Source organism: Alcaligenes sp. 13f, from assembly GCF_020496585.1.
Lineage (GTDB): Bacteria > Pseudomonadota > Gammaproteobacteria > Burkholderiales > Burkholderiaceae_B > Alcaligenes > Alcaligenes phenolicus.
Map to the genome: position 1 here is coordinate 1 of NZ_JAHKKC010000009.1, position 115,343 is coordinate 115,343.

Annotated in this window: 90 protein-coding genes, 3 tRNA genes and 1 pseudogene (1 of these 94 running past the window's edge); 44 read left to right on the top strand and 50 right to left on the bottom strand. The window is 56.5% G+C overall.

Going from position 1 to position 115,343, the window contains the following annotated elements; all coding sequences use genetic code 11:
• Window positions 1-587, top strand: a 587-nt coding sequence (locus tag KOE80_RS09335) for a Smr/MutS family protein (protein ID WP_226348967.1), incomplete at its 5' end; no start/stop codon positions are given.
• A 249-nt stretch (window positions 588-836) separates the two neighbouring features.
• Here KOE80_RS09335 and KOE80_RS09340 read toward each other — a convergent pair.
• The 4 genes from KOE80_RS09340 to KOE80_RS09355 form a co-directional block, all read right to left on the bottom strand.
• Window positions 837-1,163: a tetratricopeptide repeat protein gene (locus KOE80_RS09340; protein WP_009456744.1), complete on the bottom strand. Its 327-nt coding sequence runs from the start codon at window positions 1,161-1,163 to the stop codon at window positions 837-839.
• A gap of 215 nt (window positions 1,164-1,378) precedes the next feature.
• Window positions 1,379-2,425 (bottom strand): peptidase M29, encoded by a 1,047-nt coding sequence (locus KOE80_RS09345; RefSeq protein WP_226348968.1) that lies wholly within the window; start codon window positions 2,423-2,425, stop codon window positions 1,379-1,381.
• 68 nt (window positions 2,426-2,493) lie between these two features.
• Entirely contained in the window at window positions 2,494-3,825 is a 1,332-nt protein-coding gene (locus KOE80_RS09350) for an MFS transporter (RefSeq protein WP_226348969.1), read from the bottom strand.
• Window positions 3,826-3,884: 59 nt separating this feature from the next.
• A complete protein-coding gene (locus KOE80_RS09355; protein ID WP_009456753.1) occupies window positions 3,885-4,382 on the bottom strand; it encodes a flavin reductase family protein in 498 nt (165 codons plus the stop codon).
• 291 nt (window positions 4,383-4,673) lie between these two features.
• Here KOE80_RS09355 and KOE80_RS09360 point away from each other — a divergent pair, with 291 nt between their 5' ends.
• Window positions 4,674-4,979, top strand: coding sequence for a Dabb family protein (locus KOE80_RS09360; RefSeq protein ID WP_083053248.1), 306 nt, complete (start codon window positions 4,674-4,676; stop codon window positions 4,977-4,979).
• A gap of 147 nt (window positions 4,980-5,126) precedes the next feature.
• Entirely contained in the window at window positions 5,127-6,023 is an 897-nt protein-coding gene (locus KOE80_RS09365) for a PaaX family transcriptional regulator C-terminal domain-containing protein (RefSeq protein WP_083053247.1), read from the top strand.
• 14 nt (window positions 6,024-6,037) lie between these two features.
• Here the strand turns inward: KOE80_RS09365 and KOE80_RS09370 are convergent, their stop codons facing one another.
• The 3 genes from KOE80_RS09370 to icd form a co-directional block, all read right to left on the bottom strand.
• Entirely contained in the window at window positions 6,038-7,372 is a 1,335-nt protein-coding gene (locus tag KOE80_RS09370) for a carboxylesterase family protein (protein ID WP_226348970.1), read from the bottom strand.
• A 3-nt stretch (window positions 7,373-7,375) separates the two neighbouring features.
• Complete coding sequence (locus KOE80_RS09375; RefSeq protein ID WP_060186448.1) at window positions 7,376-8,611, bottom strand: acyl-CoA dehydrogenase; 1,236 nt, start codon at window positions 8,609-8,611, stop codon at window positions 7,376-7,378.
• 307 nt (window positions 8,612-8,918) lie between these two features.
• Window positions 8,919-10,175: an NADP-dependent isocitrate dehydrogenase gene (icd, locus tag KOE80_RS09380; RefSeq protein WP_026483219.1), complete on the bottom strand. Its 1,257-nt coding sequence runs from the start codon at window positions 10,173-10,175 to the stop codon at window positions 8,919-8,921.
• Window positions 10,176-10,442: 267 nt separating this feature from the next.
• On the opposite strand from icd, the gene KOE80_RS09385 reads away from it, so the two are divergent.
• Window positions 10,443-10,871 carry a DUF1841 family protein gene (locus tag KOE80_RS09385; protein ID WP_009456762.1) on the top strand — a complete coding sequence of 143 codons (429 nt, stop codon included), beginning with the start codon at window positions 10,443-10,445 and terminating at the stop codon, window positions 10,869-10,871.
• 14 nt (window positions 10,872-10,885) lie between these two features.
• On the opposite strand, the gene KOE80_RS09390 is transcribed toward KOE80_RS09385, so the two are convergent.
• On the bottom strand, window positions 10,886-11,254 hold the full coding sequence (locus KOE80_RS09390; RefSeq protein WP_226348971.1) for a c-type cytochrome: 369 nt from the start codon (window positions 11,252-11,254) through the stop codon (window positions 10,886-10,888).
• 16 nt (window positions 11,255-11,270) lie between these two features.
• Window positions 11,271-11,627 carry a c-type cytochrome gene (locus KOE80_RS09395; RefSeq protein WP_009456766.1) on the bottom strand — a complete coding sequence of 119 codons (357 nt, stop codon included), beginning with the start codon at window positions 11,625-11,627 and terminating at the stop codon, window positions 11,271-11,273.
• A gap of 216 nt (window positions 11,628-11,843) precedes the next feature.
• On the opposite strand from KOE80_RS09395, the gene KOE80_RS09400 reads away from it, so the two are divergent.
• Genes KOE80_RS09400 through KOE80_RS09410 form a run of 3 tightly spaced genes read left to right on the top strand, consistent with a single transcriptional unit; the run spans window position 11,844 to window position 14,485 of the window.
• Window positions 11,844-12,701, top strand: coding sequence for an AAA family ATPase (locus tag KOE80_RS09400; protein WP_009456767.1), 858 nt, complete (start codon window positions 11,844-11,846; stop codon window positions 12,699-12,701).
• Between the two features lies 1 nt (window position 12,702).
• Window positions 12,703-13,323, top strand: coding sequence for a GNAT family N-acetyltransferase (locus tag KOE80_RS09405; RefSeq protein ID WP_083053245.1), 621 nt, complete (start codon window positions 12,703-12,705; stop codon window positions 13,321-13,323).
• On the top strand, window positions 13,313-14,485 hold the full coding sequence (locus KOE80_RS09410; RefSeq protein ID WP_009456769.1) for a vWA domain-containing protein: 1,173 nt from the start codon (window positions 13,313-13,315) through the stop codon (window positions 14,483-14,485). The genes KOE80_RS09405 and KOE80_RS09410 overlap by 11 nt, the downstream gene beginning before the upstream one ends.
• A gap of 126 nt (window positions 14,486-14,611) precedes the next feature.
• Here KOE80_RS09410 and KOE80_RS09415 read toward each other — a convergent pair whose 3' ends face one another.
• The 15 genes from KOE80_RS09415 to KOE80_RS09485 form a co-directional block, all read right to left on the bottom strand.
• Window positions 14,612-15,325 carry a DUF2968 domain-containing protein gene (locus KOE80_RS09415; protein WP_031232639.1) on the bottom strand — a complete coding sequence of 238 codons (714 nt, stop codon included), beginning with the start codon at window positions 15,323-15,325 and terminating at the stop codon, window positions 14,612-14,614.
• 61 nt (window positions 15,326-15,386) lie between these two features.
• Window positions 15,387-16,790, bottom strand: a complete 1,404-nt coding sequence (locus KOE80_RS09420; RefSeq protein WP_009456771.1) for a sigma 54-interacting transcriptional regulator — start codon at window positions 16,788-16,790, stop codon at window positions 15,387-15,389.
• 20 nt (window positions 16,791-16,810) lie between these two features.
• Window positions 16,811-18,883, bottom strand: coding sequence for a pilus assembly protein TadG-related protein (locus tag KOE80_RS09425; RefSeq protein WP_052159418.1), 2,073 nt, complete (start codon window positions 18,881-18,883; stop codon window positions 16,811-16,813).
• Between the two features lie 34 nt (window positions 18,884-18,917).
• Window positions 18,918-19,406 carry a DUF3613 domain-containing protein gene (locus KOE80_RS09430; protein WP_052159417.1) on the bottom strand — a complete coding sequence of 163 codons (489 nt, stop codon included), beginning with the start codon at window positions 19,404-19,406 and terminating at the stop codon, window positions 18,918-18,920.
• 25 nt (window positions 19,407-19,431) lie between these two features.
• Window positions 19,432-20,430 (bottom strand): tetratricopeptide repeat protein, encoded by a 999-nt coding sequence (locus tag KOE80_RS09435; protein WP_226348972.1) that lies wholly within the window; start codon window positions 20,428-20,430, stop codon window positions 19,432-19,434.
• Between the two features lie 5 nt (window positions 20,431-20,435).
• On the bottom strand, window positions 20,436-21,416 hold the full coding sequence (locus KOE80_RS09440; protein WP_226348973.1) for a type II secretion system F family protein: 981 nt from the start codon (window positions 21,414-21,416) through the stop codon (window positions 20,436-20,438).
• A gap of 9 nt (window positions 21,417-21,425) precedes the next feature.
• Entirely contained in the window at window positions 21,426-22,349 is a 924-nt protein-coding gene (locus KOE80_RS09445; protein ID WP_226348974.1) for a type II secretion system F family protein, read from the bottom strand.
• On the bottom strand, window positions 22,350-23,684 hold the full coding sequence (locus KOE80_RS09450) for a CpaF family protein (RefSeq protein ID WP_226348975.1): 1,335 nt from the start codon (window positions 23,682-23,684) through the stop codon (window positions 22,350-22,352).
• A gap of 27 nt (window positions 23,685-23,711) precedes the next feature.
• Window positions 23,712-24,989 (bottom strand): AAA family ATPase, encoded by a 1,278-nt coding sequence (locus tag KOE80_RS09455; protein WP_226348976.1) that lies wholly within the window; start codon window positions 24,987-24,989, stop codon window positions 23,712-23,714.
• A 17-nt stretch (window positions 24,990-25,006) separates the two neighbouring features.
• Window positions 25,007-26,341, bottom strand: coding sequence for a type II and III secretion system protein family protein (locus tag KOE80_RS09460; protein WP_203145588.1), 1,335 nt, complete (start codon window positions 26,339-26,341; stop codon window positions 25,007-25,009).
• Window positions 26,342-26,425: 84 nt separating this feature from the next.
• On the bottom strand, window positions 26,426-27,379 hold the full coding sequence (cpaB, locus tag KOE80_RS09465) for a Flp pilus assembly protein CpaB (RefSeq protein WP_115633944.1): 954 nt from the start codon (window positions 27,377-27,379) through the stop codon (window positions 26,426-26,428).
• A complete protein-coding gene (locus KOE80_RS09470; RefSeq protein ID WP_035272108.1) occupies window positions 27,379-27,867 on the bottom strand; it encodes a TadE/TadG family type IV pilus assembly protein in 489 nt (162 codons plus the stop codon). Before KOE80_RS09470 ends, cpaB begins: the two co-directional genes overlap by 1 nt.
• A complete protein-coding gene (locus KOE80_RS09475) occupies window positions 27,864-28,403 on the bottom strand; it encodes a TadE family protein (protein ID WP_080748068.1) in 540 nt (179 codons plus the stop codon). The genes KOE80_RS09470 and KOE80_RS09475 overlap by 4 nt, the downstream gene beginning before the upstream one ends.
• On the bottom strand, window positions 28,385-28,894 hold the full coding sequence (locus KOE80_RS09480) for a prepilin peptidase (protein WP_021446906.1): 510 nt from the start codon (window positions 28,892-28,894) through the stop codon (window positions 28,385-28,387). The genes KOE80_RS09475 and KOE80_RS09480 overlap by 19 nt, the downstream gene beginning before the upstream one ends.
• Before the next feature lie 94 nt (window positions 28,895-28,988).
• Window positions 28,989-29,171, bottom strand: a complete 183-nt coding sequence (locus KOE80_RS09485; RefSeq protein ID WP_021446907.1) for a Flp family type IVb pilin — start codon at window positions 29,169-29,171, stop codon at window positions 28,989-28,991.
• A 761-nt stretch (window positions 29,172-29,932) separates the two neighbouring features.
• Here KOE80_RS09485 and KOE80_RS09490 point away from each other — a divergent pair.
• The 8 genes from KOE80_RS09490 to KOE80_RS09525 all read left to right on the top strand — a co-directional run bounded on the left by KOE80_RS09490 (window position 29,933) and on the right by KOE80_RS09525 (window position 41,992).
• Window positions 29,933-31,606, top strand: coding sequence for a ShlB/FhaC/HecB family hemolysin secretion/activation protein (locus KOE80_RS09490; RefSeq protein WP_413228932.1), 1,674 nt, complete (start codon window positions 29,933-29,935; stop codon window positions 31,604-31,606).
• A gap of 338 nt (window positions 31,607-31,944) precedes the next feature.
• On the top strand, window positions 31,945-33,669 hold the full coding sequence (locus KOE80_RS09495; protein ID WP_226348978.1) for a collagen-like triple helix repeat-containing protein: 1,725 nt from the start codon (window positions 31,945-31,947) through the stop codon (window positions 33,667-33,669).
• Window positions 33,666-34,256 carry a MarR family winged helix-turn-helix transcriptional regulator gene (locus KOE80_RS09500; protein ID WP_226348979.1) on the top strand — a complete coding sequence of 197 codons (591 nt, stop codon included), beginning with the start codon at window positions 33,666-33,668 and terminating at the stop codon, window positions 34,254-34,256. The genes KOE80_RS09495 and KOE80_RS09500 overlap by 4 nt, the downstream gene beginning before the upstream one ends.
• Window positions 34,257-34,488: 232 nt before the next feature.
• A complete protein-coding gene (locus tag KOE80_RS09505; RefSeq protein WP_226348980.1) occupies window positions 34,489-36,471 on the top strand; it encodes a collagen-like triple helix repeat-containing protein in 1,983 nt (660 codons plus the stop codon).
• A gap of 103 nt (window positions 36,472-36,574) precedes the next feature.
• Window positions 36,575-37,291 (top strand): hypothetical protein, encoded by a 717-nt coding sequence (locus KOE80_RS09510; protein ID WP_226348981.1) that lies wholly within the window; start codon window positions 36,575-36,577, stop codon window positions 37,289-37,291.
• A gap of 107 nt (window positions 37,292-37,398) precedes the next feature.
• Entirely contained in the window at window positions 37,399-38,451 is a 1,053-nt protein-coding gene (locus KOE80_RS09515) for a hypothetical protein (protein ID WP_035272103.1), read from the top strand.
• A gap of 12 nt (window positions 38,452-38,463) precedes the next feature.
• Window positions 38,464-38,988 carry a MarR family winged helix-turn-helix transcriptional regulator gene (locus tag KOE80_RS09520; protein ID WP_226348982.1) on the top strand — a complete coding sequence of 175 codons (525 nt, stop codon included), beginning with the start codon at window positions 38,464-38,466 and terminating at the stop codon, window positions 38,986-38,988.
• A gap of 175 nt (window positions 38,989-39,163) precedes the next feature.
• Window positions 39,164-41,992 (top strand): M16 family metallopeptidase, encoded by a 2,829-nt coding sequence (locus KOE80_RS09525; protein WP_226348983.1) that lies wholly within the window; start codon window positions 39,164-39,166, stop codon window positions 41,990-41,992.
• Window positions 41,993-42,096: 104 nt separating this feature from the next.
• Here KOE80_RS09525 and KOE80_RS09530 read toward each other — a convergent pair whose 3' ends face one another.
• The 10 genes from KOE80_RS09530 to hrcA form a co-directional block, all read right to left on the bottom strand.
• A complete protein-coding gene (locus KOE80_RS09530) occupies window positions 42,097-43,872 on the bottom strand; it encodes a bifunctional serine/threonine-protein kinase/phosphatase (RefSeq protein ID WP_226348984.1) in 1,776 nt (591 codons plus the stop codon).
• Between the two features lie 108 nt (window positions 43,873-43,980).
• Window positions 43,981-45,636: an OFA family MFS transporter gene (locus KOE80_RS09535; protein ID WP_226348985.1), complete on the bottom strand. Its 1,656-nt coding sequence runs from the start codon at window positions 45,634-45,636 to the stop codon at window positions 43,981-43,983.
• 114 nt (window positions 45,637-45,750) lie between these two features.
• Window positions 45,751-46,221 carry an HPP family protein gene (locus KOE80_RS09540; RefSeq protein ID WP_226348986.1) on the bottom strand — a complete coding sequence of 157 codons (471 nt, stop codon included), beginning with the start codon at window positions 46,219-46,221 and terminating at the stop codon, window positions 45,751-45,753.
• Between the two features lie 89 nt (window positions 46,222-46,310).
• The gene (locus tag KOE80_RS09545) at window positions 46,311-47,516 is read right to left on the bottom strand and encodes an NAD-dependent formate dehydrogenase (protein ID WP_226348987.1); all 1,206 of its coding nucleotides are present in this window, start codon (window positions 47,514-47,516) and stop codon (window positions 46,311-46,313) included.
• 396 nt (window positions 47,517-47,912) lie between these two features.
• A complete protein-coding gene (locus KOE80_RS09550) occupies window positions 47,913-48,869 on the bottom strand; it encodes a LysR family transcriptional regulator (protein WP_226348988.1) in 957 nt (318 codons plus the stop codon).
• Between the two features lie 586 nt (window positions 48,870-49,455).
• A complete protein-coding gene (gene dnaJ / locus KOE80_RS09555; RefSeq protein WP_009459542.1) occupies window positions 49,456-50,589 on the bottom strand; it encodes a molecular chaperone DnaJ in 1,134 nt (377 codons plus the stop codon).
• A gap of 102 nt (window positions 50,590-50,691) precedes the next feature.
• Window positions 50,692-52,617 (bottom strand): molecular chaperone DnaK, encoded by a 1,926-nt coding sequence (gene dnaK, locus KOE80_RS09560; protein ID WP_035272098.1) that lies wholly within the window; start codon window positions 52,615-52,617, stop codon window positions 50,692-50,694.
• Window positions 52,618-52,802: 185 nt separating this feature from the next.
• Window positions 52,803-53,393, bottom strand: a complete 591-nt coding sequence (gene grpE / locus KOE80_RS09565) for a nucleotide exchange factor GrpE (protein WP_009459546.1) — start codon at window positions 53,391-53,393, stop codon at window positions 52,803-52,805.
• Between the two features lie 116 nt (window positions 53,394-53,509).
• Window positions 53,510-54,595, bottom strand: coding sequence for a ferrochelatase (gene hemH / locus KOE80_RS09570; RefSeq protein ID WP_035272097.1), 1,086 nt, complete (start codon window positions 54,593-54,595; stop codon window positions 53,510-53,512).
• Between the two features lie 63 nt (window positions 54,596-54,658).
• Window positions 54,659-55,672: a heat-inducible transcriptional repressor HrcA gene (gene hrcA, locus KOE80_RS09575; protein WP_009459549.1), complete on the bottom strand. Its 1,014-nt coding sequence runs from the start codon at window positions 55,670-55,672 to the stop codon at window positions 54,659-54,661.
• A 127-nt stretch (window positions 55,673-55,799) separates the two neighbouring features.
• On the opposite strand from hrcA, the gene KOE80_RS09580 reads away from it, so the two are divergent.
• Window positions 55,800-56,699 (top strand): NAD kinase, encoded by a 900-nt coding sequence (locus tag KOE80_RS09580; protein WP_009459550.1) that lies wholly within the window; start codon window positions 55,800-55,802, stop codon window positions 56,697-56,699.
• A 6-nt stretch (window positions 56,700-56,705) separates the two neighbouring features.
• Complete coding sequence (gene recN, locus KOE80_RS09585) at window positions 56,706-58,355, top strand: DNA repair protein RecN (RefSeq protein ID WP_226348989.1); 1,650 nt, start codon at window positions 56,706-56,708, stop codon at window positions 58,353-58,355.
• A 175-nt stretch (window positions 58,356-58,530) separates the two neighbouring features.
• Here recN and fur read toward each other — a convergent pair whose 3' ends face one another.
• Complete coding sequence (gene fur / locus KOE80_RS09590) at window positions 58,531-58,986, bottom strand: ferric iron uptake transcriptional regulator (RefSeq protein WP_035272094.1); 456 nt, start codon at window positions 58,984-58,986, stop codon at window positions 58,531-58,533.
• 113 nt (window positions 58,987-59,099) lie between these two features.
• Here fur and KOE80_RS09595 point away from each other — a divergent pair, with 113 nt between their 5' ends.
• The 3 genes from KOE80_RS09595 (at window position 59,100) to KOE80_RS09605 (ending at window position 61,712) form a co-directional block, all read left to right on the top strand.
• On the top strand, window positions 59,100-59,600 hold the full coding sequence (locus KOE80_RS09595) for an outer membrane protein assembly factor BamE (protein WP_196784070.1): 501 nt from the start codon (window positions 59,100-59,102) through the stop codon (window positions 59,598-59,600).
• Window positions 59,601-59,625: 25 nt separating this feature from the next.
• Window positions 59,626-60,417 (top strand): 4-hydroxy-tetrahydrodipicolinate reductase, encoded by a 792-nt coding sequence (gene dapB / locus KOE80_RS09600; RefSeq protein WP_026483245.1) that lies wholly within the window; start codon window positions 59,626-59,628, stop codon window positions 60,415-60,417.
• A gap of 476 nt (window positions 60,418-60,893) precedes the next feature.
• A complete protein-coding gene (locus KOE80_RS09605) occupies window positions 60,894-61,712 on the top strand; it encodes a sterol desaturase family protein (protein ID WP_226348991.1) in 819 nt (272 codons plus the stop codon).
• Between the two features lie 14 nt (window positions 61,713-61,726).
• On the opposite strand, the gene KOE80_RS09610 is transcribed toward KOE80_RS09605, so the two are convergent.
• The gene (locus KOE80_RS09610; protein WP_226348992.1) at window positions 61,727-62,449 is read right to left on the bottom strand and encodes a GntR family transcriptional regulator; all 723 of its coding nucleotides are present in this window, start codon (window positions 62,447-62,449) and stop codon (window positions 61,727-61,729) included.
• A gap of 136 nt (window positions 62,450-62,585) precedes the next feature.
• On the opposite strand from KOE80_RS09610, the gene KOE80_RS09615 reads away from it, so the two are divergent.
• From KOE80_RS09615 to KOE80_RS09630, 4 genes are all read left to right on the top strand, one after another.
• Window positions 62,586-63,311: an alpha/beta fold hydrolase gene (locus KOE80_RS09615; RefSeq protein WP_226348993.1), complete on the top strand. Its 726-nt coding sequence runs from the start codon at window positions 62,586-62,588 to the stop codon at window positions 63,309-63,311.
• Window positions 63,308-64,555 carry an iron-containing alcohol dehydrogenase gene (locus KOE80_RS09620; RefSeq protein ID WP_226348994.1) on the top strand — a complete coding sequence of 416 codons (1,248 nt, stop codon included), beginning with the start codon at window positions 63,308-63,310 and terminating at the stop codon, window positions 64,553-64,555. The genes KOE80_RS09615 and KOE80_RS09620 overlap by 4 nt, the downstream gene beginning before the upstream one ends.
• Window positions 64,556-64,709: 154 nt before the next feature.
• On the top strand, window positions 64,710-66,071 hold the full coding sequence (locus tag KOE80_RS09625) for an MFS transporter (RefSeq protein ID WP_021446915.1): 1,362 nt from the start codon (window positions 64,710-64,712) through the stop codon (window positions 66,069-66,071).
• Window positions 66,072-66,462: 391 nt separating this feature from the next.
• Window positions 66,463-67,134, top strand: a complete 672-nt coding sequence (locus KOE80_RS09630) for a GntR family transcriptional regulator (protein WP_009459563.1) — start codon at window positions 66,463-66,465, stop codon at window positions 67,132-67,134.
• Here the strand turns inward: KOE80_RS09630 and murB are convergent.
• Complete coding sequence (gene murB / locus KOE80_RS09635; RefSeq protein WP_226348995.1) at window positions 67,131-68,141, bottom strand: UDP-N-acetylmuramate dehydrogenase; 1,011 nt, start codon at window positions 68,139-68,141, stop codon at window positions 67,131-67,133. The two genes, KOE80_RS09630 and murB, sit on opposite strands and share 4 nt — an antisense overlap.
• A 314-nt stretch (window positions 68,142-68,455) precedes the next feature.
• On the opposite strand from murB, the gene KOE80_RS09640 reads away from it, so the two are divergent.
• The 11 genes from KOE80_RS09640 to KOE80_RS09690 all read left to right on the top strand — a co-directional run bounded on the left by KOE80_RS09640 (window position 68,456) and on the right by KOE80_RS09690 (window position 88,093).
• Window positions 68,456-68,531: transfer RNA gene (locus KOE80_RS09640), tRNA-Gly, on the top strand.
• Window positions 68,532-68,573: 42 nt separating this feature from the next.
• Window positions 68,574-68,647: transfer RNA gene (locus tag KOE80_RS09645), tRNA-Cys, on the top strand.
• Between the two features lie 37 nt (window positions 68,648-68,684).
• A tRNA-Gly gene (locus KOE80_RS09650) sits at window positions 68,685-68,760 on the top strand.
• 234 nt (window positions 68,761-68,994) lie between these two features.
• On the top strand, window positions 68,995-70,845 hold the full coding sequence (locus KOE80_RS09655) for a tyrosine-type recombinase/integrase (protein WP_226348996.1): 1,851 nt from the start codon (window positions 68,995-68,997) through the stop codon (window positions 70,843-70,845).
• Between the two features lie 162 nt (window positions 70,846-71,007).
• Window positions 71,008-77,427 carry a hypothetical protein gene (locus KOE80_RS09660; RefSeq protein ID WP_226348997.1) on the top strand — a complete coding sequence of 2,140 codons (6,420 nt, stop codon included), beginning with the start codon at window positions 71,008-71,010 and terminating at the stop codon, window positions 77,425-77,427.
• A complete protein-coding gene (locus KOE80_RS09665) occupies window positions 77,369-78,100 on the top strand; it encodes a hypothetical protein (protein WP_226348998.1) in 732 nt (243 codons plus the stop codon). The genes KOE80_RS09660 and KOE80_RS09665 overlap by 59 nt, the downstream gene beginning before the upstream one ends.
• Before the next feature lie 261 nt (window positions 78,101-78,361).
• Window positions 78,362-80,641 (top strand): AAA family ATPase, encoded by a 2,280-nt coding sequence (locus KOE80_RS09670; RefSeq protein ID WP_226348999.1) that lies wholly within the window; start codon window positions 78,362-78,364, stop codon window positions 80,639-80,641.
• Between the two features lie 57 nt (window positions 80,642-80,698).
• The gene (locus tag KOE80_RS09675) at window positions 80,699-82,006 is read left to right on the top strand and encodes a hypothetical protein (RefSeq protein WP_226349000.1); all 1,308 of its coding nucleotides are present in this window, start codon (window positions 80,699-80,701) and stop codon (window positions 82,004-82,006) included.
• On the top strand, window positions 82,003-82,683 hold the full coding sequence (locus KOE80_RS09680) for a chromosome partition protein MukE (RefSeq protein ID WP_226349001.1): 681 nt from the start codon (window positions 82,003-82,005) through the stop codon (window positions 82,681-82,683). Before KOE80_RS09675 ends, KOE80_RS09680 begins: the two co-directional genes overlap by 4 nt.
• The gene (mukB, locus tag KOE80_RS09685; protein WP_226349002.1) at window positions 82,680-87,101 is read left to right on the top strand and encodes a chromosome partition protein MukB; all 4,422 of its coding nucleotides are present in this window, start codon (window positions 82,680-82,682) and stop codon (window positions 87,099-87,101) included. The genes KOE80_RS09680 and mukB overlap by 4 nt, the downstream gene beginning before the upstream one ends.
• A gap of 389 nt (window positions 87,102-87,490) precedes the next feature.
• Window positions 87,491-88,093: a Wadjet anti-phage system protein JetD domain-containing protein gene (locus tag KOE80_RS09690; protein ID WP_226349039.1), complete on the top strand. Its 603-nt coding sequence runs from the start codon at window positions 87,491-87,493 to the stop codon at window positions 88,091-88,093.
• On the opposite strand, the pseudogene KOE80_RS09695 reads toward KOE80_RS09690, so the two are convergent.
• From KOE80_RS09695 to KOE80_RS09710, 4 genes and pseudogenes are all read right to left on the bottom strand, one after another.
• A pseudogene (locus KOE80_RS09695) lies at window positions 88,087-88,203 on the bottom strand (IS21 family transposase); the annotation flags it as partial. The gene KOE80_RS09690 and the pseudogene KOE80_RS09695 overlap by 7 nt on opposite strands.
• Before the next feature lie 196 nt (window positions 88,204-88,399).
• On the bottom strand, window positions 88,400-89,323 hold the full coding sequence (locus KOE80_RS09700; RefSeq protein ID WP_226349003.1) for a nucleotidyl transferase AbiEii/AbiGii toxin family protein: 924 nt from the start codon (window positions 89,321-89,323) through the stop codon (window positions 88,400-88,402).
• On the bottom strand, window positions 89,316-90,074 hold the full coding sequence (locus KOE80_RS09705; RefSeq protein WP_226349004.1) for a type IV toxin-antitoxin system AbiEi family antitoxin domain-containing protein: 759 nt from the start codon (window positions 90,072-90,074) through the stop codon (window positions 89,316-89,318). Before KOE80_RS09705 ends, KOE80_RS09700 begins: the two co-directional genes overlap by 8 nt.
• Before the next feature lie 309 nt (window positions 90,075-90,383).
• Complete coding sequence (locus tag KOE80_RS09710) at window positions 90,384-92,042, bottom strand: GMC family oxidoreductase (protein WP_226349005.1); 1,659 nt, start codon at window positions 92,040-92,042, stop codon at window positions 90,384-90,386.
• 178 nt (window positions 92,043-92,220) lie between these two features.
• On the opposite strand from KOE80_RS09710, the gene feaR reads away from it, so the two are divergent.
• Both feaR and KOE80_RS09720 read left to right on the top strand, forming a co-directional pair.
• Window positions 92,221-93,201: a transcriptional regulator FeaR gene (feaR, locus tag KOE80_RS09715; RefSeq protein ID WP_226349040.1), complete on the top strand. Its 981-nt coding sequence runs from the start codon at window positions 92,221-92,223 to the stop codon at window positions 93,199-93,201.
• A gap of 125 nt (window positions 93,202-93,326) precedes the next feature.
• The gene (locus KOE80_RS09720) at window positions 93,327-95,294 is read left to right on the top strand and encodes an esterase/lipase family protein (RefSeq protein ID WP_226349006.1); all 1,968 of its coding nucleotides are present in this window, start codon (window positions 93,327-93,329) and stop codon (window positions 95,292-95,294) included.
• Window positions 95,295-95,434: 140 nt separating this feature from the next.
• Here KOE80_RS09720 and KOE80_RS09725 read toward each other — a convergent pair whose 3' ends face one another.
• Genes KOE80_RS09725 through KOE80_RS09740 form a run of 4 tightly spaced genes read right to left on the bottom strand, consistent with a single transcriptional unit; the run spans window position 95,435 to window position 100,286 of the window.
• Window positions 95,435-96,841, bottom strand: a complete 1,407-nt coding sequence (locus tag KOE80_RS09725) for an efflux transporter outer membrane subunit (RefSeq protein WP_226349007.1) — start codon at window positions 96,839-96,841, stop codon at window positions 95,435-95,437.
• Window positions 96,838-98,022 carry an HlyD family secretion protein gene (locus KOE80_RS09730; RefSeq protein ID WP_226349008.1) on the bottom strand — a complete coding sequence of 395 codons (1,185 nt, stop codon included), beginning with the start codon at window positions 98,020-98,022 and terminating at the stop codon, window positions 96,838-96,840. The genes KOE80_RS09725 and KOE80_RS09730 overlap by 4 nt, the downstream gene beginning before the upstream one ends.
• 15 nt (window positions 98,023-98,037) lie before the next feature.
• Window positions 98,038-99,690: an MFS transporter gene (locus tag KOE80_RS09735; protein WP_226349009.1), complete on the bottom strand. Its 1,653-nt coding sequence runs from the start codon at window positions 99,688-99,690 to the stop codon at window positions 98,038-98,040.
• On the bottom strand, window positions 99,687-100,286 hold the full coding sequence (locus KOE80_RS09740; protein ID WP_080748065.1) for a TetR/AcrR family transcriptional regulator: 600 nt from the start codon (window positions 100,284-100,286) through the stop codon (window positions 99,687-99,689). The genes KOE80_RS09735 and KOE80_RS09740 overlap by 4 nt, the downstream gene beginning before the upstream one ends.
• 301 nt (window positions 100,287-100,587) lie before the next feature.
• On the opposite strand from KOE80_RS09740, the gene KOE80_RS09745 reads away from it, so the two are divergent.
• Window positions 100,588-101,826: an MFS transporter gene (locus tag KOE80_RS09745; RefSeq protein WP_226349041.1), complete on the top strand. Its 1,239-nt coding sequence runs from the start codon at window positions 100,588-100,590 to the stop codon at window positions 101,824-101,826.
• Between the two features lie 117 nt (window positions 101,827-101,943).
• A complete protein-coding gene (locus KOE80_RS09750; protein ID WP_226349010.1) occupies window positions 101,944-102,468 on the top strand; it encodes a DinB family protein in 525 nt (174 codons plus the stop codon).
• Window positions 102,469-102,533: 65 nt separating this feature from the next.
• On the opposite strand, the gene KOE80_RS09755 is transcribed toward KOE80_RS09750, so the two are convergent.
• The 5 genes from KOE80_RS09755 to KOE80_RS09775 all read right to left on the bottom strand — a co-directional run bounded on the left by KOE80_RS09755 (window position 102,534) and on the right by KOE80_RS09775 (window position 108,949).
• Entirely contained in the window at window positions 102,534-103,880 is a 1,347-nt protein-coding gene (locus KOE80_RS09755) for a type II toxin-antitoxin system HipA family toxin (RefSeq protein ID WP_226349011.1), read from the bottom strand.
• A complete protein-coding gene (locus tag KOE80_RS09760; protein ID WP_081045406.1) occupies window positions 103,880-104,140 on the bottom strand; it encodes a helix-turn-helix transcriptional regulator in 261 nt (86 codons plus the stop codon). The genes KOE80_RS09755 and KOE80_RS09760 overlap by 1 nt, the downstream gene beginning before the upstream one ends.
• A 236-nt stretch (window positions 104,141-104,376) precedes the next feature.
• Entirely contained in the window at window positions 104,377-106,575 is a 2,199-nt protein-coding gene (locus KOE80_RS09765; protein ID WP_226349012.1) for a TonB-dependent siderophore receptor, read from the bottom strand.
• Window positions 106,576-106,681: 106 nt separating this feature from the next.
• Window positions 106,682-107,857 (bottom strand): Bcr/CflA family efflux MFS transporter, encoded by a 1,176-nt coding sequence (locus tag KOE80_RS09770; protein ID WP_226349042.1) that lies wholly within the window; start codon window positions 107,855-107,857, stop codon window positions 106,682-106,684.
• A 147-nt stretch (window positions 107,858-108,004) separates the two neighbouring features.
• Complete coding sequence (locus KOE80_RS09775; protein WP_226349013.1) at window positions 108,005-108,949, bottom strand: helix-turn-helix transcriptional regulator; 945 nt, start codon at window positions 108,947-108,949, stop codon at window positions 108,005-108,007.
• A gap of 266 nt (window positions 108,950-109,215) precedes the next feature.
• Here KOE80_RS09775 and fdnG point away from each other — a divergent pair, with 266 nt between their 5' ends.
• The 5 genes from fdnG to KOE80_RS09800 all read left to right on the top strand — a co-directional run.
• Complete coding sequence (fdnG, locus tag KOE80_RS09780) at window positions 109,216-112,308, top strand: formate dehydrogenase-N subunit alpha (RefSeq protein WP_226349014.1); 3,093 nt, start codon at window positions 109,216-109,218, stop codon at window positions 112,306-112,308.
• Window positions 112,305-113,219: a formate dehydrogenase subunit beta gene (fdxH, locus tag KOE80_RS09785; protein ID WP_115633962.1), complete on the top strand. Its 915-nt coding sequence runs from the start codon at window positions 112,305-112,307 to the stop codon at window positions 113,217-113,219. Before fdnG ends, fdxH begins: the two co-directional genes overlap by 4 nt.
• On the top strand, window positions 113,203-113,856 hold the full coding sequence (locus tag KOE80_RS09790) for a formate dehydrogenase subunit gamma (RefSeq protein ID WP_203145569.1): 654 nt from the start codon (window positions 113,203-113,205) through the stop codon (window positions 113,854-113,856). Before fdxH ends, KOE80_RS09790 begins: the two co-directional genes overlap by 17 nt.
• On the top strand, window positions 113,853-114,725 hold the full coding sequence (gene fdhE / locus KOE80_RS09795; RefSeq protein ID WP_226349015.1) for a formate dehydrogenase accessory protein FdhE: 873 nt from the start codon (window positions 113,853-113,855) through the stop codon (window positions 114,723-114,725). Before KOE80_RS09790 ends, fdhE begins: the two co-directional genes overlap by 4 nt.
• A gap of 290 nt (window positions 114,726-115,015) precedes the next feature.
• A protein-coding gene (locus KOE80_RS09800; protein WP_226349043.1) for an alpha/beta hydrolase crosses the window boundary here: on the top strand, window positions 115,016-115,343 show its beginning. The gene runs 578 nt beyond the window's last position; the window shows 328 of its 906 coding nt (coding positions 1-328); its start codon is at window positions 115,016-115,018; its stop codon lies off the right edge, out of view.

Below are 115,343 nucleotides of genomic sequence, written 5' to 3' on the forward strand. Positions count from 1 at the left end.
CAGCGGCCCAAGACCCCGTTTCCTTATTGGACCCCAGCGACAGGGCCTGGCTACGCCAGTCCATGCGGGACGTCGCCCCCTTGAAAAAACGCGGTCAAAGCGTAGTCATGAGCCGTCCTGCGGCTAGCCCGGAACAGTTGGAGCAACGTCGTCGCCACGCGGTAGGTGCGCCCACCAGTACGCCCGCCCTGCCCCAGGCCTCTGACCAATATGTCAGCGTGCAAGGTGAAAGCAACGATATACGACATTTGCGTGCTGGCTGTGGCACCGATGTCTTGCGCGATCTGGAACGCAACCGTTGGCCGATTGAGTCCAGCCTGGATTTGCATGGCTCGGATCTGGAACAGGCCCGCGAGCGACTGGACAACTTTCTGCGCTCCTGTCTGGAGCACGGCGTGCGCTGTGTACGAATTGTCCATGGCACGGGCTACGGCTCGCGCAATGGCGAACCCGTTTTGCGTCATGCCGTGCGTCGCTGGTTAACCCAGTTGCCCAGCGTTCTAGCTTATATGGAATGCGCGCCCAACGAAGGTGGGCAAGGTGCCGTCAAACTGGTGCTGCAAGCCATGTCCGAACCCGGCGTTTGATTTTTTCCATTAGGTACAGACGTAAAAAAGGCCAGCTTTCGCTGGCCTTTTTTTTGTTGTTGTTATGTTGTACTGCCTATTGCTTTTATAATAGTGACCGTTTTATTTCGGTCTTTATTGCCCAGCGTTGCGGGGCTATGTCTCCTCACCTGCATGAAACGTATTGTGCCCCATTTATAAAGCTGTCACACTTAGGGAATGCACTGATACCCGCATGGTAAGAAAATATCAGTCGCCCATTCGCAGTCTTTATTCTGCTGCCTGGTCCAAAGCCTTCACGGCCCGCTTCAAAAACACCTGCATTTCTTTCTCAGCCTGCTTGTCGCCCTGCTCTTGGGCAATCACCAAGCCCTGCTCCAGAATTTCCCTGGCCTGTTTGAATTGCTCCAGGTTCACCAGCACCCGGCCCAACAGCTTCCAGGCTGCGGTGTAACGCGGATTCATTTCCACGGCTTTGGACAAATGTTCGCGAGCCGCTTCCAAATCGCCCTCACCCATACATGCATTGCCCAAGCCAAAGCGCAACAAAGCATTATCCTTGCCTGCCGCCAGTAGCTTCTCCAATCCTTCGCGCATAATCCGTACCCTTGAAAACAAAGCAAGGCTGGGTCGCGCTGCCTTCACACAAAACAAAATAGCAGCAACGACACGCCTGCACAGCTTGATGACTATTGAACCATCTAGCCATAAACCATTGAGCTTGGTTTTGTACCACGGAATATCAAAGGGCGGCCTCAGCCGGCCGGGCTCTGTAGGTCCATTCTCCTGCTGGTACCGCCCTGACTAGCGCTTTAGGCCAGATCGCCTTGCAACACCCCCTTGCTGACAACTTCACGGCCATCCAGGCTAACCGTGCAATTGCGCATTGGGTAGTCGAAGTGGCAATCGGAGAAACGACCCGCCGCTGGATTTGCGCCCGTAGAGAAAAGGAAGTTACCGGCAAAGGCGCGCAACTCGGTTCCGTTGGTATCGCGCTTGTCATACATGGCCATGGAGTCCCAGCGTGCCGCCGGCGCCATGCCCCAGCCCACATGACTGACCGCATAGGCATCCTTGTCATTCCAACTGGCGTAATAGGAGCGGATCAAATCGGCATCCACGCCCTTGCCCTCAATAGCCACGACATAATCGTTTTCGATGCGCAGGGTCACCGCCGATTCCAGATAGCGCTTGAAGGTCAGGTTCACATCTCCACTATCCAGCACCAGCGTGCCATTCACACTGCCATTGCTGGGGTAGCAAATGCACAGGCCAGCAGGCCAATACCCAAAGCTGCCCGGCTTGTCGGCAATCCCGGCACTGCCGCGCCCGATCACACCCGCCAGGCTGACCGTCAGGTCCGTGCCGGCTTCGGAGCTAATGTGCATGACACTGGCATCGGTAATCAGCTTGCCGCCAATATCGCACTTGCTTTGCAAATCAGGACTGGGTTTGACCCGTTCCAGAATCTCGGGATGCTCGTCGCTAATCATCATGATGCGGGCACCTTTGGCCAGCAGTGCGGCACGCTCGGGCGAATGCAGCAGCCCTTCTACGGTGCAGTCCACAATGAACTGGCTGCCTGCCAAAGCCTGGACAATCGGGTCCATACCTTCCAGCGCCAAAGACGTCCCGGTCGAGCGCAGGGCAATATTGCTTTTCAGTCGTGGTGAGACCAGTTTCACATGGCAAACCCGTGCGCCCAATTGCGTCAGGGCCAACTCAGCCAGCTCGGCCAGCACGGAGCGCGATTGCGTCTCGGACAGCACGACAGCCATCTCGCCGGGCTGCACCTTGCACAGTCCAAACACCTCTACAAAATCAGCAATCCACTTGCCTTCAATATGCTCACGCAACATCTCACTACTCCTAGAAAATTCAAAAAAGGCGCTGCGCGGTTCGTTCAACCGGGCAGCGCCTGTACACATCAGTCGTGCAAATCCTTGCCCTTGGTCTCGGGCGAGGCAATGGTGGCCCACAGGGCCAGAACGCACAGGCCGATCAGGTACCAGTCAAAAACCTGCTTTTGATTGATGGAATGCAGCCAGGCTTGCAAATAGGGAGCGGTCCCGCCCGTCAGGGCACCAGCGACCGAATAGGGCAAGCCCATGGCAACCGCACGGATACGAGTCGGAAACTGCTCGGGGAAAAAGGCCGGCATGATGGCGGTGGGTGCCGAGATCAACAGCATGCCGCCCGCCATGAACACCACCAGACGCCAGATCTCGCCCTGGCCGCCGGTCAGCACCATGGTCAGCGGGATGATGCTGATGATTGAACCGATGGAGAAGAAATACCAGTTCGCCTTGCGACCAAAACGATCCGAAAATGCGCCCCAGAAAATCAGGCACAGAATCAGGAAAAGATTGGCCCCTACCCCCACCCACATCACTTTGGCGGCAGGCATGCCCAGGGAGGTAATGGCAAAGGTGGGCGCCATGATGGCCCAGACGTAATACAGCACGGTGCCGCCGGCCGACAAGGCAAATACGCGCAAGCAGGCACTGCGATACTTCCAGACCTCCGACCAGAACACGCGTGCGCCCGGGCGCGCCGTTTTGCCTGCCGCTCGCGCTGCGGCCTGACGGGCTTTGAACATGGGAGTTTCATCCAGCTTTCTACGCAGATACAGCGCATATACCCCCAAGGCCCCACCCAAGACAAAAGGCACACGCCATGCCCAGGCCCGAACAACATCCTCACCCAGCAGACTGGTCAGGCAGGCACTGAGCAACACAGCCGCCAATACCCCGATCGTGACAAACACAAACACGGAGGAAGACCACAGCCCACGTTTATGAGCAGGTGCCATTTCGGTGACATAGGTGAAGGAAGAAACCACCTCCCCACCGTGGCCAATCCCTTGCAACAAACGGCCCATCAACAAGAACAAGGCGGCAATCGGCCCCACCATGTCATACGTAGGAGCAATACCAATCACCAAACTGCCCAAGGCTGTCACCAGCATGGACAGGGTCATGGTGAAACGCCGCCCCTTGCGATCGGCCAACCAGCCAAAAAAGATGCCTCCCAGCGGGCGCATGAAAAAACCCACAGCAAATACTGCCAGTGTGCCCAGCAAAGCCGCCAGCGGGTCCTCACTATAGAAAAACTGCTTGGCAAAATAGGCGGCAAAAATCGAATAAGCCGTCCAGTCGTACCACTCCAGGGCGTTACCCGCCCCAACCCCCAAAATAACGCGTCGACGCTGCGCGGCAGTCATGGGCTGCTCGCGCAAAGATGGTGTATGTGCGTCCAAGAGATGTCCCCTTCACTGTGATAGTTATGCTTCTTGTTTATTGTTTTTGATCCGGTGGCTCAGGCCACCAACTGCGTGAAACGAGAACGATGAAAGATCAGTGGCGAGATTTCGCGCTCGATCTGCACATCGTGGATAAGCAATTGCACGGCATCGTGGTCCCCGGCGGGATGCACTTGAAAAACACTGCAGTCAAACCAGACTGATGCCCCTTGTATATGGACGGCCCCCTCCTCGGTCAGCTCGACCTCGATATCGCTGAATCGGCTGTCCTTGTCCGGTCCGGCCAGCTGACGGCAAATAGCCGCATGTTCAGCACTCAAAATTGACACCCCCAGACGCGAGGCGCGAGACAGCAGCGCCCAGGTCGAGGAACTTTTCTGCACAAAAAAGGCGGCCAAAGGCGGATCCAGCGAAACCCCTACGGAAAAACTGGACGCAACAATGACTTGCGGCTTGCCATCGAGTACGGCGGCAATGGCCGCTACCCCGGATGGAAAATGTCCGAAGGCTTCGCGCACCACCCTGGCTCCCAACCCACTTATGTTTTCTTTCATGACGATGACTCTGCTCAGGCGTTAAAGACCCAAAACCCAAAATGAGGCGAGCTCTGCGACAACACACTCGCTTGGCCTAAATTCTGTTTCGATCGTCATTTATTTGCAATAACAAAATAGGCAAATAAGGATGGTTTTTGTTGAATTTAGGTATTAACCCTATGAAAATTCGTCGTTTTAAAAGCTATAGGCCTATACAATTCAACCGAATATTATTGCGTATTATCTTTCGTCATTATTTATTTGCAATAATTAATGAGCTTAAAACCTCTCGGAATCCACAAGGACAGCATGTATCTACATATCGTTTTGATGGCACCCCACACCCCTGTCAGCCCGGAACTCGCCCCCAAGCTGGACCAGGCCTTTATCCGCATACATCAGGAATGCTCCGGCATAGAACGCTTTGAATGGGTGCCGAACCTGTCACGCAGCTCGGCGCGCTACAGCCATGCCCTGCTTTCTGTATTCCGCACTCAAGAAGCACTGGACGCCTACAGACAGAGTGATGCTCACCAGGCCATGCTGGATGCCATCGCCCCGCACATTCAGGACATCGTCGTGCTGGACAGCGTGCTGGAGAAAAGCCTGCCCTAAGAAGCTCAAGCTGGCGCCCTGGCAAACAGGACGCAAGCAGCCCCAGTGCGGCTACGCTAGCGCCGCCGGGGCACGCACGGTAAAATGGCCCGCTACAAACCTACTATCAAAAATGGGTAGCAATCAGCCCCACCACCGGAAAACAGAATGAAAGCAAGCGTCGCGATTGATGAGTTCATCGCTAGCCGAGACCATGGCGAGCACGAGCAACTTGCCCCGCACCACTACATTCTGACGCTCTACGGTCTGTTCGCCCGCCCCACCGGCGTCATCATTCCCGTGGCCAGCGTGGTTCAACTACTGGCCGACCTGGGTGCTGAACCGTCCAGCGTGCGCTCCGCCATTTCCCGGCTCAAGAAAAAAGGCGTGCTAGTTAGCCAACAAGCCGCCTCGGGCAAAGGCTATGCCTTGGCAGCCGAACTGGAGCCGCATATGCAGGCCGGTGATGAACGGATTTTTTCCTCGCCCTCCATGAATATTCGGGACCCCTGGCTGCTGGTCTCCTTCTCCGTTCCGGAAAGCGAACGCCAGAACCGTCACAAGATTCGTACAGGCTTGGCTCGCATGGGGTTTGGCACGGTAAATGCGGGCCTGTATATAGGTCCGGCGCGCTTGCAGGCAGAGGCTGTCGAGTACATACGCGAGCACCAGCTCTGGCCCTATATTGAGCTGTTCACCTGCGAACCCAGCGGCCTGAGCGATATTCAGGAAAAAATCTCCCGCTGGTGGAATTGGGACAAGCTGGCCAATGAGTACCAGTCCTTCTTGAACTCGTATCAACACGAAGTTGAAGCGTGGCAAACCGCTTTACGCCAAGGCACGGCCGACCCTTTGGAAGCCTTCCGACTCTATATGCCTATGGTGACACGCTGGCGCAGACTGCCCTTTCTGGACCCAGGCCTGGCACCCGAGCTATTGCCAGACAACTGGGTAGGCAATACAGCCCGCAAATTGTTCGGTGATTTGCATCGACTGCTTAGTCCCTTGAGCTCGCAACACGTGCAGCAGGCCATTCCAAACTGGAAGGCCCGCGGCACGGAGTAAACCTGCTCCTTTAGTCAGGCCCCCGCAAAGCGTGCGATGTCGCCCATCAAATCCTGGGCGACGCGCTCAAACCGCTCCGACGTCACCCCCTGCATCATGGGTGCATCCCGCCAGGCCCGGAAGTTGCCAAACTGGAAAGGCAAATCAAAACAATGCCCGCTGAACACCGCTTCAAGCGGGCTTTGTTCCATGAAGCCACTCCAGACCACCGAGCGCCCCGCTGCTTTCAGACTAGCCGCATACTGCGTGGGAAAACGCTGGAATTGCAACCAGGACGACGCGGCCACCACTTGCTGATACGGCGTCAGACCCGAACCTACTCCCTGATACACCCCATTTCGCAGCAGGCTGTCTGGCAAATCTCCCACAGGCCATACACCCAAAACCTGATCGACCTGCTCTTGCGTCGCCTGCCGATGAAAAGGCACGTCAAAAAAGAACACCGAGGACTCTTGGGCAGTACAACGCAGATACACCGCCTGCGCATGGCAGGCTTGGGCCGCCCAGTCAGGATTCAAGAAGTCGGGCGGCATCCCGGCGCTGGCCACAGGCAAGAATGCCGAAGGAGCATGAGCCAAACGTGGCGGCTCTTTGTCCAAGGCCATCATGCCGTGCTGCATCAAGATATCCACGTTCGCCGTCAGCCACTGATCACCCAAGCTTTGTCGCAGGCGCTCTGTGGTTTTTCTTTGTTGCTCGGGTGACCACGGCGTGCGCGTTCCCATGCTGAGCAAAGCAACACGATCAATCCAACCTCGTGTGGACTCCAGCACGCTGAGCAAATGCGCATACCAGCCACCCGCCGATTGCCCCATCAAGGTAATCTTGTCCGGGTCTCCGCCAAAGGCATGGATACGATCTTTCACCCACTGCAGTGCCAAGAGCAGGTCGGCTGCCGGCAAAGGCAAATCATCAGCTTGTGCATCGCCCAGGTGCCCCAAGGCACCCAGACGGTAATTCACATTGACCACCACCATGCCCTGCGCTGCCAGGCGGGTGCCGTCATACCAATCCAAAGAAGCGCCGCCACTCATCCAGGCTCCACCGTGGATAAAGAACAGCACAGGCAGACCTTGCGCTTGGGCGGGAGCCCACACATTCAGAAAATAAGCATCTTCAGATTGCGGATTGGCACTGCCTGCGCCCATCACCGCCGCAAGGCGGCTGGGGCGCTGCGGGAATAAGGGCACCTGGTCCAGAGAGGTCGCTGCCACTCGCCCCGTCGCCGCCTGCGCCGCTTCAAAACGACGCGTACCCTGGGCGTAACGCAGGCCATACCAGGCCTGCACCTCTACGCCATCGGCATGACAACGTCGCGAGGGAGCATTGACCAGCAATGTCGCCGTCATGGTTTAGAGCTTGTTGGAAATGTAAGGCGTACCGGTCATGCCGTTACCGTGTAGCTCATAACCCATAGGGGCGGTAATCGAAGCATGGCGAGTACCTGTATTGATATCCCGCCACATACGGCCCAGCAAACTGTTTTCCGCAAAAGAGGCCGTGCCATGTAACCAGCACAGATTGTTCACCGCATCCACCAGTTCGTGTCCGGCATGGCCGATTCCGGCGCGGTGACGAGCACGTAGCTCCAAAGGCATGGGCACGGTGCCAGAGGCAGCAGCATCAATTTGAGCCGCAGCGCGTTCCAGCAATAAGCGGGCACCATCAATCTGAATACTGGCCGTTCCCAGGTTCTGCACAAACGCCCCTGAATCCGACTGCTTCTTATAATGGGTATAGGTAATGCCGCGCTTGCCACTGACACCAGTAGTGAAATCCACGGCGGCTTGCGCGGCCCCTAAAGATGGCGCTTGAATGCAGGTGGACATGGTCAGGTGCGGCGTCAAACGACGACCAAATGTAGCCAAGGGATCTTGCTCCTGCACATCGCCCATCAGTTGCTGAAACGTAATCAGGCGCTCTTTGGGCACCCACAGGTTTTCTGCCACCATGGTGTTGGAGCCCGAGCCGCGCATACCGATGGTGTACCAGGTATCCTGAATTTCAAACTCATCACGACGCATCAGCACAAAGCCCACGGTGGGCTCGACCTGCTCGTTTTCCTTGATGAACAAAATCCCCAGTGCCCAGTCCGAGTGATTGCTGTTCGAGGCAAAAGGCCACTTGCCCGTAATGCGCCAGCCATCGCCATCCGGCGTTGCCGTGCCTTGGGGTTGGGCAAAAATGGACGCCGCACGGATTGGACCGTCTGCAAACACCTCATCGAGCATGGCATCGCTAAAGCGGTTGGCCAGCATGACCGAACCATTAGAGATCACCACACACCAGGCTGCTGCCGGATCGTAATAGCCCACGGCGCTGGCACATTGCAAGAGCATCTCCGCCCCACCCTCATAACCGCCGTAGCGCTTCAAGGCCGAAATGCGCCAGGCCCCGGTGGACTCCAAAGCCTGAACCGCCTCGTCTGACAACATGCGATTACGGTCAGCCTGCGGGGCCAACTCACGTAGCAGCGGGCCGATCTCATGGATGCGCCCCAGAATCTCCTCTGTCTCCTGACGGGATGGTGCCTGGGTAACGGTGATCCGCTCGCGCTCGGCGACCAATGTAGCTCCTGTGATAGTCATAACAGCTCCTTAGAATTATTTAATATGGCAAATTTATAGCTATCGTTAGCCAATCGCAATATCAATAATCATGAAAAACGCTAAACCCGCTTGTTTTATTGAGTTTATTCGGGTTTTCACCTAGTAAAAATCATGAACCAAGCTTATTCTTAATTGCATAAAAGTAACGATCAAAAATATTTTGAGCACAAGCAAAGCAGAAAAAAGAGAAAAAAATGGCCTGCGCCAGCATGAGACAAAAAAAAACCGCCGACCCGAAGGTCGGCGGTTTCTCATGTAGAAAACCGGCTTTAACAGCCTGTATTCATTACATGTTTTCGATCATGACATCGCCAAAGCCGGAGCAGGACACTTGAGTCGCGCCTTCCATCAGACGGGCAAAGTCATAAGTCACTTTACGCGAGGTGATGGATTTTTCCATGCTGGAGATGATCAGGTCAGCAGCTTCGGTCCAGCCCATGTGACGCAGCATCATTTCGGCAGACAGGATCAGCGAACCGGGGTTCACGTAGTCTTTGCCAGCGTACTTGGGAGCAGTACCGTGGGTAGCTTCGAACATGGCCACGGAGTCGGACAGGTTGGCACCGGGAGCGATACCGATACCACCCACTTGAGCAGCCAGAGCGTCGGAGATGTAGTCGCCGTTCAGGTTCAGTGTGGCAATAACGTCGTACTCGGCAGGACGCAGCAGAATCTGTTGCAGGAAGGCGTCAGCAATCGAATCCTTGACGATGATCTCGCGACCGGTCTTGGGATTCTTGAATTTGCACCATGGGCCGCCGTCGATCAATTCAGCGCCAAATTCCTTTTGAGCCAGTTCGTAAGCCCAATCACGGAACCCACCTTCGGTGAACTTCATGATGTTGCCCTTGTGAACGATGGTCACGGAAGAGCGATCGTTGTCGATGGCGTACTGGATGGCCTTGCGCACCAGGCGCTCGGTACCTTCGCGGGACACAGGCTTGACACCGATACCGGAGGTATTGGGGAAGCGAATCTTGTTCACGCCCAGGGTGTTTTGCAGGAAGTCGATCAGCTTCTTGGCGCTTTCGGACTCGGCAGCAAATTCAATACCGGCGTAAATGTCTTCGGAGTTCTCGCGGAAAATGACCATTTCGGTCTTTTCTGGCTCACGCACAGGCGAAGGAACACCCTTGAAGTAGCGCACTGGGCGCAGGCAGACGTACAGGTCCAGTTGCTGACGCAGGGCCACGTTCAGGGAACGGATGCCGCCGCCAACGGGAGTGGTCAGAGGGCCTTTGATGGACACGACGTAGTCTTTAACGGCATCCAGAGTTTCTTCTGGCAGCCAGACGTCGGAACCGTACACCTTGGTGGATTTTTCACCGGCGAACACTTCCATCCATTCGATCTTGCGCTTGCCGCCATAAGCCTTGGCAACAGCAGCGTCGACCACTTTGATCATGACTGGCGAAATATCCACACCCGTACCATCACCCTCGATGTAAGGAATAATGGGTTGATCGGGAACATTCAGGGAAAAATCCGCGTTAACTGTAATTTTCTGCCCCGACGCGGGGATCTTGATATGCTGATAGGACATGGATGCTCCAGTTGTGCTCCAATATTAGGGATAGCTAAACACGGAACGCTTTCGCGTTTCCGAAGTCTTATATAAGAGTTTAACTTAATTCGCGCGTATTCAGGCACCTGTAAACTCAAAGCTTGCCAAAAATGCTTGCATTCTTGGCAACTTATCCATTCTACACGGCCCCGATTGCAGCTTGTGCCGGCCTTGCGCCCCCACCATTTCACGCAAAACACGCGCCGAAGATTCGCATTTTCTGACTATTTTTATCTCGATTCCACCATGTTCAACCCCTCTCGCGAGCAGGTTCGCCAATTTTTCATTGAAGCTTGGGACAAGCACCAAAGTGGTCATCTGCTGACCGCTCTGGAAACCATGGCGGTGGATCTGGTGCAACAGCACCCTGAATACCACGACGACTTGCGCAACGCCGACGCCGTCAACCAGGACTATTCCGTGGAGCAAGGACGCAGCAACCCCTTCCTGCATCTGTCCATGCACCTGGCTATCAATGAACAACTGTCCATTGACCAGCCTCCAGGCATCAAGGCAGCGTATCAGCGCCTATTGACCCGGCACGATCAGCACGCCGCAGCGCACATCATTATGGAAGCGCTGGGCGAGGTGATCTGGGAAGCACAACGTCTGGGCACACCGCTGAACAACGAGCGCTATATCGAATTGATTTTGCGCCACAGCACGCGCGACTAAAGTCGCAGGCTGCCTTACTTTCTATTGCTCAAGGGGCCGGGCTGACGCGACAGCCATACGGAGATACTGTCGATATCCGCCTGGCTCATGGTATTGGCCATAGCCCCCATAACGGCATTCTTGCGGATATTGGACGTTGCCGGTGCCCCGGCCTGCCCACGCTTGTAAGCCATCAAGGCTTGCCGCAAATAATCGGCATGCTGACCGGCCAGAATGGGATATTCCGGGTTCAAGGGCGTTTTCGCATCGTCACCATGACAGGATGCGCAATTCAGATTCTTCCAGGCTTCCCCGCCTGCCTTGGCCAGATCCTCAGCGGCTATTGCCTGACCGGCCACCCCGGCCATCAGCCCCATTGCCACCAGCAAGACTGCTTTTCTCATACGTGCCTCCCCGTCCTCAAGGTTTGTTGCCCGCGTAATACGCGGCAATATCCGCCATGTCCTGTTCGGACAAGCTCAGCGCAATGGCTTGCATGGTGGGGAAGGTTCGAGCGCCGCTGGCATACTCCTTGAGCGCTGCTTCTATATAAGCAGCCCCCTGCCCGGCAATCATGGGGACGTGATAGACCTCGGGAAAGCTGGCCTTGTAACCGGGCAAGCCATGACAGCCTATACACATGGAGATCTTGTCGCGCGCCGCCTCGGGATTGGCCTTGATCGGCTCGGAATCCTGCGCCTGGGCTGCCCAGGGCAGACAGGAGCTTGAGGCCAGAAGAAAGAAAGAGACATACCGCTTCATTTGCAACTTCATCATCGCTATTCGCTTTGTCGTGGAGTTGAAAACGGTCCGGGTCAGGCTCTGCGTCTATTGCAGCAAAAAGGAATCAACGCGACACCTGGCTCTGTGATGCTGACCGACGAGTACTGAGTCGATTGTATGATAATTGCCAAGGATGACTGATACTAGTATTTATACCCGAGTTTCTATTCTTGACAGATCAACATTTTAAGTACAAGTTTGAGCCGATTTATGACTACTACGACCCGTTTTGAAGGCACCGATCAGTACGTTGCCACTGATGATTTGAAGCTGGCCGTCAACGCCGCTTTGACGCTACAACGTCCTTTGTTGATCAAAGGCGAGCCCGGCACTGGCAAGACACTGCTGGCCCTGGAAGTGGCCCGCGCCCTGGGACGCCCCCTGCTGCAATGGCACATCAAGTCCACCACCAAGGCCCATCAGGGCCTGTATGAATACGATGCGGTGTCGCGTCTGCGTGACTCCCAGCTGGGCGATGAAAAAGTCCGCGACATTGGCAACTACATTGTGCAAGGCACCTTGTGGCAAGCGTTTGAGTCCGAGGAACCCACGGTTGTTCTGATCGACGAAATCGACAAGGCTGACATCGAGTTCCCCAACGACTTGCTGCAGGAACTGGACCGCATGGAGTTTCATGTCTATGAGACTCGCCAGACCGTCAAGGCGCGCCATCGTCCCTTGATCATCATTACCTCCAATAATGAAAAAGATCTGCCCGACGCCTTCCTGCGCCGCTGTTTCTTCCATTACATTCGCTTCCCCGAGCGCGAAACCATGGAACAGATTGTGGCGGTGCATTACCCCAATCTGCGCAGCGACATTCTGTCCAGCGCCCTGGATACCTTCTTTGCCCTGCGAGATGTCCCCGGTCTGAAGAAAAAGCCGTCTACCTCGGAATTCCTGGACTGGCTGCGTCTGCTGCTGGCCAACGACATTCCTGCCGATGCCCTGCACGAGCTGGATGAAGGCTTGCCCCCTATGGCCGGTGCCTTGCTGAAAAACGAACAGGACTTGTCCTTGATGCAACGTCTGGCCGCCATGAGCCAACGCAGCCAGCGCCGGAGCTGATATGCAAACAAGCGCTTTTTCCCAGCCATTGGCCCCCGTGACACTGGAAGGATGGGACGTGCGTCTGGAGCCTTTGCAATTGGCGCACGTGGAGTTACTGGAAGCCGCCGCTGCCGATGGCGAACTTTGGAATGTACGTGTAACCAGCGTGCCCGCCCCCGGCCAGGCCCAGGACTATGTAAAAAAGGCGCTGGACGGCCTGGAGCAAGGCCATATGCTGCCCTTTCTGGTGCGTGACCTGAGAACAGACCGGGCTGTCGGCACTACGCGCTATCACGACATTATTGCGCCAGTGGCCCGCCTGGAAATCGGCTATACCTGGTACGCCCGCAGCGCCCAGCGCAGCCACGTCAATACCGCGGCCAAACTGCTCCTGCTGCAACATGCGTTCGAGACCTTGGGAGCCGGAGTCGTGGGCTGGCGTACCGACCACCTGAATTTCAAATCCCAGCAAGCCATCACCCGGCTGGGAGCGCGTTTCGATGGTCGTGTCCGCCACCATGCCATCCGGCGCGATGGCACGATACGCGACACCATGTTCTACAGCTTGATGGCAGGCGAGTGGCCCGATACCCGCGCCCACTTGCTGGACAAACTAAGGCAGCACAGCCATGTTGCTTGATTTCTTCTACCACCTGCGCGAACGCGGCCTGCCGGTCTCCATTCAGGAGCACCTGACGCTGCTGGACGCCTTGTGCAAAGGCATCATGCCGCCCACGCTGGACGATTTTTATCACCTATCCAGACTGGTTCTTATCAAAGACGAAACGCTTTACGACCGCTTTGATCTGGCCTTTGGCGAGTTCTATCAGCCGCAGCTGGAAGCGCTGGCCAAAGATAAAACCCTGCCCGAGGACTGGCTGCGCAAAACCCTGACGCGCAACCTGACTCCGGAACAGAAAGCCGCACTGGAAAAGCATGGCTTGGAAAAGCTGCTGGAGATGTTCAAGGAACGTCTGAAAGAGCAGCAAGGGCGTCATGCAGGCGGCAACAAGTGGATTGGAACCGGCGGCTCCTCGCCGTTTGGACATGGTGGCTATCATCCCGAAGGTATCCGCATTGGTGGCCCTTCGGCAGGAAACCGTACTGCTATCAAGGTCTGGGAAAAGCGCGAGTTCGTGGACTACGACGACCAGCAAGAGCTGGGCACACGCAACTTCAAGATGGCGCTACGTCGCCTGCGACGCTTTGCACGCCAAGGTGCCCCTACCGAGCTGGATCTGGACAGCACCATACGCGAGACGGCTCGCAATGCGGGCATGCTGGATTTGCAAATGCAGGCCGAGCGACAAAACCGCGTCAATGTGCTGATGCTGCTGGATATAGGCGGCAGCATGGATGACCACATCGCCCAGGTTGAATCCCTGTTCTCGGCCGCACGTTCCGAATTCAAACACCTGGAGGCCTACTACTTCCATAACTGCGTGTATGAATCGGTATGGCGGAACAATTCACGCCGCCAAAGCGAACGACTGGAAACCTGGGATTTGCTGCGCAAGTACAACGAGGACTGGCGCGTCATTATCGTGGGCGATGCCACCATGAGTCCTTACGAGATCATGGCCCCAGGTGGTTCTGTCGAGCACTACAACAAGGAAACCGGCGCAGCCTGGCTGCAAAGACTGAACGACCACTGGCCACGTATTGCCTGGCTCAACCCCGAGCCGCAGGCCTACTGGCCCTACCGCCAATCCATTGCCATCATCCAAAACCTGATGTCCGACCATATGTACCCCGTCACCAGCGCAGGGCTGGAAGAGGCAATGCGGTACTTGTCGCGGTAGCATCAGACCTCTATCAAGCAGCAAGTTAAAAGACCCGAATTTCGGGTCTTTTTTTATTTACGATTAAAAAACCCGCAGAGTCTTGCGACTGTGCGGGCTTTCAATCAGGCTTTGCTATTGCAGCGATCAGCGACCTCGTTGACGCTGCAACATCCCGGCACGCTGTCGCTCCAGATCCTTGATCTGACTCTGCAATTCACGCAACTGCTCTCGGGCTTCACGCTCTTGTTCGGCCAGCGCCTGGGCTTCGCGACGGGACTCCTCGCGCTGAGCAATGGCCAAGGCCTCTTGCTGACGCTGCAACGCCAAGTCGTTCTGCAGCACGGTCAGTTGATCGGCGCTTTCATTCAATTGCTTTTCAGCCTTGGCAACTTCAGCCTGCAGCTTGATGCGCTCCAGATCGGCGGCGGCATAGTCCACCGTGTCCTGACGGTACTGGGTGTACATGCGCTCGGCCAGGGATTCGTCGGTGGTCTTGAAGACGCGCCAGAACTCACGCTGCTGGAACAGGGCCACGTAGTAGGTCATGCTTTCGGCAGAGAACAACAGACTGGCACCGAAGCGGCCGTTATAGGCGGTACGCAGCTCTTGCACGGCACGGGCCTGAATCAGCTGCTGCAACTGAGCCACAGTGGTGTTTTGATAAGCCGGGGCCGCTGCGGGCGCTGGAGCAGCGGCTGGAGCCGCAACCGGGGCTACCTCTTCAACCTCTTGTTCCTGGGTTTGCGCGACCACGGGCCGCTCTGGCTCCTGCACCAAAGACACCGAGCTGCACGCTGACAATAAAAGAAGTCCCCCCAAGGACAGCAACACCGCCGTCTTCTGACTAAGGTTCACCATACCCATCCCTTGATAAACAATTTTTTTGTGTTTAGCTTGATACACAGAATCAGCCCGTATTCTAAACGCGGCTTGTCGCATCTTGTGCCTTTATGTTGAATTTGCGCATCTTTTCCCACAAAACTTTACGAGAAATCCCTAATACAGCAGCGGTATCCTGCCGTCGCCAGTTCTGGGTATCCAGAACCGAAATAATACGTGCACGCTCTTCCTGCTCCTGTGCGCTCAGGCTGATGACGGGCTCGGGCCGCTCCAGAATGGGCGCACCTTCAGGCAAAGCCAGAGCCGGGGCCATAACGGGGGCATTGAAACGTTCCAGCACTTGCCGCAACTGCACCGACTCCCAGGCCCCAAACTGCTTGCTCATGACAGCAACGCGCTCCACCAGATTAGCCAGCTCGCGCACATTACCGTTAAAGCGCATGCTGCCCACCGCATCCAGAACCCATTGAGGGATGTCCTCGACGTCACACTCCAGGGCCTGTTCCAGCAAGGCGCAGAAAATGGCGATTTTTTCCTGGGAGCCACGCTGTTCCAGATTCGGAATCAGCAGCTCAACCACGGCCAAACGGTAATACAAGTCCGCACGGAACTGGCCTTGTTGCACCAGTCCCAAGAGGTTTTTGTTGGTGGCAGCCACCATACGAAAATCTACTGGGATCTGTTGTGTCGATCCCAGGCGCGTTACCGAACGCTGCTCCAGCACCCGCAGCAGCTTGACCTGCTGGTGCAAGGGCAAGTCCCCGATCTCATCCAGAAACAAGGTGCCTTGATCCGCCTGCTCGAAATAGCCTTTATGAGCACCAATCGCACCTGTAAAAGCCCCTTTCGCGTGGCCGAAGAAGTGGGCTTCAAACAGGCCCTCAGGCACCGCCCCGCAATTCACCGGAACAAAGGGCCCTTGCGCTCGTGAAGAACGCTCGTGCAGCAATTGAGCGATGCGTTCTTTGCCCACACCTGTTTCACCATGAATCAAAACACTGGCCCCGCTATCGGCGTACATATCCGCTTCAGCAATCAAGGCCCGCATCACAGGCGATACGGCTACTAATGGTTGAGGACCACCTTGCCCTTCGCGCTCGACCTGTGCGGTCAGCCCGGCCAGCTTGGCCACCAGAGTACGCAGCTCGGCCTGACTGAAAGACAGCGGCAAGGTATAGGAGTAGGCCGAGGGGTAAAAACGCGGGTCGTAGCCTCGGTCCTCCGAGGCCACCCAGATCACCGGAATGGCGTGCTCGACCAGCCACTGGTGCTGCTCAAAACGTCCCTGGGCCATCACACTGACGGACACCAATGCAACCGCATGGCGCGTGGGATGACGCTCGGCGTCCAGCACCAGGGAAGGCTCTACGCGCATGACCGCTACCGAACTGGGTTCCATGGCGCGCTCGGCACGCGTCACCAGATCGGAACTACCCTCCCAGACGTATAAAACGGGTTCATTACCCATAAAGCTGACGCTCATTGCTGTATTCGCCTCCCGCCCTATTGCACCAGATAGGCAGTACCGCACTGCACATCATGAAGTTTCACATCCGCCTCGACCAGGCTCAGGCCCAGCAGCTTCAGCAGTTCTTCCAGCAGCGCGCTCAAACCTTGCAATACAGGGTCTAACAAAGCGACAACCAAACTTAGAACGGCACCCACCAGGTTGGAGTCTTTAAAGACCAGCACCTCTACCGCGCCTGTCCGGCATTCGCGCATGGCTTTCTGGCCACCTATACCGCCAATCACACAAGCCAGATCGCTCAAGGGAGCACCCAGCAGGGTTGTCAGCAAATTATCGACAAAGCCCAGAGTTCCGCCCAACACACCAATCAAACCGTTCTGGCTCATGGTGCGGGACAGTTGCTCCATGCGTTCCTTGGACCAGTTCATCTCGTTCACAACGGCAGAAATTGAGCGGCCCGCCCCATCACCGACCAGACTTTCTGCCATCTGACGTTTACCGGAAGCGCCACTCCAGGGCGTGTTCAGCAAGTCGCCCAGAATGCCTGACAGAACCGCATCGGAGAGCAGGCGCACACTGCGGGACAAGTCCAGCTGAGTTGCGTTCACGGTTGCTTCCGAAGGCTCGCCCGGAGGCGCGGTCAGCGTCACATGAACCGGGTTTTTGGTATCAATCAGGGGCAAGGTGACTTTGGCAGTCAACGGCAAGATACCCAGCACATTGATGACACGATGGCGCTGAATCTGCCCGAAGGATTCGTCCTTGCAGCTATTGCTGGTCGAAAAGAAATCCGAATGCGGGAACTTGCCCAGACACACATTCACCAAGGAGGATTTGACCGCAATCGTGGCCTGATTCTCGGCAATCGGGGCACGACAGATATTGACGAGCTCCCCAGTGGCTTGGGACAACTCGATAATGACCGGCAAGCTGACTTCGGTTCCCAGCACCTTCAGGATCGGGCCGGCCAATGGAATCTTGGAAGTATCCAGATTCAGATAGACTCGCACACCTGCCGAGTTCGCTTTAGTGCCTATCCCGCCCATGGCGATGCTGGGCGGCTCCACAACCCGCACTCGCAAATCCAGGGCGTTATTGAACATATTGGTCAAACCGGAAGGCAGCGCAGTCAGGTTCAAATCAATCAGATTCTTGCCATTGGCCACCACCAGTCCCGTGTTGACCAGTTGCAGCACGTCCAGGTTCACATTCAAGGCCGACAAGGGATCCACACCATCGATCAAGGCCAGAATACCGCCATCGCCCAGCAGTTTGACGGGCAAATCCAGAGGCCCGACGCCCAGCAACAAGCGGATGTATTCCTGCAGGGCCCCAACGTCCAGACCCAGTGTTTTTTGCTGGTCCAGCAAGGCCAGGCTGGCACTTAGCAAATCGGCCAAAGTCAGCTGCTCCAGCCGGGCCAATTCTTCAGGTGTACCCACTCCTGCGATAACCGTGGCGGGCAATCCCAAGGCTTTCAACAAACCGGAAGGCGTAATCTTGGCATTGACCAAACCGGCCGAGTCCAGCACCGTCAACTGGTCCGGGCGCAGGCCCACGCCGCGCAGCAGGTTATAGACCAGACCATTGCGCTTCAAGGACAAAAGGCGACTGCCCACGGAGAAGGTCGCAACCGGCTCACTGTTCTTGGCGGTGGCAACCGCCTCAATCACCGAGGAAGTAAAGAAAGGGAACAGGGAAGGCGGCTGATAGCTCAAATGCACGCGCACGGAATCAGCGGGCAAGGAAGAAACAAAACGCTGGGCCGGATCACTGTGGCTGCTATTCCATTTACCGCAAAAGACTTTGGCACCATCGCCCGTCAAACCCGCAGCAGGCGAATCGGGCTGGCTATTCAGGCTGAACCTGGCCATGCTTTCACCTTGCTGGCAGCCCAGCGCATCCCCGGAACCCAAGGCCTGCGCCCCCGCCAGTGCAGCCAGGTCAGCCGCGTTTTGCAGCCCCCGCTTCACATGGAAGTTATGCCCCAGGTGCGCCGCCCCCAGCAACACCAGCCCCACCAGTAACGCGGCGGCTGCAGGCACAATAATGGAACCTTGCTGCTTATGTGCCTGCTCGCTCTGGGTTCGAGTTCTTCCCCATTTCATCTCGCTCTCCTGACCCACTCCAGCCCTGTGGGCTTTAATCACTGCCGTTTGTTTTGATGCGCTCTTTCATGTACTCAGGAATGGGATGCTTGAAGCTCTCCAAATAGCGCTCCCAGGCCAGATTGGCTGCCGCACCATGCACCGGCAAGACCTTGCCTTCTCGGTCCGGGTCGGCCTGCATGCTGAGCAGGCTGCGGGTATCAGGCCCCACCTCGATGCGCGGCGGAATATGGCGGCGCTCGTTCTGTACATGCACAGGCAGGCCCTCCACTTCAGGCCAAGGGTGTACTTCCTCATCACTCAAGCGGTACTTCTCGTAAGGCTGACGCTCAGCAGGCGCTGTTTCTGCCGCCGGAGCGGCCGGTGTGTGCACACCCTGATTGCTGGCCGCTGCCGGGCTGGTGCTGACCGGGTAGGTGCTGGTGCCTGAAACCATGGTTCCAGTCAGCGGAGCTTGTGTCTGCGCCCAGGCACTACTGGCCATCAACAAGGTGCAGCAGGCCAAAATGCGGGATCGGTTCATTGCGATATCCTTGAAAAAACGGCAATCAATTCATTGACGAAGACACAGGGCCCAGGCTTTCCAGCAAGGGACGGTTCAAGCCCGCTTGCGTAGAAGAAACCACAACCGCAGCAGGACGAGCCACGGCCGGGTTTTGTGCCTGGGCGGATCGGTTCAAGACCACCTGGCCCATCGCCGTCGGAGTAGCCGGACTCAATGCCACCGCCTGGGCTCTGGCCTGCTCATCCTTTGCAGCCGCTGCCATGCGCAGCTCGTGTTGTTTCTGCATTTGCTGACGGGCGTGCAATTGCTCCAGATCCTGTCCAATTTGTTCTGCCATCTGCACAATGGCTTGCTGAGTTGCGGCGTCCATACCCGCTTGCTGCATCACAAAGCCAGCCCGTTGCGTTTCCTGGCTGACCAGCAAATACAAGGCCATATTGCTCAAAATCTTGGGGTTGTCCGGAGCCAGTTCTGCCGCCTTGCCCAGGGCCAGACGTGCTTCGTGAGGGCGACCGGAACGCAAGTAGGCATAAGCCAGATCGCTTTGCACAATCGCATTCGTGGGGTCTTGCCCAGCCGCCTGCTTAAGGAAATGAGCAGCCTGATCAAAGTGTTCTTGCGAGCCAGCAATCAAACCCAAACCTTGATAAGCCCGTCCGGCCACGGGTGTATTCAACAGGGCCTTGAAGGTGTGCGCTGCCTGCTCCAGCTGTCCGGTTTGACGCTGTGCTTCAGCCCGCAACACCATGACCTCCGGGTCTGCGCCATATTCCTTTTCCATGGCTTCGGCATAGGCCAGGGACGCAAAGTAGCGGCCCTGTTTTTGCGTCTCTTCCAGCATGCGTACCGCCATCTGCTTGTCAGTCGGTCTGCGCTTTTCCCAATGCTCAATTTCCTTGCTCTGCAAGAAGGCTTCCTGTTCCTGTTGCTGACGCACCAGCTCATAGGCGGAGTCCGTGGTGGAACACGCCACCAGCAAAGTACTCCCCAAACCCAGCGCAGCCCAGCGCATCAAGGGACGAGTCCATATCGACGTTTTCATCAAAGTCACCCTCCGGCCACTTGGCTCAAGCCACGGAACAAGGCCAGAAAACCTGACCCCGCAGTAATAATCAACAAGGCAGGCAGCAAAGTCAGCACCATGACGCCCGTCATCTTTACAGTCAGTTTGCCCACCTTGGCTTTCAGCTCCAGGCGACGCTGCTCGCGCAAGCGCACACCGAAGCGATGCAAGGGTTCCTGCATCGCACCACCATGCTGGTCCACCTGCACAATCAGGCGACAGATCACGGCCAGATCCTCGTTGGTAAAGCCGCTGGCAATCCGCTCCAACGACTGTTCACGAGTACGACCACGGGCATATTGCTCGACCGCAATGGTCAGCTCTGAGCCCATGACGGGAATCACGTCATGGAACTCGCGCTCGATAGTGTGCAAGGTCTGGTCCATGGACAGGCCCACGCCTTGCAGCAAACGCAGCAAATCCACAAACAGGGGCAGCTCCGCAGCGATACGCAGACGACGTTGCGAGACCCGGCGCGCCAGCCACCATTTGGGCAGCATCCAGCCCAGGGCAAAGCCAATGAACACAGACACAAACGGCACATACTCATTCAGCCTGCGAGTCATGGGCAGCAAGCTGAACAGGACAATCAGAACAATGCTCAGGCCGACTCGACTCAGGACGAAATACTGCCGCGCCACATCAATGTGCTTGAAGCCTGCATTCATGATGAGTACGCGATCTTCCTCGCTAAGCAGGCTGGACCCGAAGCGCCCTTTCAGCCAGCGCTCGCCCAGACTGCCTGCCTGCATCTTGATCTGTTCCACCGTCTGGCGAGATTGGCTGGGCGCCTGCGTCATGTTCGGCGCGCCTTTCAGGCGTTCATCCACCGCCTGGCTCAAACGCATGGCTTGCTGACGCTGCTGCCAATGGTTGTGAAACCACAAGGCAAACAGAATCAGGCCAGCCAGAGCGCAAGCCACAGCTCCCCAGACCAGAACGGTTTGTGCTTCCAAGGCCATCATGTCTTGCTCCTAGACATTGCGTGCCATCCAATACAGCCAATAACAGCCCACACACTGCAAGACTGCTGCGAACAGCAGCATGCGAAACCCCACGGGGTCGTTCCACATGGTCAGGAACAGCTCGTTATTGAAAATCAGAATGTAGACACCGATCAGGATCGGCAATAACGCCAGAATCCAGGCGGACAGGCGCACCTCGGCAGACAAGGCCACCAACTCACTGCGGGCGTTTTCCCGGTCTCGCATGAAGCCGGCCATACGTTCCATGGTCTGATCACTGCGACCGCCAAAACGCATTGCCACACTGATTACAGCGGCAACCAGAAAGAGCTCGTGCAAGCCGTGCTGACGCGAAACAGCACGCAAGGCTACGTCCAGATCCTGCCCGGAACGGTGCAGGGAATTTGCATCCTGCAATACCTGGCCCAGGGGTTGTGGCGTGTTGTCAGCCGCATTCAAAAAGGCCGCTCCCATGCTGTTGCCAATAGTGATCAAGCGCACCATCAGATCCAGAAAGTCCGGAATTTGAGAGACGATTTTGCGGTGTCGCTTATCGCTGCGAAACCACAGAAAGGTATAGGCGCCCAATACGGTGGCAAGCAGCATGGCCCCACCTGCAACCGGCCCGACAAAGGCCAGCAACAAAGCAGGCGGCACCAGCGTGCCCAGCAAAAGAATCAGATAAAAACGGCGCGAGGGCTGAATGCCGGTGCGCAGCATGAACTCCCGCCAGCCCTTCGGAGCTCCCAACCAGGCATCCTGCGCACTGGGCTGGGCTCGTACGCTACTCTGTACCGCCGGGCGCAAAGCCAGCTGCTGCTCCAGCACCTGTGCCGAACGCTGGGCCTGCTGACGCTGAGCACCCTTGGCCCAGAGCAGCACCGCGCCCAGTATCAGAATCACAGCCGCCAAAGCGATATACAAAGCCATCATTTAGCGTCTCCAATCCCAGAAACCACCGCCTTCTTTAGGCGTGTTGTCCTGAGCCTGAACCTGCTCATTAGCCAGTTGATCGCGGTACTGCATCAGCTTGCGGGTATGAGGATGAATGCCCAGGCTGACCCAGCGATCCTGCTCGGTGCCATCATCCAGCACATAGGATTCGTGGCGATACAGCTCTTGCATGGCAATCACGCCATCACCCATGCCGGTAATTTCTGTAATGGACAGCACCCGGCGCTTGCCATTGGGCAGGCGGCCAATCTGAATAATGAAGTCCAGCGCGCTGGCGATCTGTCTGCGCAAGCTGTCCTCGCTGCCCTGAAAGCCCGCAAACCCGGCCAGCATTTCTACGCGATACACACATTCGCGCGGCGAGTTGGCGTGGATCGTGGCCATGGAGCCTTCGTGACCAGTATTCATGGCTTGCAGCATGTCGATGACCTCGGCGCCCCGCACTTCCCCCACGATCACCCGGTCCGGACGCATACGCAAGCTGTTGCGCAGGAGTTCGCGAATCGAGATTTCGCCGCTGCCGTCATACCCGGCCTGACGTGCTTCCAGGCGCACCACATGCGGGTGATTCAAGGCCAGTTCGGCGGTATCTTCCACCGTTACAACACGCTCGGTTTTGGGGATGTAAAAAGCCAGGGCATTGAGCAAGGACGTCTTGCCGGAGCTGGTCCCGCCAGAAATCAGAATATTGCAACGCGATTTCACTGCGGCTTGCAGCAGCCGGTCCACCGGCTCGTCAAACGCGCCCAAACGCATCAAGTCTTCAGGCTTTAGCGGGTCCTTGCGGAACTTACGGATAGAGACCATGGGGCCGTCCACCGCCAGGGGGTGAATGACCACGTTCAGGCGGCCACCATCGGGCAAGCGGGCATCCACCATCGGAACCGACTCGTCCAGTCTGCGTCCCAACGGAGCCAGAATACGGCGCACGATACGCAGCACGTGCTGATCATCCGTAAACCCACTGGGTTCCTGGCCCAACACGCCACCGCGCGACACAAACAGCTTGTCGTAACCGTTGATCAGAATATCTTCAACCGCCGGATCCTCCAGCAGGTCTTCCAAAGGCCCCAGGCCCGCCAGTTCGCGGGTCAGCGCCTGCACGATCTCGCGCACTTCCTGTTCGTTGACGGGCACCCGTTTCAACCGAACAAAGCTGGCCAATTCGATGCCAACAAAATCCTGTATGGCCTGCCGTGTCCAGCGACCAAACTCGGCTCCCAACTCTTCGATGCGAGCCAGCAAATGTTCATGGGCCTGTTCCCGGACCTGAATCAGGTCGGGACGCCCACCGAGCAATGAAGTATTGTTCATGCCTTACTTTTCCATGCTTGGGCCTGTTCAGCCCCCGAACCTGAATTTCAACCGTCCCAAAACCGTCCTGACCTTGTTTTGTGACAGCCCCTGCCTGCGCCCCGTCAAACCCGATGCCAAACTTTGCAAGGCACGGGTATAGGGGTCCTTCTCATCTACTTGCACCAGAATCTTGCCCAGACCGGCGCTGCGCATATGCCCAAGACGCCGATCCGGCAGCACGGCGGCCAACTCCAGATCAAAGCGCTCGGCAATGGCCTGCCCAGAAAAACCGTAAGCTGGATCAAACTGATTCACCACCAGACGTACATTCGCCAACGCATCGAACTGCGCACGCAAGGCCATGAACTCGGCCAGGGACACCAAGGCCCCCATGCTTTGGTCAGTGACCACCAGCACCTCGTCCACCAGCGATTCCAGTTCCACCAGAAAACGCGGATTGGGAAAACCGCCAGCATCAATCACCAGGCAGCCCATGCGTTCACGCAAATAACTGCACAAACCCAGCGAATCTTCCAGACTGATTTGATTCAAGGTATTCACATCGGCGGGCAAAGACAGCAGGTTCAAGCCGCTGCTGTGTTGTGCCAGTGCCGAATGCAACATGGTGTCGTCCATTCGATGACGCTGTGATGCCGCCTGAATGAAGTCAAACTCCGAACCCAGGCCCATGTACAAGGCACAGTCCCCGGTAGGTGCTCCCAGATCCAGCAAACCAACTCGCTCGGACAGCGGCACCAGTTCAACCGGCAAGGGCTTGGCCGACGTCAAACCTCGTACTTCCTTGCCCATGCGGTTCATCTCTTGTTGCAAGAGCCAGGCCAGACTGCTGGCAGCGGTACTGCAACCGACACCAATACGCGCGCCCATCAACAGCACACTGCGAAAAGGCTTGTCCAGCAAAGGGCTGTGCTGGGTCTGACCCAGCTTTTCAATCAATACCTGCAACTGATGATGCAGATCTTCGTTCGTGTCCAGGTTCAGGAACTCGTTGGCACCCGCCCGCAAGGCATTGACGGGGCCTTGGGGCACGGATGCCCGCCCTACCGCCACACGCTGCACACTGGCATCGAGCCGCGCCAGACTGCGTACCAAACTTACTACCTGTCCGTTCTCTTCCCCATGCTGTCCATGAACAAAGTCAAAAAACACCAAAGGTTCCGCTTGCTTGGCCAGCTCCCGGCGCAAACTCTCGGTCGTGGGCTCAATCGCCCTTACCGTCAGGAGCCCGGCAGCTGCCGTGTTGATCATCACAGCCAGCTCGGGGTGCTCTGTACACAAGAGGTATTCCCGATATCGTTGCACGTCACCACTCCACGCGCTTAGCGCGAAAACCCTGGCATCTGCTCGTAACCATGGCGGCCCAGCAAGAAGTAGCCCCAGGCATTGGGTGCGTCATCCAGTTTTTCCTGACGACCACCCGGCAAGGCAATCGTGGCGCCTTTCTGGATAGGTTTGATCAGACGGGGAGTGACGACAATGACCAGTTCCAGCTCTTTCTGGCTGTACTGCACGTTGCGGAAAAAACTACCCAGAATCGGCAAATCCCCCAGGAAGGGAATCTTTTTGACGGCAGCGGCGGTTTGGCGCGACACCAGCCCGCTGATGATGTAGCTTTGGCCATCACCCAGCTCAATAGTTGTATCGGCTCGACGGGTACGCAAAGAAGGCATCACCCCGCCACCGGGCATTTGCACCACATTCGAGTAATCCAGATCACTGGCTTCAGGGGCAACCTTCAGGGCAATACGTTCGGGAGACAGCACCGTTGGCGTTACCGTCAGACCGATCCCGAAAGGTTTGTACTCCACCGTCGTTGTTCCCAAACCGCCCGAACTGGGGATAGGAATTTCGCCACCGGACAAAAAGCTGGCGCTATGACCTGACATGGCCACCAAAGTCGGCTCGGCCAGCACACGGGCCAGGCCATTTTGCTCCAGCAGATTCAAGGTCGCACTGAAGTTGCTCGAGTTGTACCCCAGGCTCAATCCACCCGTTAAAGCCTTGGGCAACAAGTTCACCCCGCCCGACCAGGGCTTGCCGCCAATGGCATTGGCACTCAGGCCAATGTCTTTCATGACTTCGCGGGAAACTTCCACCACTTTGACTTCCACCTGCACCATGCCACTGGTGCTGACCTCGGACAGGTCCAGCACCGGCGCATCCGGACCAGTGCCGGAGCGTGCGGCGGCCATGGCATCCTGGTGATCCAGCAAGGAAGGGCTGCTACCCGTAATCAAGGACTGCTGTCCGGCGCTGGACACCTGCGCCGACATGGGGCGACCCGCTTGCGCCAGTTGCTGTTGCACCTGACTGGTCACTTCAATCGTCCAACGGTCCGGATTCGTGCGACCAGGCATCCAGACACGCAAATCAGCCGTACCCGCGCGTTTGCCGATCAGGAGCACCTCGCCGCGCTGCCCGGCCGATGCAGACAGAATTTGCACATCCGCCACGCTTTCATCGCTGATCGCCACACGCTGCGGAACTTGCGACAAGCGCAAAATATCCTGATCGTTGGCCACCAGACGTATCACCTTCTGACTGGCGCTGGTTTGGGCCGTTTGCGCCATCACCGGCACCGGTGCCAAACCCGACAAGCAGAGCGCATACCAGCACCCCAAACCCAGACCTGCTTTTTTGATTTTCTGTCTCATGTGTTTAATCCATGCTGCCTTGCGTCGCGTCTCGTCAGCCCTCACAGGCAGGCTGACCCGTCCCCACAACAAGCTCTGTATTGCTTAATACTGAATGACCTCTAAACGGCCCCCGCGAATAACTTCCGTGCGGCGCGGCGGCGCAGCATGCGGTTCTCCGCTGGCCAGGGCTCGTGCCTGCACCTGTTCTTTTTCGGTCTGGCTGATTGCAAATTCACGCAAGCCCAAACCGGCCATGGCGCGGTTATCCGGCAGTTTCAAGGCATCGCGCTGATCCGCATCCAGACCAGCACGCGCGGGAATCAGACCCGCAAATTCAGGGAACAAGGAGGCGTCCGGCAAGCTCTCGTCCTTGGGAGCACGCAGGACCAGTTGCAGGCTGCCGCTACGGCTGGCCAGCAGGAGTTCGTTCACCGACTCCAGGGGGACGGCCAGCATGGCGTGGCGCGCCTGAGTCTCGGCACGATTTGTCGCATTGGCCTCTGCCGGATCTGGCCCGGACAGCGAAGCGCCGCCATAGGCCAGCACGCGCACACGCGACATCAACAGGCGGGCCTGGGTGTCATTGACTTCGTTGTTGCTGTTAAAGGTAATGAAGATATCGACCAGATCGCCCGGCTCTACCCTGTGGCTGGCGCCAGTAATCACATCAATGGGAATGGTGACGGCGCGCTCACCCTCTTCCAGATAGCTGGCCAGACTTTTGGCGATGAAGCTGCTTAACACCGGCTGCCCTTGGCCCAAGTCAAAACGCAGGGTTTTCCCGCTCAAGGCTTCCAGCGTGTTGAAAGACTGGGCGGGGGCCGCAGGCCACTGCGCCAATTCCAGGGCATCAGCCTGCAAGGTTTCCCCCGCTTTCACATCCCGTTTGAGCACGACCACCGCCTGCAAGTTGGCCGCTGGCTCTACGCTTTGCGTGCTGAGCACAGGCTGGACCACCTCGGGTTTGGGCTTCATGCCCAGGTACAAGGCAAACGCAACCAATACGGCTGCGATCAGCAATAAAAGGACTGCCGCCCCCTTCATAATGCCGCTCATTAATGTGGTCTCCTGAGTACGAGTAGTGTCTTGGCGCTTAAGCTGCGCAATTGATCTGCCTGACCCTCTTCAGGCCTGAACAGATCCAGGGTTTGAGAAAGAATTCCGGGTTCAAGCTCCAGCTTCAGAGAAAGCTGGGCGCAGTCATACTGAGGCTCCGAGGCACAAGCCTGGGATTGAACATCCGCACTCAGGTCGCCAAACCAATGCAAGAACGCGTCGCTCTTGGCTTGGCCCCTGCCATAGTTCCTGGCCAGTTCCTGATTTATAAAAGGCGCGATCTCATCGGCGTTCTTGACCTGCATCGTCGCTTGGCGAGAAAGATCGCCGACCAGATGGTCCATTTTTTGCTTGGCCAGAAACAAGGAACTGAAGGTGATGATGCCGCTGAAGATCAACAACAGAATCCCCACCATCAAGGCAAACTCGATGGCAGCAACACCTTGCTGACGTTGTGCAGCAGAAAGGAAACAGGCGGCACGCGTCATGGCGTGTCTCCCGCTGTGCCCACTTCACCGGCAACCAGCAGATTGATCTGCGCATTGCCCTTTAACTGTTCGGGCACAACCAGCGCAAACAAGGTATCGGGAGCAAAACGAGGAATCAGAGGGGCTTGGAGGTAGTCGTACACAATCCCCACACGCAGCTCATCACTGAGCAAATCTGTGGTGATGCGCACATGCTCACTACCTACCCAAGTGCTTAGCCACTGAACCTGATCGGCGGCCACTTCCTTGGCCCGATTTACTCGTGCTTGCAGGCGATCCGGACTGAGCATGGGGCCACCCGGACCTGCGCCTGGCTCCAGCAAAGCAGCGCGGGCACCGGATTCGGCCGCAAAATTAAGAGACTGCTGGGCGGTCATGATCAGACCGAACGTCAGCAAGCCATACATGAAGAGAAACAACAATGGAAAAACCAATGCAAATTCCAGTGCGTAGGCTCCGTATTGGTATTTTTTATCTACGCCACGCCGTTTTGCTAATTGGCCCTCTCGTGGGGGCTTTATTGATTTTGCATCCATACCCACCCCATTGTTGCAAGGGATAACCAGGCCCCTAAAGGCACACTACGCGCCTTGACGCGGGTTCCCGGCAAAGCAAATCCGTACTTACGTTCCAAGGATGGAATCAGCACCAATACCAAGGCATGCAAACCCGCCAGTACCGTGCCAAACAACACCACCATGCCTGCTTCCTTCCACCCCAGGGCCAGGCCCAGCACGGCCATCAGCTTTACATCGGCCGCACCCATCAAACGCAATAACCAGATTGGATAAAACACGATCAAGGCGGCGGCAAAACCGATCAGGGAGTCCCCCCAGCCCGCCCCCCATCCCCAGGGAAGGCCATAGGACACACTGACAAAAACCTTGTGCAACAGAACCGCCAAACCATAAAAAACTAATAAGGCATTAGGGATTTTCCGGAGCTTCAGATCGCTATAGATAATCTGAGCAGAAAAGAAAAGCAGAATAAAAATAAAGGAAAGCTTAATTAAAACGGGCATAAGCATCAGCCATTCAAGCTAAAAGATACAGCCAGACCTGAAGTGGCTGATGCACCATCAAAACGTCTTACTTAATCAAAACAAGAGTCCGTAAAAACTATTACGTGACGGACTTTGCACCACTGATCTTGTCAGATATCGTTGTAAAAAGAGCATCCAAATTCGTACCCAGCGCGGTCAAGACACCGATGATCGCCACAGCGATCAGCCCTGCGATCAGGCCGTACTCAATAGCCGTTGCACCGTCTTCATCGTTCCAGAATTGCTGAAGTTGAGTCTTCATGACTGTCCCCATTCAAAAAGAAAAAATTACCCTCAACAGCGAGGATTCAAGGCCCCTTGGGGCACTACACTTTGCCAACTTTGGCAACTTCCACTGCTAACTGTTATCAATTTTTGTATTTTTCAGTTGAAATCATCTTAAACCCATGTATGTATCTGTTTTTACTAGGGTTTACGTGTAACAAACATCAAATACACAAACGAATTCTAGCCCAAAGATACGAAAAACGCATGATTGTGTATTTACAACAGCCAATTTCCCATAGAAAAAGGCCAAAAAACAGCTAATTTGAAACCTTTACTTACCTGTATTGTGTCGAAGTTTGTTAATGTTACTGTTTTTATCATTTCAGAATGCAACAGAAAAACTGACCGGCTACTGCTGCAAGGCGTCTGCAAGCCAGCTTTAATTACTTGAAAGAAAGTAGCTTTTTTTCAATTTATTGCTGTTAGCAAGGGAAAACCCGCGCAGCCCCAACTAAGCATGAATACAGACATACAAGACTGTTTGCTAACGAGCTAAATCAGGGCTATTTTTTTTACGTTTCAAAATGTAATAGTTAAAGTGTTTTAAAGCACTAAGAGGAAATACCCTGCTTTCAAACAGCAAAAAGTGACAGCGAAGTTAAACTACGGCACAGTAGAAAAAAGCGCCCGATTTACAGCGAATAATGATTAATGAATATGAATCCCAAGCATCACTTGTCACTGGCCTTCCTTAGAAAAAAAAATCCCAGCCTGATTGTGAGCTTGGGATTATTTATGGGGCTGGCCGCTACTGGTTCAGAAAGTTGGGCGGACGCCCCCTTGCGGGGGAACCCGGTCGACTCTTTGCCGCCCATTAATGCACCGGCCCCCAGCACGCGTGCGCCATCTCTAAACATTCCGCCCGCTGCCGCCCAGACTCAATTGCAGCAGCAACTACAACTGCAAGTGGTGGTGCGCAGCTTTGATGTCAGCGGCAGTCGCAGCATTCCTTTTGAACAGATCACCGCGATTCTGGAACCGCTGGCCGGTAAAACGCTTAGCATTGCCCAGCTGATCAACGAGGTGAACAAGATCACCGCCCTGTATCAGCAGCAGGGCTACCCCCTGTCTTTTGCCATCTTGCAGCAACAGGACTTTGCACAAGGACACATCAAAGTCACAGTGGTGGAAGGGCATGTAGGCAGTGTTCGTATTGAAGGCGATCCAGGTCGCAGCCAGGCTCGCATCGAGCGTATCGCCAAAGCCATGGTGGATGAAAAGCCGCTTACCCAGCGCACGCTGGAGCGCACCATGAATCTGCTGCGCACCATTCCGGGCCTGAAAATAGATCCCAAGCTGGACATGCCCGTACGTACTGATGGCGCCTCCGAGCTGGTCATCAATGCACAGCACAAATCTTTCAGCGCAAATGCCAGCGTGGCGGAAATGGGCTCCAGCAAACAGGCTCTGGTGCAGTTAAGCGCCAATAGCCTGACGCCTCTGGGCGAACAGCTGAAGCTGACTGCCGCCATCCCCACCAGCTCTGAGGACGTGAAGTACGTCAGCGGCAACCTGACCATTCCCCTGACCGGTAATGGCTTGAATCTGGAGATTGATGGCTACCACTATCGCTCCAAGCCGCGTGATGAAGTTCTGGAAAGCCAGGGCTGGAACCGCAAGGTCATCAACGAACGTATCGGGGCGGCGATCAGCTATCCCTTTATTTTGAACAATCAACGCAGTCTGAAAGGCACGGCAGGTTTTTATGCCAGTCGCTCCCTGGACGACTACACCCACAAGACACTGGACAATGTCTGGATCGAGAACACCACCGACGTACGCGCCCTGAAGGCTGAGTTGCGCTATACCGATGCCTCGCAGCGTCAATCTCGCGAGGTCAATCTGGGGGTGTACAAGGGTCTGGATGCCATGGGCGCCCGCAAGTCTCTGAACACCTACTTGCAACGTGACGCCGAGTCCGATCTGGACTTGGACTTCACCCGCTGGACCGCCTCTATCAAGCAGAATCTGGCCTTGCCAGGGCAATTTGGCATGAGCTTTTCGGCCAGCGGCCAGTACAGCTCGAACGTCCTGCCAAACTCCGAACAGGTTTCTTTTGGTGCCTGGCGACATGGCTATGGCTATCCGCAAGGCGAGCTGGCTGGCGACAAAGGCATAGGCGCCACGCTGGAAATCAATCGACGCTTTACGAACTCCTCCACCTGGCTCAACAACATTCAGCCCTATATTGCCTATGACTGGGCACGCGCCTGGTACAACCTGGAGCGACTGAACAGCTATAACAATCGACGCCTGCGTTCCGCTGCCATTGGTGTACGGCTGTCCAATAACAAACACTATCTGTTTGACATCAACGTCGCCAAACCGCTGGGCGATTTGCCGGTTAACTCCGACAAACGCAAAGTACGCTTGAACACCAACTTTCTGTTCTTCTACGACGGTTTTTAGCAGGCATCCTGCCGGCACCCTTACTGCCGATTTTTCCCCAAGGCCATCGCAAGATGGCCTTTTTTGTTTTCCATTTCGGCAGATTCCGGCCTCAGGTGTTACGAAAAACGTTACGTAACAGGAACGGAACACCCCACAAAAACAGCCCTAAACACGCTCGCACCGACCCTGTTTTTTGATGAAATCCTGCTCCAAAAAAACCAGAAAAACTCACAACACACTGATTAACAACAATAAAAATAAAACACAACAACAAAAACAGAACTTGGCACGCTACTTGCTTCATGTCTATCAACAGCCCTTGAAGGGCGTGCTTACACTTCAAATCGGAGTCAGACATGAAAGCAAGGAATTCAGCAAGAAACGCCTCGGTACACCGCAACTTGCAACGTGCCGTTGTCGCTACATTGGTCATCAGCGCCGCCGTTCTGGCCGGTTGCTCCTCGCGCGGCGGTGTTCGCGACGGCCTGGATGTGTCGGTTCGCCCCCCTGTTGTTGACCCTAACCTGCCCAAGCCCGGTGACGGCGGTACCGGCGGTGGCGACAACGGCGGCGGCAATAACGGCGGAAACAACGGCGGTGGCAAGGACACTAGCCTGACCCAAAATGCACTGGGCAATCTGGGCCAGGCTGTCGACAACGTAGTGCCTTTGAACCTGAGCAAAACAGGCAATCAACTGGGCAAAACGCTGGATGGCGCGCTCAAACCCGTTACCAATATCGTGACGGATGCCACACGCACCGTCGGTGGTGTGACCGGACTGGGGCAGCCCGTCAACGGCTTGACTACTCAAGTCGGCGGTGTAGTGACCAATCTGGGCGATCAACTGGGCAAAACCGGCCTGCCCCTGAACCTGGGTGAGGGTGCGGGCGGTCTGCTGTCCCACTTGGGTCAAGCCGTGGGTTCGGTCGGCGGCTTGCTGGTCAACGATCCCAAGAATCCCAATCCACTGGGCAACACCTTGCACCACGCCACCAAAGGCATAGAAGTGCTGACCGGCTCCTTGCTGGGAGAAGGCAGCCTGCTGCATCCATTGACAGCGCAGCTAGGCCTGGGGGGTATCTTGCTGGCAGAGGGGGGAGAGCCTGTCCTGCAGCCTGCACTGGGCAATATCGGACAAACCGTAGATAACATTCTGCCACTGGGGCTGAACCCTATTCTGGGTGATGTGGGCGGTGCTTTGGACAACACGGTAGCGCCTGTGGTTGCCACCGTCACCAATGTGACCCAACAAGTGGGTGATGGCCTGGGCGTTGGCCGACCCATCAACGCCTTGCTCGGTGGTGTTGGCAGCGCTTTGGGTAATGTGGGCAGCCAACTGGACAATGCAGCACCTCTGGGGCTGGGCGGTGTGGTAGGCCATTTGGGTCAGGCCGTCGCCTCGGTGGGTGGTGTACTGCACAAGACTGATGCAAATACCAACCCCCTGGGTAATACCTTGAATCACGCCACCCAGGCCGTCGCCTCCCTGACGGGCGGACTGGGCGGTATCACAGGTGGAGAAGGTGGTGGCTTGCTGGCACCCGTTACCGGACTGTTAGGTGGTGTGGGTGGCGGCGATGGTGCTAGCGGTGGATTGCTGGCCCCTGTCACCAGCTTGGTCGGTGGACTAACTGGTGGCTTGGCTGGCGGCGACGGCGCGAGCGGCGGCTTGCTCTCCCCTGTCACCAATCTGGTCGGTGGATTAACTGGTGGCTTGAGTGGCGGTGACGGCGCGGCCGGCGGCCTGCTCTCTCCCGTCACCAATCTGGTGGGCGGTTTGACTGGTGGCCTGACGGGTGGTGATGCCTCCAACGGTGGCTTGCTGGCTCCTGTCACGGGTCTTGTGGGTAGCATCACAGGCAGTGTTTCGATCGGTGGTGGCGCAGCAGCGGAAGGTCAGGCTGGTGGTGGATTGCTGGCACCCGTTACCGGTTTGGTCGGTGGTCTCGTCGGTGGCCTGACAGGTGGCGTCAACGTACAGGCAAACGCTGGCGCAGCCGGCGGCGAACAAGCCAATGGTGGTTTGCTGTCCCCGGTAACTGGTCTGCTCGGTGGCTTGCTGGGAGGTGGCCGGAAATGATGAATAAAGTCATGAACCCGGTCAGTTTGCCAGTGAGCTTTCATCCTGGCGCCCAAGGCGCCGGGGCTCGCTCCAACTGGTCCTCACACAGCGATGAGCAAAGCATGTTGTCAGAAAAGATGTTGATGGATCTGGGCAAAATGCTGGGCCGTCAGTTCACCATCTACGCAGAAGCCCTGAAAGCTAGCTTGGCCGAAGAAGCGAATATCCCCTTGAATGATTTCAAAGCACTGGAATACATCATGGAATTCGATGCATTGCCTACAGGTCAGTTGGCTCATTTGATGGACTTGAGTGCCAGCGGTGTCAGCGCCCTGATCAACCGTCTGGAACACAGGGGCTACATTACCCGCGGCCGCCACCCCCTGGACAAGCGTGTGATTGCCTTGCATCCGGTAATGGACAAATGCCGTGAAGTCCTGGCTGTGAAGGAACGTGCTATCAACCAGGCGATCAACACGGCAGCGAATCAAAACCCTGCCCAGCTGATTGCCATGTACGACTTTCTGGTCGACAGCATGAGCACCTTCAGGCAAAACACCAAAGCCTGGCTGGATGCCAAGGCCCTGGTGCCACGAGCCTCCTGAGCACCCTGCTCAGCCCCTACGGAACCGCTGCTTGTCAGCGGTTCTTTTTTTGTTACGTAACACGTTCCGCCCAGCCCCTAAAACCCGTAACAAATAGCCCTCTTTTTTTCCTCTACTTTTCGCCAAACCCAGCTTACATGCGGCCTGCAGGCAAGCCAATAAATTGGCATGTGAATTGCTTAACTAGACTCAGGAAGCAAGCAAGTCCCCCGATCATTTATTGGAGCAAGCAATGCATAAAAATACAGACAGCAAGAAACCAGGCCTGCGCCTGACACTCCTGGCCACCCTGATGGCCAGCACTTTAGCGCTGACTGCCTGCGGCAGTTTATCCGGTGGTGGCAGCGGTGGCAGCGGTGGCGGCGGATCGGAAACCCCCACCAATCCAGGCCCAGGCACTGGTGGCGGCGACAACGGCGGCGGTGACAACGGCGGCGGTGACAACGGCGGCGGCGACAACGGCGGTGGCGACAACGGCGGAGGCGATAACGGCGGCGGCGACAACGGTGGTGGTGACAACGGCGGCGGTGATAACGGCGGTGGCGACAACGGCGGCGGTGATAACGGCGGTGGCGATAACGGCGGCGGTGATAACGGCGGCGGTGACAACGGTGGTGGTGACAACGGCGGTGGTGACAACGGCGGTGGCGATAACGGCGGTGGTGACAACGGCGGCAATCCCCCCACGCGTACACCGGGCCCACTGGAAACCACTCTGAATAATGTAGGTGAAGCCGTCGACAACGTCCTGCCAGTCGGCTTGCAAGATACCGGCGGCAAACTGGGCAAAACACTGGATACCGTAGTCGCTCCTGTCGTGGACACGGCAACAGGCCTGACTCAACAAATTGGTGGCGCAACCGGCTTGGGCCAACCCATCAATGGTCTGACACAGCAAGTTGGCGGCGTCGTCACCAACTTGGGCGAGCAATTGGGTAACAGCGGCCTGCCCCTGAATCTGGGCCAGGGTGTTGGGGGCTTGCTGAGCGGTCTGGGCAATGCCGTGGGCAGCGCAGGCGGCCTGCTTCACGCTGACGCAAACAACCCTAAGCCGCTGACAGCCGTACTGGGCCATGCAACCAGCGGTGTTGCTGCACTGACCGGCTCCCTGCTGGGTGAAGGCAGTCTGCTGTATCCCCTGACAGGACAATTGGGGCTGGGCGACTTGCTCAATGGTGCTGATGCTGCCCCTATCCTGGAACCTGCCTTGGCAAATGTAGGCCAGACAGTCGACAACATTTTGCCCATTGGCTTGAACCCCATCCTGGGCAATGTCGGCGAGACCCTGGACACCGTAGTCGCTCCTGTTGGTGCAACGGTCACTCATGTCACCCAACAAGTGGGTGACGGTCTGGGTGTTGGTCAGCCTATCAATGCTTTGCTGGGTGGCGTAGGCAGCGCCCTGAGCAATGTGGGCACGCAGATTGATGGCGCAACCCCACTGGGTCTGGGCGGCACCGTTAACCATTTGGGTCAGGCTGTTGCCTCGGTCGGTGGCCTTTTGCATAAAACAGATACCAACACGAACCCGCTGGGCAACACCCTGAATCACGCCACACAAGCTGTCGCCTCCTTGACTGGCGGGCTGACAGGTAATGGGGAAGGCGGGCTGCTCTCGCCAGTAACCGGCTTGCTCGGCGGACTGACTGGGGGTTTGGGCGGTGGTGATGCTGGCAACGGTGGCTTGCTGGCCCCCGTCACAGGACTGCTGGGTGGCCTGGGCGGTGGCGAAGGCGCTAACGGCGGCCTGCTGTCTCCTGTCACCAACCTGCTTGGTGGACTGACCGGCAGCTTGGGCGGCAGTGATGCTGGCAACGGTGGCCTGCTATCCCCCGTAACAGGACTGCTGGGTGGCCTGGGCGGTGGCGAAGGCGCTAACGGCGGCTTGCTGTCTCCTGTCACCAACCTGGTCGGTGGACTGACCGGCGGCTTGGGTAGCGGTGAGGCTGGCAACGGTGGCTTGCTGGCCCCCGTCACAGGACTGCTGGGCGGCCTGGGCGGTGGCGAAGGCGCTAACGGCGGCCTGCTGTCTCCTGTCACCGACTTGGTTGGTGGACTGACCGGCGGACTGTTGGGTGGTGTCACTGCATCGGTTGATGTAGGCGCCTCTGGCAACGCAAGCGCTGGTGGTGGAGCCACTGCAGGCACCAACAATGGCGGCTTGCTGGCACCGGTAACCGGACTGCTTGGTGGCTTGCTTGGCGGCCCTCGCTAAGCACAGGGGATGGGGCGTACACCGCCCTATTCCTTAACCCCAGGATCTCCCTCAGTTCTGCTTGAAATGGCTGAGCAATCCTGATCACTATATGGAGTAAGTCATGACTAGAAAGACACGTTTTGCATCCAGCGGGATCATGTTGCTCAGCCTGACAGCCAGCCTGTTTTCGCTGACCGCGCAGGCCCAAGTTCTAGAAAGCAGTCTGGGCAACTTGGGAAGGGCGGTTGACAATCTTCTTCCCCTTGAACTGGAACCGACAACAACACTACTGGGTCAGGGCCTGGACAACTCCGTTCTAGAGTACGTCGATTTTGAGGTGACGTTTGAAGTTTTGCACAATCAACTTCATTCCTGGCTCAAGCCGGGGCAGGTGTTAAGCCCCGCGCTGCAGTTGGCACATGAATCACTCGACTCTCTGGGTGACACCGTGGCTGCTACCGATTTGCCCTTGCAAGCAGGACAGGCTGCATCGGGACTGCTTCATGGCGTAGGCGATGCCGTTCTCAGTACAGGCGGCCTGCTCTACGACGTCCCTAATGAACCTAATCCCCTGACGTCCATATTGGGACATGCAACCAACGGGATTGCTGCGGCTACAGACGCTTTACTTCAAGGGAATACTCTTTTGTCTCCCTTGCCAACCTTATCACCCGACTCGGCCCCACGAACAAGCCTGAATACGGGAACCACCGATGGTCTGCTTGCCCCCGTCACGAATGTCCTTGTCGGTCTTAATGGAAATGGAGACACCAGCAATGGCGGCCTTCTGGCCCCCGTAACCGGGCTACTCGGTGGTTTGCTGGCCCCCCCTCGCTGAACAAGACGGGCGAATGGGGCCCGCACCGCCCTCTTCCTGAATCCCGGGACTTCTCGCATCGCTACCTGAAATGGCTAAGCAATCCTGAACACTAGATGGAGTAAGTCATGATTACAAAGATACGCTTTGCATCCAGCAGGATCATTTTGCTCGCTATTACGACCAGCCTGCTTTCGCTGTCAGCCCAGGCCGACATACTTAGCCCTCAAGCCCCTGAGTCTCCCGCACAATTGGAGATTAAGGAAAGTCTTATCACATTCAAAAGCTCAGCTAGTCAGCCCGGCGCATTCCAAAAAACTCTAGGCGATCTTGCACTGACAGCCGACCAGCTCACGTCTTTTAAAACATACTATTTGGCAACCCATGCCGGTGAGGTATTGGATGAAGGAAGCATATTTCTTAATATGACTGTCGACGACTTAAGGAGACTTCGTGTCCTTGACGCTTCCACCCGCATGCGCGACGCCCTAGATCTCGGCTATCTCATATTAGAAGGCGGCAATAAAATTGCTATCACTCTTGAGGAAGGGCTAGCAATTTTCTTGGACACAGTGGAAAGTGCTGACCTGACGCCCATTGTCCGTGAAGGCTTAATCGCCAACTTGCGCCGTATTGCTCACAGTGCGGGCATCCAATTCAATGGTCCCCTCGTTACCGCTCCCGCTCCTATGCCGAATCAAGCGACAGACGGAACCCATGGGAAAGCAATTTCCCCCATCCAGAATACGGATATTTTGATGCCTCTTCTTGGCTCATTGAGCCCCGGAAACAATGGCAACAGCGGATTATTACCCCCTCTCGCTAATGCAGTCGATGGCTTAGGTCATGGAGCCGAGAGCCACGATGCTTTATTGGCTCCCATTACAAACTTAGTAAGCGAGGTGAGCACCGGGTTGAACGGCGATGCTATAGCCAATAATGGCTTATTAAGCCCTGTCACTAGTAGCCTAGTCAGCAGTTTAAGTGGTGGCCTAGCTGGAGGCGAGACAGCAAACCGTGGACTCTTGACTCCGGTGACTAACTTGGCCGCCGGTTTGGTCGGCGGTTTGCAAGGTGGAGTAAGCCCGGAACAAGGGGCAAAAGGAGGCACCACCAATAACGGCCTGCTGACCCCTGTCACGGGCCTGGTCAGCGGACTGCTGGGCGGCCCACCCCGCTAAGGACTTGTATATATGTCCGATAAGCGGCCCCTTACCAAGAACTGGATTGCCCCCTATCCTCAAGAGGAGGTTTTGTCAGGGCATATGCGAGGCGACATTGTGCGCATGATGGTGCGTCAGTTCGATGTCTATATGGAAGCCAACAAGCACGAACTGGCACAAGAAGCGGGCCTGAGCCTGAACGAATACAAGGCACTGGAATTTGTACTGGAGCTCAAACACTTGTCGCCGGGCAGGCTGGCCCAGCTCCTGCACCTTAGCCCTAGTGGCAACCACGCCCTGATTACCCGGCTGGAGCACGCTGGTTATCTGACTCGCAAGCCACACCCTCGCGATGGACGCATGACTTGCCTCTACCCCAATCAGGAACGATGTAAACGCCTGATCGCCAATATGGAACACGCTGCGCAGCACATTATCAAGGCCACTGCTCAGCACAATCCGGGCCAACTGGCCGCCTTGCACGAGTTTTTGACCGGCAGCATCGGCCATCTCCGTCATGATGCGCTGCACAGACTCAAGCGCAAACCTGACTGAAGATCAGGGACCGGTTTCTTGCTGTTTTGCCCACCAGTACCCCTGGTGGGCTTTTTTTCGATGGTGCAGGACATTTGCAAGAGAAGTCGCCTACCCAGCCAAACGGCCCCATGCTACAAAAGACACTGGTCGGCTTGGCTGGCTTTTTCATCGCTAAAACCGTAAGGATGTGTTCATGAAACTCTCTGTACTGATTGCCGCCCTGCGCCTGCGCCATCTTGCAGGGGCTGCGTTGCTGTCCAGTTCGCTGGCAGCCTATGCCCTGCCCGCAGGTCTGGCCCAAGGCCCCTCTGTCGAAGGCGTCACTCAATACACTCTGGACAATGGCCTGCGCCTTGTTCTGGCCCCAGACGATTCCAAACCCACGACCACCGTCAACATGACGTACCTGGTCGGCTCGCGACACGAGAATTACGGGCAAACCGGCATGGCTCACCTGCTGGAACACATGCTGTTTCGCGGTACGCCCACCTTGCGCAATGCGCTGGGTGAATTCTCCAAGCGCGGCCTGGAAGCCAACGGCACCACCTCCAGCGACCGCACCAATTACTTTGCCAGCTTCGCCGCGGATCCCGAAACCCTGAAGTGGTATCTGGACTGGCAGGCCGACGTGATGGTCAACGCCCTGATCGACAAGCAGGATCTGGAAGCGGAAATGCCCGTGGTGCGCAATGAAATGGAAAGCGGTGAAAACAGCCCTTTCCGTGTTCTGATGCAAAAGCTGACAGCCGCTGCCTACCAATGGCATAGCTACGGCAAAACCACGATTGGTGCTCGCTCCGACGTGGAAAACGTGGATATTGAACAGCTGCGCAAGTTCTACCACGACTACTATCAGCCCGATAATGCCGTGCTGTTTGTGACCGGGCAGTTCGACACCGAGCAAACGCTGGACAACATTGCCAAAGCCTTTGGCTCCATCCCCAAACCCACTCGCACGTTGCGCCCCGAATACACGGTTGAACCCGTACAGGACGGCACACGCACGGTGACCTTGCGCCGTCACGGTGGTGCACCGCTGATCATGTCGCTGTATCACCTCCCCAGCGCAGCCAGCCCGGAGTACATGAGCTTGAGCCTGGGTATCAGCGCTTTGGGCGACACCCCCAGCGGCCAGCTGTACAAGAATCTGGTCAACAAGAACCTGGCCACCAGCGTATTCAGCTTTGATTCCGAAAGCCACGATCCGGGCTACGCCCTGTTTGGTGCCGAGCTGAAACCCGATATGGATCAGCAAAAGGCCTTGAAGGCCATGAATGACACGCTGGAAGGCTTGGCCAAGTCCCCGCTGAAAGATACGGATCTGGAACGCATCCGCAGCCAGTGGATGACGGGCTGGACACAAACCTATGCCAACCCGTCCAGCCTGGCCAGCGCGCTATCTGAAGCAGCAGCCAGCGGCGACTGGCGTTTGTTCTTCCTGCAGCGCGACCGGGTAGAAGCCGCCAAGCTGCCACAAGTTCAAAAGGCCCTGGAGACCTGGCTGGTCGCCAGCAACCGCAGCAATGGTTTGTACATCCCCACGGAAAAACCGCTGCGCGCTCCTGAAGCCACCACGGTTGATGTGGCCAAGCTGGTGCAGGACTACACCGGCAAGGACGGTAGCAAGACGGTAGAAGCCTTTGATCCTAGCCCGGCCAACATCATGGCTCGCACCGATCTGCAGCCCTTGTCCTTGGGCAAGGATCTGGGTGAAGTGAAAATGGCACTGCTGCCCAAGGGCACCCGTGCTGAACGCGTGGAAGCGCGCTTGTCCTTCAAGTTTGGCTCGCCTGATCAGCTCAAGAACCAGACCGCTACCGCCGCAGCTGTCGCCAGCCTGCTGAGCACCGGCACCAAGAAACTGAACCGGGAACAGATTTCCGACCAGTTCACCGCCATGCAAACCCAGTTCAGCACCAGCGGCTCCAATGGTCGCTTGTACCTGACGCTGTCCTCCAACCGCGAGAACCTGCCTAAAGCTATTGCTCTGGCGCTGGACGTACTGCGCAACGCAAACTTCCCCGAAGACGAGCTGAAGAAATATCAACAAGCCGTGGTAACCGATCTGAAATCGGCCAGCACCGAGCCTGCTGCTTTGGCAAGCCAGACGATTGAACGCTATACCAACCCATGGCCCAAAGACGATATCCGCTACACGCCCAGCTTTGAAGAAGGCATAGAGCGAGTCCAGGCGGTAAGCATCAAACAGGTGCGGGACTTCCACCAAAAGTTCTACGGTACGGGTGATGTCGCCTTTAGCGCCGTAGGTGACTTTGACAAGAACGAGGTTCGCAAGGCCTTGGCTGATGGCTTGAAAGGCTGGCGCAAAGCCCCGGCCTACCAGCGTCCTGACAATCCACTGCAAACCGTGACTCCCAAGGTCTTTGACATCAACACCCCGGACAAGGCCAACGCTTTCTATCTGGCGGATCTGGGCCTGAAACTGCAAGACAGCGATGCCGACTTCCCGGCTGTCTATCTGGCCAACTACTTGCTGGGTCTGTCCGAGACCTCGCGCCTGTGGAACCGCGTGCGTGTGGAAGATGGCCTGTCCTACAACGTGCGCAGCCAGGTAGATGCGTCCAGCTATGAACCCAATGGTACGTGGACGGTCTATGCCATTCACGCCCCCAGCAATAGCGAAAAGCTGGGCAAGACCATCGACGAAGTGCTGGCGCAAACACTGAAAGATGGCTTTAGCGAACAAGAGGTCAAGGAAGGCGCGAATGCCTTGCTGAACTACCGCCGCTTGTCGCGCAGCCAGGACACCGTCGTCAGCAGCGCCTGGTTGAATTACCTGGATCTGGGCCGCAGCTTTGAATGGTCGGAAAAGATGGACCAGGATCTGCAAAAACTCAATGCCGAACAGGTCAATGCCGTTCTTCGCAAATACCTGAAGCCCAAGGAAATGGTAGTGGCAATTGCTGCTGACCATGAGCGTCAGAAGCAAGGTGCTGCGGCTCCTGAAGTTGAGACAACAGAGCAAGCACCAGCGCCAGCTCCACTGGATGCCCAACCTTGACCCTTGAGTCCACAGGAGCGACCCGGCGGTACAAAAACCCGCCTGGGTCGTGAACTGATCTCATCAAGTTGGATAGTTAGAAAGCTAAAGGCCTGAGTCCAGTACTACACGGACTCAGGCCTTTTATCCAGAACCACAACAGAAGCATTGTCCGGCGCCCCCAATACCAAGACCTGCGCGATGATTTCATCCGCCGCCTTCTGTGCCGAATCACATTTCACGACTATTGCCGCTGCCATTTCGGGTGACATGACCTCAAAGACACCATCCGAAGCCAGAATCAGAAAGCGGTCATCCGGGTGGATTTGTACCTGTCGAATCTCGGGCTGATGACTGATGATCGGGGAAAACCCAGGAAGGCCTAATGCCCGGCTCAAGGCAATGCCGTGCTTTTGTCCAAGCTCAGGCGCAAATACCCGCAACGGCCCCCACGCAACCACTTCACCACTATCCAGTTCCTTCTGTTCCCGCCTGATTTCACCGCCTTGCTGAACAATGCGCTTCGCTTCTTGTTCACAATCGGGATGATGTGCTTGCATCAAGGGAAGACATGACAGAGTTCCATCACCTTCCAGACCGCCGCTTTGCAAGCGCCAGATGGGTGAATCTCCCACCCAGGCGGCAATCAGCTCATCTTTTTTCAGTACCAGGACACTTGCCGTCGTTCCGCAGGTGACCAAAGGATCCAGACGGCGCAGTGCCGTCTGAACATCCTCAAAAACCTGAGTAATCGATACGGCAGCATCTGCTTGCTCTGCCAATGCATTGGCCAGCACCAAAGGCAAACGCCGCGCTACATACTCACTGCTGCGGTCACCCCTCATACCATCACAAACGCAACATATCACGCTGTCTTCTGTCTCGACGATAGATATAGCGTCTTCCATACGCTTGCGCACTTTGCCCACTGTACTTGCCAGACCAATACCGACAATCCCCGTGTCCTGCTCTCTAGCCGGATGAAAAGAGCATGCCTGCTCCCCCACCCCACCAATGCACAAGCTGTCCCGTATTTCCATGAAGGTTGGCCTTTGCGACGGGTCATCCAAGCAACAACGACGCGCCAGCTCTTCCAACTGTGGATTCCTGTATTCCCAATGAGGGCGATACCCCTCATGGATGACCCGATAAGAAAACTCCGTACGGGACAAAGCACCCGGCATGCCCGTCGCCACATTGCGATAGGGACGAGCACCGCCATGCAGCACTTCGAACATCAAGATTCCAAAGGCATAGATGTCAACCCGATGATCATAGGGTGCTGCCCTCAATAGCTCTGGTGCCATATGGAACAAGGACCCTACCGGCTCCTGGATGCTGTCTCCTTCCGGTAGATGCACCGCCCGGTCGAAATCGGATACCTTGACCCGCCAGCGAGATGGGGCACCGTCGTCTTTCCCCTCTACGGGAAAGACAAGAATATTCTCGCTTTTCAAATCCCGGTGAACCAGACCGGCTGCATGCAGACATGCCATGGTCTCTGCGATCTGCAATAAAAAAGGTATTGCAACCTCAGAGCTTGCTGCATCCAGGACCTGCCCTCGATAGCGATCAAACAGAAATTGCTCCAAGGTGCCGGTATGAGAGCGTTCCATGACCCTGACAAGATAGTCCTGTGTCGCAGATATACCGAGCATGCCTACCACACCCGGATAATTACCCGCCGACAGCCACCGAGCATAAATATCGATTTCATGCCAGGCCAGCACTGATTTCTCCCAATGGCTGAACTTGAAAATCTGCGATGGCTGGTCCTCATCAACAACAAGCAAGCCTTTATTGGGTAATTGCCTCCCCTTGGGTGGCGGGGTCTTATCGAAAAAGGGAACAGATACAGAATGCCCCTGATACGAAGGCAGATCCATCAACACGCGGGACATAGATTCTCAGTATGAAAACGGGTTCATCCGTGCAGTGGCAGAAATAGCAGACAGCAAGGTCAACAACAGGGATGCCGCCCAAGCGGCTCCCATGCGAACTTGCATTTATCAATTGAACAGGGCCATGGTTTTCTGCAAGGTCATCCACACGCCCCACAGCAATGGGATCCCGACAGCCGCCCAAGCCAATACGGCAGGCAGGTCAAACCGTCCCTTGTCGATACCGGAAGGTCCATTGGTCTCTTGAACGGCATCATTCTTTCGTTCCCTTGACTGTATTTCTGCCAGTTCCTGCGCAGACATGAACCATTTTTTGTCCAGTGGCTTGACCATCGCATTCGCCAGCAAGCCCAGAGCAAGAAACCCCGCCAGGATATACATCGTGAAGTCATAAACCTGTGCCCGAGGAATGCCTGCTGCAATCTGTGCCTCACGCAAGTAATTCACGACAACAGGGCCCAGAATGCCGGCACTGGCCCATGCTGTCAGCAAGCGCCCATGTATGGCTCCGACGAACTGTGTGCCGAACACATCCGCCAAGTAAGCCGGTACCGTCGAGAACCCACCGCCATACATGGAAAGAATGATGCAAAGCATGGCAACGAACAGCACTTTATTGCCCATACCTGCAACAGTGGGCACCATGGCATACAGAACAATGCCCAGCGCAAAGAAAATGAAATACGTATTTTTGCGTCCCAGACGATCAGAGGCCGAGGCCCAGACAATACGTCCGCCAATATTGAACAGTGACAAAAGGCCTGCGAAGCCAGCAGCAATCGCTGCCACAGCCCCCAACTGTTCACCCGACAACTCGGTGAATGAAAGATTGGGCTGACCAATCAATTTCCCGGCAAAAATTTCCTGCAACATGGGCGAGGCCATGCCTATCACCCCTATGCCCGCAGAAACATTAAGGCAAAGAACGACCCATATCAGCCAGAACTGCCGTGTCTTGTGGGCATTTCGCAAATGCACATGGTCCTGGGTAATCAGCGTGTTGCTTTGCACACGTGGTGTCCACCCATCCGGCTTCCAGCCAGCGGGCGGAACACGATAGCCGAACGCCCCGCACAGCATGAATACGAAATAAATGGCCGCCATGACCAAAAAGGTTTCCCACACGCCAACGGCTGTCGATGTAGCGAAATAGTGCATCAATCGATCTGCCAGCGGCGCACCGATCATCGCCCCGCCACCAAACCCCATGATTGCCATGCCCGTTGCCATGCCCCGACGATCAGGAAACCATTTGATCAAGGTAGAAACAGGAGAGATATAGCCCAATCCCAGCCCGACTCCGCCAATGAAACCGGACCCCAGCCACATCAGCCATAACTGGTGAGTCATGATCCCTATGGCCGCAATAACCATGCCACCACACCAGCACAAAGTAGCAACCAGCCCCGCTTTGCGCGGCCCGGCAGTTTCCAGCCATCCGCCCCAAATTGCCGCCGAGGAGCCCAACAAAACAAAAAATAGCGTGTAGATCCAACCCAGGTCGGAGACACGCCAATCACAACTGCTGGTAAACAAAGCCTGGCCCAGGCTCATGCCTTCGCAAACCAGTGGACTGCTGACACCAATCGCTTGTGACAAGGGCAACCAGAATACGGAAAACCCATAGGCCATCCCGATACAAAGGTGGATGGCCAATGCGGCTGGCGGAACCAGCCATCGATTGAAACCGGGTTTGGCAATGATGCGTTCACGTGTAAGCCATCCGGGTACCTCTGCTCGCCCCGTCTCCTGCGCAACTGTCATGTCTCCTCCTCATTCGGACTTCATGCCCGATATGTCAGGGTGTCACTGCACGGGTTCTGTCCCCTGCCAGTGGCACGACCTTGTTGTCTTGCACATAGGCTGTCTGTCTTGTGCTCAAGCAGGATAGGCGCGCTTTGAAACCAGCTTGTGGTAGAGCAATCCCATGCATACCAACAGGATCGAGCCCACCAATATGGGAAGCACCAGGAACTGCCATCCTGCTCCAATCGCCATCACTAACAGAGGGTTGCCACCTGCAGGCGGATGGATGCTGCGACTTATCTGCATCACGGCGATCGCCAGTCCAACGCCAATCCCCATCGCCAAAATGCTGTTTCCAAGAACAGTCAAGGTCAGCAACCCCACCAATGCCGACAGGAAATGCCCGACGATGACATTTTTAGGTTGGGCGACCGGCGCTTCTGGCAAGGCAAATACAAGTACACAACTGGCCCCGAATGGCGCAATCAACAACATCAGTTCTGTCGCCTGGGTCAGTCCAGCCAGAATCCAGATCGCCAAGGCTCCCCCCAGCCCGGAGATCAATGCAATAGAGCCCCTTTTCAACACATTGTTTGTAACCACGCCATCTCCTCTGCCTGCGTTTTCAAGTTTTTTTAGGCATACCAAAAATGGCGTCCGCCCGGTTTCGAGCGGACGCCATCTCTGCCTGACTACTTAACGCTCTTGAACTTGGCAGCCTCCTCCGAGCCGCCCGTCGCATTCCCCTTGGAGTAGGAATGCGCACCCACACCGGCCAGACCGCCACCCTGCACGATCAAGTATTCATCCCGGATAGGACGGCCTTCGAAATGGCATTCCAGAATTTCTCTGGTACCAGCCGCATAACGGGTCTGGGCTGACAAGGACGTCCCGGAAATATGAGGAGTCATGCCATGATGCGGCATAGTGCGCCATGGGTGATCCTGAGGGGCGGGCTGCGGGAACCAGACATCGCCCGCGTAACCTGCCAGTTGACCGGACTCCAGAGCGCGCGCAATAGCGTCACGATCGCAGAGCTTGCCACGTGCGGTATTGACCAGATAAGCACCACGCTTGAACAACTTCAAGGTCTTATCGTTGATCATGTGCTCGGTTTCTGGATGCAGGGGGCAATTGAGCGTCACCACGTCGCAAACGCCATACATCTCTTCGCGCGTGGCATGCCAGGTCAGGCCCAGTTCCTTTTCCACCGATTCGGGCAGGCGATGACGGTCGGTGTAGTGCAGATGCATGCCAAAGGGTTTGAGGCGCTTGAGCACGGCCAGGCCGATACGTCCAGCTGCCACCGTCCCCACATGCATACCCTCCACATCGTAGGAACGCGACACGCAATCGGCAATATTCCACCCGCCCTTGATGACCCAGTTATAGGAAGGAATATAGTTGCGCACCAGACCGAGAATCATCATGACCACATGCTCGGCAACGGAAATCGAATTGCAGTAGGTCACCTCCGCGACGGTTACCTTGTGATCAATTGCCGCCTGCAAGTCCACGTGATCCGAACCGATCCCGGCTGTCAGGGCGAGCTTGAGTTTAGGTGCCTTGGCAATCCGTTCCGCAGTCAGGTAGGCGGGCCAGAACGGTTGAGAAATGATCACCTCCGCATCATGCAGATGCTTTTCCAGCTCCGAGTCCGGACCGTCCTTGGACGATGTCACGACGAACTCGTGCCCCAGGGACTCCACATATTTCCTTAACCCGAGTTCGCCTGAAACCGAACCCAGCAAGGTACCAGCCTTGAAATCAACAGACTTCGGCGTAGGCAATGTCTGCCCATCAGGATAGCGATCGATTTTTGGCAGATCATCACGCGCATAGGATGCGGGATATCCATCTACTGGATCGTCATAAAGTACGCAAACAACCTTGGCCATGAGATTTCCTTCCTGGTTGTGAAGCACTTGCGACAGCACTGCTGAGCCGATTTCTGGGCGCACACGTCCCACGCATCAAGCCATGAGTTTGATGCGGATAATCGGTAGTAGTGTGATTAGGCTAATGCCGCAAATGCTTCTGGTTTAGATTAGCCGTCTTGAATGAGACAGAGCCAAGGTACCTGCCTCACCATTCGAGCGTCTAATGGATAATTTCCAAGAATCGATAGAGAGCGCCAATGAAGCTGCATGACAGCAAGACGACAAAGCGCCAGTACATCCCTGCTATGCGGTATTTAGACCAGATCCTTGCTGCAATGCAAAAACATGCTTTTTCAGGGGCATGCAGGGTTTCCCATAGGTCCTGAAAGCGGCCTCGTCACCCAAGTGAATCGCTTATTGAGAGTGAGAAGGCGGCTCGTCATCCGACCAGGGCACGTCCGCTTCAATTGCCATCCTGAACTGGTGTTCGATCTCGGCATTTTCCGCACAAGCCTGCAAGGCGCACGCCATTGGTGACTGAGGAGAGCGGTCCGACAACACCAGCCCTATCTGTTGCTGATGGGAAGGATTGACCAAAGCACGCAAGACGAATCCCTGAACCCCGCGAAACACAAAGCCAAACGTATGGGGCACGATGGCGCACCAAGTTCCACTGCGCAGATGGGAGGCAATTCCCAGGAATGAATTGCAAACTACCTTGGGGTGCAGCTTGACGCCCGCCTTGGCAGCAATGCCATCCAGTATCCGGCGATTCTGCATATCGTTGGTCAACAGGCACAGTGGCTGACCCACCGCATCGGCCCAACTGACTGCCTCGGCCTTGGCCAAAGGATGATCGACATGACAAGCAAACACATATCGCTCGTCATACAGAGGAAAGCAGCGAACATGTTCCAGTGGTTCATTGTCCAGATAGGTGATCCCACCATCGATATCAAAATTATTCAGCGACAGTTGAATAAGCTTGGATGGCATGGAGCGGATTTCTATGGACGCCATGGGATGCCGCTGCTCGAACTGCTGGGACAAGAAAGAAACCGACGGCATCGCAGCGGGGATGACCCCAAGCCTGACTGTTCCTGTCAGCCCCCCCTTTTTTCCACTCAAGTCATCCTTGAGGCTATCGTAATTGGCAAGAATCTGCCTGCCCCATTGCAATACGCTTTCCCCTTGAGGTGTCAAGGACATGAAACGATGACCTCGAATGATCAAGGCCAAATTCAGGTCCTCTTCAAGCTTACGAATAGCTTGTGACAAAGTCGGCTGGGTGATATTGCATATTTCAGCCGCGCGGCCGAAATGCTGTGCTTCGGCCAATGCGACGAAAAACCTCAAGTGTCGGATAAGCATTTGTCTCCCCAATAGTGTTCAACGTACACGTCTTCACCATGCTTGGCTCCCATGCTGGAACACAAGCGCGGACACAACAGATCACAAACCCTCAGCTTGTTCAGCCTCCCTCTGAACACCTGATCCTGCAATGACACGACAGCCATGCAGGAATGGGATTTGTCGTTCAGATCAAGCGTTCCCAATGATGATCAGGATATTGAGAAAAACGGTGGGCCCTGGATTTCAATGGGTGACGAGTGAGATACCGATCTGTCCGCCTGACAGCATAATAATAAAATTTATTATTAATCAAACTTATATACGTCAAGCACCTTGTGCGGACACACGCCATGACACAAGGTGGAGGACTATTGGAGGAGCCACACGCCTCTCCAGCCCTTATGGCCAAGTATTTATTTATTAATCTGTTTGATGGCCGTTCGCGGAAACAAGCTGATCTGAAGAGCTTGTTCGGAATCTTGTACCGAAAAGTACGGAGGGCGTTTCTGAATAGCCCTGTTTGAAGGCCTGCTGCCTGCCCCACGCAAATGCCAGGGGCAGAGCAACAGTACCGGGCTTTTTATTTAGCTTTCCCTTGCAGGATTCAGGAGAAGAAACCCTTCACCTTGTCCGTCCAGGATTCGCTTTTGGGCGAGTGCTTGACGCCACCATCGCTCAAGGCCTGTTCAAACTGACGCAGCAATTTCTTTTGCTCTTCGTTCAGACGTACAGGTGTCTCGATTTGAATGTGGCAGTACAAGTCACCGGGGTAGCTGGAACGCAAACCCTTGATACCCTTGCCACGCAAGCGGAAGGTCTTGCCCACTTGGGTGCCTTCAGGGATGGTGATTTCGCCACGCCCTGTCAGGGTAGGCACTTCCACCGTTCCGCCCAAGGCCGCCGTGGTAAAGGGGATGGTCAGTTCGCAATGCAGGTCCTCGCCATCACGCTGGAAAATACCGTGCGGCTTGATGCGGATTTCCACATACAAGTCACCGGCAGGACCACCGTTAACGCCAGGCTCACCATTGCCACTGGAGCGGATGCGCATGCCATCATCAATACCGGCTGGAATCTTGACCTGCAAAGTCTTGGTCTTCTTGACCTTGCCTTCGCCGTGACACACCACGCAGGGATCAGGAATTTCCTTGCCGCTACCGTGACAGGTCGGGCAGGTTTGCTGCATGCTGAAAATGCCCTGCTGCATACGGACCGCGCCACTACCTTGGCAAGTGCGACAAGTCTGTGCAGAGGTACCGGGCTTGGCACCCGAACCCGAGCAGGTTTCGCAGTTTTCCCAGCTTGGTACACGAATTTCAGTATCAAAACCGGCTGCTGCCTGCTCCAGGCTAATATCCAGCGAATAGCGCAAGTCCGCGCCACGGTAAACCTGAGGGCCACCGCCACGACGTCCGCCGCCACCACCAAAGATTTCGCCAAATATATCGCCAAAGGCGTCTGCAAATCCGGCCCCGCCCATGCCGCCACCCATACCGCCCATGCCGGCATTGGGATCGACTCCGGCATGACCATAGCGGTCATAGGCTTCGCGTTTCTGTTCGTCGGACAGGATCTCGTACGCTTCCTTGGCTTCCTTGAACTTTTCCTCGGCGTCCTTGCTATCCGGATTACGGTCAGGGTGGAACTTCATGGCCAGCTTGCGATACGCCTTGCGGATTTCATCCTGCGTCGCATTTTTGGCCACACCGAGAATTTCGTATAAATCGCGTTTTGCCATGTTTGATTAACGACGTCCAAACGCCGCTGTTTGAATAATAATGCCCGATCTCCAGCGTATGCCGCCAAAGATCGGGCCAGGGAACCTTATTCAGGCTCGCAATTACTGATCGCGTTTGACTTCTTTAAAGTCAGCGTCGACCACGTTCTCGTCGGCGGGCTGCTGGGCTGTGCCTTCAGCACCTTCTTGTGCTGCGGCTTGAGCCTGCATGTCGGCGTACATCTTCTCGCCCAGTTTCTGCGAGGCCACACCCAGTGCTTCCACCTTGGCGTCGATGGCTTCCTTATCGCCTTCTTTCAGAGTTTCCTCCAGATCAGCGATGGCCTTTTCGATGGCTTCTTTCTCTTCCGCTTCCAGCTTGTCGCCGTAGTCCGTCATGGACTTGCGGGTGGAGTGAATCAAAGCCTCGGCCTGGTTGCGTGCAACAGCCAGCTCAGCGATGCGGTGGTCTTCTGCTGCGTTGACCTCGGCATCTTTCACCATGCGCTCGATCTCCTCGTCGGACAAACCGGAGTTTGCCTTGATGGTGATCTTGTTCTCTTTGCCTGTGCCCTTGTCTTTGGCGGACACGTGCAAGATACCGTTGGCGTCGATGTCGAAGGTCACTTCAATCTGTGGCAGGCCACGTGCTGCTGGTGGAATGCCTTCCAGGTTGAACTCGCCCAGAGCCTTGTTACCGGCAGCGATTTCACGCTCGCCCTGGAACACCTTGATGGTCACAGCAGGCTGGTTATCGTCAGCCGTGGAGAACACTTGCGAGTGACGCGTAGGAATCGTGGTGTTCTTCTGGATCATCTTGGTCATGACGCCACCCAGGGTTTCAATACCCAGGGACAGAGGAGTCACGTCCAGCAACAAGACGTCAGTACGATCGCCGGACAACACGGAACCTTGAATGGCTGCACCAGCGGCAACAGCTTCGTCAGGGTTGATGTCTTTACGTGGGTCACGGCCAAAGAACTCTTTAACGCGCTCTTGCACCTTGGGCATACGGCTCATGCCGCCGACCAGGATCACGTCGTCGATTTCCGAAACCTTCACGCCAGCATCCTTGATGGCAACACGGCAAGGCTCGATCGTGCGTTCGATCAGGTCTTCAACCAGCGCTTCCAGCTTGGAGCGAGTGATCTTCAGGTTCAGGTGCTTGGGACCGGAAGCGTCTGCCGTGATGTAAGGCAGGTTGATTTCGGTCTGCTGCGTGGAAGACAGTTCGATCTTGGCTTTTTCAGCGGACTCTTTCAGGCGCTGCAAGGCCAGCACATCCTTGGACAGATCAACGCCGCTTTCTTTCTTGAACTCGTCGATGATGTAGTCGATGATGCGCTTGTCAAAGTCTTCGCCACCCAGGAAGGTGTCACCGTTGGTGGAGAGCACTTCAAATTGCTTCTCGCCGTCGATATCGGCGATTTCGATGATGGACACGTCAAACGTACCGCCACCCAAGTCGTACACAGCGATCTTGCGATCACCCTTGTCAGCCTTGTCCAGACCGAAAGCCAAAGCTGCGGCGGTAGGCTCGTTGATGATGCGCTTGACTTCCAGACCGGCAATGCGGCCTGCGTCCTTGGTTGCCTGACGCTGGCTGTCGTTAAAGTAAGCAGGCACGGTAATCACGGCCTCGGTTACTTCTTCGCCCAGGTAGTCTTCGGCGGTTTTCTTCATTTTGCGCAAGATGTCGGCGGACACTTGCTGAGGTGCCATCTTCTTGCCTTGAGCTTCCACCCATGCGTCGCCATTGTCGGCGGCAGTGATGGTGTAAGGCACGTGCTCGATGTCTGTCTGAACTGCCTTTTCAGTGAACTTACGACCGATCAAGCGCTTGACAGCGAAGATAGTGTTGGTGGGGTTGGTGACCGCCTGGCGTTTGGCAGGAGCGCCAACCAGGATTTCGCCATCCTGCATGTAAGCCACGATGGAAGGGGTCGTACGACCGCCTTCGGCATTTTCGATAATACGAACCTGGTCGCCATCCAACACCGATACACAGCTATTGGTGGTTCCAAGGTCAATACCAATGATTTTGCCCATGATTTTTTACCTGACTAAAAGATTGATTGCGAAAGCAAATTATTTGATGAAATGCATATGGGGAACTCTGCGTGCATTTCAAGAGCAATGGCCTTATTTTTTTACTGTGCCAGCGGCTGATCCGAAAAAGCAGTCAAAAACGCCTTGCTTCCGGACAGCCTGCGCGCACAGACAGGCTGGCTCTATTACTTGGGGGCCGACACCATCACCAAGGCTGGACGCAGCACGCGATCCGAAATGGTGTAGCCCTTTTGCAGCAACTGAGCCACTGCACCTTCTTCAAACTCCGAAGGCACGGCCGAAATGGCTTGGTGCAGGTGCGGATCAAACTTGTCACCGGCTTGTGGAGCCACTTCTTTCAGGTTGTTGCGCTCAAAAGCCTTGTTCAGTTGACGCAAGGTAGTTTCCACGCCTTCTTTCCAGGCGTCCGTGCTTTGCTCGGTCTGGGCCAGAGCCGCTTCCAGGCTGTCACGCACGGGAATCAGGCTTTCAGCAAAGGACTCGGTACCGAACTTGCGGGCTTTAGAGACATCATCCTCCGCACGGCGGCGAATGTTTTCCACTTCGGCCTTGGCACGCAGCAGTTGGTCGTAGTACTGCGACACTTTTTCCTGGGCCTGAGCCAACTCGGTGGCCAGATCAGCCGAACTTTCTTCGGGCTGCTGAGCCAAAATCTCTGGCTGCTCGTGCTCGGGGGTGCCCTGTTGTGCCTGTTCAGGCGTGTTTTCCGTCACTTCCCCGTCCAGAGGCTTATTGGGATCGGCATGTGTAGCCATTCGATGTATCTCCACTACAGAATTCGTTGATCGCATAAAAATGGGGGCATCTGCCCCCAGTTCAAGACCCGCCCGCATATTTTGCTGGCCAGTCCCTTGGAAAACGTCCAATACCGCTATCCGGCTGGCACCAGACGACTGGGCAACCAGCCTCCCAGATGTTGCACGGCCAGCCGTCCCAGACCCTCAATCCATTGCGGATCGTCATTCAGGCAAGGTATGTAATGGAACTCGCGGCCACCTTCTTCCAGGAAAGCGTCGCGGCATTCCACCTGGATTTCTTCCAGCGTCTCCAGACAATCGGCCAGAAAACCGGGGCAGACGGCATCCACACGCCCCACGCCCTGCTTGCCCCATTCGCGCAAGGTGGGCTCGGTATAGGGTTCCAGCCAGCGCTGCGCACCAAAGCGACTTTGAAATGCCATATGCACTTCTACAGCAGGCTCATCTAGCGCCGCACGCAAGGCATCCGCCGTTTCACGGCAGTCACGGTAATAAGGGTCGCCCAGCTCCACGCAGCGGCGCGGCAAGCCGTGAAAGCTCAATAGCAGGCGCTCTGGCTTGCCATGTTCATCCCAGTAGCGGCGTATCTGTGCCGCCAGCGGGCCAATGTAGTCCGGGTGCGTATGGTAACGCTTGAGGAAGCGCAGCTCAGGTTGATTGCGCTGTTTTCCAAGGTGCTCCGCCACGCAATCCACCGCCGTAGCCGTGGTGCTGGCTGCATACTGCGGATACAGGGGCAAGCTCAAGATTCGTTCGCAGCCCGCTGCTTTCAATTTATCCAGACCACTGGCAATGGACGGGTTGCCATAACGCATACCCAGCTCCACCTTCACATCATGGCCTTGCGATTGCAGCAGCTCTTGCAGCCCATCGGCCTGTGCCTGGCTGTAGACCAGCAAGGGCGCACCTTGTGGCAACCAGATATCCTTGTAGCGCGGTGCCAGCTTGCTGGGGCGGCGAGGCAAGATGAACAGACGCAGAATAATCTGCCAGAGCGGCTGAGGGATTTCAATGACACGGGGATCTGACAGGAATTCACCCAGGTAGCGGCGAATGGACGCAGCATCGGGCTGGTCCGGCGTGCCCAGATTGACCAGCAAAATACCGATGGGCCCGGCCTCGCGTACCGGAGCCTGATCATTGAACATATCGGCGTCCTGAGCTTCGGGCAAATAAGGAGAAGCAAACAACTTGGGCATGATGATTAGTACGTTAGACAGCCAGATTGCCTTCAGCCCAACAACAGACTGAAGGTCCAAACCTTAACTGGCAGAGTGATGGCTCAAGGCATTGGACAATAGCCGGGCCGTAATGTCCACGATAGGAATCACACGATCATACGCCATCCGCGATGGCCCGATCACACCCAGCGTCCCCACGACCTTGCCATCCACGCCATACGGCGCGGTAATGACGGACACATCATCCAAAGGTAAAAGCTGCGAATCTCCGCCTATATAAATTTGCACGCCATCGGCCTGACTGGAGACATCGAGCAAGTGCAGCAGATCGGTTTTCTTCTCGAACAAGGAAAACAGACGGCGCAAACGGTCCATGTCCGCCACCATCTCGGTCACGTTCAACAGCTTGCTTTCACCGGCGATGACCACCGCTTCTTCGCTATCGGGCTGATGGCTGCCCACATCCACCGCCTGTTGCATCAGGCGCGAAATGTCCGCCTGCAAGGAGCTGAGCTCCTGCGACAAGGCCAGCTTGACCGACTCGAAGGACATGCCCGAGAAATGCTGATTGAAAAAGTTGCTGGCCTCGACCAGCTCCTGCTCCAGATAGTCGCGCGGGACAAACAGGATGCGGTTTTGCACATCACCATCCGGCGTGACGATAATCAGCAACACCCGTTTGTCAGACAGGCGAATAAATTCAATCTGCCTGAAAGTCTGGGCTTTTTTCGGCGCCAGCACCACACCGGCAAACTGCGACAGATTCGACAGCAAGGAAGCGGCAGAACTGACCGCCCGGTTGGGCTCGTCAAAAGGCAGGTACTGGCTAAGGTTGCGTGCATCGGGCCGCTCGAAACGCTCGGCAGCCAGGAGGCGATCCACAAACAGGCGATAGCCTTTGGGCGTAGGAATGCGCCCCGCCGAGGTGTGGGGGCTATGAATCAGGCCCAGGCCTTCCAGCTCGGCCATCACATTACGAATCGTGGCCGGGGAAAAATCAAAAATGGTCGATAAGGTACGGGACCCTACCGGCTGACCATCGGCGATGTAACGCTCGATCAGCACCTTCAACAAGGCATTTGCTCTGTCATCCATGTCGCGTACGTCACTTAAAAACACCAGCTCTGCATGATAAAGGGGAGAATCTTACAGCCAAGCCTAGAGTGGCAACTCTATAATCCACTGATCGCCATTATTTCATCAATCATAAGGTTTTCGCCCCATGCATTTCAAAACGGTTGCCATTGTTGGCAGATACCAGGACTCCGGCTTGGATGCGCCCATCCGATCGCTGGCTAAAACCCTGGTCAACACTGGTTGCTCGGTGCTGCTTGAGGCCACAACCGCCCAGAATGCCGGTATTACCGAATTCCCCATCGGCGATTATGCCCAAATTGGCGAGCGCGCCGATCTGGCTATCGTGATGGGCGGGGATGGCACCATGATAGGCGCTGCGCGCGAATTAGCCCACAGCAAGGTTCCCCTGATCGGGATCAACCACGGCCGCCTGGGCTTCATTACCGACATTCCCCTGGATGACGCCAACGACGCCTTGCTGCGCGTGCTGAAAGGCGAATACGACATTGAAGAGCGCTCCATGCTGGAAGGCCGCGTGGTGCGTGACGGGCAAGTGCTGTATTCGGGCGTGGCCCTGAACGATGTGGTCATCAACCGTGCCGGGCGCGGCGGCATGATCGAGCTGCGTGTCGAGCTTGACGGCGTATTCATGTACCGCCAGCGCTCCGACGGCCTGATCATCTCCACCCCCACGGGCTCCACGGCCTATGCGCTGGCGGCCAGTGGTCCCTTGCTGCACCCTTCCCTGAAGGCATTTTTGCTGGTCCCCGTTGCTCCGCAAACCCTGTCGCACCGCCCTATCGTGCTACCCGACACAGGCACCCTGAACTTGACCATTACGGCTCTGGGCCGGGTGGAATCGGGTGGCAGCGTGCACTTTGACATGCAAACCTGGTCGGACTGTCAGCAGGGAGACCGCATTGACGTGCGTCGCTCCCAGGACACCATTCGCTTTATCCATCCCAAGGGCTACAGCTTTTTTTCCACCCTGCGTCAGAAGCTGGGCTGGAATCACATCCCTTTGCCTAACGACGAAAACGAATAAACCCCTATGCTCCGTACCCTGCACGTTCGAGACTTTGTGATCGTGGATCAAGCCACGATTGATTTCGACTCCGGCTTCACGGTTTTTTCCGGGGAGACCGGCGCTGGTAAATCCATTCTGATTGACGCGCTCTCCCTGGTGCTGGGGGCACGCGGCGATGCCAAAGCCATCCGCGAGGGCTGTCCGCGAACAGAAGTCAGCGCGCACTTCGATTGTGAACAAGACATTCAGAGCTGGCTGAGCGAGCGTGACTTCGATGTCGCGGACGAGTTGATCTTGCGTCGACTGATCGACCTGCAAGGTCGCAACCGCAGCTACATCAATGGCAGCGCTGCAACCCTGACTCAGTTGCGCGAACTGGGTGAATTGCTGGTGGATATCCACGGCCAGCACGCTCATCAAAGTCTGATGAACCCTCAAAGCCAATACGATCTGCTCGACAGCCAAGGCGGCCATTTACCCCTGGCGCGCCAAGTGGCGCAGTCCTGGCAGCAATTGAGCCAGGCACGCAAAGCCGTCGAACAGGCCAGTCAAAGTGCTGAGCAGGGCAAACGAGAGCAGGAGCGTCTGGAGTGGCAGATCAACGAGCTGTCCAGCCTGAATCTGCGTGCTGGTGAATGGGACCAGTTGCAACAAGAACACACCCGCCTGTCCCATGCCCAGGCCTTGATTGACGGCAGTGCCTTGGCCCTGACGGCTCTGGATGGCGAGGAAACCTCGGTACAGCAACTGCTGGGCAAAGCGAGCCACGAAATGAGCGCCCTGCTGCGTCATGACCCAGGCCTGCAAGCGATTGTGGACGCCTTGGAGTCGGCACAAATTGCCGTCACCGAAGCAGCTTCGGACTTGAACAGTTATCTAAGCGATATGGAGCTGGACCCCGAACGTCTGGCGCAGGCAGAAGAACGGGTTTCTGCCATTTTCAGTGCCGCACGCAAGCTGAAAGTGGAGCCCGAAGAACTGCCCAGCCTGCTGGAAACCTGGCAGGAACAGCTGGCACAGCTGCAACAGTCTTTTGATCTGGAAGCCTTGCAAGCCAAGGCTCAGCAGGCTGAAAAGCAGTACCAGGAGCTAAGTAGCAAGCTAAGTGCCGCAAGACGCAAAACCAGTGTGCAACTGAGCAAACAGGTCAGCCAGGCGATGCAGTCCATGGCCATGCAAGGCGGTCGCTTCGAGGTCGCCCTGACCGCTTGCACACCTCAGGTTCACGGCGCAGAGCAGGTGGAGTTTCTGGTGGCTGGTCACGAAGGGGTAACGCCACGTCCGCTGGCCAAAGTGGCCTCGGGTGGTGAGCTGGCCCGAATTTCCCTGGCACTGTCTGTTATCGCCAGCCAGGCAGCCCGCGTGCCTACCTTGATTTTTGACGAGGTGGATACGGGTGTCGGTGGCGCGGTGGCCGAAGTGGTGGGACGCTTGCTGCAAGAGTTAGGGGCACGTCATCAGGTCTTGTGTGTGACCCACCTGCCCCAAGTGGCCGCTTGCGGCAACCATCATTTGAAGGTCGAGAAAACGACCGAGCAAGGTCAGACCTTTTCCTCTATCCGTCCTTTGACGCAAGACGAACGCGTGGACGAAATCGCCCGCATGCTGGGTGGTCTGGAAATTACACAAACAACGCGTGAACATGCGCGGGAAATGCTGGCACGTCAGCGTTAAGCAATTTTGAAACGCAAGCTAAACCACCAGCGCCGAAGCAGCTGGTGGTTTTTTTGTATCCAATCGTGAGGCCCTATGATCCGGATCTGATTGTTCTTTGAATTTTCAGGATGCCGCCCTGGCTATCCTGCCCCCAATCATCAGATCCCGCACCGGCGGACCTTCTACAAAGGGATTAACTGCGCAAGGTAGGCTTGGCCTGCTTGCCTGCTTCCGAGCACTTGGGGCAAATGCCGTACAGCAGCATGGTATGGCTCTCCAGCACAAAACCGTGGTCTTTGGCGACCTGGTGCTGGCGGGCTTCGATATTGCTGTCGGTAAACTCTTCCACAACGCCACAATTGGTGCAGATCAGGTGATCGTGGTGATCGCCATCATTCAGTTCAAAGACGGCTTTGCCGCCGTCAAACTGGCTGCGCACCAAAATGCCGGCTTGCTCGAACTGGGTCAACACACGGTAGACCGTGGCCAAACCAATATCGACTTCTTCGGCAATAAGCAGGCGGTATACGTCTTCAGCGCTCAGGTGGCGTTGACCGTCCTGGTCGGAGCGGCGAAAAATATCCAGAATCTTCAGGCGCGGAAAAGTCGCCTTAAGCCCCATGTTCTTCAGTTCATTTTGATCGTTCATGGCTAAATTATCGCATCTTGATGGGGATGGATCTCAAGTCCGTCCTGGTTGAAAACCAGCTCGTCTTGAGGCGGTTCAATGCGCAATTCATGCGCTTTTTCCTAAACCCTTATATGATAACGATTTTATTCCTACTGGGGCATTTCGTGCAGAAGAAGGCCAATTCATTCACTCCTGTCATCCGCGCCATACTCGCAGCCAGCCTGGCTGCCGCCGCCCTGAGCGCTTGCGGATCCTCTAAATGGGGCTTCCCATACCGCGCCGACATTCAGCAGGGGAACTGGATCACTGCCGAGCAAGTGGCCCGCCTGCAATCGGGGATGACACGCGAACAGGTTCGTTACCTGCTGGGTTCGCCCACCTTGCAGGACATTTTCCACGCCGACCGTTGGGACTACCCTTACCTGAACAAGCCTGGCTACGGCAAGAGCGAGCAGCGCACCTTTACCGTCTGGTTTGAAGGCGACACTCTGGTTCGCTGGGAAGGCGACGAGCAACCTGACCGCCAGCCCTTCGAGCGCAGCGACACAGGCAAGAAACACACCCCGCCCCCCGCTGACGCCGACCAAGCCGCCCCAACACCCAGCGTGAGCGGCAACCAGCCCACGCTTTAAGCTTTACGTTAAGGACACTGGATACATGCGCATTGCCATTGCTGGCGCAGACGGCCGTATGGGCCGTATGCTGATTGAAGCTGTTTTGAACAGTACCGACCTGACACTGGCCGCGGCCTTGGACCACAGCGGTTCCAAAGCCATTGGTCAGGATGCAGGAGCCTTTCTGGGTAAAGACACAGGTATCAAAGTCACGGACGACCTGAACGCCCTGGCCCAGGCAGATTGCCTGATCGACTTCACCCGCCCTGAAGGCACCATGGCCCATCTGGACGCCTGCATGCAGCACGGCACCCGTCTGGTCATTGGCACCACCGGTTTTTCCGAAGCAGAGAAACAACAGATTCTGGCGGCTGGTCGCGAGATTGCCATTGTCTTCGCCCCGAACATGAGCGTAGGCGTCAATGCCACCCTGAAGTTGATTGAAATGGCGGCTGCCTTGCTGAACCAGGGCTACGACGCCGAGGTGTTTGAGGCCCACCACCGCAACAAGGTGGATGCGCCATCGGGGACAGCTCTGGCTATGGGCGAAGCCATTGCCAAAACCTGGGGTGAATCCCTGAACGATGTCGCTGACTGGGCCCGTCACGGCCACACCGGTGCCCGTCAGGATGGCCGCATTGGTTTCTCCGTCGTCCGTGGTGGCGATATTGTGGGCGACCACACCGTTTTTTTCTGCGGCGAAGGCGAGCGCATCGAAATCTCGCACCGCTCCAGCAGCCGTGCTGGCTATGCCAACGGCAGCCTGCGTGCAGCCCGTTTCCTGGGCGATAAAAACACTGGCCTGTACAACATGCAAGACGTGCTGGGCCTGTAAGTTCCTGACTTGCAAACGCTCTGACCAAAAGCCGGCTTTCGAGCCGGCTTTTTTTATCTTCGCTTAACAGAGCCTCCTCCTGTTGGCTACTTTCCGAAAGTGGCCACTCTGGATTGATCTGACCAGCACCTATCCCTTTGCCTTTGCCTTTGTCCCTACTCTTTACCTTGCTTTGTCCTTCACTCGTCCTTTCCTCTCCTGCTCCAGCCTTGATCCAGTGTGTCCCGTCTTGTCCCTTCCCAACTCGCCTCATCACAAAAAAAGCAGCTCCAAGTTCGCCAGTAAAACTGCAAAACCAGCCCTGAACCTGACCTGAAAAACTGCTCCACCAAACGCTCTGGCGTGTTCTCCCCTTAAGTCGCCCCCTTGTCACATTCCCTCCCCCCTGTTTTCCCTGCTTGACGCAGAAAAAAATATCACTAATATGTTAGTTGGATATTTAAAGAATAAACCTTTTCCCGCAGGAGACAACCGACATGATGAGCGAACGCCAACGCAAGTTCCGAGAGGACTACAAATCCAACATCAGCCCCGCCTACAACGGCATTGTTCACGTGGTAGTGACCTACATCGTGGGCTTGGCAGCGATTTACTACAGCATCACCCAGCTAGGCCCGGTAGGTTGGGAATGGCTGATTGTGATCCCCGTTTTTCTGGCGGGTAATTTTGTTGAATGGGCCATGCACCGTTATGTGATGCACCGACGCATCAACATCATTGGCTTGCGGGAAATCTACGAACGCCACACCCGCCAGCATCACCAGTACTTCACCGACAACGAAGCCACAATTGATTCCAGCAAGGAGTTCCGGATTGTGTTTTTCCCCTGGCGCGTTCTGGCCACGTTGGGGGTAGGCGGCGGGATTCTGGGCTGGCTGGCCGCAACCATCACCAACCCCAATGCAGGCTATTTTGTATTCATGACCATGGTGGCGCAGTACCTGGTGTACGAGGCCTTTCACTACTGCTGTCATGTGCATGAGAACAGCTTTGTACGCAATATGCCCTTCATCAACACCATTCGCCGCCACCATACCGCCCACCACAATCAGGGCATCATGATGAAGTACAACATGAACCTGACGTTCCCGATCGCCGACTGGGCCATGGGCACTACGGATCTGCGTCGCGGTCTGCTTGGCCACCTGTTCAATGGCTATAGCGAAAAGCACGTCAAGGAAGAGCTCAAGCCCATTATTCGCCGTTTCCGTTTTGAAGATACCGGCGACACCACGGACGGCCCGGCCTTGAAAAAAGAAGAGGCCCACGCCCTGGAGCGTGGCCTGGCCAGCTAAGGCCCTGACTGTACTTACAAGCTGGAAATCAGGGTCGTGCGGGCGAGTTCTTCGATGTAGTCCATCAAGAGATCCAGGCTTTGACCGGCCTGGTCCATATCGCCCCCGGCAATGGACATCGCCAAGTTGGCATGCAGTCTGCCCATCTCCGTTAAATCCGGATTTTGCTGATAGTGGCAGAACCAGAAACGACGGGATAGCCCATGTGTCAGACGCATCGCTGCCTCGGCAAACTCATTGCGAGCCGCCTCGATTTCCAGCTCATTCAACCGTCGATCTGCCCGGATAAAACTGACTTCATCGTTCTGGGTGGCTGCTTCCAGGAAAGCATCATGCAAGCTCTTGAATTGCTCGCGTTGACCGCGTGTCGCCCGTTTGGCCGCACTACGGCAGATCAGACGCTCGATCTCCCGTCGCGTCTCGATCAGGCGCAGTTGCTTGGGCATGTCCAGCTCTGGAATCAACAGCCCACGCTGCGGCAAGACCAGCATCAAATGTTCGCGTGCCAGCCGTTGAATGGCCTCCCGAATCGGCGTGCGGCCAATCTCGAACATCTGGCTCAAGGTCAGCTCGGAAACGATGCTGCCCGGCGGCAGCTTCAGGGTAATGATGGCTTCTTCCAAACGCTCATAAGCAATGTCTGTGAGCTTGGGCTTGGGTTCCGTCAAGGCCTTGATGTCCAGCACCTCATCTTGAGCCTGCCCTTTTCCCGCTACCTTCCGCTTGCTTGTAACCATGCTGACCCTGCCTTTAAAACGCAGCGTTTGCTGCTGACACCCAAACTCTGACGCCTGCTCTGGCCCTGCAAGTACAAGGCCGGAACTGGGCAACAGCCTCATATCTTAGTTGTATTTATCTACTCCAGGAAGCCACATGAGCATTGCCTGCGATTCAAAACAGACCACCATCATTGCCGTGCATGGGATTCAGGGCACCCATCGCAGCTGGCTGCCAGTGGTCAACGCCAGCTCGAATTTGATGTCCTGGCACACCCCGGACTTGCGAGGCCGAGGCGATGCCTTTCGTGGCTCCAGCCAGGAAGATTACGGGCTGGACGGCTTTGTGCAGGATCTACGCGCCAGCATTCAAGCCTTGCCTGAACACACGCCCTATGTCCTGGCAGGCTGGAGCCTGGGAGTCTCAGTGGTGCTGCAAACCTGTCTGACTTTACTGGACGAACAGACCCCACTGCCTCAAGCCCTGCTGTTGTTATCGGGCACAGCCAGCCTGAACCGGACTCAATGGTTCAAGGCCCAGGCCACCTCTGCCTTGCTGCAAGAAATTGCAGAACGGGAACAGCGCCTGGGCCTGCTGGAGGCCGCCGGTCATCAGGATGTGGCCTGGACCTGGCTGGCGAATCGGCATCACGACCTGTATGCGCAACTTCCCCGTATTTCCATCCCCTCTTTGATCATCCATGGCGAACAGGATCAGGACTGTCCCATTGAGCACGCCCACCGGTTGGCGCAGGCACTGCCACAAGCCACCTTGCACAGCCTGCCTGATGCGGGCCACAGCATCCTGGGCTCACACACTGAACTAATCGCCTCATTGATAGACCCCTTCTGCTCTCTACACACCGCAAGGACTGCCGTATGAACACACACGTTTTCTTTTGCCCACCACCCCGCACCCTGATGGGACGCGGCTGCCGCCATGAACTACCTGCCTTGATTGCCCACCTGGGCTGGCGTCGCGGCTTATTGATTACCGACCGTTTTTTCACCATTCAAACCACCTGGGTTCAGGACCACATCGCCGCCTGTAGAGAACAGGGAATTGAACTTGTGGTTTTTGATGGTGGCGAGCCAGATCCTTCCACTACCTTATGTGATCAGGCCACGCTGCAAGTACGTGCCCACCTGGCCGATCACCCTATCGATTTCGTATTGGCGTTGGGCGGCGGCAGCAATATAGATCTGGCTAAAGCCCTGTGTCTGACCGTCCCCACCGGGGAGCCCATACGCACCTACAGCGGGACCTGGCCCGCCCACACCAAGCCCTTGCCCTTGATCGCCCTGCCCACCACCTCCGGCACGGGATCAGAAGCAACACCGGGAGCCATTCTGGTCGACCCCGACAATGCCACCAAAATTGCCGTCATGGGCAATGCGCTGCGTCCCGCCATTGCGGTCATCGACCCGGAACTCAGCGATAGCTGCCCACCCCGCGTCACTGCCGACGCCGGTATTGATGCCCTGACCCACGCGATTGAATCCTTTGTGACGCAGGATGCCAGCCTGTTTGATCGTGGCGGCAGCCCCGACCCTGGCTATAGTGGCCGATCCAGCCTGACCATGATGTTTGCACGCGAGTCCATAGGCCTGTGCGGCCAGTACATGCTGCGAACCTATCGCGACGGCACCGACACTGAAGCCCGTGATGGCATGGCCAGCGCCAGCTACTATGCCGCCCTGTCCTACGGCACGGCAGGTCTGAATGCGGTGCACGGCATAGCCTACGCACTGGCAGGTTTGACGCATCAATCTCACGGCACCACCAATGCCGTGCTGCTGCCCTACGTTCTGGACGAACTGCGTGAAACCCGCGCCTCGGAATTGCTGGAAGTCGCCCAACTACTGGGCATGCCAACCGGCAAGCCGGAAGATACCTTACTGGCTCTACCTGCCTATGTGCGGTCGCTGGTCGAACAACTGGACATCCCCTCTGACCTGAACCAATGCGGCGTACAAGAGCATCAGCTGGAGCGCCTGTTGAGCGACGCCCTGCAAGTGACTCGTCTTGCCAAAGCCTTCCCGGTTGCTGACTGCACCAGCGCCTATCAACGCATTATTCAACACGCTTTTGAGGGCTCTTTAGCCGGAGCACTGACCCACAATTAATTAGCCAGCTAAGTACATACCATTATTTAATCTTAAAATAGATACCACTAGTATCCATGTAATATATCAGTAGAAGAAAAAAGGCCTGCCATGGCCTGACGGCAGGTCACCTATACATAAACCCGCCACAAGAGCGGACCTACAGGAGACACCTATGACAGCCGTATCCCCCAATGTGGCCAATCGCCTGGAGCGATTGCCCATGACACGCTATCAACGCATGCTGTTCGGTATTATCGCGACCGCCTGGTTCTTTGATTCCATGGACCTGGGCATCATGACTTTTGTTTTAGGTTCCATCAAAGCAGAAATGGGGCTCAGCACCGCGCAGGCGGGGATGCTGGCCAGCTCCAGCTTTTTAGGCATGTTTTTGGGTGCTGCCATTGCGGGCATGCTGGCAGACAAGTACGGGCGCAAACCTGTCTTTCAATGGAGCATGATTTTTTGGGGTGTAGGAAGCCTGGCCTGTGGCCTGTCCCAAAACGTCGAGCAGTTGATGGCGTTTCGGGTGCTGCTGGGGTTTGGCATGGGGATGGAGTTTCCCATCGGCCTGGCCATGGTCTCGGAGATTGTGCCCGCTAAAAGTCGCGGTCGGTACATCGCGATTCTGGAAGGCTTCTGGCCGCTGGGCTTTATCAGCGCCGGGATTCTGACCTACCTGAGCCTGGACTATATAGGCTGGCGCGGGATCTTCATTGCCCTGTCTATCCCCGCTCTGTTTGTGTTTGTGATCCGCCGTTGGGTTCCTGAGTCCCCCCGCTGGCTGGAAGAAGCAGGCCACAACGACCGCGCCGAACAAGTCACAACGGCTTTTGAACACAAAGTCATTCAGGCCAACGGCGGCCAGGCTCTGCCCTCTCCCCTGCCTCCCACCCCTTGCGAGAAGCTTAAGCGTGGCGCGCTGTTTGCCCAGCTTTGGCAAGGCCAATACGCCCGCCGCACCTTGATGCTGTGGATGCTGTGGTTCTTCTCCTTGCTGGGCTACTACGGTCTGACTACCTGGCTGGGCGCACTGCTACAACAAGCCGGGTATGAAGTCACCAAGTCCGTTACCTACACCATCTATATTTCCCTGGCCGGTATTCCAGGCTTCATCTTCTCGGCCTGGTTGCTGGAGAAATGGGGACGCAAGGCAACCATGGTCTTGATGCTATTCGGTAGCGCAGGCTGTGCCTTTATTTATGGCCACGTCGCCACCAGTCAGGCGCCTGTTGCTCAACTGATTGGCGCTGGTTTGTGCATGCAGTTCTTCATGTTTGGCATGTGGTCGGTTTTGTATGCCTACACCCCCGAGCTGTACCCCACACGGACACGTAGCACAGGCGCCGGTTTTGCCTCTTCCATTGGCCGCCTAGGTTCCTTGTTCGGACCGTTGCTGGTGGGCTTTATCCTGCCTTGGACTGGCCATGCCGGTGTCTTCACCCTGGGCGCTATTTCCTTTTCTATTGCAGCGTTGGTGGTGATTGCATTGGGGGTAGAAACCAAGGGGCGTTCGCTGGAGGAAGTTTCGGCTTAAAAGACTGATTCAATTGAGGATAAGTTAACTTAACGCTCAATAAAAAACCCGTGTCAGCCTATGTCGCTGACACGGGTTTTAAGCTTATGAATGGCCAAACTCAATTCCCATTGCCGCTCAGAAACAAAACGAACTGAACGCGCCCCTCCCCAGTTGCTCAAGCCCGCCACAAGCAGATAAACCGCTATTCAAAGCAAGGGTTTGAGCAAGCCAAACTCGATATCAAAATCCCTATTTTTATGCGCCATAAATCTGCGCAAAGCGCTGTTTATTCAAGAATAAGTCCGCAAGCTAAAATCCCGTCTGGCATTTCAAAATATATATAATTTGAAATGCCAAACATAACTAAAATCAAATACGAAACCCGACGCGCGCAAACCGGAGACGCTAAATGAGTATTCCCTCCTCCTCTGATGACACTTTGCTGGCCACCCAGGCGTTTCAGGCATTTCGTCATTTATTGGCTACAGGTCAGGTACGCGCGGGGCAAATGGTGTCGATGGCGGAGCTGATGAAATTAAGCGACTTCCCTCTGGCTCCAGTGCGTGAAGCCGTCAAGCGCGCGGCGGCTGCCGGGTTGGTGTCCATCCTGCCCAAGCGGGGAGTTTTGGTTCTGGAGGCAACCACGGAAGCGCTGCGGGAATGCTTCCAACTGCGCTGTGTCTTTGATCAGGAGGGGGCCAGGATACTGGCTAGCTGTGCCAAGCAGCCCGCATTGGAGAGCTTGCGGGACAAGCACGAGAAGATTCTGGAGCAGGCACAAAGCGGCCTTGTTACCACCGCTTTGCAGATTCAGGCCATGGAAGTGGACTGGGCCTTGCATCGCTATCTGGCTCAAGCACTACAGAACCGCTCGGCCATGACAATCTACGAAGAGAACTGTGATCGCATCAATGTGCTGCAGCACTCGCGCCGCCCTTTACCCGAGCGCATTGTGCCCGCCATGAAGGAGCATTTACAGATTCTGGATACGCTACAGGCAGGAAACCCCGAAGCGGCCATGGAAGCCGTGCGCCACCATCTGGCACAAACTCTGCGATGGTGGGGCGCGGTCGATGTTTAATGGACAATAACGGGCTCTTGTTCCAACTCCACGCCGAAGCGTTCCCGAACAGAACCCCGAATCGCCTGGGCCAGGCGTTCAATATCATGCGCAGTTCCACCACCATGATTCACCAGCACCAAAGCCTGGCGATCGTGCACGCCCACGGCACCATCACGCTTGCCTTTCCAGCCACACTGGTCAATCAACCAGCCCGCCGCTAGTTTGCATTGGCCCTGCCCAACTTCATAAGAAACCAGATTAGGCCATTGCTGCTTCAAGGCATCACGCTGCTCGGACTGCACAAGGGGATTCTTGAAGAAACTGCCCGCATTACCCAAGACACGAGGGTCAGGCAATTTTTGACGACGAATCTCGCAGACTGCATCAAAAATGCTTTGCGGGTCTGGCTCACCCGCCAAATGAGCTTGCTTATTAAGATCGGGGTACTCCAGCACCGGCGTCCACTGACGCGGTAAGGCAAAGCGCACCGCCAGAATCAACCAGCTCCCAGCCGGATCGTGCTTGAAGCGACTGTCTCTATAAGCAAAGCCACACTCGGCCGCAGACAGCTCCACCTCTTTGCCTTCCTTAAAACTCCAGGCCAGTACACTGTGCACCCGCTGCTCCAGCTCCAAGCCATAAGCACCAATATTTTGTACAGGCGCAGCACCTACCGTACCGGGGATCAAAGCCAGGTTCTCCAGACCGGGCCAGCCTTGATTCAAACAATGCTGCACAAAGTCATGCCAGCATTCACCCGCCTGCGCTTCCACGATATAGGCATCGTCCCGCTCCTGCAGTAAACCAATCCCTTTACTTTCTACCTTGATCACCAGGGCATCAACTTGCTCGGCCAGCACCACATTGCTGCCACCGCCCAGCACAAAGATACGCTCCCCCTGCTCCACCAGCGCTTGCAAGGCAGGCAGCTGGGTAACATTGTCATACACCACCAGGTCGCGCGCGCGGCTGCCCAAACCCAAGGTATTAAAAGAGCTCAAATCCACATTACGCTGCCTGTCCACGGCCCTGTCCCACGATCAAAGAAAGCAGTAAGCATAGCTCGGACAGACAATTTTCCGGAAAAATTTACAGAATCTATTGACAAGCTTCTTTGCTGCAGTCTATAGTTACGTTCTTGCTTAGCGCAGCGTCGGTTTCGCAGCAAAAAACAGTTTGAAGCAGGCAAGTTTGTTAGGCAGTATTGATAAAAAGCTTAAGCAAAACATCAAAAACACTTGACAAACAAAGATAGCCACTCTAAACTAGCTTTCTTTACTTAATAAGCAATAGCTAATAAGTAAAACGCTGAAAACAGATTCAATCTGCACAGCAAAATGCGGGAGTAGCTCAGTTGGTAGAGCGCAACCTTGCCAAGGTTGAGGTCGCGAGTTCGAGACTCGTCTCCCGCTCCAGATTCCTAAGGGAAGCCTAGGCTTCCCTTTTTAATCGACCACGGCGCAATGGCAGAGTGGTTATGCAGCGGATTGCAAATCCGTCTAGGTCGGTTCGATTCCGGCTTGCGCCTCCAGTAATTCTGGTCACAAGTCGGTAGTGCAGTAAAAAATGCGGGAGTAGCTCAGTTGGTAGAGCGCAACCTTGCCAAGGTTGAGGTCGCGAGTTCGAGACTCGTCTCCCGCTCCAAAATTTTCGTCCATGGACATCCACCAACGTCCATAGATGATTGAAAGAAGGCCGAAAACTTTGTGTTTCGGCCTTTTTTTCGTCCAGCGACGTCTACTGACACCCACCTAAATCCACGCGATTTCAGTCCATTTTTAAGTCCATTTTTTGAGCTGCGCTCGCGGCAGGATGGACTGACTCTCAGGCAGCTTGTCCGCAGAGATGTTTCAATCCAGGCCTTTTTCTGGAGACATCATGAGCCTTACGGATGCTGCGACACGACAAGCAAAAGCCACAGGTCATCCCTATACACTGGCCGATTCGGATGGACTCTCCTTGGCGGTTTCTGCCCAAGGCAGCAAGTCGTGGCACTTCCGCTACTACTGGCAGGCCAGACAGAAACGCATGTCACTGGGCACCTATCCTGAGGTATCCCTGCATGATGCTCGACATCTGCGCGACCAAGCCCATGCCCTGCTCAGCAAGGGCATCAACCCCAGGCTCGATCGAAAACGCAAACGGCAAGCCGTTCGTCTGGCGCAGGCCAATAATTTCGAAGCGATCTACCAACAATGGCTGGCGCACCGCAGACTCGAACTGCAGGACGGACGACAAAGTACCTTGTCGCAGATGCGGCGGATTTTCAGCAAGGACGTCTTGCCCAAGGTGGGCAGATTCCCCATCCATGAAATCAAACGGTTTGATCTGCTGGATGTCCTCAGAAAAATCGAAATGCGGGGTGCCCTGACGACAGCAGAAAAAGTGCGCACCTGGCTCAACCAGCTATACCGCTATGCATTGGTCGTTGTTGACGGGCTGGATAACAATCCTGCTGCTGACCTGGATGTCGTGGCACGTCCCAAACCACCGGTCACACATCATCCGTTCCTGGCCTTACGTGATCTACCCGAGTTTCTGCGTACCTTACGGGGCTACGAGGGACGAACCATCACTACCCAGTTGGGGATTCGCCTGCTGCTGACGGGCGTGCGCACAGGTGAGCTGCGTCGGGCCGAACCCTGTCAGTTTCAACTGGATCAAGGGCTATGGCTCATCCCGCCCACCAATGTCAAGCAGTGGCAGGTAGGATTACGACGAGGCAGCCGGCGTGCCCAGGATATTCCTGCCTATATCGTTCCCCTCTCCATACAGGCCATCGAAATCGTGCGCTATCTGCTGGAGAGAGTGAAGCCAGCACAGCGCTACCTGCTCGCGCAGCGTAGTGATTTAAGAAAGCGCATCAGTGAAAACACGCTCAACGGTGCCTTGAAAAAGATGGGATATCAGAATCGGCTCACTGGTCATGGCATTCGGGCTACGCTCTCGACGGCCCTGAATGAAATTGGGTATCCACGCGTTTGGGTGGATGCGCAGCTTTCGCATGTGAATCCCAGCAAAGTCAGTGCTGCGTATAACCACGCCGCTTACGTCACACCTCGACGCCAGATGATGCAGGATTGGGCGGACAGACTGGATCTGCTGGAGCAAGGCTGTGTGGAGCAGGCGCTGGTGCCACTACAGATACATGTCGGTTCGGCGGTGGCAGAGCATTCGTTTGGGAATCTCAATCGGCCAATGACTGGATTCATGGCCGAGGGTGTTACTGAAACCGCGTCTACGTTGATCGCCCTTGAGGCAGGCGAGCCAGTCAAAGTATCAGATCATCCCCATCGCCTATCGGCTGTAACCCGAGACCATCAAGTACAGAAAGCTGGAGCGGGCACACCAATACAGCGAAGCCGCCAGGCAAAACTTGATGCGTACGAAGCACCTCACAATCTGCCTATCCCAGCCTTTGCGAAACTTGCAGGGAAGTCGCGGGATCAGATCAATCGAGAAATCGCATCTGGCCAACTGTTGGCTGTGAGTTTTGGAAATCGGGGAAGGCGTGTTCCCGATTGGCAGTTGGATCCTGTGCGGCGGAAACTAATTCAATCAGTTCGACAAAGAGCGCCTAAGTTTGATGCATGGGATGTATATTGGGCAATGCTTGAGCCATGTGAGTGTCTGGAGGATCGCACTGCTGTGAATAGTGTGACAGGAGATGATATTGGAAATGTGGAGCAGGAGATAATCCTGTATTTGAATTCTCAGAAACGGGGATAGAGATAACAATTCAGTACTTTGCCCTTTAAAGGCGACTCAGCGTTGCAAAAAATTGCAAGCATTGTCTTTATTGACTAACCTGTAGATAGTGCGGCGAGTTTTTCTGTAGTTTCCGGTGTTTTCATCCACCAAGACATTTAAGAAAACCAGATTCAAGTAACTATGGCCTCAGAGTTTTTAGGCGCACGGGCGTCGAATGCTGGCGACGATTTCCACGAGCTTTGGGCCGCTAGGCACGCCATCCGGCTGCTTTCCGGTGAGGACGATCTGCAGGCCATCACTTTCGAGGGTGTTGCCGCAGAAGACGAAGCAGGCGCTCCAAACGGAACCTGGGATGCTGTCGACTGCGCTCTTTACTTCGGTAGTGAGAATTGCGAGCAAGCGACACGGGTCGTGATTGAGCAGCTCAAATACTCCGCAGCGGCACCCACAACTCCTTGGACAGTCGCTCGATTCAGCCATGCCGCAAAGCCGGGCCAGTCAGTTCTCGGCAAGCTTGCCAGGGCGTGGAGTGCTATGCGTTCGCGCGCTCCCTCACAGGCGTCCATAGAAGTCAAGCTTGTCAGCAATCAACCCGCTGCCACCCAACTGGTGGACTGTGTCAAACGGCTAGCGCAGGCAGCCAGCCTTGAACCTTGGACGAGCGGCTCGGATGAAGAGCGCATGGTCAAAGCAGCGGCCCTACCGCAGCAAGACCAAACAGCCTTCTGGTCTGCATTGCACTTCGAGACAGGTGCCGGCTCTCGGTTTGCCGCTGAGGAGCGCGTCCTGGCCGAGATTTCACGATGGAGCGAAAGTGATCTACTGCATGGCGTGCTTCGCCTGAGGGAGTATGTCCGCGCTCGGATGCGACCCGAGCATGCAGGCCAGGTGATCACACGCCGTGCGGTTTTCCTCCACTACGGAGCATACTCCTCCGACGTTCTGCTTCCCTGTCCCCCTGCATTTACCCAGGTCGATAAGCCCATCAAGCGCCAGTCCGCCGCGCTGGTAGTGCAGGCGATGTCCGAGGGTGTGCAGTTCATTGCGTTGCATGGTCAAGGCGGAATCGGCAAGACCACGGTACTGCAGGAGATCTGTGCACTCCTCCCCGGTGGGTCGGCAATGGTCGTCTTCGACTGCTACGGAGGCGGCACGTACCAGGATCCCAGCGCGTTTCGACATCGCGCGACCGATGCCTACATGCAGCTCATCAACCAAAGCGCAATCCAACTTGGACTGCCTTTGTTGCTAGCGCGCTCGGGCGGAGACGACATGCCCCGCCTGTTTGTGCGAAGGCTGGAGCATGCTGCGGCCACACTCCGTGCACAACAACCCGGAGCCCTGCTCGTGATCGCGATTGATGCTGCGGATAACGCCATCATTGCAGCCGAAGGTCGTCAGCCCGCCGAGCGAGCCTTCGTCCTGGACTTCGTTCGCATCGAAACGATCCCGGAGAACGTTCGCTTCATCGTCAGCGCACGCACAGGCCGCATGTCCCAACTCGACTTGCCGGCCGGCTACAAACATATCGAACTGCCTCCCTTCGACCTTGCCCAGACTGCCGAGTTCGTGCGCCGGCGGACCCATGCTTCTGATCAATGGATCACCGACTTTCATGACTTGTCCGGTGGTATTCCGCGCGTGCAGTCTTATGCGCTGGACCAGCTCGATGGGGATCCTGAAGCTGCATTGAACCGCTTGCGGCCAACGGGCAAGAACCTGGATGATGTCTTCGATACCCGCCTGGGAGCTGCGACCAAGAAGTCCGGTCGTGGCGACGTCGACCGACTTTGCGCCGGACTGATCACGATGCCGCGACCAATACCGGTTGACGCACTGGCACAAATCACCAGCCTCCAACCAGCTCAGGTGCTCGACATATGCTCTGATCTAGCGCCAGGCGTCAAGCTGCGCGATGCCATGCTGAGCTTCGCCGACGAGGATTTCGAGGAGTTCTTGCGCCACCGCAATGCTGTGGAAATGGCAGCGGTGCAAAAATCTGCTGCCTCATGGATGCTCGCCCAATGTGCAATCAACCCGTATGCGGCAATGCATGTCGCCCAGGCACTGGTCGCAACGGGCCGTCATATCGAGCTGATCGAACTTGTCGACCGCGAGCCGTCGCCTGCGATCATCGCTGACCCCGTGATACGGCGGGAAGCGGAAATTTCAAGACTCAGACTTGCGATACAAGTATGCCGCGCGATTAGCGATGTCCCACGTGCGCTGCAGTTCGTGCTTCGAGGTGCTGACGGGATGAAAACGGAAGCAGCTCTTCGAGATTTGTTGCTTGCCAATCCGGAAATGGCAGCCGCCTTCGCATTCGAAACCGTTGGGCGACTCCTGTTGTCCGATCCCAAACAGATGGATCGACATGGACCATTTCTGTTTCATCGCATGGCGCTTCACGCTCAAGACGGTGACGCTGTCATGGTTCGCGAAAGCCGACGCATGCTAGGCGCCTGGCTGGATGCCAGACATACGCACCAGTCCGACAAACAGTGCCGGGCTGAGGCTTGGCCCATCGGAGATGAGCACATCGGCTGCTTGGTCGAATCAGCACTGCTGACGCGCGGTGTCGATTCAGCATTGAAAGTGCTGCGCTCTTGGCGTCCCTCGACAGCTATTGCGCTCGCTGTTGGCCTTCAACTTCCGACCAGGCTGATCAATGCAGGATTTGCAGAGTCCGTGGAAACGGTGTGTGCCAGCGATGCCCTTGATCCGATTGGCAAGCTGTTGTGCTCGGTTTCTCTGGCAAATGCCGGTCGCAAAGTGTCGAACGCAGCACTTTCCGACGGACTTGCTGCCCTGTGCCGGAGGCGCCTTTCTATTCGGAAGTACTTTGAACAGCGGCATTCAACGGAATCCCGGCATGGGGCACTGTTGCGTACTGCTGTCGCCGCAGCAGAAATCCTGGTAGCCCGAAAGGTACCGTGCGCCGCTGCTGATTGCTTGCTGGAAGAACTCAATTCCCCCGAACTGCGGCGCATTGAGCAGCGCAGCAGCTATGAGCCGCATAAGTTGGATGTGCTGCTGCGCAGTTTCGTTCTGCAGCGCATTCGAAGTGGTCATGAACCATTGTCGGAAGATTTTTTCGTACCAAGGCCTGCCGAACCATCGGGTCTAGAGGGTGCAGCACACGTCCGGCAAGATACTCGTCGGCATGAGCAGGAACACGATGCTGAGCTGAAGGAGTTGGTCGGCTCTGTTTTTGCGATCTACCGTGCGCGAGCACGGGCGATCATTGGCGGTGCTTCGATGGACGAATTGGCTGCGGACCTCACCTCGACTGCAAGCAAGGCAAGCGACAGTGAATACCGTCGCAGACACTCCCATCAAGTCCGCGACCTGAAGGTTGCAACTGCGATCAGCCTCATGGATCTTGTTGCGGTGGGCTTTCCTCCGTCGCTCGCCAAACAAAGTTCAGATGCACTTCACTGGTCATGGGTAGATTCTGGCATCTCGCCCTCGGATGAGCTCATCACGCGACAGTCACTATGCATCGAATTGCACACCGCGCTCGCGGCCGATCTTGTTCGTGCGGCTGAAAACGTGCTCCGACAACGCGCAGGTGCTTCCGAAAAGTGTTCCAATATGGTGAAACTGGCCAAGCTTCTGCGACCAATCAGTCCGCATGATGCGAATGCCGTCTTCAACAACGCTGTCCAGGTCGCCGCGCACATAGACCGCGAAGCCATGACGCAGATCGAGCTGCTCGATAAGCTCGTCACCCGTGGGGTAGGTCTGCTCTCTGCTCAAGCAGAACTGTCGCGCAATGTCACGACTGTGGTTGCTGACGCCAGCTTGCGGCTGGACGGCTACGATGGCTTTCCGTGGTCTGCTGCGATGTCGGCGTTGGCACGGCTGGACGGCCCACGAGCGCTTGCGGACGTCATCAGGTGGGACGACGAGAACGTCGCAGAACTTCAAAATACCTTGCCAGATCTGCTCCAGGCAGGCCTTGCCCAAGGCTGGCTCCCTCCTGCGCACGCATCGTCACTGGCCCTGCTTACCCGCTCAGATGGGGATACGGTCAACGAGGCCGTGGCCCTGGCAATCGCAACCGACTCTGAGGAGGCCGCGACACTGGCCGAAGCGGCCGCCCACGACACCCTGATCCGGCATCGACGGGACCGGAACCCGAGACTCAGCCAACTGATCCGGCAAGCCGGCCTGTCTGGGTCGTGGTGTTCAGCTCTGCTGGCACAAGAGGCTTTCGTGGAAAAAATTCCTAAACCACAAGGCGATAGATATCGCGCGGAGTATGTGCGGTCGGATCGTCAAGAGACCGTCGCCGACCGCCCTTGGACCTCGCTGGAGGTAACTGATGCCGACATGCTTCGCCGGGCACTCGATGCAAGGCTGAACGAGCTTCGGGTTCAGAAGCGCTATGACAGCGTTCGCGGTCTGCTGCGGCAGGCTCGGCTTGCAGTGCCGCTCAGAGACCGCGTCAAGCACCTGGATGCCCTCAGGCTTCTCGCGGCCGACCGGAGTTCGCACGATACGTCCTGGGCGCTTGTGGACGCTGCCCAGGAATGGAGGGCGACGTCACCTGCTGTAGCTCAATGGTGCAAGTCCAATCTGCCCGAGCGCATCAAGTCAAGCCTGGTTCACTATGCCAAACCATATGGCTACGATGAAGATCGATTCGAGACAGTTCTGGCACTGGTAGACCTGCAGCCGGCTGAGCTCACCGACCTCATGCTCGCCGGTATCGGTGCCAATGTCAGCCGCCTCAGTGCTGAGCGTATACACCATCTCGTCGGCCTCCTTGCGCATCACCTCAGAGCGGGAGACGCCGCTGGCCTAGCTCAGTGGTACGCGAGTCGGCTTGTGGATAGGCTTGCGGATGCTGATCGCGTGGCGCTGCCAGCAGATGACGACTACCCTACGGATGTCGACACGGCAGCGGCTGGAGCGGTCTTCGCATGTCTTGGCGATCCAGATCTCCGTGTGCGCTGGAGAGCAGCCCATGCTGCGCGCAGGCTTGCCACGACCGGCTGCGTCGCCGCGATGCGAAACCTGGCATCCATGTACGAAGTGCGCCAATTGCCGGCATTTCGTTCGACCGAGCTCCCCTTCTACTGGCTCGCCGCCCGTCTATGGTTCGTCCTTACCTGGGAGCGCATCGCTCACGAACGACCCGAAATGGCTTTCCAAACTGGCGATGTGCTCCTCAGAATCGCGCTCAATGATGACTTTCCACACATGCTGGTGCGGGCTGTAGCGAGCGATGCATGCCTGGCACTGATCGCTGCGGGCTGGACACCCCTGCGAGCTGATGCTCGAGCCGTGCTGGAGCGCGTCAACAAGTCCAGCGTCCCTCATATGAAGCAGGCTGTTCAAAGCAGGAGGCATGGACTGGCACGCGGTCGAGAATCGGCCGAGCGCACGACACGCTTTCACTTCAATGAAATGGATACCAAGCCCTACTGGTACAGCAATATCGTCGGTGGTTTCGCCAATGTCGACCTTGATGCATTTTGCGCGGAGGCCGACCGTTGGATCGTCGACATGTGGGGTGCCAATGAGGACACTTACCGCTGGGACCACGAACCACGCCGCAATTCATTGGAGCGATACAACTACAACCTGACCAGCCATAGCCACGGCTCGCTTCCGACCGTCGAGCGCTTCAGCACCTACCTCGAATGGCACGCCATGTGGTGTGCCGCCGGTGAACTGCTCAAGACAGAACCGCTGCCAAAACCCGACCGAACTGGCGGCAGTTGGGACAGCCTTGACGAACGCATCCGCAACCACCGACCTGCCGAACCTCCGCTCTGGTCGATTGACCTAGCCTGCCCCACGCCGCTGGTACTTCAGAACTGGTTCTTCAGCCCAGGCGATACACGCGTGTGGGTCGAATCCGTCGACGAGGGTGAACACCGGCAGGAGATTTTCCCGGAGGATCGTCCAGAGTATGCGGTTGTCTATGCACGCGCGACGCGCTGCTTAGAAAAGCAGGAGGAGTCTATAGCGGTGTCGAGCGCTCTGGCTGACCGCCGCACGGCCCCTGCGTTGATCCGCGCGCTTCAAACCATGGAGAGCGCTTGGGACTATAGGTTGCCCCACGAAGAGGATGAGGATGCCGAAGAAAGCAGTGGTCCATTCAGGCTCACTGGTTGGCTGCATTCAGTCCAAGCGGATGGCGGCTTGGACGACAAAGACGAGTTCAAAGGCTCGGTCGCTTACATTCCCATGCGCCCTGGGCGCCTCGTCACGGCACGTTGCTCACTAGTCCGGGATCCCGAAGGCTTTATGAGGTGGTCCCGGTCAGATGCGACAGACCAGGAACCCATGTTCCTTTTTGAATCCTGGGGCGCAGAAGTACCTGACGACAGGTATCGCGGTGGCTTTAGTTCTGAAGGGTATCGGCTTCTTGCCCATCGTCGACAGCTCGGCCAGTTTCTGAACGATGTAGGGTGCGATTTGATTGTGGAAGTGGAGGTGGATCGACGTGAAAAATCAGACCAACAATTCAATCTCGAGAAAGAAGAGCCCCGGGCGCAGTTCGACCGCATCTACCGACTCACCGGAGATGGCGAACTCAGCATCGCCGAAGGACACCTTGGCACTTGGCTCGGCGATCGTCGATGAGCTGCGGCTGGACACGCGAGGCGAATTGCTTCAACGTTGGATGGCCCACCATCTGGCCGAGACAATTAAAGCAGCGGAGCTAGCAGTCGGTGCCAAGAAGGCAAAATTGGAGCGCGACGCGGTTAGCTTGATTCTTAAGCTATGGTCGCATCGTTCCGCGCTCCCGGAACCCGTCGATCCTCTTTCGGGATGCCGCGAGGCTCTCGACATCCTGAGACGACTTCAACCGGAGGCGAATCCTTGGGCTCACTATTCGAGAAGGCGGCCTGACGAGACTCATCTACGTGAGATGTTCGACGCGATGAGCAGGGCCATGCTGGCAGGGATTGCGCTCACTCAACTCAAACAAGCCAAGGAGCCCGCTGTAGCGGCTGCGGCGCATCTTGACCCCAGTGAGTTGGCGCTGTTGGACGCGTTCAAAGAATGGCAGCCTTTTGTTGACCGCACTCCCCAGAGTAGAGTGTCGTGGAATATGCTTGATGATGGAGGTGCCGCGTTCTCAGTCACTACAGAGCCTGACCCTGTGGGAGCTGTGTATGCCGATCCGAAGGACGAGGTGCAGTTGAAGGATCTGGTAAGTGACAGCCTCAAGGCTCTCCATAGCAGCTTGGGAAAACTTATTGATCAGTGGGAAACCAACCAAAAGCGGACCTCATCTGAAGAAGCATCGTGATGTCAAACTCGGAGACAGAGTGCCGATACCCGAGTGCGCTGGGAGTGATGTGCTATTAAGCCGCCGCCGGTTTTCGTAAGTGATCAATCTAGAGTTGAACTTCACCTGGTCGATTAGTTGGGAAGTGGGTTCACGGCAGGCTGCAGTGAAGCTACTTTTGCAGTTACGCGCGGCAGGTTAGTGGTGTTTGAGTAAACGTTGTAATCTGACTTAATGCCTGGTCAGCCAAAGATTGGCAACGATCCTCAAGGGAGAGAAGCGATGATCGAAGCGATACAGATAGCAGGGGTGGCTTCGTATGGACAAGAAGCACAAACGCTTGATGAGCTGAAAAAATTCAATTTCATCTACGGTGCCAATGGGTGTGGCAAAACCACAATTTCCCGGGTGATCGCTGACCCCAATCGTTACCCGAGTTGCCATGTTGGTTGGAAGAGCAGTGCGCCTCTTCAGGCCATGGTTTACAACCGCGACTTCGTTGCACGTAATTTCGGCCCTTCCGCAAAGCTCAAAGGCATCTTCACCCTCGGTGAAAGGAACGTTGAGAATGTTGCCAAGATCGCGGCACTCAAACAGGATTCCGGTAGCTGTAGTGAACGCATCAGCAGTCAGAGGGAGACTCTAGAAGGGCTGGATGGTCTGGGAGGAAAACGCAAAGAACTCGCCGATCTCGAGGCTTGGTTTCAGGAGACATGCTGGACCCAGAAAAAAAAGCACGATAGTGCATTCGCTTTGGCATTCCAGGGCGTACGCAACAATGCCGAGAACTTCAAGGTCCGTGTGCTGCAGGAGCATGCTGGGAATTCTGCAGCATTGGTTTCGCTGGCCGATCTCCAGGAGAAAGCCAAGACCATTTTTGGCCCCTCACCTGTGTTGGAGCCCCGCGTCGTATTGCCTTCGTTCGATGCGCTGTTGTCCCACGAATCGAATCCGATCCTGAGCAAGCGCGTTCTGGGCCGGGAAGATGTCGATATCGCGGCAATGATCAAGGCGCTGGGCAACAGCGATTGGGTGCGGCAGGGCCGGGCTTACTTCGATGAGGCGACAGGAGTCTGCCCTTTCTGCCAGCAAACCACAGAAGCCTCGTTCGCGGCCAGCCTGGAGGCCTATTTCGACGAAACGTTTCTGGATGACAGTCGTGCCATTGATGAACTGGCTAAGACCTATGCCGCGGCAGCCGATCACCTTTTGGCGCTATTGTCCGAGATCCTTAATGCGCCTTCCCGCTTCCTCGATGCGGAAACACTGAAGACAGAAGTGGCGCTGCTGGCTTCTCGGATTGCCCTCAATCGTCAGCATCTTGCCGATAAGCAACGCGAGCCAAGCCAGCTCATTGCACTGGAACCTCTGGCTGACGCTCTGGGCGCGATCTCCCAGGCACTGGCGCTTGCCAACAAGCAGATCGAGTCACACAACGCTACGGTAGCTAATCTGGGCAAAGAAAAGCAGCAATTGGCAAGCCAGGTGTGGAAACACATCGTCGCGATCGAGCTGGCGCCCGCATTGCAGGATTACTCGACGAAGAAGCGAGGGTTGGTGGGCGCGATCACTGCCTTGAACGGCAAGATCGAAACGGCAGAAGCAGACCGGCGTCAGGTGGAGAAAGAAATAGCTGAGCTGGAGCGTGCGACCACCAGCATCCAGCCGACCATCGATGCAATAAATGCCTTGCTAGCCTCGTTCGGTTTTCATGGTTTCTCCCTAGCCAAGGCAGATAGCGGTACCGCCTATGTGCTGCAGCGACCGAATGGTATGGATGCGAAGGAAACCTTGAGCGAAGGCGAACGTACCTTCATCACCTTCCTCTATTTTTACCATCTGCTCAAAGGTAGCGATTCGGAAAGCGGCGTGACGACTGACCGTATAGTGGTCTTCGACGATCCTGTGTCGAGTCTGGATAGCGACATCCTTTTCATCATTAGCAGCCTAATCAAGGCGCTGTTCGATGAGGTGCGCCAAGGGACCGGTCACATCAAACAGATTTTCGTACTGACCCATAACGTCTACTTCCACAAGGAAGTGACCTTCAACGCCCGGCGCACTGATAGAAACGCGATGCGCAGCGAGGAAACCTTCTGGGTCGTCCGAAAATCCCACCACTCTTCAAGAGTAGAGGCCCACACAAGCAACCCGATAGTCACCTCATACGAACTACTGTGGGCGGAGGTACGACGGGCCGACCGATCCAACCTTTCAATCCAGAACACCCTCAGGCGCATTCTTGAAAACTACTTTAAGATCCTCGGTGGAACCGATACCGACGACATCTGCAACCTGTTCGAGGGGCGTGAGAAGGTCATATGTCGATCGCTTTTTTCATGGGTCAACGATGGTTCCCACTTCGCACACGATGACCTGTATGTCGCTGTAGACGATGCAATGGTGGAAAGCTACCTGAATATCTTCAAGGCGATCTTCGTCAAATCCGGGCATTTGGCTCACTACAAGATGATGATGCGAGAAGCATACTCAGACGATTCCGAGATCGCGGCCAAAACTCAGGAGCAGCAGGCCAATGCACAGGGGGTCGTCCATGCCTGAACAATATGAGGCTTGGATACATTCATACTGCGTAGCAGAGAAGCCTACTCAGCGCTTATGACAGCATCTGATCCGAATCGCCTTATCGCCTCGCTGGTACGGGATCAGGTCAATCTTGACCTGAAAACAGCGGATGTCTGCTTTCTCGCAGGTCTGTACCTGAGAGCGGACAAGGCTGGACTTGCGTCGTTCGAGGAGTATCTGCTGATCGACCTCTTCGAACAGGTCTGCGACGTCGTCGAACCTGCTGCCGAAAATCCGCGCAAGCGCGCGACCCACGCCATTCAGCGATTACGCGAGCAGCGCATGCTGGCCCGAGTTGATGGCGCCGGCATCGTGCGGGCGGGCGAGTATGCGCTGACGCGGCTTGCCGCTGCGGTGATCGAATACTTTCTGGCGGACGAGGCCCTTACTCGTGAAAACCTCAGCTTGCTAACCGGTACCTTGCGCGCTCAACTCGCCGACATCCTAGCGACAGCCAGGAAGGCCCATAGTGATGAGGATTGGCGTCAGCAAGTGGTCGCACCTCTGAGGATCACGGTTGGCGACATGGTGGCGGGTATCGAACGTCGGCAGCGCGGGCTCGATGCCCAGCAGGAGGAAATCCAGGCGGAAATCGCTAGCCTGCTGTCGACCGACTGGTTTAGCGCAATCGATCGATGCCAGAGCTTGCTCGACGCAACAACCCACACATTGCGCGAACTCAATGAAATCCTGCTGCGAGACACACACCATTTCGTAGCGTTGCTCCAGGACATTCAGACTCTGGCCGTTTCAGCAGAAAATGTCGAAGCCGAGGAAGCCGCACAGCGGGTCATCGAACATGTAGACCGGATCGGAGCCTGGGGCGGTGCACGCCAAAAGGCATGGTCCGAGTACTACCAGTATGTACACCGTTACCTGCGCGACGTGGTCAGACTGGATCCTGGTCGGGCGCTGAGCCAGCGCTTGCGCGATCAGATCGCGGACTGGGAGAACAGGTCTTTCCATCTATTGGTTGCGCATGCGGGTTCCATCTGCCTGCTGCGTCCACTTGAAGCACGCGTCGAGCGTCCCGCAGTGGCCAGGCCAAGGACTGATCGTGAGGCCGAACCAGCCTGGGTGGAGGCTGAAAATTCGCTGGCAGACATCGAAGTGATGGTGAGTCGGGCGCTCGACGAGGGCGTAGATACCTTGGCGGGGCTGACGGTGCAGGTACTAGCCACGTTGACCGACGATAGCCAGTACGTGGCTGCGGGTCGGATCGCCGACGCAACTGCGAGGCTAGTCCGCTTGCGTTCGAGCCGCGAGCGGCCATGGCGAGAGGTGGGCGAACAGCTCGAAGTCGAGGATTGGACTGTCCAGGGTCGGAGGAAAGTGGAGTGAGCGATGCCGTATTCGATTCTCTGGAAGAGGTGATAGTCGACGAGCGATTCCCCGAGGTGGATCTGATGCTGCGACGTGGACGCCATATCGGCCGAGATGACGGCAGCCTCTACGATTACCTGGTGGAGGCACAGGCGCTGCTCGAACCTTTCTATCGACGTTTCGGTGGCGAGCTGATCCAGCAGAGCGATGGCTATTTCTATTTGCTGCCCAGCGGCGAGCGGCTAGGGCGCCGCCAGTTGTCGGTCGGCGAAATGCTCGTCGGGCAGGTACTGGCGCTGTTGTATCTCGATCCCGCGACATTGCAGCATGGTGGCATGGCGACACGGGAAGCGCTATTGCAGCGGCTTTCCGGCTTGCTGGGCACCGATGCGCTGGTGCGTACGCTAAATCCGCGTAGACGCAAGTATGACGAACGCATCGCCGCTGAAACTGTGCGTGGGAAGGCGGACGAGGCGCTGCGTAAGCTAGCTGACCTGGGCTTTATCGATGTGGTTGATGCTGCCAGGTTGCGCCTGCGTCCGACACTCATGCGTTTTGCCGAGCCGGTTCGCGGGCTCGCAGATCCCGGCGACGCCTTAGAGCGGCTGGTTGCGCGTGGAGAGGTATTACTGGGTGATGCTAACGACATGGATGACGATAGCGGCGACGCGGAAGGGGAGGAAATGTCGTCATGAGTCGAACACGTGCTGATGCTTTAGCCCTAGTCAATTGGAATGGTGTCTTCTACGAGCGCTATCTACTCGATCGGCATGTCACTGCGCTAGAGGGCAGCAACGGTGCCGGCAAGACCACGGTGATGATTGCTGCCTATGTCGCTCTGCTGCCCGACATGTCCCGCCTGCGCTTCACCAATCTCGGCGAGACTGGAGCGACTGGCGGCGACAAGGGTATTTGGGGACGTCTCGGTGATCCCGGACGCCCTTCCTATGTGGTGGTGGATTTTGCCCTTGCGGGTGCACAGAGGCTACTGGCAGGGGTACATCTGGAGCGCAAAGGTGAACCCTCCGTGGAGCCCACCCCATTTATAGTCTGGGGCCTCGACCCTGCGGTTCGCTTGCAGGATCTGCTGCTGGTTGCGCAGGGGGGCGTCGAGTCTGTGCCGGAGTTACAGGAGTTGCGCGACAACGCGGCGCGGCTCGGTGGGCGATTACAATCTTATCCCTCCGCCCGGGAGTACTTCGCCGCGCTATTCGATCAGGGAGTCATGCCCCTGCGCCTTGGTACCGACGAGGAGCGCAATAAGTTCAACGATATGTTGCGTACCAGCATGACCGGCGGCATCTCAAGGGTGCTCACTTCGGAGCTACGCTCGTTCCTGCTCAGGGAGCAAAGTGGCCTCGCTGATACCTTGCAGAGGATGCGATCGAATCTGGATTCCTGCCGGCGCACGCGGGTAGAAGTGCAAGAGTCGCGCCGCCTGGAGCAAGAAATCGGCAGTATCTTCGAAGCCGGCCAGGCCATGTTCGGCGCGGCCTTCCTCGCTACTCGCGAACGTGCCGACGAGTTGGCACGCCGGGTGAGCGAGGCTCAGAGCACGCGTGATCAGGCCTTCCAGACGCAGGAAGTTGCGCGCGGAGCACTCGACGCGACTCTGGCCGAGTTGGATGAGCTTGATGCTCGCAAGGGCGAACTGGATCGAGTGCTCGAATCCGCACGCAATTGGCACTCCAAGCTGAAGGATGCTTTGGCGGCAAAGTGCACGCTGCAACAGAGTGTTATCCATCTCGCGGAGACCGAGCGCGAAGCACAGGAATCTGGCAGGCTGCGAAGCGAGGCTGAAACGTTGCGAATCCGCAACCGCGAGGAACTCAAGCGTGCCCAGGAGGGATACAAACGTGCCGCTGAGGGGCTCGCCGACTTGCAGCGGGGCATAGAGGAACTGCATCGCCGGGCCGCTGCCTATCGCCAAGTATCCCGACGACTGCGGGAAGCCGAGATGACTTTGCAGGTTGCCCCTTTGCTCCCGGCGCAGTTCGTCGATCACCTCGCATCGGCACGTAACACACTCGAGTCCATCGATCAGGAGCGTCGTGACGCCAGGACACGCCTGTCCGATGCGTTGGAGCAGCGTAAGCGGCATGCGCAGCTCATGGCGGCTGTGCGGCGGCTCACGGGACGGGATGTCGAAATCATCGCTGCGTACGATGCGGCTACTGAAGCGTTGCGTCTTCACCGGCAACTGAGCGTACTTGCTGATCAGGTTCCCAGCATCGAACGTGAACTGGCCGAAGCGCAACAGTTGCAGGTTCGGCAGGCTCGGGTGCACGCACAGGCGAGCGAGTTGGGTGTGGTCTTGACCCAGGCGCCCGCCACGCAAGTCGTCAACGCTTTGCTCACCAATACTGAAGCCGAACGATCCGCACACGAGCAGGCGCAACGGACGGCTAATGTCGAACTTGCCGGGCTACGACGCCGGCGCGAGGAGCTCCAGCAACAATATCAGCAGTTGCTGGCACGCGAGCCGCAATGGCGGAAGCTGACGGAATGCGCTATGCGCTTGTCCGAACACCTCGGTACACGAGTAGAGGATCGGGGCAGCCTGGATGAAGCCCGTGCTCTCTTAGGCAAACAGTACGCCGAGGCAGGCCGGGCCGAACAGCAGGCACAGCAAGCGCAGGAGCGGCTGATCCGGGAGGCGCGCGATTTACTGGCGGCCGGAGGCCCGTTCTCTCTTGCGTTGTTGCAGCTCAAGGACAGGCTCGGTGCCGAACTACTGGCCGGTAGTTACGAAGAAGTGGCGATTGAGGAGGCTGCGGTGCTGGAAGCCCGGCTTGGGGCCTTGGTGCAGGCATTGGTCGTCGATGATCTCACAGCAGCAGCTCTTGCGGCTGTGGACCGGCCAGAGGAACTAGCTGACGTGCTACTGGTGCCGCGTGATGCCGACCTCTATCGCTTGGCAGAAGCCTCCGACACCACGATTGCCGGCGAAGGCGATCTTGCTATCCAAGACGGTATCGCTCTCCGCTTGTCCCGCATTCCCACCAAGCCGCGCATAGGGCGGCGGGCGCGCGAGAAAAGGGCAGCCGACCTGCAGGCGCAGGCCGAAGAGAAAGCCCCCGAGCTGCATGCGATGAGGAGTTCACGGCGCACGCTGGAGCGGCTGCAGGCCGATGGCGATGCTCTACTTGCTGGGCTGGATATCTGGCTGGCGGGGGATCCTGCAAGTGCCATCACCGAGGCGCAGCAGGCGATCACCTTGGTCGATGAACAGATCGAGCAGCAGCACGAAACGGCTGATCGCAATGCTACAGCGGCACAGACACTGCAGCCGCGTGCTGGCAGACTGCGTTCGTTGCTGGCCGAGGCGATGCTGCTCGATCCCCCCGATCATGGCGAGCGCGTTCAAGTCCTCCGCGAAAAAGCATTGCAAGCAGACGAGGCCAGAAGCTGGATCGCCGCCAAACAGGAAGATGTCCTACGTGTGGAGCACGGGCTTGGTGACTTGCGCCAGCTTCCGTTGTCGGACACGGATATAGAAAACCTGACGCTTCACTCCAATGCATTGGAGAAGCGGCGCCAGCAGCTCGATGCCGGGATCGAAGCACTCGAATATCTGTGCGACAACGCCGAAGCGTTGGCCTGGGCGGAAGCTCCAGGTCGGCTCGAAGACTCGCAAGAACTGGTTCCGGCGCTGCAAGAGCAACTGAGCGAAGCCGAAACGCTACAACAAGATAGCGAAAACAAGGTCACCCAGGCGGAAGCCCAGTATGACGAGGCGAGCGAGCGCTTTCTTGCAGTGCAAAGCCAGTACGACAACGCAAGACAGGAACATGAATCCGCCGCTGAACATTTCAACTACCTCGGCATACCCGCTCCCACCGAGGATGCCCTGTCGGCGGCTGGTGCCGAGGTGATGCGGTTGGAACAAGAACTGCGTACCCATGGGACGCGGCGCGATGAGTTGCTGACGGCCAAGGGCAACCAGGAACATGGCTTACAGAACGCCCAGCAGGATCTGCAATCTGCCGACGACAAACTCGCTATCGAACGCCGCGAGGCCGAGCCGGCACGTAAGCGCTGGGACGGCCTACTTGACTGGGCGATGCGCGATGGTCTGGTGGGCGAGTTGCTGACCAGAACCCCTGAAGAGTTTGCCGACATCCGTGGCCATATTAATTTTGTCCAGGAAGCCAAGATACGCCGAGGTGTCCTACTGGAACGCCTAGGTAGTGCGCGCGGCGGGGAGACCTTGCTGACCGAACTGCAACAGTTGCGCGATACCTCCGATACCGCCTTCGCTGATGCCATCCTGACGCTTTGGCTGGCTGTGCGCGACTGGCTGCGCCGCCGCCTGCCGGCTCAGGTGGCCGAGGTCGATGACCCGCGCGAAGCGCTCATCCGGCTGCGCGACCAACTGTCTGACCTCGAAGAGCGTCTCGCCCGTCAGGAAAGCGACCTGCGTGGAGCTAGCGAAGACGTAGCACGCGGCATTGACGTACAGATCCGTAAGGCGCGTGGCCAAGTCACTCGCTTGACCAAGAATCTAGAAAAGGTCAGCTTCGGCAGCATTCAGGGTATCCGTGTGCGCATGCAGGCTGTCGAACGTATGGAACAGATCCTACGCGCCCTGCGTGAAGGTGCGGCCCAGGAGCTGCTGTTCCAGGCTGACATGCCGATCGAGGAGGCACTCGATGAAATCTTTCGTCGCTACGGCGGTGGGCGTTCAGCAGGGCAGCGCCTGCTAGATTATCGGGAATACGTGCATCTGCAGGTGGAGATCCGTCGCAAGTCCGGCACCGAGTGGGAAGTCGCCAACCCGACACGTTTGTCGACCGGCGAGGCGATCGGTGTCGGTGCCGCGTTGATGATGGTGGTTCTCACCGAATGGGAACGCGATGCGACCTTGCTGCGCGGTAAGCGCGCTCAAGGTTCGCTGCGTTTCCTGTTCCTGGACGAAGCCAACCGCCTGTCGCCGGACAATCTCGGCGTCCTGTTCGATTTGTGTCAGACACTGGATCTGCAGTTGATGATCGCGGCCCCCGAAGTGGCACGTGCCGAAGGCAATACGACTTATCGCTTGGTGCGCCAGGTGACGCCGGAGGGGCGGGAGGAAGTTCTGGTGTTCGGTCGTCGCATTAGGAGCGTAGGCTAATGTGGTGGACGCCGCAGCAGCGCATCGCTTTGCTCGAGTTGCTGGTGCAGGGGACGCTCAAGCGCCGCGCCTCACAGGCGAAAGCGTATGACACTCTGGCAGAGCTATCCTGGATCCGCACGACCGGCCGGCGTGATCAGATTGCCTTGGTAGAGACTCGCCGCACTGAGCTCGTTGCGCTGCTTGAGCGGGTATGGCCGGACTGGCAGGAAGCTCTGGCGGCACTTACAGCGGGTGGATTTTCTCCTACACCTGATGGTTGGGCTCGCTTGGAAGATTCGCGCCGCGCAGGGCGGCTTCCGGCGCTGCCAAGACGCCTCAATCGCCGGACTGCGGCCGCGCTAACCGCCCCCCACTCCAAGGCGGTACTGACGCCGCGTCGGCAAGCCATGCTTGCCGGCACCGAAGCGACACACGACGGATTGTTACGTTTGCGGCCACCACGCGGATTGGTGGCACAGACCGAGCAGGGTGTCCTGGATCTATGGAAGCTTGCCCGTTTTCTTGGTGAAGCACCGATCCCGGAGCGGGCCTTCCTAGATGGCCTTACCTTGGAAGGTCCCTTGCGCGCGGTATTGCTGGTGGAAAACCCTGGCGCTTGGCGTGACCTACCAATATTAGACGGATGGCTATTTGCTCATGTCCCAGGCTGGGACATAGCCACCGTTGTGCATCTACTCGCTCAGGTGCAGCCCGAGGTTCCTGTTGTTCACTTTGGTGATCTCGACCCGAACGGCGTACGAATCTTCCTGAAACTACGAGAGCTTCGGTCGGATCTGTGCTGGTTCGTTCCGTCCTTCTGGGCCGAATGCGTCGAGCCTAGGAAGTTGAAAAAGCCATGGCCTGCTGGGCTTGATCTTCGTCATGCGCCCAAGTTGGTGCATGATCTCGTGGACAAAGGTCTTTGGTTAGAGCAGGAGCCTTTGGTGATCGACTCTAGGATTTCAGGCGCTCTTGAAGTCATGTTTCAACAGACGTCACCAGGTACGTAGCGATCAAGGCTGAATGATTTATTGGTGGTCAACTGCTTGGCCATCTCCCGAATGCTGACGCCACGACGCGCCATTACCTTGATCTCCACTGACTGCTCCTGAGTCAACATTGTCAGCGGCTAAAAGGCCACCATCATTGCTTAGGTGAGTCAGTATTACACTGGCGATGACAAATAACTGGCTGACGCTGCATGGTCGGTTGCTAATGTCCGAAAGCTCTAGATCAAGACAACTGTGGTACGTCCAGGTCTTCGGAGCCAGTCTGTAATTTCTGGCTTTCGAATTCAGGGTGGTGGAGGGCTCTGCTCATCGACGAGAAAACAGCCCTGCATCAAGCGCATCAGCCTGCACGGCGAAGTCTATTGGGCGACGTTTCTGAAAGGTTGCCAGGTTGGCGAGCTTCCAGCGCAACGCAGGCAACTGGTCGGCATGCGGGCACTGCAGCAGCGACCAGTCGGGCTGGGCGCGTGCCAGTCCGCTCAAGAACTGCCGATGGGCAGCGCTCAGTCGCTGCGGCAGTTCCTGGCGTAGTTGGCTGCGGGTTTCAAGCAGAACCTCAAGTGGGCAGTCCACTTCCGTCATGCCAACGAACGCGCGTTCATATTCGGCCACGATGTCCTTGTCGTTGCCGAACAGCACTTCATGGATGGGCCGGTTGTGCCCTGCCAGATAAACCACAAAGCACTCAACCATAGAATCGGTCAAGCCTCCGGTCTGGAACAACTGCCAGACGTCGAACAGATCCCGCGGATGCTGGCGATCCAGGGCGGCAACCAGCTTGCCTGCATAGAGTTCGTCCGGGGCGAGAACCGGTACCGCAAATTCGACCCCGAACAGATCGCCAGTGCGGGCACTCAACGGCCTGCGCTCGATGGGTAGCACCGTGCCACGAAACACGACATTGACCTCGACCTTGACCTGGCTGGCCTCGTTCTCGGCGATCAGCTTGGTGTCGCCAAGGTCTTTGCTGCGGATCAGCCTTGTCTGTACGCCAAGGCGTTCGACACGCTGCGCGATGGCGACCAGTTCTTGGTTGATATCCTCTAATGCCTGATCACGTGGAGTCTGCCAGGGGTGGTACACCACATCTATATCCACCGATAGGCGGGGCATATCCCGCAGGAACAAATTGATGGCAGTGCCACCCTTCATGGCGAAGATGTCGTTGTTGAACACATCGGGCGCGATATTCAACAACAGGCGGACGGTGTCGGCGTAGTGTTTATCCATGAGGGTTCAGGCTCAACAAGGTTCCGTCATCCAGCCGGCTCATCCAGCGCCTGGCGCTGCCGGAGCGTACTGGGTATTGCGCCAGCAACTGATCCACGTCAATAACGCCGGTTTCCCGTGCCCAGGTCAGGAACAGGCGCACGGTCTTGACGCTGGTGCAACAGGCCAGCAACCGTCCGAGCACGTCCTTGCGCGGTGAGCGCAGGCCGTCGAACAGATTGCGGGACTCTTCGAGGCTTTCCCGCGTGCCAGTGTCGTAGAGCAACTCCAGCACCGCGCGTTCGGGCACTGCCACCCGCAGTCCAGCAGGCTGTCCGGGTGGTGTATGCAGGGTTTTGTTGGCGAGGTCATCGTCGGGCCATTCGAACAGCCTTGCATTGACGTAGCGCGATGGAAAGCGCGTGGTGAACCAGGCAGGCAACGCGAAGCGGGCATCGCCCCAGAGCACCAAGGTTTCCCTGGGGGCCAGGTTGTGCCGAACCCCTTGCAGCGCCAAGGCGCTTTTGCCGCCGATGTGCAGCCCGGCGACCCGCCCTTGCAGGAGCCGCAGCGCACCACTGGCGTCAAAGTTGTCGTTGGGATAGGCATAGACGCCGTGCCCTAGGCGCACCAGCCAGCCGCTCTCGGCGTAGCGGGCGGCCAGTTTGGGGGACACGCCGAAGGTTTCAAGCACGGCAAGATCGAACGGCGCTCCCCGAGGAAGCTCCGCCTGCAGGCGTTTGATTATCTGATGTCGCGAATGTTCACTCATGTGAGAAATATACGTCAAAATCTAATCAGTCGCCACTGGAGTTGATAGATTTTTCCCTAAAATTGACCCCATGGTTGAATTTCAATATTAAATCTAATCGTAACCAGCTAGGTTGAAAAATGCAGCCAAGATAGGCCCACCCGCCGCTAACGGCGGTAAACAACTGGAAGGCGGTTCCGGCTGTTCTTCCTGTACGATGCGAAGGCAAAGATCATCGCCTATGCGCTTGGATCAACGATGAATCATTGGGCAACCTCATGCAAGACATCTGCCTCAGCAATGACGACCGATGCGGCTTGGCGGGATACATCATGGATGCCAGCGGAAGCCACTGGATGCAGGTGCACGAACAGGCTCCGGTTCGAAAGCCGCCAAAGGCCGACCCAATATCTGTGCCGCTCCACGCTCCCCGATCATGATGGCTGTCGCGTTGGTATTGCCGCTGGTCACCATAGGGCAAACCGATAGATCCACCACACGCAGATTGGGTACACCATGGACGCGCAAATCCAGGCCTGTCACCGAGCTGGCGCTATCCTGCCCCAATCGGCACGTACCCGTTGGGTGATAAACCGTCTTGATGTTTTGCCGTACAAACGCTTCCAACGCCTTGGTATCCCCCCAATCCATTTCTTCGGGCGCGGTGACCTTTTTGATTAAAGCCTTGAGCGACGGTTGCTCCATCAGCCTGAGTCCCACCTGTACTGCCCGAATCTGTCCTTCCAGATCAGCCTGTGTCCCTAAATAATTAGGATCAATCAGGGGCTGATCTTGCGGGTCCTTACTGCGCAAACGCAGTTGCCCTCTTGCTTCAGGCCGAACATGACCTGTCTTGACGGTCAAACCGTGTTCCTGCGCAGGTGGTTTTTCTCCGGGCGTATTGTCAAAGTTATCCAGCACAGGCAGGAACATCAATTGAATATCTGGCCGTCCTACGCCCAGGCTGTCGATGAAAGCCCCACCTTCCAGAACATTCGTGGTCAGCAAACCGCTACGGAACGCCGCCCATTGAAACATGTGGCTAATGGCGCGCAGGCCCTTGTCCTCGCCAAGCAGGCTGTTGCTGGCGTGCGTGGTCGCATTCAAGGACATGTGCAAATGGTCATGCAAATTCTTGCCTACGGGCAGATCCAGCAAGGTGTCAATTCCCAGCTCGGATAAATGCTCTTTGGGGCCTATGCCAGACTGCATCAGGATCTTGGGGCTACCAAAGGCACCTGCACTAAGAATGACTTCATTGCGCACCCAGGCCGTTTGCACACTGCCCTGCTTCTCGCTGAACTCCACCCCAACTGCGCGGCCTTCGCTAAACAGGACCTTGTGTGTCAGGGCCCCTGTAATCACGGTCAGCTTGTCATTGCCTCGCACACGTTTCAAATACGCTTTGGATGTGCTGCAACGCTCTCCGGAACGCGTGGTTGTCTGGTAGTAACCTACCCCTTGCTGCGACGCCCCATTGAAGTCATTGACATACTCAAGCCCCATTTCCTGACCCGCACGCACAAAGGCCTGCGTCATGGGGTGACGGAAGCGGTTCTCGCTGACACCCAGATAGCCGCCTGCCCGATGGTACTCCCCACTCAGGCTTTCATTGTCCTCAGCGAACTTGAAGTACGGCAACACGTCCCGCGCACCCCATCCTGGCACAGCCCATTCATCGAAATCCTCTTGCTGGCCACGGATGTAAATCATGCCGTTCACCGAGCTGCCCCCGCCCAGCACCTTGCCTTGCGCAATGATCATCTCGCGGCCATTGCAGTGAGGCTGGGGGATCGTCATATACGGCCAGGACTTTTGTTGGAACACCTTGACCACGGTTGCCGGGATGGTATGAAACAGGCTGCTGTCCGGCCCACCCGCCTCCAGCAACAACACCGTGCCTGCATTGTGCTCAATCAGGCGCGTGGCCACCACGCAGCCGGCTGAACCGCCCCCTACCACGATATAGTCATATTCTTGTCTGGACATGTTTAAGCCTCAAGGAAAATATTTCCTGAGGATTCTAGAAGCACAGACAGCACGCCCATTGACTCTCCACGACACAGGCTTGACCCTGCCTGCCAAACTAAGTGAAAACCATAGGAGCAGGCGACTCACCGATCAGTAGAATATTCCACGAGCATGCAATCTCCCGAGACGATCATCCCTGACTACTCAAAACCAGTATGCTTTCGAGCACTGGAACGACTTGGTCCAGGCCGTATGCAGCCGACTGGTGACACTTCGCCCCAGCAAGGACAAACCCTTTTTCGGGAATTTCCAGGTCAATGACTTCGGCGGGCTGGACATCGCTGACATCCGTACCAATGCCAACCTTGTCCGCTGCGAACACGGTAGCCTGACGCGTGGCGATGATCGTTTCTATTTCCTCGTCCTGCAACGCCAGGGCACCATGGCCATCCGTACCGATCGCGAGCAGTTCATTCTGCGTCCTGGCGACCTGGCCTTGCTGGACTCCGCCCAGCCTTACGAGATGCGCTCACCGGACATCATCAACCAGCTATCGGTGCATCTGGACCGCCAAACCTTTGATCAGTACGTGCCCCTCTACGCGAACCGCTTTGGCAAACTGGAGCACAAGGATTTTCATGGGCAGCTATTGCAGTCCTTGCTGCGCCAGCTCAGCATCATGACCCCACAGTCCTACGCACCGCTTGACCCACAGCACGGCGCATCGCTGCAAAACACCCTGATTACACTGCTGGCCCCCTTGCTCAAGAACGACAGCCCGCTCTTGGAGAAGCATGATTTGCGCGGCCTGGCCGAGCGCATGATCGAACAAACCCTGCATGAACCTCTCAGCCCCAAGGAGCTTGCCAGCCGCCTGAAGATTTCGGTACGCCAATTGCATCGACAATTTGAGCAAGGCGACGAGACTTTGCAGCGCTATACATTGCGACGACGCCTGGAACGCTGCGCCCAGGAACTGAGTGCCCCGGACAAGTGGGATACACCAGCAGCACACATTGCCAGCCAGTGGGGCTTTAGCGACTCCGCCTACTTTTCACGTGCCTTCAAAAAACGCTTTGGCCTGCCGCCAGCCGCCTACCGCGCCCGCAGCAAAGAAAACGAAGCACGCTTGCACAACCCAGAACCGGCTACTGCCAGTACCAGGCCTATGGGTTAATATCGCACTTCGAACACGGATACACTCAGCAGATCTGCCGATTTGACGCCGCAAGACAGCTGCTTGAGTCCGTATCACGGCAATAAGCTCCTCTAAACCTGTCAACAAACCCACTGCAGAACGTGATGGCCTTGATGAATCCTGTACGGAACACGCTGCTTGACCTGGCACCGGTACAAGCCATCACGACAAGCCTGAAGCGGCTTGTATCTGGCGGGCACAGGGGCGGGCTGCACAAGGCTGGGGCCATCACATTTCTGGCCGTAATGCTTAGCGGCTGCGCCGGCGTCAAAATCGCCACCGTCAGCACCGAGGACTACATTGCCCAGCGCCGTGGCGATATTCTGACTACCAACAAGCTCAGCGCCTCTGCACGCGATACGCTGACCAGTCTGGCTATCGCGCCCGAGCAATGCGCTAAAGACATTCCCCACTGCTCCTCCAGGCTGACCGAGCTATGGAATCTGGACACTGAACAGCGCATGGCCACCTTGGCCGAGATCTGGACACAAGAGGCCTTGCGCTTGCAAGGTCGGCGCAATGCCCGGCCAGACTTCTCGACCGAGCTGTTCGATGCCTATCTGCAAAGCGCCCGCTATGCCTACGCCTATCTGTTCTTCACGGATCGCAGACCAGGAGACCGGGCCTTTGAGGATCGCCAGACCCAGGTGCGCGACTATTACAACTACGCGGTACAGCAGGCAACCATGTTGCTGTTCGCCAGGTACCACGACACCAGCTACGCCTTCCAGAAAACCATAGCGATTGGCCAATGGCGTATTCGTGGCGATCTGTCCCAGATACGCGATGCCACCGCCCCTCAGCCCCATGAGCTGATTCCGGCCTCTCAATTAACATTCCGCGGGGTGCGCAGCATTTATCGGCGCGATGGTTTTGGAGCCGAGATGGTGGTCGTGAACGAGTCAAAGGATGTCACGCCAAACAGCTTTCAGAGCACCTATAGCGAACCGCCCTTCCAGGCAGTGACGGGGATTATTACTTTCCCCGGCGAAACCCTGTCCCAGGTTCTGCAAACCCGCGACGCCACAATTATTGGCTACGATCCGTACCAGCAAACCAGCGTCCGACTAAAAGACGTGCAAGTGCCCTTGGCGGCCAATTACACCTCTGCCTACGGTCTATGGCTGGCACGCTCGGACTTCTCGACCCGGGCTTTGCGCACCGTCCTGGGACGGGACGGTGGTATTGAATCCCCGCATGTGTTCCTGCTGCAACCCTATGATCCGAACCGCCGCGTCATCATCATGCTGCACGGCCTGGCCAGCAGTCCGGAAGCCTGGATTAACGTCGCCAATGAGGTGCTGGGCGATGAGGAATTACGGGATCGCTATCAGATCTGGCAGGTCTACTATCCAACCAATCTGCCCCTGCCCTACAACAATGCCGAGATTCGCAAAGCCCTGACAGAAACCTTCCGGCATTTTGACCCGGACAGGAAGGCCATCGCCTCGAACAATATTGTGGTGATCGGTCATAGCATGGGCGGTGTACTGGGACGTTTGCTGGTGTCCTCGTCCGATAATCTGCTGGAAGACGCGGCCCGCGACCGTTATCAAATGGATGATGTCAGCATTGCCAAAATGAATCAGGAGTTTGGCAATGTGGTGCACTTCTCTCCCCTGCCCGGCGTGACGACAGCCATCTTTATTGCTGCGCCTCACAAGGGCACACCGTTTGCGGGAAATCGTATTTCACGCTTGGCGGCAGCGCTGATTACCTTGCCGGTTACGGTGGTGACTCAGCTCAATAAACTTAGCCAGGTGGCTGTGGGCAACACGCCCGCCAAAGATGAGATGCTGATTCTGCCCAATGGCGTGGAAAGCCTGCGCGACAGCGATCCTTTCATGCAGATCACCTCCAAAATGCCCATTTCCACGCAAGTGCGTTATCACAGCATTATTGCCAATGACACGCCCAAGAAAGACTTGCTGTACTCGGACGACGGGCTGGTGCCCTATCAAAGCGCCCATTTGCCTGGCGCGACGTCGGAGCTGGTGATTCCGTTCTCCCACAGCGTGCAGGAGACGCCCGAGGCGATTCTGGAAATTCGGCGGATTTTGCGGGAGCAGTAGTAAGAAGCAGGAAGGAAGGCGGAGTTGCTTCTTGCGGTTGCTGTTGCTGCTACTAAGGCAGTCCAAGGTTCAGACCCCTGACATCATCCCGAGAACACACATGCTCCACCTGACAGTGCACCTCTACCTACTCTTTCAAGTTACTCCCGCTTCATCACCTTTTCATAATCCCAACCACCGCCCAGCGCCTTGTACAGATCCACCATATTCTGCAACTGGCTTTCCCGTACGGCGATGACCTGGTTTTCTGCCTCGTACAGATTACGCTGCGCATCCAGCTGTTCAAGATAAGAGGCGTAACCAGCTTCATAGCGATTACGGGCGTGTTCCAAAGAACGCTTCAAGACATCCCGACGCGCCGTTACGTGGCTTAACTCTTCAGCAAAACGACCTTGACCCGCCAAGGCATTTTCTACTTCCGAAAAAGCCGTCAACACGACGCCGCGATACGCAAAAGCCGCCTCATCGCGCTGGGCTGTTGCAGAATCAAACTGCGCCTGCAAACGGCCGCGGTCAAAAATTGGTGCCAGAATGCTGCCACCCAAACTCCAGATCTTGGTCGGGTCATAACTCAAGGCGCTGACGTACAAAGCCCCTGCCCGTGCCGACAAAGAAACCTGCGGTAGAAAGGCAGCCCGGCTGGCTGCCATGGACGCGTCCTTGGAAGCCAAACCGAGCTCTGCTCGCGCAATATCAGGACGGCGGCGCAGCAACTCGGAAGGCAAGCCAGAGCCCGGTGCAGGCAGCTCTAAAGCCGACAAAGTGGAACTGGCGCTCTGTTCATAAACCGCAGGCAACTCCCCGGACAAGAGGCGCAAAGCGTTGTGATGACGGCTAATCGCCAATTCCAGCTGTGGAATATGCTGCTCTACCGCTTCCAGCTCGGACTGGGCCTGAGTCAATTCCAGCTGAGAGATATAGCCCGCCTCAAACTTCTCCTGCGCCAGGCGCAAAGCTTCCGTCCGGGATGTAGAAGTGGCCTTGGCTTGTTGCAACTGCGCGTTCAAACCCAACAAGGCAATATAGGTACGGGCTGTCTCGGAGGCCACACTCAAGGCAATCGCATCGTAATCCGCCTGCGTGGCAGACAGCTTGAGTTCAGCCGCTTTCGCCTGCGAACTCAAACGCCCCCATAAATCCAGCTCCCAATTCAATTGCACGGCAGGCTGCACAGCACGGCTGATTGCCATACCGCTTGGCCCCAGTGCCCGCTCATCATGTGCGCCCGTGTCAAAAGACAAGGAGGGCCCCAAGGACGAATCCGCCAGCTGCACGGCTGCCCTGGCCTGTTCGATGCGAGTCGCGGCACTCAAGATATCGTTATTACGTGCCAAGGCAGCTTCCACAAGCGCACTCAAGCCGGGATCGTTAAAGGCTTTCCACCAGGCCGAATCAACGACTGTGCCTTCAGAGGATGCTCCTATCCACCCGGATGGCGCGGCTACCTGCGCCTGCTCGGGTGCGGCCCGGTAAGCAGGCATACAGCCGGACAACAGCGCCGCGCCACTTAACAAGGCCATGCCATACGTTCTTGCAGACAGGATCATTGCCCATGCTCCTGTTTTGTTTGATCAGGCTTATCCGAAATATCCACCTTGGCAATCACGGACATGCCGGGTCGCAAACGCTCCATACCGGGCTGATCCGCATCGATAGCAATGCGTACCGGCAAGCGCTGAACAACCTTGGTGAAGTTGCCGCTGGCATTATCCGCGCGCAGCACAGAAAACTCGGAGCCCGTGGCCGGGGCGATGCGCTCTACATGACCTTGAAACTCTGTGCCATCCAGACCATCCACAGTGAATCGGGCCACCTGCCCCACATGAATACCCGCCGTCTGCGTTTCCTTGAAGTTCGCCACTACCCAACGGGTATCCGGCACCAGAAACAGCAGTTGCGAACCTGCCGTCACATACTGCCCCTGACGCACAGACGCTTCGCTGATCTGACCGGCTGCGGGCGCGGTCACCACGGTGTTATCCATATCGATGCGAGCCAAACCCAAGGCGGCTTCAGCGGATTTCACCTTGGCCTGCAAGGTCGCCCGAGCCACCTCGGTGGACTTGATGGTTTCTTCGGCAATCGCAATGTTTGCCTTGGCTTGCAGCATATTGCCGCGCCCCAGCTCGGCAGTCGCTACAGCCTGATCTCGCTCTCGCACCGAGATCGAACCTTTGTTTGCCAATTCCCTGGCACGATTACGATCCGCCTCGGAGCGACGGGCTTCAGCCTGAGCCGACACCAAGGCCGCCTTGCGAGCATCCAGGCTGGCGCGGTTCTGTGCCTGGGCTTGATCCAGATTCGCCAACTCAGCCAAAGCCGCATCCAGTTGAGCCTGCGCCTGATGCAGTTTTTCTTTATAAATGCGCTCATCAATGCGCACCAAAGGCTGGCCCGCCTGGACTCGCTCAAAGTCCTGCACCAATACCTCGGACACATAACCGCTTACCTGCGGTGCCAGCACCGTCATTTGCCCACGTACATAGGCGTTGTCGGTAGTGACGCGAGTGGTGTTGAACGGCCCCAGGTTCCAAGCCCACAAGATCAACAGCAAACCTCCCAACAATACAAAGGCCATCGCAATGACACTGCGTTTGCTGGGTTTGATGATCTTGGGCGGCAGAGAAGGTTCAGTATTCGGACCCAGCTTGCCATCGTTATCCGAGTCTGTCGGCGCGGCAAGCTCACTATTGCGATCCTGATTTTCAGATGAAGTGTCTTGACTCATAAATACGGACCAGGTTTAAGAATTCGAAGAAGTGCCAGCAGCGGCTTGCGCTCGTCTGGACTGAATAGCGGGGCCAGCGGCCAGCAACACGGGCCACAGCAAAAAGCCCGTCGCCAGAATGCCAATCAACAGAAAAACATCGTTGTACGCCCTGACACTGGCCTCGCGGCGGGCAATCTGTGCCAACTGAGCCGTGCCCGTCGCCGCCCTCAACATCGGATCGGTCACCGTTGGCCCTACAGCCTGTTGCTGCTGTTTCAGACGATTGGCCACCAAAGGCTCAGCCACATTCACATGGCTGACAATGGCCGCGTAATGATGCTGCTGGCGCTGCTGCTGAAACGTGCTCAAGGTCGCGGTGCCCATCAATCCGCCCAAAGTCTGAGTGACATTGAGCAGCACAATAAAAGTCACGATATGGTCAGGGCCATACTTGAAGGCTTGCTTGAAGCCAATCATCACCAAGGGTCCCATGAACATGCCCGCGCCAATGGACAGCACGAACTGGCTATAGAAAAAGTCCTGCGGGCGGTCCAGGCTGGTACGCCCAAAATCCATGAAGCTGGACACGCCAATCAGCAAAATCGCGGCAAACACCTGTACCAGAATCGTCTTGGGCCCAAAGGTGATGGCGCTGAGCACAATGCCGCACACAATGCCCACAAACACCACCCAGAACAAAGGCTGCATCTGCTCCGAGCCCATGCCCAAACTGCGCAGCATATTGACCATGCCGTAGTTCTGCTCGGTCGTGATGAAGCGCAAAATCATGGCCCCGACGGCAAAGTAAATGGTGGAACCCTGCGCCAACCACCGCACTTTCAGCAAAGGATTGACGCGGTGATATTCCAGAAACGAGCAGACGGTGAACAGGAACAAGGACGCCATCGCCATCCAGGCCAGGTTTGTGTCGTTGAACCACCAGCGGATATAGCCTTGCGTCAAGAATGCGATCAGCAAACCGGCAGCCGGAGCAAACAAGGCAAAAGCCAGGAAGTCCAGTTTTTCAAACGCCTTGATCTGATAGCCGGGGGGCAACTTCAGCAGCACTACTGCCGCAAAGGAGCACAAGGCCATGCCCGCCTCAAAGCTATACAGGCCGTGCCAATTCCCCAGCTCTATCAAGGACGGCGACAGCACCCAGGCCAAGGGCGTCGCCATTTGCGTGATACTCACTCCCAGCACCAAAGCCTTACCTAGCAGGCGTCTGGGGAAAGCTTGCAGCATGTACAAGACGCCCAGGGTGCTAGCCGCCGCACCAGAAAACCCGCTGGCACCACGCAGAAAAATCAGTGATTCAGCACTATTAATGGATAGATGCAGCAAGGCCAGAACGGCATACAAACCCAGGCCTATCTCGGCAAACAGGCGCATGCCATATTGCTGCCTGAACTTGAACACCAGCAAATTGGCGGTGATATTGACCATGGCATAGGCTGCGGGCAACCAGGCTGCCTCGGAGGGCGTCAACCCCAGCTCCCCTTGCAGCGTCGGCAAATTCACCGACACCAGGGCATTACCCAAACCACCTGTCAAACCAACCAGAATCGCAACCAGACCATAAGCCATACGGATATGCGATTCATGATGAGGTGCCGATGGCGAGCCCGGCATGAAGGGCTTTTCATGGTCTTCCCAATGCGGGTGCGGCTTGATGTACTGACTCATTCAGGCTCCCAATCAGGAGCATTACGGTCCACCTGCAACAACACGCCTTCACACAAGAACTTCAGCGAGCGTTTTACGAACAGTAGCCTTTCCTTGTCCGTGCGCCCCCGCAAGCTGGCGGCCAGCATACCAATCAACAAGGGAATATCGGTGGGCTGCAAGGCCGGGTTGCACTGCCCGGCGGCCTGCCCCATTGCCAAGGGTTCGCGCGCCAGATCAACCAAACGGGCACGCACCCCCACAATGGTGGGGTGATTGGGATCAATCGCCTTCCAGTAATCCGACATGGGAGCCGACTCCAGCGCGAACCCTGCCAGCACCTGCATCAAGACCTTGAAATCCTGAGCATTGCCTTTACGCTTGCTTGAAAAGCGTTCTTCAATCCGGTCTGCTGCCCGTATCAGCAGCGCCTCCATCAAGGCAGCCCGATCAGGGAAGTTGCGATAAAGCGTTGCCCGCCCCACCCCCGCCTGCGACACGACCTGATCCAAAGGAGCCGTCACACCACACTTGCTAAAGACCGTATTGGCCGCATCCAGCAACAGTTCCCGGCGTTCCAAGGCATCAGAACGATTAGGTAAATTCCGGTTTTTCATTCCGAAATTATACGGACAGATTTGTCCGCTTAAAAAGACATCAAGCTAAAAAAGCTGTAAGAAACGATATTCCATATATGAAATAAAGGCGGCAATCAGTGCGATGAAACTCGTTTTGAAGGCATATCTGGAACTAACAAAACTGGGTATCCCCCTCTGAACATACAAAACGTTACCTGCTCAAGTTAGTTAGTCACCCAACAGCCAAGGCGTCGGACGTTACCATGAGGATTCATTTGCCCGCTTCAAAAAGACTTTATGAATGCGAGAAAACACGCATAAACACGCTCAAAGCCATGGCATGTTCAAGTATCAGAGAACAAAAATCATCAGCTACGTCCTGCTATCCTGCGCATTTTTCATCGGCTTTTTCAATCGCTTTTCCCCCGCCACGTTTTCCTCCCACATAGCCGACAGTCTGGAACTAGGTCTGGCAGTTGTGGGGAGCATTGCGGCCCTGCATTTCTGGGTCTACACCCTGATGCAAGTCCCCGCAGGCATGGTGATTGATCGTTATGGAATCCGGATTCCCGCCGTGGTCGGAACCTTGCTGTCCGGGCTGGGAACCATCATTTTGGGCAGCGCCCAGAACTATGGAATGGCACTTTTGGGGCCCGGTCTTGTAGGACTGGGAATGTCCTTAGTCTTTGTGGCCATCATGAAGAACAATGCCATCTGGTTCCATGGCAGCAAGTTCGGGTTGATCACCGGACTGACAATGTTGATTGGCACCTTGGGGGCTGTGTTCTCGGAGGCTCCCTCTTTACTCATCCTGGGCTATGTCAGTTGGCGGCAGGCCTTTATTGGCGTCGGTGCGGTCACTCTTGTTCTCGCTGTTCTGATTTTTTGCTTATGGCGTGCTCCAGACGCTGGGGCTACCGAGATACCTAAAACCAGCAAAACAGTTCATCAGCCCCCTGCCGGCACTTGGCCCTCTATTGTCTCCAACAAGCAACTAGCCCTGATCATGCTGGCCATCTCTGGCACAAATGGCACGTTTTATGCCTTTTCAGGACTATGGGGCACGCATTTATTTACTCGTGCGATGAGCATCTCCGTCCTGGATGCGTCCATGATCATCACGGTTGCTTTACTGATCTACGGTTTCTCGTCTCTTTTTTTTGGAAAGATTTCCGATCAGCTCAAAACCAGAAAGCTGTTTATCTGGGTATCCGCCTTTCTCAACACACTAGCCTGGCTGTGCTTGATGCTTATCCCCAGCCCCGGCTTGTACACCGCGTATCTGTGCTTTGCTCTGATAGGCCTGTCCAGCGGTGTACAGGTGGTCGTCTGTTTTGCTGCGGTCAAAGAAAGTGTGCCGGCCAATATCACGGGATCCGCAATTGCTTATGTGAACATGGGGGTATTTTTAGTCACAGCCATTATTCAATCCTTGTATGGATGGCTGGTTTCACATCTTCTATCCCTTTCTCTGTCCACTGACGCAGCTTACATAGGCGGCTTGTCTTTGGCTGTCATCATCAGCTTGCTGGGCTTGCTCAGTTCTTTGAGCGTACGTGAAACCTATCCGAGAACGTAAAAAACGGAAGTCGTTCTGCAAACCGTTTACTCTATGTTGTACGACTGCATAAGATGCTGGTGATACGTATCCCCAGCACTTTTCACAAGCTCATCACGCTGCCTGGACGATCTTTCCATGACACCCCAAACCGCCATCCGCATGGCCTCGTACAACAGCCAGATGAACCAACGTCTTTACGATGCAGCTGCGAGTCTTTCTGCACAGGACTTGCATCAGGAACGTGGGGCCTTCTTTGGTTCGCTGTTCAAGACCATGATGCACATTGCGGTTGGGGACACCGTCTGGCTACATCGCTTTGCCCAGCATCCTGATGCCCACGCCTTGCGCAAAGAAATCGGGGTGTTTGCCAAGCCACATGCACTGGAACAGCAGCTATTCGGCACCTTGGCGGAACTGGGTCAGTACCGCCGCAAGCTGGACCAGATCATTATTGATTGGGCAGCCACACTGACAGTGGAACAGCTGGGCCAAACGCTACGCTATAGCAATATGGCGGGCCAGGACATGGAGAAGGATTTTGCGCTTCTGGTGACGCACTTTTTTAATCACCAGACTCACCATCGTGGTCAGGCCAGCACCTTGTTGTATCAGGCGGGTGTCGATATTGGGGTGACTGATTTATTGGCTTTAGTGTCCTGAACACTGATCACATCAAGCCAAAGCCGAGCCTGACGAGGCAGACGCTCTAGAAGAATACATAACAACTACTTTTTACGTGGTCGTCCTAGCAACTCAGATCGACCGATAGCCTCCCCGCTGCTTTCTGGGCGGTCTGGCGCTGAAAACCCCGCCTCAGCAATTGCGCTGTCCAAACCTGTAGAAATCACAACTCCTTTAACGGCCGTTAAAGAAGTCATCCCCTCATTCCAGGCGTGAACCATATGCTTGGCCACTGTATGCCAGCGGGGTTCATTTTGAGCGGCCTCAATGACCTCCTTCCCCACCTCTACAGCCGACTCACATAAGCGCTCTACCATCTGCGCATACTGCTTGGGCGCAATGCCCAAACTAGCTTTAAAAAAACGCTCTAATGTTTTACCTGCTATCCAGGTCTGTCGTCCATCCACAGCCAATGCGGGAGGATTGGAGGCAAAACGTGGATAGGCCTGAGTTGTGACAATGTCATAAATCGGTGTGTATGCCACATCATCCAAACTGCTGTAATACAAGGCGATGTTCTTGGCATGGCAATCCGCATTACGCACGACATAATTGCTTAACAAGTGCCAGCCAAACTGCTCCAGCTGCTCCCGAACAGATGCCCCTGGCACATAGACTCTGGTCGCATTCAAAGCACGCTCCATGGTGGGCGCGTATTTCTCATGGGGAGGTAAACCCAACAAGCCACAGGCATCTTCCACACCATGCGTCGCGATGCCCTGCTGATCCACGTCGAACCTATCTACAATCAGCACGCGCCCATCATCAGACATGCGCGTTTGGGCGACAGGAACTACGTTCAAGCGCTCCAACACCCGCATGGTGTAAAACTCGTTGAACCCCAAATAAGGCGTACTCTCGTCCGAGCCCTTAATAATGTGGCGACTCGTACGCAAGGTAGGCTTACCCACCACATGGCTGTGCTGTTCAGACCCGATATCAGGAGCTAGGAACTTGGGGACCATACCGGAAATGGATGCACGAGCGTAGCGACGCACAAGACTGGAAAAATAAGCGGACGTGTTCTCTGCCTTGAGCAAGGACTCTATCTGCAAGGGCTCAAGATCAGTCCCTGGCACCACGCCTTCCGGGGTAACCGTCACTCGCCCAATTCCTGACCCGCCAACCAGCGCCAACAAGGATAGGTCCGTGCCATCCAGTAGCGGACCAAACTCTTCACGGATAATGCTCAGCAAATAACCTTCGGGAAGGTTCTGACGGAAAAAGGGATGCAAATCACGAGGCCAGCGCCAAGGCTGCTCGCGCACAGGCATCGTCAAACTGACAAAATCCGCCGGATCAGTATCAGGCAAATAAGCCAGTACGTACTCATCACGCTCCCGATACAGCTGGGCTACGGCTCTGCCACATACCTGCACATCCAGTTTCATCAGATCTTACCGTCCCTTTGCTCTGCCAAAATATCCTCTACCGTTCGAGAGAATCCTTTTTTTACTGGTTTTATGCCATAACCAGCCGCTTCCAACAAACGCAATAGGACAGAAACGCTCATATCTCCTTTGGCCAGCGTTTCCATACGGGCAACCGTTGTGCGTGAAACACCGGCCCGTTGTGCCAAGGCCTCTTGGCTCAAACCAGCTTCTCGGCGCACGCTGCGCAACAAATCAGCAACATCCGCTAATGTAGTCACTGTATCCCCCAGGCCTCATTTTTTTGGTATCAAACTAAAAATGTATCCCAAGGGACACAAGATGACAATAACCCACATCTGAGGACTACAGAGACAGACGAAAAAATGTAGCCCCAGGGCCTCAAAATATAGAATCAAGCACTATTTTGAGGCCCTGGAGCTACAAAACAGAGGGTGAAAGCGTATTTTGGTTTACGTCAGCCCGTGCTTATCTCAGGCACTACAGCCTTCCCCTCTTAATACTGCGCCCGCAAGGACAGCATCACGTTCTGGGGCGCCCCATACCAGCCCTGGTTATAAAACCCGATCTGCGAGTAGTACTTCTTGTCGAACAGGTTATTCACGTTCAGCGTGGCGGACATGCGCTTGTTGAAGTCATAGCGCGCCATCAGGTTGACGATGGCATAGCTGCTCTGCTCTACCTTGACCACTTTACGGCCCGGTGCGGTCGCATCCTGGTACATGCGGTTTTGCCAGTCGATGCCGCCACCCACGGTCAGCCCTTGCCAATCGCCCTGCAAGCGATAGGTGGTGTAGAGCTTGAACAAGGTCCGTGGCTTGCTGGTGTTGATGGGCTTGCCCTGTGCATCCTTGGCTGTGAAGGTCGTCAAGCTGCTGGCCAGATTCCAGCCAGGCATCAACTCCCCGCCCAGTTCCAGCTCGATACCTTCTACCTTGGCTCCCGACACGGGGCGATAGGCGGGGGTATTGGGCGGCGCGCCAATCACGTTATTGCCAGTGGCTTCGGCCAGATTATCCTGGCGAGTCTGGAACACGGATACCGCCCCATTCAAGCGGCCATCCAGCCAGGCGGCCTTCAAGCCCAGTTCGTAGCTTTTACCCGTGATGGGAGCCAGAAGATCACCCTGTTCGTTGCGGGCATTCTGCGGTTTGAAGATTTCCGTATAGCTGGCGTAAGCCGTGTAGGTGTCGTCAAAGTCGTAGATCAGGCCGGCATAAGGGATGAACTCATTGCGGTTGCGATACTGGCGTTTGGCACCAAAGTAGGTCTGGTCCGTCTCCCAGTTACTCAAGCGTCCACCTACCATCAAGCGCAGATTATCCATCAAGGCGAAACGCCCCACGGCATAGGCACCAGACTGTCTGTTATTCATGTCATCCGCCTGGGAGGGCTCGCCTGACCACACGGGTTCGGGCACGCGACCCGGCTGATAAAAACTGCCCGCATCCGGCAAAGGTGCCAGGGCGCGATACTGCGGGAAGGAGACGCGGTCCTGAGACATCATCCAGCCCACAGAGAACTCATGCTCTTTACCGAACAGCTCGAAGGGGCCGGACAAAGAGGCATTGAATGCCTTGCGACGCACATCCCCCTTGTAATAGGAATAGGAGTTGGCAGTACCCAAGCCGGTTTCCCGATCCGGGTAGCCGCCCCGGAAAATCTGTTTCATGGATGCATCGGTGTGCGACTGGTTATAAGTCAGGCGTAGCTTCAAGTCATTGGCAAACTGATGGCTCAAATCCAGAAAGCCTGTGGTGGTGTCATTCTCGATACGCGACCAGTCCGTATTGTTGGAAACGGAACGCTTGAAGTCTGTACGCGAACCATCGCTATAGAACAGTGGGAAACCACTGCCAAAGCCATTGTTCGAGCTGGACTGATAGGCCACGCCACCGGTCAACTCCATGCCCGGCATCAGATCAGCCGTAATCACACCATACAAGGTGCGCGTCTTGGTGTCCTGCAAACTGGTGTAGCTGTTGGCCTTGCCATAAGCACCCACAATACGCCCGCGAATACGGCCATCTTTGGTAATGGGTGTGGAAACATCGGCATAACCACGGGCAAAGTCCCAGCTGCCTACGTCCACGCCCCCCGATGCCGCAAAATCACGCAAGGGACGCTTGCGTACATAGTTGACCGAGGCCGAGGGGCTGCCCGCCCCCGTCATCAAACCTGTCGCACCGCGCACCACTTCAACCCGATCAAACACCACCAGGTCCAGATTGCTTTCACCAAAAGCCCAGGGCGAGAGCACAGGCTGGGTCCAGCCATCAAACTGATAGTTATCGATACCAAAACCACGCGAAGAAAAGGAATAACGGTTGGTATCGCTGCGCGTCACGGAAATACCCGGGGCGCTTTGCAGGGCATCGGCCGTTGTCTGCATACCGCGATCTTCCATCATCTGGCGGGTCACCACGCTGACCGACTGCGGTGTTTCACGAATGGACAGTGACAAACCCGTGGCTGTGCTCATTGCCTTGGTGGTATAGGACTGGCTGGTTTCGGTCACCCCCGGATCTCGATTGCCTTTAACCGTAATTGTGGACAGCTCTACGGGGGATTGATCAGGAGCCTTGTCCTGTGCCCAGGCCGGGCTGCCCGCGGCCGCCAGCAGCATGGCGGAGCGAGTAAGAGGTGTCAGCAAACGCACTCGCAGGCGAGCAGAGCTGGAAGAAACGGCAAACATGAAGGTGGATCTCAGCAAAGATTTTAGATGCGAACAATTATCATCTTCATGCTTGAGAGCGATGTATTCACAAACGCAAAAACGCTATGCCAAACATCAGTCCTGCCTATGACACGGCCCGATCTGCACGCTTTTGCAGCCAAAACCAGGCGACAAGACTGGCAACTACGGCCAACAGCATCGCGGCCGCCATGCGCACAGGCTGCCCGTAAACCCAAGGTACGCACCAGCCACTGACCAGGGAAAAGGTAGCCATCTGACAAAACCCCAGCAAGGAAGCCGCCAGCCCTGCGCGTGCGGGAACCTGCGCCAAAACCTGCATGGTCATCACCGGAAACAGCATGGCCAGCCCGGCGGCAAAGAATGCCGGCAACCCGACTGCCCACAGCAACGCGGGTTCTGCAGCACGTGCCAGGTAGGCGACATAGGCTAGGCAGCTCCCCAGCATCAAGCCATAGGCACAAGTAATCAGCTTGCGCGCTTCCCAAAGACGGGAGAGCTGAGCCGAGGCCAAGGCTCCCGCGCTGGCCCCAATCACCAAGGGCACGAACAAGGCCGCAAACGCGGTCTCGGGCAGCTTCAAGGTATGGGTGATGAAGTCAGGCGCGGCACCAATCAAAAATGCCTGCGCACCGATCAACAAGCTCAAAGCCAGGCTCATCCCCATAAAAGGGATATTGCACAACAAAAGCCATAGCTCGACCCGCAACTGCGACCAGACCAAAGGCTGACGTCTGGACGTCGGCAAGGTCTCTGGCAGGCGCAGCGCACACAAGCAAGCCGCCAGCGCGGCCAATACGGCCAGCATCCAGAACACCGAGCGCCAGCCCAGATGGGCGATCAACTGCCCGCCCACAATCGGCGCCAGCGCGGGCGAGCCATTGAACACCAGCAAGATATAAGAAAATGTGCGCTGCGCTTGCTGCCCCTGATAGCAATCACGCACCATGGCCTGCCCAATGACCAAGCCAGCTCCGGCGGACAAGCCCTGCAAGACACGGCCCGCCAACAAAAACGAGAAGCTGGGCGCCACAGCGGCCATCACAGAACCTGCCACATAAACCAGCAAGGACACCAGCACCACCGGCTTGCGTCCCCAGGCATCGGACAAGGTACCGTGCAAGAGCAACATGGCCGCATACGCAGACATATACACACCCAGGGTCTGCTGCACGCTGTGTGGCGGCACATTGAATTCCTGTTCCAGAGCGCTGAATGCAGGTAAATAGGCATCAATGGTGGCCGGTGCCACGCAGGCCAGCAGGCCCAACATCAAAACCATCAAGGGATACGGAGGAAGCAGGAAAGGCGGCACAGTCACATACAAAAAGAAGCGGCCCACAAGGGGCAGGGTCTTTCAGCATGACCGACGTAATCGTCGTCAGGGAATGCGCAACGCCTGAAGAGCTTTGGGCAATGACGGGACAGCCTAGTTCAACTCGCTGGGTGAGATACCGTAGCGCTCACGGAATGCCGTGGCGAAGTTGGTGGCATGGCGATAGCCTACATAATGTGCCGCCTGCTGTACGCTCCAGCCTTGCGCCAGATACTCTCGGGCCAGTTCCAGCCTGCGCTCACGCAGCCATCCAAATACCGAGCATTGATAGACCGCCTGAAACTTCACCCGCAAGGTGCTGGGACTCATGCAGGCCAGTTTGGCCAGATCTGCCAAGGTGTGATCCTCGCCAGGCGAATGGTAGAGACGCTCTCTGACACGTTCCAGCAATTGCCGATCGCGCGCGGAGACGGGCGCATCGTTGTCTGTTTCTCGGCTCAGGCCGTCCAGCGCATGAGCCAGCACTTGCAGGCTGACACCCTCCAGCAGCAGATTGTGCAAGGTGCCCTGCCAGGGGCTGTCGATCAACTGATCGATCGCGGTCAACAAATGCGGGGGCACTGCCCAGCGTTGCAGGCGTATCCGCGAGGAACCCATGACCTTGGCCAACGTCTCGCCCAAAGGCGAGTCCGCCAAACTGTCCGGCGTACTTAAGGTGATATTCAAGCCTCGCAGGCGCTGCCCAGCCGGATGGAGCCCTGTCATGGCCACCACATCCGAATGCGCAATGGTGGCCCCACTTTGAGCTGTCATGCTGACCGTATTCTGGCTGGCAAGCTGAGTCTGCGCTCGCCCCTGCAACATCACAATGGCCGAGAACTGCGGCGCGGCCAGTGACGTGGCTTCGTACTGGTGGTGAGTAATGATGTCCGAAAGCACCATCTTCATGCCAGGCCGAACCTGATATTCCTGCACCCGCCCTTCGGCAATACAAATCTGCTCCATGTCCTGCTTGGGACCGTTGTAATCCGGCAAGCAATAGCGAAAACCCGTCGGACTACCGAGTCGGTCAAAGTCCGATACCGTAAATCTGATCATAGGAGTGTGGGAGCAAGCAGCCCGAGCCAGGCCCGCAAATAATTCTTGAATGGCGCGGATGGCGGGAAAAGGTGGAATAGGCCACATGAGAATAGCACACATTCTCAATTATATGGCGACTTCCACATTCCCCTTTATGCCACAACTATTGCCTTTTCAAGGACCTATATGCCAATAGCCGGGCACCCTATAAGCATGCTGCTATAATCCGCCCCGGCAATTAGTGATCCTTTTGCCGACACTTATTTTTGCAAGAAGAATCCTTCATGAATAACACCGTGCCAAGTTTTGGTCGGCGTCAATTTCTCAAAATTCTTGGTGCTGGGGCAGCTGCGCTGTCAGCTACCGCGATGGGACTTTCGACAGCCGCCGCTCAAGTTCCTGCCGCCGTCCGGCCCTACAAACTGCTGCGCGCCAAAGAAACTCGCAATAACTGTACGTACTGTTCAGTCGGTTGCGGCATCCTCATGTACTCCATGGGCGATGGCTCCAAGAATGCGAAACCCCGTATCTTTCACATTGAAGGCGACCCGGATCACCCGGTCAGCCGTGGCTCGCTTTGCCCGAAAGGCGCTGGCCTGCTGGACATGATCCACTCCAAGAATCGCCTGCTGCACCCCGAATACCGGGCGCCAGGCTCCAAAGAATGGGTCAAGATCAGCTGGAGCGAAGCCACCAAACGCATCGCCCGTTTGCTGAAAGACGACCGCGACGCCAACTTCATTGCCAAGAACGAGAAAGGCCAGGTTGTGAACCGCTGGCTATCTTCGGGCTTTCTGGCTTCCTCGGCCGCATCCAACGAAACCGGCCTGCTGGACTTCAAATTTACCCGTGCCTTGGGGATGCTGGGCATCGACTGCCAGGCGCGGCTCTGTCACGCCCCGACCGTGTCGGCCCTGGCCCCCAGCTTTGGGCGCGGTGCCATGACCAACCACTGGGTGGACATCAAGAACGCCAACGTGGTGATTGTGATGGGCGGCAACCCTGCCGAAGCCCATCCGGTCGGTTTCAAATGGGTGATCGAGGCCAAGATCAAGAACAAGGCCAAGGTCATTGTGGTGGACCCGCGCTTTAACCGCACGGCGGCCGTGGCGGACATCTTCTCGCCCATCCGCGCTGGCTCGGACACCGCCTTTTTGATGGGTATGGTGCGCTGGCTGCTGGAGAACGACAAGATTCAGCACGAGTACGTGCGCTCTTACACCAACGCCTCCCTGATCGTGCGCGACGACTTCACCTTTGACGAAGGGGTGTTCTCGGGCTTCAACCCGCAAACCAAGGTGTACGACAAGTCCTCCTGGACCTATGCGGTGGACGAGAACGGCGAAGTGATGCGCGACATGAGCATGACGCATCCACGTTCCGTGCTGCAGCTGTTGAAAGCCCACGTGGACCGCTACACGCCCGAAGTCGTGGAGAACATTACCGGCGTCAAGCAGGCCGATTTCCTGCAGATTGCCGAAATCATTGGTTCCTGTTCGGCCAAGAACAAAACCCTGACCTGGCTGTATGCGCTGGGCTGGACGCACCACACGGGTGGCGCACAGATTATTCGTGGCGCTGCCATGATCCAGCTTTTGCTGGGCAATATCGGCATGGCTGGCGGCGGCGTGAACGCCCTACGCGGCCACTCCAATATCCAGGGCTATACCGACCTGGGCCTGCTGTCCTTGCGTGTGCCAGGTTATATGAACCTGCCCTCGGACAATCAGCAGACGCTGGCGCAGTATCTGGAAGAAACCACGCCCAAGGATGTGTTGCCCGGTCAGGTGAACTACTGGAAAAACACACCCAAGTTCTTCATCTCCTTGCTGAAGAACCTGTACGGCAAGCACGCCACGCCAGCCAACGATTTTGCCTTTGACCTGCTTCCCAAGTGGGATCGCAGCTATGACATGCTGGCCTACTTCGACATGATGTATGAAGGCAAGGTCAACGGTTACTTTGCGCAGGGCTTTAATCCGCTGGCCGCGATGCCGGACAAGAACAAGACGTCCAAGGCTCTGTCCAAGCTGAAGTTCCTGGTTATTGTGGACCCGCTGGTCACCGAGACCTCGAACTTCTGGCGCAATGAAGGCCAGTTCAACGACATCAAGACAGAAGAAGTGATGACGGAGGTGTTCCGCCTGCCATCGAACTGTTTTGCTGAAGAGGACGGTTCCATCGTGAACTCGGGCCGCTGGTTGCAGTGGCACTACGCCGGGCAGCAACCTCCAGGGCTGGCCCGTCATGACCCCAATATTCTGGGCGAAATCATGATGGAGCTGCGTCGTCTGTACGAAGAAGAAGGCGGTGCCTGTCCCGAGCAAGTCCTGAGCATGACCTGGGACGCCGACACCTATCACGACCCGTATTTCCCGCATCCGGAAGAAGTGGCCAAAGAGGCCAATGGCTATGCGCTGGCTGACGTTTTCGACGAGAACGGCAAGCAGATTCTGCGCAAGGGCCAGTTGCTGGACAGCTTCGCGCAACTGCGCGATGACGGCACCACGCAAAGCTACTGCTGGGTATTTGCCGGCTCCTGGACAGAGAAAGGCAACCAGATGGCCAATCGGGACAATACCGATACGGGCCTGGGCAACACCCCCGGCTGGGCATGGGCCTGGCCGGCCAACCGGCGCATTCTGTACAACCGTGCCTCCATGGATGAGATGGGCAATCCCTGGGATCCCCAACGTCAAATCCTGCATTGGGATGGCAAGCAATGGACCGGGGCCGATATTCCGGACTTCCCGGCCAACCTGCCTCCCGGTAGCCCTGCTGCGCCGTTCATCATGCTGCCCGAAGGTCTGGGCCGCCTGTTCTCGGAAAAAGGCATTAATGACGGTCCCTTCCCGGAGCATTACGAGCCGGTAGAAAGCCCGATTGCCAAGAACCCGCTGCACGAAAAGGTGACACACAACCCAACGGCACGGATTCTGTCCAACGATGCCGAGCGCATGGGAAATCGTCACGACTATCCGTATGTGGCCACCACCTATTCCATTACCGAACTGTTCCGCCACTGGACCAAGCATTCCTATCTGAATGCCATGTTGCAGCCTGAACAGTTTGTGGAAATTGGCGAGCAACTGGCCGCTGAAAAAGACATCCGTCACGGCGACACCGTCAAAGTCACGACCAAGCGCGGCTACATCACCGCCAAGGCCGTGGTGACCAAGCGCATGCGCACCCTGACCGTTGCCGGCCAGGAAGTGCAGCAAATTGGTATCCCCTGCCACTGGGGTTTTGAAGGTGAAACCCGCAAGGGCTTCCTGGCCAATACGCTGTCCCCCGGCGTAGGCGATGCCAATACGCAAACACCGGAGTTCAAAGCTTTTCTGGTCAATGTCGAGAAAATGAAGGGAGCCACGGCATGAATTCGCAAAATATAGTGCGCCGTTCGGCCACCAACTCGGTCACGCCTGCCCCGCAGGTGCGTGACCACCAGATGGAAGTGGCCAAGCTGATTGACGTGTCCATCTGCATCGGCTGCAAGGCTTGTCAGGTGGCCTGCAATGAGTGGAACGACTTGCGTGGTCAGGTCGAGGAAAACGTCGGTGTGTACGACAACCCCAGCGACCTGAGCCCCGACAGCTGGACCTTGATGCGTTTTACCGAACACGAGGACGAAGCAGGCAAGCTGGAATGGCTGATACGCAAGGACGGCTGCATGCACTGCGAAGACCCCGGTTGCCTGAAAGCCTGCCCGGTTCCCGGTGCGATTGTTCAATATGCCAATGGCATTGTGGATTTCCAGTCCGACCTGTGTGTGGGCTGCGGTTACTGCGTGGCGGGCTGTCCGTTCGACGTGCCGCGCATTTCCAAGAAAGACAATAAAGCCTACAAGTGCACCCTGTGTTCGGACCGCGTCACCGTGGGCCAGGCACCCGCTTGCGCCAAAACCTGCCCCACCGGCGCAATTGCGTTTGGCTCCAAGCAGGAAATGAAAGATCTGGCCTTGAGCCGTATCGAGGACCTGAACGAGCGCGGTTATGAAAACGCTGGCCTCTACGACCCGCAAGGCGTAGGTGGTACCCACGTCATGTACGTGCTGCAACACGCGGACGATCCCCAGCGCTATGCCGGTCTGCCCAAAGACCCGCACATCAGCTCGGTGGTCGGTGGCTGGAAAGATGTGCTCAAACCCGCTGCAGCGGTGGCAGGCGCCGTGGCTGTCGCAGGGATGGCAGCACACTTTATTGGCGTAGGCCCGAACAGTGTTGACGAGGACCACGAGGACACAGAGGCAAAGGCATCTGAAGGAGGCGATCATGGCCAAGAAAAATAATCTTGTTCTGCGCACCAAATTCCCCGAAAGACTGTGCCACTGGGCAGTGGTGCTCTGCTTTTTTCTGGCCGCAACGTCAGGGCTGTCCTGGTTTTACCCTTCTTTTTCCTGGCTCAGTTCCTTCCTGGGCACACCGCAACTGGCCCGCGTCCTGCATCCCTTTCTAGGGATCGCGGTTTTCGTTGGCCTTTGCTATATGTTTGTGCGTTTTGTGAAGTACAACCTGCCGGCAAAAACCGACCTGATCTGGTTCCGGAATGTCAAAGGCGTGATCCTGAACAACGCCAAGCAACCTTTGCGTATCGGTAAATACAATGCCGGTCAGAAAGTGCTGTTCTGGCTGATCATGCTGTCCATCGTCACGCTGCTGGTATCGGGCCTGATCATGTGGCGCGCGTACTTTGCCGAGTTCTTCAGCATTCCCGTGTTGCGCCTGGCCATCCTGATCCACTCGGTCGCCGGAATTGGTTTGATCTTGCTGATTCTGGGCCATATCTATCTGGCGATCTGGGTGCGCGGCTCCATCACCGGCATGGTGACCGGCTATGTCTCCAAAGCCTGGATACGTCATCACCACGACCGCTGGCATGATGAATTGCAGGCTGCAAAAAAAGATGCGAAGGAAGGCAAGGCATGAACGAAATCCCTATCGTCCGCTCCGTGCCGTCGGAAGCCTCCACCCGGCATTTTGATCCCATCCTGCGGCCCGAACTGCACGAGCTGTACACCGCCCGCGCAGCCCGTCTGCGCGAGCTGGCTCAAGGCCATGAGCTTGAGGCCTATCTGCAGCTGGCTGCCGATATTGCTCAGGCACAGGCCCAGGTTTCGGAACAAGCCCAATCGGATGCCGATGCCGTCGATCCTGTTGCCATTGCTCGTCAGGGTGCCTGGACAGCGCATCTGGACTCCTTGCTGGAGCAGCTTGCTCACAGCGCCTCGCCCGCCATCAGCCCTCATCTGGATGCGCTGCGCGCCATGAGCACCCAGGCACGTCGCGAGGCAGGCCTGGCCTTGGCACAAAACCAGTTCGACGCCGTCTCCCAGGCACTGGCTCCGTTTTTATGGGCCGCCTTGTCTCTGGAAGTTGCCCTGGCCGCACGAGCTCTTCCCTTGCCTGCAAACAGCAAGGAAGAGTCTGCCAGTTGTCCGGTTTGCGGTGGCGCCCCTGTTGCCAGCCTGATCCACAAAGGCACGCGCCAAGGCTTGCGCTACTTGCACTGCTCCCTGTGCGAGTGTGAATGGCATATGGTTCGTGCTAAGTGCACGAACTGCGCCGACGCCGGCGATCTGGACTATCTGAGCTTTGAAACGACCGAGGCGGTCGTCCGTGCAGAAAGCTGTGGTCACTGCCATAGCTATCTGAAAGTCATCTCACAGGAACGCGATGCGGCAGCAGAAAGCGTCGCCGATGACCTGGCCAGCCTGGTGCTGGACGATGCTGCGACCGAAGAAGGTTATGGTCGCACGGGCTTGAACCCCTTCGCCTTGCCCGATCAGGCCCTGTAAAGAAACGCCCGGACTGGCTCAACGCTGATCCGGGCTTTTTTTATATCCGCTTCGCTACCAGCCTCACACTCTATACACTCCTCTCTCGTGGCTGCACCATCACAAGAACAGGCAGCCAAGACCTGATAGCAATTTGCAAGCTCCAAATAACCAGCAATAGGTCATCGACAGCTGAGCAGTAGCGCCCTCATCATATAGATACGATTTATTGTCCGGTAAGTGTTTTCTGCCTGTCAGCACCCCCTATAATCAAGAATGATTCCCGTTTAGCTTTTTGCAATCTGACCTTGATGAAGACTCTCCTGCCCCGCTTTCTGCTCAGTGCCGCCACGCTCTGCCTGGCCTGCACACTTCCCGCCCAAGCCCAACAAACTACCCGCCCCTGGAACGAATCAGTGGGGCCCACCATCGTGGATCAGCAACAAAGCCTGTACCGCTTCGAGACGCTGATCATGTCCTCGGAAGATGGCAAGCGGCACTACAAAATACAGATAGGCACCCCGAACCGCCCCGCCCCCGCACGCGGTCATCCGGTGATTTATATGGTGGATGGCAATGCCGCCATGGCCAGTATTGATGTGGACGACCTGAAAGCCATCAGCGCCTTGTCTGCCCCGG

Bases quoted from the DNA above. Each gene is read 5' to 3' on its own strand.
- KOE80_RS09340 (WP_009456744.1), bottom strand. From the start codon at position 1,163: ATGCGCGAAGGATTGGAGAAGCTACTGGCGGCAGGCAAGGATAATGCT.
- KOE80_RS09345 (WP_226348968.1), bottom strand. From the start codon at position 2,425: ATGTTGCGTGAGCATATTGAAGGCAAGTGGATTGCTGATTTTGTAGAG.
- KOE80_RS09355 (WP_009456753.1), bottom strand. From the start codon at position 4,382: ATGAAAGAAAACATAAGTGGGTTGGGAGCCAGGGTGGTGCGCGAAGCC.
- KOE80_RS09360 (WP_083053248.1), top strand. From the start codon at position 4,674: ATGTATCTACATATCGTTTTGATGGCACCCCACACCCCTGTCAGCCCG.
- KOE80_RS09365 (WP_083053247.1), top strand. From the start codon at position 5,127: ATGAAAGCAAGCGTCGCGATTGATGAGTTCATCGCTAGCCGAGACCAT.
- KOE80_RS09370 (WP_226348970.1), bottom strand. From the start codon at position 7,372: ATGACGGCGACATTGCTGGTCAATGCTCCCTCGCGACGTTGTCATGCC.
- KOE80_RS09375 (WP_060186448.1), bottom strand. From the start codon at position 8,611: ATGACTATCACAGGAGCTACATTGGTCGCCGAGCGCGAGCGGATCACC.
- icd (WP_026483219.1), bottom strand. From the start codon at position 10,175: ATGTCCTATCAGCATATCAAGATCCCCGCGTCGGGGCAGAAAATTACA.
- KOE80_RS09385 (WP_009456762.1), top strand. From the start codon at position 10,443: ATGTTCAACCCCTCTCGCGAGCAGGTTCGCCAATTTTTCATTGAAGCT.
- KOE80_RS09390 (WP_226348971.1), bottom strand. From the start codon at position 11,254: ATGAGAAAAGCAGTCTTGCTGGTGGCAATGGGGCTGATGGCCGGGGTG.
- KOE80_RS09395 (WP_009456766.1), bottom strand. From the start codon at position 11,627: ATGATGAAGTTGCAAATGAAGCGGTATGTCTCTTTCTTTCTTCTGGCC.
- KOE80_RS09400 (WP_009456767.1), top strand. From the start codon at position 11,844: ATGACTACTACGACCCGTTTTGAAGGCACCGATCAGTACGTTGCCACT.
- KOE80_RS09405 (WP_083053245.1), top strand. From the start codon at position 12,703: ATGCAAACAAGCGCTTTTTCCCAGCCATTGGCCCCCGTGACACTGGAA.
- KOE80_RS09410 (WP_009456769.1), top strand. From the start codon at position 13,313: ATGTTGCTTGATTTCTTCTACCACCTGCGCGAACGCGGCCTGCCGGTC.
- KOE80_RS09415 (WP_031232639.1), bottom strand. From the start codon at position 15,325: ATGGTGAACCTTAGTCAGAAGACGGCGGTGTTGCTGTCCTTGGGGGGA.
- KOE80_RS09420 (WP_009456771.1), bottom strand. From the start codon at position 16,790: ATGAGCGTCAGCTTTATGGGTAATGAACCCGTTTTATACGTCTGGGAG.
- KOE80_RS09425 (WP_052159418.1), bottom strand. From the start codon at position 18,883: ATGAAATGGGGAAGAACTCGAACCCAGAGCGAGCAGGCACATAAGCAG.
- KOE80_RS09430 (WP_052159417.1), bottom strand. From the start codon at position 19,406: ATGAACCGATCCCGCATTTTGGCCTGCTGCACCTTGTTGATGGCCAGT.
- KOE80_RS09435 (WP_226348972.1), bottom strand. From the start codon at position 20,430: ATGAAAACGTCGATATGGACTCGTCCCTTGATGCGCTGGGCTGCGCTG.
- KOE80_RS09440 (WP_226348973.1), bottom strand. From the start codon at position 21,416: ATGATGGCCTTGGAAGCACAAACCGTTCTGGTCTGGGGAGCTGTGGCT.
- KOE80_RS09445 (WP_226348974.1), bottom strand. From the start codon at position 22,349: ATGATGGCTTTGTATATCGCTTTGGCGGCTGTGATTCTGATACTGGGC.
- KOE80_RS09450 (WP_226348975.1), bottom strand. From the start codon at position 23,684: ATGAACAATACTTCATTGCTCGGTGGGCGTCCCGACCTGATTCAGGTC.
- KOE80_RS09460 (WP_203145588.1), bottom strand. From the start codon at position 26,341: ATGAGACAGAAAATCAAAAAAGCAGGTCTGGGTTTGGGGTGCTGGTAT.
- cpaB (WP_115633944.1), bottom strand. From the start codon at position 27,379: ATGAGCGGCATTATGAAGGGGGCGGCAGTCCTTTTATTGCTGATCGCA.
- KOE80_RS09470 (WP_035272108.1), bottom strand. From the start codon at position 27,867: ATGACGCGTGCCGCCTGTTTCCTTTCTGCTGCACAACGTCAGCAAGGT.
- KOE80_RS09475 (WP_080748068.1), bottom strand. From the start codon at position 28,403: ATGGATGCAAAATCAATAAAGCCCCCACGAGAGGGCCAATTAGCAAAA.
- KOE80_RS09480 (WP_021446906.1), bottom strand. From the start codon at position 28,894: ATGCTTATGCCCGTTTTAATTAAGCTTTCCTTTATTTTTATTCTGCTT.
- KOE80_RS09485 (WP_021446907.1), bottom strand. From the start codon at position 29,171: ATGAAGACTCAACTTCAGCAATTCTGGAACGATGAAGACGGTGCAACG.
- KOE80_RS09490 (WP_413228932.1), top strand. From the start codon at position 29,933: ATGGGGCTGGCCGCTACTGGTTCAGAAAGTTGGGCGGACGCCCCCTTG.
- KOE80_RS09495 (WP_226348978.1), top strand. From the start codon at position 31,945: ATGAAAGCAAGGAATTCAGCAAGAAACGCCTCGGTACACCGCAACTTG.
- KOE80_RS09500 (WP_226348979.1), top strand. From the start codon at position 33,666: ATGATGAATAAAGTCATGAACCCGGTCAGTTTGCCAGTGAGCTTTCAT.
- KOE80_RS09505 (WP_226348980.1), top strand. From the start codon at position 34,489: ATGCATAAAAATACAGACAGCAAGAAACCAGGCCTGCGCCTGACACTC.
- KOE80_RS09510 (WP_226348981.1), top strand. From the start codon at position 36,575: ATGACTAGAAAGACACGTTTTGCATCCAGCGGGATCATGTTGCTCAGC.
- KOE80_RS09515 (WP_035272103.1), top strand. From the start codon at position 37,399: ATGATTACAAAGATACGCTTTGCATCCAGCAGGATCATTTTGCTCGCT.
- KOE80_RS09520 (WP_226348982.1), top strand. From the start codon at position 38,464: ATGTCCGATAAGCGGCCCCTTACCAAGAACTGGATTGCCCCCTATCCT.
- KOE80_RS09525 (WP_226348983.1), top strand. From the start codon at position 39,164: ATGAAACTCTCTGTACTGATTGCCGCCCTGCGCCTGCGCCATCTTGCA.
- KOE80_RS09530 (WP_226348984.1), bottom strand. From the start codon at position 43,872: ATGTCCCGCGTGTTGATGGATCTGCCTTCGTATCAGGGGCATTCTGTA.
- KOE80_RS09535 (WP_226348985.1), bottom strand. From the start codon at position 45,636: ATGACAGTTGCGCAGGAGACGGGGCGAGCAGAGGTACCCGGATGGCTT.
- KOE80_RS09545 (WP_226348987.1), bottom strand. From the start codon at position 47,516: ATGGCCAAGGTTGTTTGCGTACTTTATGACGATCCAGTAGATGGATAT.
- KOE80_RS09550 (WP_226348988.1), bottom strand. From the start codon at position 48,869: ATGCTTATCCGACACTTGAGGTTTTTCGTCGCATTGGCCGAAGCACAG.
- dnaJ (WP_009459542.1), bottom strand. From the start codon at position 50,589: ATGGCAAAACGCGATTTATACGAAATTCTCGGTGTGGCCAAAAATGCG.
- dnaK (WP_035272098.1), bottom strand. From the start codon at position 52,617: ATGGGCAAAATCATTGGTATTGACCTTGGAACCACCAATAGCTGTGTA.
- grpE (WP_009459546.1), bottom strand. From the start codon at position 53,393: ATGGCTACACATGCCGATCCCAATAAGCCTCTGGACGGGGAAGTGACG.
- hemH (WP_035272097.1), bottom strand. From the start codon at position 54,595: ATGCCCAAGTTGTTTGCTTCTCCTTATTTGCCCGAAGCTCAGGACGCC.
- hrcA (WP_009459549.1), bottom strand. From the start codon at position 55,672: ATGGATGACAGAGCAAATGCCTTGTTGAAGGTGCTGATCGAGCGTTAC.
- KOE80_RS09580 (WP_009459550.1), top strand. From the start codon at position 55,800: ATGCATTTCAAAACGGTTGCCATTGTTGGCAGATACCAGGACTCCGGC.
- recN (WP_226348989.1), top strand. From the start codon at position 56,706: ATGCTCCGTACCCTGCACGTTCGAGACTTTGTGATCGTGGATCAAGCC.
- fur (WP_035272094.1), bottom strand. From the start codon at position 58,986: ATGAACGATCAAAATGAACTGAAGAACATGGGGCTTAAGGCGACTTTT.
- KOE80_RS09595 (WP_196784070.1), top strand. From the start codon at position 59,100: ATGATAACGATTTTATTCCTACTGGGGCATTTCGTGCAGAAGAAGGCC.
- dapB (WP_026483245.1), top strand. From the start codon at position 59,626: ATGCGCATTGCCATTGCTGGCGCAGACGGCCGTATGGGCCGTATGCTG.
- KOE80_RS09605 (WP_226348991.1), top strand. From the start codon at position 60,894: ATGATGAGCGAACGCCAACGCAAGTTCCGAGAGGACTACAAATCCAAC.
- KOE80_RS09610 (WP_226348992.1), bottom strand. From the start codon at position 62,449: ATGGTTACAAGCAAGCGGAAGGTAGCGGGAAAAGGGCAGGCTCAAGAT.
- KOE80_RS09615 (WP_226348993.1), top strand. From the start codon at position 62,586: ATGAGCATTGCCTGCGATTCAAAACAGACCACCATCATTGCCGTGCAT.
- KOE80_RS09620 (WP_226348994.1), top strand. From the start codon at position 63,308: ATGAACACACACGTTTTCTTTTGCCCACCACCCCGCACCCTGATGGGA.
- KOE80_RS09625 (WP_021446915.1), top strand. From the start codon at position 64,710: ATGACAGCCGTATCCCCCAATGTGGCCAATCGCCTGGAGCGATTGCCC.
- KOE80_RS09630 (WP_009459563.1), top strand. From the start codon at position 66,463: ATGAGTATTCCCTCCTCCTCTGATGACACTTTGCTGGCCACCCAGGCG.
- KOE80_RS09655 (WP_226348996.1), top strand. From the start codon at position 68,995: ATGAGCCTTACGGATGCTGCGACACGACAAGCAAAAGCCACAGGTCAT.
- KOE80_RS09660 (WP_226348997.1), top strand. From the start codon at position 71,008: ATGGCCTCAGAGTTTTTAGGCGCACGGGCGTCGAATGCTGGCGACGAT.
- KOE80_RS09665 (WP_226348998.1), top strand. From the start codon at position 77,369: ATGGCGAACTCAGCATCGCCGAAGGACACCTTGGCACTTGGCTCGGCG.
- KOE80_RS09670 (WP_226348999.1), top strand. From the start codon at position 78,362: ATGATCGAAGCGATACAGATAGCAGGGGTGGCTTCGTATGGACAAGAA.
- KOE80_RS09675 (WP_226349000.1), top strand. From the start codon at position 80,699: ATGACAGCATCTGATCCGAATCGCCTTATCGCCTCGCTGGTACGGGAT.
- mukB (WP_226349002.1), top strand. From the start codon at position 82,680: ATGAGTCGAACACGTGCTGATGCTTTAGCCCTAGTCAATTGGAATGGT.
- KOE80_RS09690 (WP_226349039.1), top strand. From the start codon at position 87,491: ATGCTTGCCGGCACCGAAGCGACACACGACGGATTGTTACGTTTGCGG.
- KOE80_RS09700 (WP_226349003.1), bottom strand. From the start codon at position 89,323: ATGGATAAACACTACGCCGACACCGTCCGCCTGTTGTTGAATATCGCG.
- KOE80_RS09705 (WP_226349004.1), bottom strand. From the start codon at position 90,074: ATGAGTGAACATTCGCGACATCAGATAATCAAACGCCTGCAGGCGGAG.
- KOE80_RS09710 (WP_226349005.1), bottom strand. From the start codon at position 92,042: ATGTCCAGACAAGAATATGACTATATCGTGGTAGGGGGCGGTTCAGCC.
- KOE80_RS09720 (WP_226349006.1), top strand. From the start codon at position 93,327: ATGGCCTTGATGAATCCTGTACGGAACACGCTGCTTGACCTGGCACCG.
- KOE80_RS09725 (WP_226349007.1), bottom strand. From the start codon at position 96,841: ATGATCCTGTCTGCAAGAACGTATGGCATGGCCTTGTTAAGTGGCGCG.
- KOE80_RS09730 (WP_226349008.1), bottom strand. From the start codon at position 98,022: ATGAGTCAAGACACTTCATCTGAAAATCAGGATCGCAATAGTGAGCTT.
- KOE80_RS09735 (WP_226349009.1), bottom strand. From the start codon at position 99,690: ATGAGTCAGTACATCAAGCCGCACCCGCATTGGGAAGACCATGAAAAG.
- KOE80_RS09740 (WP_080748065.1), bottom strand. From the start codon at position 100,286: ATGAAAAACCGGAATTTACCTAATCGTTCTGATGCCTTGGAACGCCGG.
- KOE80_RS09745 (WP_226349041.1), top strand. From the start codon at position 100,588: ATGTTCAAGTATCAGAGAACAAAAATCATCAGCTACGTCCTGCTATCC.
- KOE80_RS09750 (WP_226349010.1), top strand. From the start codon at position 101,944: ATGACACCCCAAACCGCCATCCGCATGGCCTCGTACAACAGCCAGATG.
- KOE80_RS09755 (WP_226349011.1), bottom strand. From the start codon at position 103,880: ATGAAACTGGATGTGCAGGTATGTGGCAGAGCCGTAGCCCAGCTGTAT.
- KOE80_RS09765 (WP_226349012.1), bottom strand. From the start codon at position 106,575: ATGTTTGCCGTTTCTTCCAGCTCTGCTCGCCTGCGAGTGCGTTTGCTG.
- KOE80_RS09770 (WP_226349042.1), bottom strand. From the start codon at position 107,857: ATGGTTTTGATGTTGGGCCTGCTGGCCTGCGTGGCACCGGCCACCATT.
- KOE80_RS09775 (WP_226349013.1), bottom strand. From the start codon at position 108,949: ATGATCAGATTTACGGTATCGGACTTTGACCGACTCGGTAGTCCGACG.
- fdnG (WP_226349014.1), top strand. From the start codon at position 109,216: ATGAATAACACCGTGCCAAGTTTTGGTCGGCGTCAATTTCTCAAAATT.
- fdxH (WP_115633962.1), top strand. From the start codon at position 112,305: ATGAATTCGCAAAATATAGTGCGCCGTTCGGCCACCAACTCGGTCACG.
- KOE80_RS09790 (WP_203145569.1), top strand. From the start codon at position 113,203: ATGGCCAAGAAAAATAATCTTGTTCTGCGCACCAAATTCCCCGAAAGA.
- fdhE (WP_226349015.1), top strand. From the start codon at position 113,853: ATGAACGAAATCCCTATCGTCCGCTCCGTGCCGTCGGAAGCCTCCACC.